Genomic DNA, 87,154 nt, shown 5'->3' on the forward strand with positions numbered 1-87,154 from the left:
AAATACGTCAACGCCTACGTGGGCCAACGTGCGTCGACCTATCGCGCCAATGCGTCGGCGACCACCGATGGCAGCACCTACCGTTCGCTCACCGGCGAACTCGACAGCTCGCTGGTGGTGACCCGTTATGGCGTGACCGCCCACGGTAATGGCTCGAATGGGGACACGCGGTTGCTGGTGTCCACCGATGGCGTACCGGACGTGACGTTCACCGGCCAGGCGCGCACCAACGCGCAGGGCTACGCGGTGATGGACGGCCTGCCGTCGTTCCAGGCGTATGAGGCGCGGGTCAATCTGGAGAAGTTGCCGCTCAAGACCGAAGTTTCCAACCCGATCCAGCGCCTGGCATTGACGGAGGGGGCCATCGGCTACGTCAGTTTCACCGCCGCCCAAGGCCACAACGCCTATGTCGAACTGATCCAGCAAGACGGCCGGCCGGTGCCTTTTGGCGCATCGGTGCAGGACAAGCACAGCCATAAGGAAGTGGGCATCGTCGGGGAGGCGGGCGTTACCTATTTGCTGGGCGCCAAGACCGGCGCCGAACTGGTGGCGCGCTGGGACGACAGCAAGTCCTGCGCCCTTGAGGTGCTGCCCGATGCAGACGTTGTCACCAATATCGCCGCGTCGGTGCGGTGTTTGTGAACCCTCTTTCAACCCTTTTGGAGCACCCTGATGTCTCGATTGATGTTCAACCGTTTTGCCCGCCTGGTGCTGGTCTGTGTGCCATTGCTGGCGAATGCCGCCGTGGTGCCCGACCGCACCCGGGTGATTTACGAAGAGGGCGCCACCTCGGTGAGCGTCACCGTGAGCAACAAGAACCTGCAACTGCCCTTTGTGGTGCAGTCGTGGATCGAAGATGCCAGCGGCAAAAAAATCAGCTCGCCGTTCATGGTGCTGCCGCCGCTGCAACGCATCGAGCCCAATGAAAGCAGCATGCTACGCATTGTGAAGCTGCCCGAGGCCACGTTGCCCAAGGATCGCGAGTCGGTGTTCTACCTCAATATCCGCGAGATCCCGCCCAAGAGCGAGGCGGTCAACGCGATGCAGATTGCCTTGCAATCGAAGATCAAGCTGTTCTACCGCCCGGCGTCGGTCAAGCGTGAGCGCGGTGAAGACCTGGCCCAGCGGCTGAACCTGAAAATCGACCCCATCGGCAAGCAACTGCTGATCGACAACCCGTCACCGTTCCATATCACCGTGGTGGGCCTGCTGGCCGGGCCGCAGATGACCAAGCTGCCGGTCGAGACCGTGATGATCGCGCCGTTCAGTGGCGCACGGTTGCCGTTGAGCACCACCGCTCTCGGTGAACTGCGGGTGTCGAACATGAATGACTTCGGCGGCCAGACCGACACGCTGTTCCAGTGCGCAGCCGAGGCGTGCAAGGCAGTGAAACCGTGAACATCAAACCACTGCTGAGCGTGGGGTTGGCGCTGCTGATGCTGGGATTTTCCAGCGCGTCGTGGGCCCTGATCTGCAAGTCGCAGTCCGACGGCGATTTTCTCAGCGAATACATCGGCCCGGTGTCGGTGCCGGACACAGTGCCCGACGGTACGATCATCTGGCGCTCGCAAACCCATGTGGTGCCGGCCAAGTGCTGGAAGCTGCGGGACATACACTTCAACGAAGACGACCCGATCTATTTCTATGGCAACCCCGCGGGGCTCAATGCCACGGCCTGGGGCATCGAGTTCGGCCTGGTGTACCGGCAGGTGACGGCCTGGGATGGGGATTGGAGTTCCGACCCGACCCTGGGCGTCAATACCGGGTTCGTGTCTCGTGGCTGCCCGGCGGCCACCAACAATGAAGAGATGCTGCCGTGTTCATTGGCCACGCCGAACATTGCGTTTCAGGTGGTGATCCGCAAGCGCGGGCTGCTGCCCTTGCAGCGCCCGTCCCAGGACACCTACGACGTCTTCCAGTTTGACGGCCAGTACGGTCTCAACGGTGGGGTGGGCAACCCGTTCAACAACTTCCGCTTCAAGCTCAGCGGCCTGCAGAACATTGTCGGCACGGCGTGCACGGTCGACGTCACGGTGACGCCGGAACCGGGCATTGTCGATTTCGGCGTGATCCAGAAAACCGCCACGGGGCTGTCTCCGCCCAGCCCAACCAAGCCGTTCAGCCTGGCCCTGGAGAAAAAGTGCAGCAGCGCCATCAACGTCGGCGCCACCTTCGTGACCGCCAACCAGCAAGGCCTGTACACGGTGTTGCCGACGGCCGACAGCGGGTTTGGCATTCAGGTGCGCGATGGGCGTAACGCACTGGTGCCCATCAACGAACCGTTCCCCCTGGCCACCTTTGCCGCCAATGTGAGCCACATCGATGTGCCGTTCAGCGCAACGGTGGTGGCCCAGGGGGACCCTCAGGTCGGCGCGTTCGAAGCCATTATGGTGGTGCAGATCATCTACTACTGAGGCGCCTTAGAAGCTCGCCTTGACCTGCAACCCCAGCACCAGGGCATTGTCGATGTCGCTGCCGGAAAACGCCCCGGGCTCGATGATGTATTGCACGTCCGGGCGCAGGGTCAGCCACGGCGTGGCCTGGTAGCCGTAACTCAGCTCGATCAACTGCTCGGCGTTGTTCAGGTTGGGGTAGTCGGTGCCGGCGTTGAACGCGGCCAGTTCCTGCGCGTCACGGCTGCGCGGGTTGGGCACGGCGCGGCCATAGCCCAGGGCGAGGGTGTCGCGCGGGCGGCCTTCGAACGGCTTGTACAGCACCACGCCCGCGCCATACCACCGGGTGAAGGGTGATGCGGCCAAGCTTGCTGCCGAGTACTGGCCGAAGGCGTGCAACACGCGGCCGGCAGAGGACTCCGAAGCCCACACCGCCTGGTCGACCAGCAGGTAATGCCCGCTGCGCCCGCTGACTTCCTGTTTACTACCGATGCGTTTCACGTCGGAGCTGTCGTAGTAATACCCCACCTTGTATTCACCCGGCAGGGTGCCCGCGTGCTTGTAGACCAGCTCGATCGGAACCACGGTGCCGGTGGTGCGTTTCGGGTCCAGGCGCCAGGCGCGGCTGGAGTTGCCGTTGCTGTCCGGGTCCACGTTGAAGGCGGCGACGCGCAGTTGCCAGTTTGGTGAAAAGTCGTATTTCACCCGCGCACCCAGGCGTGCGTTCGGGTAGTTGGTCCAGCCGCTGCCACCGGACATGTTCAGCGGGTGGCCGCAGAAACCGGCGTTCATGAAGTTGCACAGGATGCCGCTGTCGAGGCCGCCAAGGTCGTTGCCCATGGCCATGTAGCCGAGCTTGACGTTGAGCGCCGGGGTGAACAGGGTGCGCTCGTAGCTCAGCTCGGTGAGGCGGGTGTAGAGGCCGCCGTAGTTTTCCTGGATCGGCAGGCGGTTGCCCACCAGGTCCTCTGAAGCGCTGTTGCCGCGACGGTCGTTGATCGTGACCTGGATGCGGTCGCCATTATTGAAACCGTAGAGCTTGCCCAGGTCGAACTGCACGCCGAGCTTGATGTTTTGGGAGTAGCGCGCCGAGCGGTGCAGGCCGCCCTCGGCGTTGTAGGCGGTCTCGCCGCTGTAGTCGCCGGTGAAGCGAATGCCTTGTTCGTCGAGTTCGCGGCGCAGGCCGCCCCAGTCGCCGGTCAAGGTGGTGTCATCGGCTTGCACGGGCAGGGCGGCGCCCAGGGCCAGGCCAAGCAACAGGCGCCCAAGGGAAATCTGAGAAGTGGGGGTCATGCGAAATTTTCCAAAAAAAAGCGCGGCGCCGGGGGAGGCGCCGCGCAAACAGAAGGGGTTATGGCAGGGCGTAGGCGATCACATAGTCGCCACGGTCCGTGGACTGGCGTGCGCCGCCGGCGGTGATGACGATGTACTGCTTGCCGGTCTTGGGCGACACGTAGGTCATCGGACCGCCTTGGCTGCCCACGGGCAGGCGGGCTTTCCAGACTTCGTCACCGTTGCCGCTGTTGAAGGCGCGCAGGTAGAAGTCCTGGGTGCCGGCGATGAAGATCAGGCCACCTTGGGTGGACAGGGTGCCGCCGAGGGTTGGCAGGCCAATCTTGATCGGCAGGTGCATGCGGATGCCCAGGGGGCCGGTGTCTTCAACGGTGCCCACCGGCACTTGCCAAGCGATCTTCTGGGTTTTCATGTCGATGGCGGTCAGGGTGCCGAACGGTGGTGCCTGGCACGGAATGCCGGCCACCGACAGGAAGCGGTTTTTGTTCACCGCATACGGCGTGCCCTTGAGCGGCACGGCGCCCATGCCGGTGTTCAGCGCTTCGCCACCGGAGGAGGCCTGGGCCTTGTTCTGCGACGGCACCATCTGGATCCACAGGCCCAGGCGCATGTCGTTGACGAAGATAAAGCCATGCACCGGGTCGGTGGAGAGGCTGCCCCAGTTCATGCCGCCCAGGGAGCCCGGGAAACTCAGAGATTTGTCGGTGCCTGGCGCGGTGTACAGGCCGTCATAGCGCATGCCCTTGAAGTCGATGCGGCACAGCAACTGGTCGTACGGCGTGGCGCCCCACATGTCCGATTCGGTCAGGGTTTGCGCGCCGATCTGCGGCATGCCGACGGATTTTGGCTGGGTGGGCGAGTAAGGCTCGTTAGGGATGTTGGCGGCCTTGACCGGCACTTCACGCACGTCGGTCAACGGCTTGCCGGTGGCACGGTCGAGCACGTAGATCTGGCCGGCCTTGGTACCGATCACCACAGCAGGCACCGCCTTGTCGCTGCCCGGTGGGGTGAAGTCGATCAGGCTGGGTTGCATCGGCAGGTCGAAGTCCCACAGGTCGTTGTGGACGGTCTGGTACACCCACTTTTCAGCACCGGTGGAGGCGTCCAGCGCCAGCACGGAAGCGCCGTATTTGTGGTTGAGCTGGGTACGTTCCACGCCATAGATGTCGGTGGACGAACTGCCCATCGGCAGGAAGACCGTGTTCATCAGCGGGTCATAGGACATCGGCGCCCAGCTGTTCGGGGTGCTGCGCACGTAGGTGCTGCCGGCGGTCGGGGCTTGCTTGTCTTCTGGGTTGCCCGGGTCGAAGGCCCAGCGCATCTGGCCGGTGATCACGTCAAAACCACGGATCACGCCGCCAGGCATGTCGGTTTGCACGTTGTCAGCCACACGGCCGCCGACTACCACGGTGGTTCCGGCCATCAGCGGGGCGGAGGACAGTTGGTAGTAGCTGTCGGGGACGTCGCCCAGGCCGGCCTTGAGGTCCACTTGGCCGTGGGTGCCGAAGTCTTCGCAGAACTTGCCGGTGTCGGCGTCTACGGCGATCAGGCGCGCGTCGATGGTGTTGGTCAGCAAACGACGCTGGCACTGCGCACCGGCCGGTACGCTGGCGGCGATGATCGGCGAGCTGTTGGGCTGGGTGGGCGCGGCAATCGGCGCGGTGGCGTCGAAGTAAGCCATGCCGCGGCAACGCTGCCACACCGCTGACTTGGCGTTGACTTCGTTCTTCCACAGCTCTTTGCCGGTGTCGGCGTCGAGGGCGATCAGGTTGTTGTGCGGGGTGCAGATGAACACCTTGTTGCCGATCTGCAGCGGGGTGAGCTGGTCTTCGGCGCCGTTGCCGTCGCTGATGGCCACGTCACCGGTGTGGTAAGTCCAGGCTACTTTCAGCTTGTTGACGGTGTCGCGGTTGATCTGGTCCAGCGCGGCGAAGCGGCTGCCACCTTCGGTATTGCCGTAGTGCGCCCAGTCTTTCTGCGCATCGGCCGAGGCCACGGGCGTCACGCCCGGGCCTGCGCCGGTAGGGGCGACGCTCGGGTGCGCGACGAACATATTGCCCGCCGCAACGGCCACGCCAACGGCCAATACGGCGGCAACGCCATAGGCGCCACGCGCCGGCTTGCCCGCGAGCAGCGGGTACACCAACGCTACCACCAAGCCAATCACGCTGAACATGAACAGGCGTGAGAACAGCGGCCAGAACACCAGGCCCACATCCGCCACCGCCCAAACGGCGGTGCCCACCAGGAACGCCGCAAACAGCCACGCCCCTGCAGGCTTGCGCCGGGCAATCAGCACGCCGGAAACCGCCATGGCCAGGCCGCCGATCAGGAAGTACCAGGAGCCGCCCAGGCTGACCAGCCTGGCGCCGCCAACGGCCAGCGCCACGCCGAGCAGGGCGATGACGACGCCCAGGCCCAGCAGGATAAATCTAGAGACGCCAGCGGCGCGCGATGCTCGTTTCATATCGATAAATGCTCGAAGGTGAGAGGGCAAAGACGCGATTTTAGCAAGATAAGTAACTGGTTAGTACATTTAGCTCCGCAATAGACTATTACAGGTAATGCGATGATGCGGTGTGGCCAAATGTCGCCTGGGGTGCGATGCGGCTTTTTTTGCCTGCATCGCACCGCGTGCTGTACGCGTCTGTAAAAGACGCTAGACGGTTTTTTTACCGCGGGGCTTTTTTTGCCCGGGTTCGGCGTCGGCGTCCGCCAGTGCAGCGCCGCCCAGGCTGCGTGTCAGCTCGACGGCCGCTTGTTGGAAGAGCGGGTGAAGTGTCTGCGCTTGCTCGGCGGTCAGGCGGCTGGCCGGGCCGGACAGTACCAGCGCGCCGATCAGGTTTTCGCCGGGGCCAAAAATCGGCAGGGCCATGGAGGAGGCGTGCGGGTCGGTGGCGCCGTGGGAGAAGATCGGCTTGATCATCTTCGCGGCGAGCGAATAAGGCGTGCGCAATGCTTCGGCGCCCGCCGCGCCGTCCATGGGCCGGGTATCGCCCGGTTGCAGGTGCAGGCGCAGGTGATGCGGGGAGTTCACGCGGTAGAGGCACATCCGATAGGCGCCGTGGCGCACATAGAAAGACGCGGTTTCCCCGGTTTCCTGGGTCAGGCGGTGCAGCAGGGGGGTGATGTGGCGTTCGAGGTCGAGCCCGTCCTGGTACACGGTGTTCAGACGCATGATCTCGGTGGCCAACTGGTAGCGGCCGTCTGCCAGGCGGGTGATCAGGCCGTGGTCTTCCAGGGAGACCATCAGGCGCATGATGGTGCTTTTGATCAGGCCGGTGCGGGCGGCCAGTTCGGCCAGTTCCAGGGCGGTGTCCCCCATTTTGAAGGCGGTGAGCACGGTGAGTACCCGATCGGCCGAGGCCACCCCGGTGACTGCGGGGCGTGGGCGGGTTTTTACCATGGGGGGCTCCTTGTTGGGGGTAGGCTGCAAAATACTGGTATTGGCGGGTGGGGGCAATGTTGGGGTGGTTCTGCGATCCAAGTGTGGGAGCGGGCTTGCTCGCGAAGGCGGTCTGTCAGGCGACTGATTTTTATTGGGTGTACCGCGCGCTCTAATTGTAGGAGCTGGCTTGCCAGCGATGGCTATGTGTGTGGCGCTGGAGCTTTTTGGTTGGAGTACATATCCGTTGCTGCGGTAACGGCGGCTATGGGTTCCGCTCTTACAGCGGCTCACTTTTGATAGAGCGCAAAAGTAAGCAAAACGCTCTTGCCCCAACACTCGGCACCTCGCCTAGGCTCGGTGTGCCCGTAATCCGACAGGTATTTGGGGGGCCGCCGCCACGCGCCATCCATGGCGCGGGGCGGCTAAACCGGCATCCCTGCCGGTTTACCCCCCAAATCCCTGCCGAATTCCGGCCAGCGTGTTTGATGGGGCGCCTGAGATCAAAATCAACAGCAGATCAACAGCCTAGTCCTGCGGTTAGCTTGCGTTCGCGGGTTTGTTGAATTCAGCCGCTTCACTCACTTCTTTCATCTGTTTACGGCCCATCAACAACACCATCACGGCGCCCGCCGTGCACAGCGCGGCGAGTGGCAGCAGCGCAATGGCGTAGCTGCCTGTAGCGTGATGAATTGTGCCGTAGACGTTGACCATGATCCCGCCACCTATCAGGTTGGCCATCGCGCCGACGGCGGCCAGGCCAGCGGCGGCGGTGGAGGAGGACAGCCAGGTGGAGACCAGCGCCCAGAACGGGCCCTTCATGGAGTACGCACCGATCAGCACCATCGACAGCATCAGCACGGTGGCGACCAAAGACGATGTCACCAGCGCCATCAGCAAGCCGGCGGTGATCAGTAGCAAGGTGGTCGCGGTGTGCCAGCGGCGTTCACCGGTTTTGTCGGAGCTGCGGCCCCACACGATCATCAGGATTGAGGCCAAGCCGTAGGGGATGGCGTTGACCAGGCCGATTTCCAGGTTGTTCAGGCCAAAGGTCTTGAGCAACTGCGGCGCCCACACGCTCATGGTGCTACCCGCTGCCGAGGCGCCGGAGTAGATCAGGGCCAATACCCAGATGTGTTTGTGGCGCAGCAGTTTCCACAGCGAGATATGCCCGATTGCGGTTTTGCGGCTGCGCTCTTCATTCAGTCGGCTGGTCAGCCAATGACGTTGTTCGTTGCTCAACCAGGTGGCGTGTTCAGGGCGGTCGGTGAGCACGAACAGGCAAGCGATACCCAGCAGTACAGCCGGAATACCTTCAATAATGAACAGCCAATGCCAGCCGCGCATGCCGAACCAGCCGTCCAGGCTCAGCAATAATCCCGACAGGGGCGAGCCGATGAAGTTGGCGCCGGGAATGGCCACCATGAAGATCGCGACCATGCGTCCACGGTAGGCCGCCGGCAGCCAGTAGGTGAGGTAAAGCAGTACGCCTGGAAAGAAGCCCGCCTCAGCCGCGCCCAACAGGAATCGCATGACGTACAGGGAGTTGGCGCCTGTGACAAAGGCGGTGCCGGCGGAGATCAGCCCCCAGGTGATCATGATCCGCGCAATCCACACCCGCGCGCCGAAGCGTTGCAGGGCCAGGTTGCTCGGCACCTCCACCAGGAAGTACGAGACAAAGAACAAGCTGCTGGCAAAGCCGAAGATCGCCGGGGTTAGGCCCAGGTCCTGATTCATCTGCAGGGAGGCCATGCCGATATTGCCGCGGTCGATGATCGCGAGCAGGTAACAAACGATCAGGAACGGCAACAGTCGCCACGCCACCTTGCGCATGGTTGCGCGCTCGAGCGCGCTGATTTCGGTAGAACGGATAGGCATGACTCTCTCCCGTGTTGTTTTTTTTGGAGATAGGTAATGAACCCGCACCCAAAGTGCGGGCGATGTCAGTGTGCGTAGAGGTGGCGGTTGACCACCGCTCGCGGCTCCGGTGCGGTGCCATCCCAGAAATCGATGATTTGTTGCAGCGCCAGCAGACCCACGCGGTCCCGTGCTTCGGCGGTGTTGGCGCCGACATGCGGCGTCGCCACCAGGGTCGGCAAACCCCACAGCGCCGAGTCCGCAGGCGGCGGTTCGGGGTTGAAGGTATCAAGGCCGGCGCCGGCGATCTGGCCGGTGCTCAGGGCGTGCACGAGGGCGTCGGTGTCGATCAACTCACCGCGCGCCGTGTTGATCAGAATGCTGCCCGGGCGCATACGCTTGAACTGCGCCGGACCAAAGAGGTTGCGGTTCTGTTCGGTCAGCGGGCAATGCAGGCTGATGATATCGCAGCTCGTCAGCAGCTCATCAACGCTGTCGACACGCTGCACATTGGGCAGGTCTGCGAGATACGGGTCGAACACCTTGACGGTCATGCGCAGCGGGGCCACCAGCTCCATCAGGATCCGGCCAATGGCGCCGAGGCCCACCAGGCCGAGTGTCTTGCCCGACAGCTCGATGCCCACCGACGTCGCCTTGTCCCAATGCCCATCACGCATGCGCGCATCGAGCAGGGCGGTCTGGCGGGCGACGCTGAACATCAGCGCCAGTGCGTGCTCGGCCACGGACTGGGCGTTGGCGCCCAGGGCGATGGTTACAGGGATGCGGCGCTCGGCGGCGGCGGCAATGTCGATGGTGTCGTAGCCCACGCCGTGTTTGGCAATGATCTTCAGCGAGGTCGATGCGTTGATCATCTCCCGGGTCAATTTGCCCTGGCGCACGATGATCGCGTCGGGCTGTTCGCGGGCAATGATCGCGGTGAGTTCCTCGGCGGGTGCGTAGGGCGTCGTGGGGATGGCACGCACGCCATGGGCGGCGGCGTGGGCCATGGCTTCGACGGTCAGTTCCGGGCCGGTCAGCAGCAGGGTTCGGGTCATTTTGTGCACCTTGGTGTTCTTATCGGTGTGCAGTTGGAGCGCGTTGCAGCGTTCAACAGTGGTTGAAACCTATCATAATGAAATGGCGTTGCAATAAATAAATTTTTAGAACAGCACCGGAATACACGCGATATTTTTGGTTAAGTCTTTTGCCCACTGAGATTTAAGGGCTTTTTGGCGTTTGTTTACCGTTGGTGGCAAGCGATCTGACGTCAGCCTGGAGTCTTGTTGATTTCAATTCATGATGTTAATTTTGAAATGGCGTTTCGAAATTAAATAAAAATTAGCAGAGGAATACCCCATGTCCATTGGATTCAGAGTGCTCAAGCAGCAACGCAAAGTCGCTGCCGAATGGGTCGAACGTTATCGGGCCGTGCCTGTTGCCAATGTCAGCGACTCGATGAACCGCATGACCGCGGGCGGCGCCAGCCTGCAACCGATGCATCGCTCTGGTGTGCTGGCGGGGCCTGCACTCACGGTCAAGGCGCGTCCCGGGGACAACCTCATGCTGCACCACGCGCTGGATATCGCAGAACCCGGCGACGTGATTGTGGTGGACGCCGGCGGTGACCTCAGCAATGCGTTGATCGGCGAAATGATGGTGGCTTACGCGATCAAGAAAGGCGTGGCGGGCATTGTCATCAATGGCGCCATCCGTGATGCAGCCAGCATTGGCGCGGGTGAGTTTCCGGTGTTCGCCGCCGGCGTGACCCATCGCGGCCCTTACAAAGACGGCCCGGGCGAGGTCAATGTGCCGATTGCCCTGGGTGGCATGGTGATCGAACCGGGCGACCTGATCATCGGTGACGAGGATGGTTTGCTCTGCGTGCCGTTCGAACAGGTCGGCGAGGTGTATGATCGCGCCTACGCCAAACATGCCGCCGAGCAGAAGCAACTGGAACAGATTGCGCTGGGCGAAAACGACCGCTCCTGGGTCCTGAAATCCCTTGTACAAAAGGGCTGCGAGTTTATTTGAACCCTGCTTCTACCTCCCGCTGGCCCGCGCCTATCCGCGCGCTGAGCCATCGCAATTTCCAGATCTACTTTGTCGGCCAGGGCCTCTCCACCCTGGGCAAGTGGGTGCAACAGGTCGCGCTGTCCTGGCTCGCCTACCACCTGACGGGCTCGGCCGTGTTGCTGGGGGCGATTGCGTTTCTGACGCTGTTGCCTCAATTGCTGGTCGGGCCATTGGCGGGTGCCTGGTCCGACCGGCATGACAAGCGCCGCCTGTTGATGGGGGTACAAGCCATACTGGCGCTGCAATCGCTGGCCCTGGCGGTGCTCACCTGGCAGCACCTGATGGGGCGTGAAGTGATCATCGCGATGGCGCTGCTGCTGGGCTTGCTCAACGCGTTGGAAACGCCCTTGCGGCAAGCCTTGATTGGCAGTTTTGTCGACGACCCCAAGGACCTGCCCAACGCGCTCGTGCTCAATGCCATGTTGATCAACGCGGCACGCTTTATTGGCCCGCCCTTGGCGGGTTTGTTGATTAACTGGAGTGGCGAGGCCGGCTGCTTTTTGCTGACCGCCTTCGCGTTCGGCATGTTGCTGATTGGCCTGGGCAAGGTGCAAAGTCGCGCCCAGGCGCGAGCCCAAGGTTCGACCGGCGAGATCTTCCGTGAAGGGTTGCGTTACCTGTGGGGCACGCGGTCCATTCGGCAGCTGCTCATCAGCGTGGTGATGGTCAACCTCCTGGCGTCTTGCTACACGGTGCTGCTGCCGATTCTGGCCAAGCACGTGTTCAGCGGTGACGCACAAACCCTGGGCTGGTTATGGGGCGCTGCCGGTGCGGGTGCGTTTGTGGCCACGATCTTCCTGGCATTCGCCGGCAGTTCGTCGAACCTGAGCCGTATCATCGCGGCGGGCACGGTTGTCTGTGCGGTTTCATTGTGCGCAGTGGCGGCCGACCCGCCGTTGTGGTTCACCCTGGCGGCGCTCGCCGGGCTGGGCTTCGGGATCACCGTGAGTAATGTCAGCAGCAACATGACCCTGCAAAGTGCCGCACCGGAAACGCTGCGGGGCAGGGTGATCGCCTTCTACATCGCCATGCGTTTCGGTTTTGAAGCCATCGGCGGCTTATTGGCCGGCCTGCTGGCGGCGGCGTTGAGCGTGCAATGGACATTGCTGCTGGCGGGGAGCTTGCTCGGGTTCTATCAGCTAGTCAGTTGGCACCTCAGCCGTGGGCGCGGCTGAAAACAACCACCGGCCCACGGCGCCTTGTCAGCGGAGCGCGGGTTCTACCTGCTGCAGAAACTGCCCCACACACGCCATGCACGCCTCGCGCTCTTCCACGTGAGGCATGTGGCTGGACTGCTCGAAAATCTGCCAGCGTACGTCAGCGATGCCGTCGGCGAACGGCTGCACGGTCGCCGGGGTGGCTTCATCGTAGCGCCCGGAAATCAGCAGCGTCGGCACCTGAATGCGCGACAGGCGATCGATGATGCTCCAGTGACGCATGCTGCCGATCACGTGGAACTCGTTGGGGCCATTCATGGTGTGGTAGACGGTGGGGTCGTCTTCGATGGCTGCGTCGGTGCGCGCCACCTCGTCGGGCACCGGGTTGAGGCGGCACACATGGCGCGCGTAATACACGTCCGAGGCGGTGCGGTATTCAGCGCTGTCGGTGGTGCCGGCAGCTTCATGCCGTTGCAGAGTGGCCTGCACTTCGGCCGGCAGCGCCCGACGCAGCTCGTCGGCCGCCTCGCACCACAGGCCCATGGAGGCGGGTGAGTTGGCGATGATCAGTGCTTTGAGGCCGGCCGGTTGGCGCACCGCGTGTTCGGCGCCGAGCATGCCGCCCCAGGATTGGCCCAGCAACACGTAGTCGCGGATGCCCAGGTGAGCGATCAGGTTGTTCAGTTCGGCAAGGAACAGCTCCACCGTCCAGAAATCGCGGGTCGCTTCGCGCAGGTGGGTCGAGCGGCCATTGCCGAGTTGGTCGTAGTGCACCACGGCGCGGCCGGTGCTGGCCAAGTCCTTGAAGCTGTCGACGTAGTCATGGGTGCAGCCGGGGCCGCCGTGGGCAATGATCAAGGGCAGGCGCCCTGAATCCAGGTCGCCCGTGACCCGGAACCACGTCCGATGGCCACGGAAATCGGCATAACCTTCACGGACTTGCATGTTCTGTACCTCCTTGGTGAGCAATGAGGTACAGGCTAGCCAAAAGTGCGCGAGAAGGGCACTGGCAAAAATGATAGGTTCTGTAGGCGCCCTTAAGATCGCTATCGCCGGTAAGCCAGCTCTTACACAAGCAGAATGGGGTGCGCCGCGAACCTGTAGGAGCCGGCTTGCCGGCGATGGCGTCCGCAAAATGGCTATCGCCGGCAAGCCAGCTCCTACACATCGATGGCGTCTGCAAGGTCGCCACCGCCGGCCAAGTCAGAACTTGAAGCGGCCCACCAACCCCTTGAGCTGACCGGATATATCCGTCAACCGCCCGGAACCGGTCTGCGCCGAATGGGCAAAGCCTTCGACCAACTGCGCATCCGCATGGATCTGCGCGATGTGGCGGTTGATCTCCTCGGCCACCTGGTGCTGCTCTTCGGCGGCGGTGGCGATCTGGGTGTTCTGGTCGCGGATCGAATCCACCGACCCGCGGATCTTGTCGAAACTGTCGCGGGCCTGTTGGATGCGTTCCACGCTGGTGTGGGACACCAGCAGGCTGCCCTGCATCTGCTGCGTGACTTCCTGGGTGCGGCGGGCGAGGTTGCCCAGCAGGCTGTCAATCTCGCCGGTGGAGTCGGCGGTACGGCGGGCGAGGGCGCGCACTTCGTCAGCCACCACCGCAAAACCACGGCCCTGGTCACCGGCGCGGGCCGCCTCGATTGCCGCGTTGAGCGCCAGCAGGTTGGTCTGTTCGGCAATCGAGCGGATGGTGTCGAGGATGGTGTTGATGTTTTTGCTGTCCTGCTCTAGCTGCTGCATGGTCTGGGTCGAGCGCTGCAGGTCTTCACTCAACTTGAGCACGCTGCCGGTGGCTTCGCCGATGTGCTGCTGGCCGTCATGCACGTCGCGGTAGCCTTCGTCGGCACTCGACGCGGCAGCGCTGCAGGAGCGGGCCACTTCGTTGGCGGTGGCGACCATCTCGTTGAACGCGGTGCTCACCAGTTCCACGGCTTCCCGCTGGCGCCCGGCCGCCTGGTTCATGTTGTGCGCCACCTCGCTGGTGTCGGCAGCGGCGGTCTGCAGGTCGGAGGACGCGTTGCCGATGCGCTGCACCAGCTGGGCAATCATGCTCAGGAACTGGTTGAACCAGCCCGCCAGGCTCGCGGTTTCGTCCTTGCCCTCGACCTTGAGCTGGCGCGTCAGGTCACCTTCACCTTCGGCAATCTCCTGCAGGCCGTCGGCAACCCCGCGGATCGGACGCACGATCACCCGGGCAAAACTGGCACCGACAATCGCAAAGATTACCGCCAGCACCGCCGCGATGGCGGCGATCAACCAGGTGAGGCTAGCGGCCTGGGCCATGACCTCATCGCGCTTGATCAGGCCGATAAAGCGCCAGCCCAGGTCTTTGGAACTGACCACGTTGGCCATGTAGGTCACGCCGTTGATGTCGATCTGGGTCACACCGTCGCCGCGTTTGGCCAGCTCGGCGTAATTGGCGCCCAGGTCAGCCAAGGGCTTGAAGTTGTGCTTGGCATCGCTGGGGTCCACCAGCACGTTGCCGTTAGCTTCGACCAGCATCAAGTAGCCGCTGTCGCCGAGCTTGATGTTGCGCACCAACTCAGTGAGCTGCTTGAGCGACACGTCCAGGCCGACCACGCCAAGGATATTGCCGCTGGCATCGGCCACGGTGTGCACGGTGCCGATCAGCGTCACGTCGTCCGGCGCCCAATAATAGGCGCCGGTGCGCACGGTCTTGCCCGGCGCGGCGATGGCCGCCTGGTACCAGGGGCGCACGCGTGGGTCGTAGTTGTTCAGCTTGGTGTCGTCGGGCCAGCTGGCGTAGCCGCCATCCTTCAAACCCAGGGACAGGTAGGCGGTGCTCGGGTGGCTCTTGGCGAACTGGTCGAAAATCTCCAGCAGCGTCTTGTTGGTCGGGGTGAGGGGGATTTGCGCGGCGTCGGCGCCGGCGTAGCTCTTGAGGTCCTTGGCCGCGACAACGCGCGGGTCCTTGGCCACGTAGTCGACGTTCTGGCTGATGCCGTCGAAGAACTGCTTCATGCCATTGTCGATCTGGCGGATCTCGCGGCCGCTGCTGTCGAGGAAATTGGCCAGGGCCCCCTCGCGCAGGTTCAGCACAACCAGCACCGCGACCAAAATAACCGGGACGCACGCGATGGCGGCAAACGCCCAGGTCAGCTTTTGCTTGATATTCATGACTTCACCTGCGGGTATTTATAATTTTGGCAAGGAGAAAACAGTAGCGTCGAGCGTCGCATGTGTTGTTTTGAGGGGATAGGGCCCATGCGTACCCCCTGTATATCGACTGCGGGGGAACGCACTTTAGGCCGTAAGGCGGGTTTAAACGATACGCTCGCCGCCCAGCGCATCACGCTGCATCGACTGCAGGTTTTTCTCGATGGTTTCGCAGATCGTTTCCATCTGGATCTGGTGTTCGCTGGAATGAAACGGGCTTTGCAGGTCGGTGCCGATGCGCTCGATGGCCAGCAGCATGAAGCCCACCACCGTGGAGGCCAGCGGGGTGAACCAGCCCAGGGATTCCACCAGACCCACCGGCACGATCAGGCAGAACAGCGAAATGAACAGGCGCGGGAAATACACGTAGGGGTAGGGCAGTGGCGTATTGGCGATGCGCTCCATGCCGCCCTGGGCGTTGGACAAGTCCACCAGCGTCGACTCCAGCCGCGCCAGGCGGATGCTGTCCAGGTGGCCGGCCTTGTATTCCTTGGCGAGCAACGCGGCGGAGCCGGTGAGGATGTCATTGGCAAAGTTGTTGGTCGCGCCGCTGCGGGCGAACTCCTCTGGCGGGATAAACGCACGCACTTCGTCGGGGCACGGCTGGCCCTTGAGGTGGGCGGCCAGGCAATTCACATAGGCCACATGGCGGCGCAGCAAGGTGGCCTTGACCGGGTTGGCCTCGCTGCCGTGATCGTCCAGCAGCGTCAGCACCTGGCGCGCAAAGCTGCGCGAGTTGTTGACCATCGCGCCCCACAGCGTGCGTGCCTCCCACCAACGGTTGTAGGCGCTGCTGTTGCGAAAACTGATCAGCACCACCAGGGCCGAACCCAGCAGGGTCAGTGGCATCAGCGGCAGGTTGATCTTGGCGTTGAGGAACAGCATGAAATCCACCGTCACGGCGATGTCCCACAACAACAGCCAGAACAGGGCCCAGCCCACGTAGCCCATGGTCTTGATGATCAGGCGGTACTTCTTGAGGATGGCGGCTTTCAAACGAGAACCTCGCGGCGGTTGGCAACAGTGCCTTAGCTCGGACGCAGGTTCATGCACAAAGGTTCGACGCCGCTGAATCGTTTCTACTGCCCGGCCGCCAAGGGTTCGATGATATGCGGCCCCTCGTGGCGCGGGTTGCCCACCGCACAGTCCACCTTGAACCACTCAAAAACGTCCGAGGGCTCGCCCTGCAACAACACCATCTGCTCGGCGCGGCCGCGCGGCGTCGCCGGGTCCAGCCATTCCCGTGCAAGCGTGGGGTTCAACACCACGGGGCGGCGATCATGGATGTCGACCATACCGCCGGCGCTGTCGGCGGTGATGATCACAAACCCGTCGTGTTCGCCCGCGCCCTCATCGGCGTCGGGCAATTGGCCGATGGCCGCGCAGAGCACGGGCGCGCCATCGCGTCGACGAACCAGGTAGGGCTGTTTTTTCGGGCCGCCTTCATCCACCCATTCGAACCAGTTGTCGACCGGGGCGATGGCCCGGTGTGGCCAGATCGCCCGAAAGAACGCGCCATTCGCGACTTTTTCCACACGGGCATTGATCGGCGGCGCGCGGTCCTTGGCCCAATGCGGGCGCCAGCCCCAGCGCACACGGTCGGCATGCAACACCGCCTGCTCCAGGTGCAACAGGGCAACCCCTGTCGAGGGCGCCACGTTGTAGCGCCCAAGCGGTTGCTCGCCCACGCTGTTGACCAGGGCATTGGGCATGCTCAAGGCCGCCACGAAGTCATGGATACCGCGGTACTGCGAGAGTCGTCCGCACATGGCCGCTTCCTCCGGCTGAACCCTGAGCGTAGACGCTGTTGCAGTGGCCGTTATTCGATGGGGTATTTCCTAAACGCCGGGTGCTCCTCCAGCCGCTCGGCATGGCGCTTCAGGTGGGGGAACGCATCCGCCTTGACCACCGACGCCACGGTGAACTGGCTGAACGACCAGGCGACGGCGGCCGTAATCGACGCCTGGGTCAGTGCCTCGCTGTCAGGCAGTTGTTTTTCCAGCAGCGAGTAGGCCGCCAGCAATTGGCCGCTGACCCGATCCAGCCACGGTGCATGCTGTTTCTCGGCCGGGCGCAGGTTGTGTTCATAGACGATCTGCACGCTTTTTTCGCAGGCCGCCAGGGCCAGGCCCAACAACTGCAAGTCACGAGCGCGGGCGGCGGGCGCCTGGGGCAGCAGCTTTTTGTCGGCCGGGGCGAGGGTTTCCAGGTAGTCGAGGATCAGGCTGGAATCCATCAGCACCATGCCGTCGTCCAGCACCAGGGTCGGGGCCTTGACCACCGGGTTGATCTGGGCGAACTCATTGAAGGTGCGAAACACCGACAGCGGTTCATGCACGAATTCCACGCCGTACAGCTCCAGGGAAATGGCCACGCGGCGTACGTAAGGCGAGTCCAGCATGCCGATCAGTTTCATGAAGCCTCCATTGCTTACAGTGACGGGCTCAAGAGAGTAAGGGCTCAGGATCGGCGTGCGCAATGGCCTCGTGCAGGGCTTGATAAGCCTCCACCAACTGCTCCAGATTGAACGCCAGGTTGCGCCCGCTGGGGTTGGGCAGCACCCACACCGCTGCGCCGCCGAAAGCCTGTGGCTGCAAACCCCAGGCGATGTCGCGCTGGCCTGACAGCGCGCTGTAGCCGGCCTTGCCCAGGAACGCCACGAAGCGGGGCGCGCAACGGCGGATTTTCTGTTCGAACGCGGCTGCTGCATCCTTGAATTCATGCCGCGCCAACTCGCCCGCGCTTGTTGTGGGGCGTTCCACCACGGTGGTGAGGCCGCAGCCGTAGTGCAACAGCGTGGGGCCATCCTCCGGGCGCAACTCATGGGGCGTGAAGCCGGCCAGGTGCAAGGTGCGCCAGAAGCGGTTGCTGCGATTGGCAAAATGCAGGCCGAGGGCGGCGGAGCCTTTGCCGGGGTTGATGCCGCAGAACAGCACGTCCAGGTGGTCGGCGAGGATATCGTCGAGGCGGTCGTTCATGTCGGGCTCCTGCTGCGCTGACGGCTGGCCCCCGGTGGTTGGCCGGTAATGCGTTTGAACGCACGGCTGAAAGCTGCCTGCGAGGTATAACCCAGCCGCAGCGCCACTTCTTCGATAGGCAAACGCTCCAGGGTCAGCCATTGGCTCGCCAGGCGCATGCGCAACTCTGTGACGTAGCGCAGGGGCGGGATGCCCAGGGTGGCCTGGAAGCGCTCGGCGAACACCGAGCGGGAGGTGTGACAGTGCGCAGCCAATTCGTCCACGCGCCAATCGCGACCCGGTTGCTGATGCAGCGCGAGCAGGGCACCGGCCAATCGCGTGTCGCGCAGCGCCGCCACCAACCCGGATGCATTACCGCAGGCGCATTCCACCCAGCCTCGCACGATCATGGCGGCAACCACATCGGCCAGCCGCGCGAGGATGCCCGAGTAGCCCATACGGGCAGCGGACACCTCACGTTCCATCACCGCCAGGATCGGCATCAGGCCGGGGTAACGCTGGCCCTGGGCATCGATCAGCATCAAGGCTGGCATCAGGCTGCCAAGCCCCTGGAGGCTGCCCAGTTCGAACGCCATGCAGGCGCTGAATAGCAAGGTATTGGGGGGCGTATCGGGAGATGCATCCACGGCACACACGGTATCGCCCAACGGGGTCGCGCCAAAGCCGCCAATGTCTTGCACAGGCGCGTTTGCGTCGGAGGACAGTGCATGGGCGCCGCCATGGGAGATGAACACGGCATTACCCGCCGACAACTCAAACAGGCTGCCGTCGTCGGTGCGCAGGGTGGCCGTTCCCGCTGCCAGGAAGTGGAAGTAGGCGTGTCCGGGTTTGGCCTCAAAGCCCATGCCGAACCTCGGCCCGGCCTGGATGCGCCGGTACTGCACCCCGCTCAGGCGCATGCCGCGCAGCAGTTCGTCGATCAGGTCGGAAGACAGATTGAAAGGGGCCAATGCGCTCATATTCGGGGTTTTGGTCAAAAACTCAAGGGTATGCATCATAGATCATCCGGATGGGCGAACCTAGACTGGCCGTCGCGCTAATTTACCGAGGATGTCGTGTGATGAATGATTGTGTCGCTCAAGCCGCTAACCCTGCCCACGTGGAGCCTGATGCGCCTGCCTGGATGGCGGTGTTTTCCCTGGCCATGGGGGTGTTCGGGCTGTTGACGGCGGAGTACCTGCCGGCCAGCTTGTTGACGCCAATGGCGATGGACCTGGGCGTGTCCGAGGCGCTGGCGGGCCAGGCCGTGACCGTAACGGCAGTGGTGGCGCTGTTTGCCGGGCTGCTGGTGCCCGGCCTCACGCGGGGGATCGACCGGCGCGTGGTGCTGCTGGGCTTCTCCGTGTTGATGATTGCCTCAAACCTGTTGGTGGCGTTCTCTTCAAGCCTGGCGGTGTTGCTGCTGATGCGCATCTTGCTGGGCATCGCCCTGGGCGGTTTCTGGAGCATGGCGGCCGCGGTGGCCATGCGCTTGGTGCCGGCGGCACTGCTGCCCCGTGCGCTGTCGATCATCTTCAGTGGTATTGCGGTGGGCACGGTGGTCGCCGTGCCGCTGGGCAGCTACCTCGGGGGGCTGTATGGCTGGCGCAGTGCGTTCGTTGCCGCCGCCGCCGTCGGTGGCGTGACGCTGGCGTTCCAGCTGTTCACGCTGCCACGCCTGGCGCCCACGGGTGCCGCACGTCTGCGCACGGTACTGGAGGTGTTGCTGCGCCCGGGTATCGCCATCGGCATGTTTGGCTGCGTGCTGGTACACACCGGGCACTTTGCGCTGTTCACCTACATCCGGCCATTCCTGGAAAGCACCACGGGCGTGGGCACCGAAGGGCTTGCCCTGATGCTGCTGGGGTTCGGTGCAGCCAACTTCGTTGGCACGCTGTTGGCCGGTTGGATGCTGGTGCGTTATCCGCGTGGCACCCTGGTGTTGATGCCGGTGGTGGTGGGCGTCGCGGCACTCGCCCTGGTGGTGTTGCCTGCGTCCCTGCCAGGGCAGGCAGCGCTGCTGATGCTGTGGGGCATGGCCTTTGGCGCAGTGCCCGTGGCGTGGTCGAACTGGGTAGCCCGCGCCGTGCCGGATCAAGCTGAAAGTGCCGGTGGCATGGTCGTGGCTTCGGTGCAGTCGGCCATCGCGGCAGGAGCGGCCGGTGGGGGCGCGATGTTCAGTCTCAGCGGCATAAGCGGGGTGTTTCTGGGGGCGGGGGTACTCATGTTGTTGGCTGCCTTGTTGATCGCACTGCGCGTGCAAGTACCACGCGCCGAAGCAGGCGTGGGCGTGGCGCTGCACCTGTGAGCTAGCTGGTCAGGTTGGCCAGCAGCCACGCCGTGAAACTGCGCGCCAGCGGGTCGTGCTCGCTGTCGCGATGGGTCAGCAGCGCCCAGCTCGGCCCGCGGATTGTCGCTTCCACCAAGGGCACGAGCAGGCCGTCTTGCTGCGCTTGGCGGCACAGCAACTGGCTGACCAAGCCAATCCCCAGGCCGGTGCACACGGCGTCCAACAACAGGCCAGGGTCGGAGAAGTTCAGTCCCTGGTCTTGTTGGCCCACATCAATCCCGGCTTCCACCGCCCAGTGGCTCCAATCCATTTCGCGCTCGCCGTGCAGGGTGGTGCGTTGCTCTTTGGGCTGCTCCAGCACGCGCGGGTGGCAGGCGGGAAACAAGCGATCGGCATGCAGCACCCTGAAGCTGCATTCGGCCTGGGAGCTGATGTCGTCGCGCACCGCCAAGTCGATGGTCTGGCTGGCCATGTCGGGCACTTCGTCTGTGCTGAAGATCCACAGGTCGACTTCCGGGTGTTGCCGGCGAAAATCCGCAAGCCGTGGCAACAGCCAATGGCGCGCAAAGGTGGGCGTGGTGTTGAGCACCAGCTGGTTGGGTTTGCGGTACTGGCCCAGGCGCCGCACGCCCACCGCCAGTTGCTGCAACAGGGCCTGGGTGGTGCTGAGGAAATCGTGACCGGCGTCGGTCAAGGCCACGCTGCGCCCGCTGCGAAAAAACAGCGGCTGTTCCAGGTACGCCTCAAGGCTGCGGATCTGCTGGCTGATCGCCGATTGGGTCAGGTGCAGTTCTTCGGCAGCCTTGTGGAAACTGCCCAGCCGGGCCGCGGCTTCGAAGCCGCGCAGGGTGCCGAGGGGCGGCCAGTGGTTGAGCATGCTGATAAGTTCCTCTAATCAGTTTTCTACAAAATCCATCGTTTGTCCGGCTTTGCAGCCCGCCATAGCATGTACGCCAAGACTCCGTGGGCAGTTTTGACTGAACACAATGACTTAACTGAAGGGTACTTGTCATGCAGCAGAATGCAATGCAAAGCAATGGTTGGTGGATGCCTGCGGAGTGGGCTCGGCACGCGGCGACCTGGATGGTCTGGCCGCATAACCGCGCCTTGTGGGAAACCACCTGGGGCGTGACCCTGGCGCAGGTGCAGCAGGATTTCGCACGGGTCGCCAATGCGATCGCCCGCTTTGAACCGGTGAAGATGCTGGTCGATCCGTCCGCAGTCGCGGGCGCCAAGGCCCTGTGCGGTCCCGGCATTGAACTGATCGAGCAGGCCGTCAACGACAGCTGGTGCCGCGACTCCGGCCCGAGCTTTGTCTGCCACCCGCAGCTGGGTACGGCCGGGGTGAGCTGGCGCTTCAATGCCTGGGGCGGCAAGTCGGCCCATGACCTGGACGAAAGCCTGGCGCGCCGGGTGCTCAATCACCTGGGCCTGGAGTGCTTCGGTACGCCGCTGAGTAACGAAGGCGGGGCGATCCATGTGGACGGCGAGGGCACCTTGATCACCACCGAATCGGTGCTGCTCAACCCCAACCGCAACCCCGGCGTGACCAAGGCCGAGATGGAGGCGATTTTTGCGCGGCTACTGGGCATCAAGAAGATCATTTGGCTGCCCGGCGACCCGGACTACGTCACGGGCGACATGACCGACGGCCATGTCGACGGTGTCTGCGCATTCGCCCGTCCCGGAGTGTTGCTGGTCGATGCGACCCATGATCAGGGCTCTGTCTACGCCGAGGTGGTACGGGAAAACCGCCGCGCCCTGCAACTCGCCACCGATGCCCAAGGCCGGCGTTTCGAGCTGATCGACTTGTATGAAGCCACCGACGCGGTCGACACCGCGGCCGAGGTGTTCTGCGCGTCCTATACCAATTTCTACATCGCCAACGGCGCAATCATCATGCCGGCCTATGGCATTGCCGCCGATCAGGTGGCGGCCGAGATCCTGGCCGGGGCGTTCCCGGGGCGCGAAATCGTGCCGGTGCAGATCAACCACCTGGCCCATGGCGGCGGTGGCGTGCACTGCATCACCCAACAACAACCTGCGTGGGTGCAGCCATGAGCCTCCTGACGATTGCGACGACTCAGATGCCTTGCACCTGGGACTTGCCGGGCAACCTCGACCGTGCCGAGCAGTTGGTGCGAGAGGCGGCGGCGCAGGGCGCCCAGGTGATCCTGTTGCAGGAGCTGTTCGCCACGCCGTATTTCTGCATCGAACAGCATCACAAACACCTGGCGCTGGCCGAGGAATACCAGCACAGCGGCGTGCTCAAGCGCTTCGCCGAATTGGCCAAGGAACTGGGCGTGGTGCTGCCGCTGAGCTGGTTCGAACAAGCCGGCAATGCGTTCTTCAATTCCCTGAGCGTGGCCGATGCCGACGGGCGATTGCTCGGCGTGTACCGCAAGACTCATATTCCGAATGCCATCGGCTATCAGGAGAAGGAGTATTTCAGCCCCGGCGATACGGGTTTTCGCGTGTGGGACACGGCCTTCGGACGCCTCGGCGTGGGTATCTGCTGGGACCAATGGTTTCCCGAAACCGCTCGTTGCCTGGCCTTGCAGGGTGCCGAGGTGCTGCTGTTTCCCACGGCCATCGGCTCGGAACCGGGCTGCGCGACCCTCGATTCCCGCGACCATTGGCAGATGACCATGCGCGGCCACGCGGCGGCGAACCTGTTGCCAGTGGTGGCGGCCAACCGCGTCGGGCGTGAAGTGGCGACCACAGATCCTGCCTTGCAAATGGACTTCTACGGCTCGTCGTTCATCTGCAACCACAAGGGCAAGCTGCTGGCCGAGGCCGACCGCGACAGCACCGGCGTGCTCGTGCACAGCCTGGACCTGTCTGCCATGCGCGAAGACCGCCTGACCTGGGGCATCTTCCGCGACCGCCGCCCGGAAATGTACGGCGGCCTACTCACCCTGGATGGGCGCCCATCATGAAACGTCTATTGAGTTGCGTACTGATGCTCACGAGTGCCTGCGCCCTGGCCGACGACAAAACCCTGAGGCTCTACAACTGGGCCGACTATTTTGCCGCCGACACCTTGGCCAAGTTCACGGCCGAGACTGGTATCCAGGTGATCTACGACGTGATGGATGGCAGCGAAACCCTGGAAGCCAAGTTGATGGCGGGCGGCAGCGGTTACGACTTGATCTTCCCCGGTGACACCGTGGCCGAGCGCCTGATGCGGGCGGGCAGCCTGCAGGCACTGGACCCTGCCAAGCTCACCGCGTTGAACGATATCGAACCGGGTCTGCAAACGCTGCGCACCCATTACGTCAATTCGAACAAGGCCACGGTGCCCTACACCTGGGGCACCATCGGCCTGACCTACAACACGCGGCAGATCGAGCAGCGCTTGCCAAATGCGCCGGTCAACAGCCTGGACCTGCTGTTCAAGCCTGAGCTGGCGGCTAAATTTGCCGATTGCGGCATCTCGCTGATCGATTCGCCGGACGAGGTGTTGGCCGTGGTGCTCAACTACCTGGGCCGCGACCCGCGCAGTGCCAAGCGTGAAGACCTGGCCGCTGCCAGCGACGTGTTACTCAAGCTGCGCCCGTACATCCGCAAGTTCCAGTCGCAACCGGTGACCGATCTGGTCAACGGCAACCTCTGCCTGTCCCTGGGCTACAGTGGCGACATGACCCAGGCCCAGCGCGCCGCCGATGCCGCCGGCAAGTCGGTGATCTTTGGTTATCACATCCCCCGCGAGGGCACGACGGTGTGGATGGACACCATGGCCATTCCCGTCGACGCCAAGCACCCGGAATACGCCTACGCGTTTATCAACTTCGTGATGCGCCCGGAAAACATGGCCGCCATCACCAACTTCACCGGTTACCCCACGGCCAACGCCAAGGCCCGGCCGGAGGTGGAGGCCAGCATGCGCGACAACCCCGACATCTACCCGGACGCGGCCACGTTCGAACGGTTGATCGCCGGCAAGGACATCCCCCAGGCGGACATGCGTGCACGGATGCGCGTGTGGACTAAATTCAAAACCCAACAATGAACGTTTTTCAATTCAATACCGTATGCAGGAACCACCATGCCAACCCGTCGTACCTTCATCAAACAAGCCAGCGTGGTCTGCGCCATGACATTGCTCACTACCCACGTGCGAGCTGCCGTCAAAGGCCGCTTCTACATGCCCGACGAGGGTGAAAAACACCGCCAGGCGTTCATTGCCTTTGGCGCCCAGGATGCCATCTGGGAAGACTTCACCGCCGACGTGCAGGCCGCGTTGGGCCGTATCGCCCGGGCGATTGCCCAATACGAACCGGTCACCGTATTCTGCCGCGAAGACGAGCGCGCCCTCGCCGAGCAGCACTGCGGCACGCGCAACATCACCTTTGTGGAAACCGAGCTGGACGACATCTGGATGCGCGACACCGGCGCCAATTTTGTCATCGACGGCACGGGCGGCCAGGCGGCGGTGGACTTCAATTTCAACGGCTGGGGCAACAAGCAGCAGCACGCAGACGACGCGCACGTGGCGGCCCTGGTCGCCGAAGAAACCGGCGCGCGCCACATTCGCAGCGAACTGGTGGGCGAGGGCGGTGCCATCGAGGTGGATGGCCTGGGCACCGGCATCATGACCGAAAGCAGCTGGATCAACCGCAATCGCAACCCCGACTGGAGCAAGGCCGACGTCGAAGCCGAACTCAAGGAGCGCCTGGGCTTGCGCAAGATCATCTGGCTGCCCGGCATCAAGGGCAAGGACATCACCGACGCCCACGTGGATTTCTACGCGCGCTTCGTCGCCCCGGGCGTAGTGCTGGCCAACCTCGACACCGACCCTGAGTCCTACGACCACAAGGTCACCCTGGCACACCTGGACATCCTCAAAAACGCCACCGACGCCGACGGCCGGCCGCTGACCGTGCACACCGTGTCGCCACCGCTGAACCCACGCAAAAGCAAGTTCAGCCGGGGCAATGAGGATTTCGCGGCGGGGTACATCAACTACTTCGTGATCAACGGCGCGGTGATTGCGCCTGAGTTTGGTGATGCAGTGGCTGACCGCAAGGCGCTGGACCTGCTCTCACAGCTCTACCCGAACCGCAGGGTGGTACAGCTCAATATCGACGCGATCGCGGCGGGTGGCGGTGGCATTCACTGCGTGACCAACCACCAGCCGATGGCTTAGTCGTCCTTGGCCAGCAGTACCTTGGCAAATTCGTCGGAGGCGATGAAGTCCAGGGTCTGGCGTAACTGCGCCGCGGCTTCGCGGCCGAACGCCTGATCGAAGCGTTCGGCCATTTTCAGCGACACCTGCCGGGCCACCGCGTGGGTCTGCACACCGGCTTCGGTCAGCAGCACGCGGCGGGTGCGGCGGTCCAGTTCGTCCACGCGCAACTCCACCAGCCCGTCACGCACCAGCGGCTTGAGCGTGTGGCCCAGGGCCGACAGGTCCATCACCAGGTTTTGCGCCAACTCACCCATCTTCGGCGTGCTGGCCTTGGCAATCTGATTGAGCACTGCGTACTGGGTGGCTTTCAAACCGCAGGGGGCATACGCCTCGTCATAGATCTGGCCCAGGCGGCGGGACGTGCGACGCACGGCACCGTTCACGCAGGCGCTGGGGCTCTCGGAGCAAGGCTTTGCAGCTTTCAAGGGCGGATACTCTCTGATACAAAAAACGACGTGGCAATTATGCCGTTCGAACCCTTCAGGACAAGGCTTTTCGGCCGGAAATACCCTTCCAGATGAAGACTGAGACAGCTTGAAACAAATTAGTTGCGTACGCCACTAAATTCGATATCGTGGCGTATGCCTCTTTGTGACTCGGATGTCGTTGCAAATTCCCCAGGAAGCGCATGGGGTGAGGCGGAAAAAAGGCGCGGCCCTGCCGGCTTGAACATCCAACCCCCTGTCTGGATCACCTCCTATGCTGAGCCTCGTGCGCATCGCGTTGCGGCGCCCCTATACCTTTCTGGTATTGGCCATTTTCATTCTGATCATCGGCCCGCTGGCGGCCTGGCGAACACCCACCGACATCTTCCCTGAAATCCGCATCCCGGTGATTGCCGTGATCTGGCAGTACACCGGTTTGCCGCCAGACCAGATGGCGGGGCGCATCACCTCACCGTTCGAGCGGGTGCTGACCACCACCGTCAACGACATCCGGCACATCGAAGCGCAGTCGATGAACGGCTACGGCATCGTGAAGATCTTCTTCCAGCCCGGGGTCAACATCAGTACCGCCAACGCCCAGGTGACCTCGGTGTCCCAGGCGATCCTGCGCCAACTGCCGCCGGGTACGGTGCCGCCGCTGGTGCTCAATTACAGCGCGTCCACCGTGCCTATCGTGCAGCTGGCCTTGTCGGGCTCAGGCCTGAGCGAGCAGCAGCTGGGCGATATCGGCATCAACTCCGTGCGCTTGATGCTCACCACCGTGCCGGGCGCGGCGCTGCCGTACCCGTTCGGCGGCAAAAGCCGGCAGGTGCAGATCGATCTCGACTCGGCGCGCATGCAAGCCCGTGGCCTGTCGGCGCAGGACGTCGCCACCGCCCTGGCCACGCAGAACCTGATCACCCCGGTGGGCACGCAAAAGATCGGCAGCTACGAATTCAACCTGCAGTTGAACAACTCGCCGTCGGACTTCCATGACCTGGAAAACCTGCCGATCAAGACTGCCGACGGCACCACCGTGCTGATCCGCGACGTGGCCACGGTGCGCGACGGCAACCCGCCGCAAACCAACATCGTGCACGTGAACGGTAACCGCTCGGTGCTGCTGACCGTGCTCAAGACCGGTTCGGCCTCCACCCTGGGCGTGATCGCCGGGGTCAAGGACAAGCTGGCCGACAACAAGGCCGCCTTGCCGCCCAACCTGAACATCGACCTGATCGGTGACCAATCGCTGTTCGTGCGCTCGGCCATCGGCGGCGTGGCCCGTGAAGGCTTGATCGCAGCGGCGCTGACCAGTCTGATGATCCTGTTGTTCCTCGGCAGTTGGCGTTCCACCGTGATCATCGCCACCTCGATTCCCCTGGCGATCCTGGCCTCGATTGCCACGCTCTCGGCCCTGGGCGAAACCCTCAACATCATGACCCTCGGCGGCCTGGCGCTGGCCGTGGGGATCCTGGTGGACGACGCCACGGTAACCATCGAAAACATCAACTGGCACCTGGAGCAGGGCAAGCCGGTGGAGACGGCGATTCTTGACGGCGCGGCGCAGATCGTGACCCCGGCGTTCGTCTCGCTGCTGTGCATCTGCATCGTGTTCGTGCCGATGTTCTTCCTCGACGGCGTGGCGCGCTTCCTGTTCGTGCCGATGGCCGAAGCGGTGATCTTCGCGATGATCGCCTCGTTCATCCTGTCGCGGACCCTGGTGCCGACCCTCGCCAACTACCTGCTCAAGCCCCATGTGCACGGCGAAGACGGGCATGCACCGTCGCGCAATCCACTGGTGAAATTCCAGCGCGGGTTCGAGCGGCACTTTGAAGCGTTCCGCGAGCGCTACCACGGCGTGCTCGACACGGCCTTGCATCATCGCCGCGCAGTGGTGGTGGGCTTGCTGGCGTTTGTCGCGGTGTCGTTTGCGCTGGTGCCGTTTTTGGGCCGCAACTTTTTCCCCGAGGTCGACTCCGGGCTGATCCTGTTGCACGTGCGTGCCCCGGTGGGCACACGAGTGGAAAGCAATGCGCACCTGATCGCCGACATCGAGAATTCGATCCGCCGCAAGATCCCGGGCGAAGACCTCAAGGCCTTGGTGGACAACATTGGCCTGTCCATCAGCGGTATCAACGTGGTGTACAACAACACCGGCACCGTGGGCTCCCAGGACAGCGACATCCAGATCAGCCTCAACGAAGGCCATCGTCCGACCGCCGAATACATGCGTGAGCTGCGCGAAAGCCTGCCACGGGAATTCCCGAGCGCGGTGTTCTCGTTCCCGGCGTCGGACATCGTCGGGCAGATCCTCAACTTCGGTTCATCGGCGCCGGTGGACGTGCAAGTCACAGGGAACAACCTGGCGGCCAACTTCACTTATGCCAGCGCGTTGCTACGGGATATCCGCCGCGTGCCCGGGGTGGTGGACGCGCGTATCCAGCAGTCGCGGCAGTTGCCCACGTTCAACATCGACGTGGACCGCACCCGTGCGCAACTGGTTGGCCTGACCGAGCGTGATGTGACCAACAGCCTGGTGGTCAACCTGGCTGGTTCCAGCCAAGTGGCGCCGACGTTCTGGTTGAACCCGGCCAACGGCATTTCCTACCCTATCGTCATGCAAACCCCGCAGTACAGCCTGGAAAGCCTGGCGGCCCTGCATAACCTGCCACTCAGTGGCAGCGCCGGCGCGGCCACCGATCAGACCCTGGGCGGCCTGGCCACTATCCAGCGCAGCCACAGCAACTCGGTGATCACCCAGTCGGATATCCAGCCGGTGGTGGAAGTGCTCACTGCGATCCAGGGTCGTGACCTCGGCGCCGTGGCGGCCGATATCCAGAAGATCATCGCCGCCCACGCCAGTGAAGTGCCCACTGGCTCCAAGGTGCTGTTGCAGGGCCAGGTGCAGACCATGAACGCCGCGTTCAGCGGCTTGTTGTTCGGCCTGCTGGGGGCGGTGGTGCTGATCTACCTGTTGATCGTGGTCAACTTCCAGTCGTGGAGCGACCCGTTCGTGATCATCACCGCCTTGCCGGCCGCATTGGCGGGGATCGTGTGGATGCTGTTCGTCACCCATACACCGCTGTCGGTGCCGGCGCTGACAGGGGCGATCATGTGCATGGGCGTGGCCACTGCCAACGCCATCCTGGTGGTGAGCTTCTGTCGCGAGCGCCTGGCGGTGCATGGCGATGCCGTGCAGGCCGCATTGGAAGCCGGCTTTACCCGGCTGCGGCCGGTGTTGATGACCGCCATTTCGATGATTATCGGCATGGCGCCCATGGCCCTGGGCCTGGGGGAGGGCGGCGAGCAGAACGCGCCGCTCGGCCGTGCGGTGATTGGCGGCCTGGCGTTTGCCACCATCGCCACGCTGATTCTGGTTCCGCTGATTTTCAGTCTTGTCCACGGGCGTCGCCAGCACGCCACGCTGGCGACCACCGTTACCCAAGGGGTTTGACATGTCCGTTTCTCTTTCTAAACCGAAGTCTTCCCGTGGGCTGCTCTGGCTGGTCGTTGGCGGGGTGGTGGTGGTTGCCATCGTGGGCGTGGGCATCGGCGTGCGCGCCAATGAGTCCCGTGACCTCAAGACCTGGACCGACGCCCAGGCGCTGCCGAGCGTCAAGCTGATCAAGCCGTTGGTGCAGGCTCAGGGCCCTGTGCTCAACCTGCCGGGACGCATGGAAGCTTATTCCCGTGCGTCGATCTTTGCGCGGGTCAACGGCTACCTCAAATCCTGGAACGTCGACATCGGCACCCGGGTGAAAGCTGGCCAGGTGCTGGCTGAAATCGACACCCCGGAACTCGACCAGCAATTGCTGCAGGCCCGCGCCACGCTGGCCTCGGCCCAGGCCGATGCGCACCTTGCCGAAACCACCGCCAAGCGTTGGCAGGCGATGCTGGCGACCGACTCGGTGTCGCGCCAGGACGTGGACGAGCGCACCGGCGACCTGACCGCCAAGCAAGCCAAGGTGGCGGCGGCCAAGGCCAATGTCGACCAGTTGGTAGCGACCAAGGGCTTCCAGCGCCTGGTGGCGCCGTTTGCCGGCGTGGTCACCGCGCGCAGCACCGACGTGGGTGCGCTGATCAGTGCCGGTGGCGCTGCCGGCAAAGAGCTGTTCGCAGTAGCCGACGTCAGCCGCCTGCGCGTGTACGTGCAGGTGCCGCAGACCTTTTCGCCGCAGATCCGCGAAGGCACCACGGCGCGCCTGAGCGTGCCGGAATACCGCGGCGAAACCTTCACCGGCAAGGTGATCGCCACTGCCGACGCGGTCAATGCCGCCTCCGGCAGCACCCTGGTGCAACTGCTGGTGGACAACCCGGGCGGGCGCCTGCTGCCGGGCGGCTACACCAGCGTGCAATTCGACTTGCCGGTGCAGGCCGATGTGCTGCGGGTGCCTTCCAGCGCCCTGGTGTTCGATGACCACGGCATGCGCGTCGCCACCCTCGACAGCACGGATCACGTGCGCTTCAAGACCGTCAGCATTGCCCGCGACTTTGGCGACAGTGTGGAAATTGCCAGCGGCCTGCAGGCCGACGAACGTGTGATCGACACACCGCCCGATGGCCTGGCCGACAACGACGCGGTGCAATTGGCGGCCGCTCCCGCCGAGGTCAAACCCCATGGCTAAGCGCACTTTCTTCGGCCTGGTCGCCACCTTGAGCCTGGGGGCGTGCTCGTTGGCGCCGCCGCTCAAGGTGCCCGAAACCCCGGTCGCGGCACAGTTTCACACCCAGGGCCCGTGGACCGTCGGCACACCGAACGACCAAGCCAGCCGCGACGGCTGGTGGCACATCTACAACGACCCGCAGCTGGACGCGATGCAACAGCAGTTGCTGAAAAACAACCCCGACCTGAGTGCGGCATTGGCCCACTACGAGCAGTCCCAGGGCTATGTGGCCCAGGCGCGTTCGGGGCTGTTCCCGACGGTGTCGGCCATCGGCAACGGCCAGCGTATTCGCCAGTCCGACACCAAGCCGCTGCGTTCGGCCACCTCGCCAAATGTCTACAACTCGGCCACCCTGGGCCTGGAAGTCGACTATGAAGTGGACTTGTGGGGCCGCGTGCGCGACACCGTCGCGGCCGGCACCAGCGACTCCGAAGCGGCCAAGGCCGACCTCGCGTCGGTGCGCCTGAGCCTGCAGGCGCAATTGGCCGACAGCTACATTCGACTGCGCGGCATCGACTGGCAGAACCAACTGCTGGAACAGACCCGCGACGCCTACGCCAAAGCGTTGGGCCTGACCGAAGGCCTGCACGGCGGCGGGATTGTCTCCGGCCTCGACGTGGCACGGGCGCGCACGCAGCTGTCCACGGTCAAGTCGCAGTTGAGCCAAAGCCTGGTACAGCGCGCAGTGCTGGAGCATTCGATTGCGGCGATGCTGGGGGAGTCGGCGTCGACCTACTCGGTGGCGGTCAACGTTGCGCCGATTGCCTTGCCGAACGTGCCCACCGGTGTGCCGTCGAACCTGCTGCAACGCCGGCCGGACATCGCCGCCGCCGAGCGCCGCATCGCCGCAGCCAACGCACGTATCGGCGTGGCCAGGGCCGCGTGGTTTCCGCAGATCACCTTGAGCGCCCAGGGCGGCTATCAGAGCGATGAGTTTGCGCGGCTGCTCAGCGCGCCCAACCTGTTCTGGGCCATCGGCCCGTCATTGGTGGGCACGCTGTTCGACGGCGGTGCGCGCCAGGCGCAGGTCGACATTGCCAAGGCCGCCACCGATGAAGCCGCCGCCAAATACCGGGGCGTGGTGTTGGGGGCGTTCGAACAGGTGGAAGACAACCTCTCGCAGATCGCCGGGCTGGGCAGCGCCCTGGACGACCAGCGTGATGCAGCGGCCGCTGCGCAGTACGCCGAGGACCTTTCCACCGCGCGTTATCGCCAGGGCGCCGTGGCCTACCTCGATGTGGTGACCGCCCAAGTGGCTGCGCTGGAAGCCAAGCGCACGGTATTGCAACTGCAAACCCAGCAATTGAGCGCTAATGTGGGCCTGATCAAGGCACTGGGTGGCGGCTGGAACGTGGCGCAACTGGCGGCGTCGAACCCTATTCAACCCAAGGAGCAGTAACGATGACTGACTACGTACCCCCGAAAGTCTGGACCTGGGACACCGAAAGCGGCGGCACTTTCGCCAGCATCAACCGGCCCATCGCCGGAGCGACCCACGAGCAGGAATTGCCGGTGGGCAAGCACCCGCTGCAACTGTATTCACTGGCCACGCCCAACGGGCAAAAGGTCACCATCCTGCTTGAAGAACTGTTGGCCCTGGGGCACAGCGGCGCGGAATACGACGCCTGGCTGATCAAGATCGGCGATGGCGACCAGTTCGGCAGCGGCTTTGTGGGTGTCAACCCGAACTCCAAGATTCCCGCATTGCTGGACCGCAGCGGCGCCACGCCGATCCGGGTGTTCGAGTCGGGAGCGATCCTGCAATACCTCGCGGAGAAGTTCGGTGCGTTCTTCCCCACCGAGCCGGCGGCACGTGCTGAATGCCTGTCGTGGCTGTTCTGGCAAATGGGCAGCGCGCCGTACCTGGGCGGTGGTTTCGGGCATTTCTATGCGTATGCGCCGAGCAAGATGGAATACGCGATCAACCGCTTTGCCATGGAGACCAAGCGCCAACTCGATGTGCTCGACCAGCGTTTGGCCGTGAGCGAATACATTGCCGGGGATGAATACACCATTGCCGACATCGCGATCTGGCCTTGGTACGGCGGCCTGGTGAAGGGCCGGTTGTACGGCGCGGCGGAGTTCCTGTCGGTGCATGAATACAAGCATGTGCTGCGCTGGGCGGACGCCATCGAGGCCCGGCCTGCGGTACAGCGTGGACGCCGGGTGAACCGCGTGTCCGGCGAGCCGCACGAGCAACTGCGCGAGCGCCACGACGCCAGCGACCTGGATTGAATATCTGCCTGCAGGCGCCTCGGTGCATCAGGTACACCGGGTAGAGGCCATCGCCGGCAAGCCGGCTCCTACAGGTGACTGCGCTCGGCCGCCTTTTTGTAGGAGCCCGGCTTGCCGGCGATGCAGGCGGCTCGGTGTATCAGGCAAAATCGGTTGCGCGGGAAACGCTTTCCCAGGCGCTGATCTCGGCTTGCAACGCCGTGAGCTTGGCCGTCACATGCTCCACCGCGTCATTGCCCAGCAGCAAATGCGCCGGTGGCTCGGCGCTTGCCACTACCTGCATCATCGCCAGGGCGGCTTTTGCCGGGTCGCCGTCCTGCCGTCCGCTGCGGGCGTGTCGTGCTGCTCGCACGGCATCAAACGAGGCGTCGTAGTCGGCGATGCTGCGTTCGGCCCTGACCATCGAGCGCCCCGCCCAATCGGTGCGAAAGCCCCCCGGCTCAATCGCGGTGACGTGAATGCCGAACGGTTTCACCTCCTTGCCCAGCGCTTCGGAGATACCTTCCAGCGCAAATTTGCTGCCGTGGTACACGCCCAGGCCGGGGAAGGTGGTCAGGCCGCCCATCGAGGTGATGTTGAGAATATGCCCACGGCGGCGCTTGCGCATAAACGGCAGCACCGCCTGGATCATCGCCACCGCGCCGAACACGTTGACTTCAAATTGCTGGCGTACATCGTCCAGGGACGACTCTTCCAGCACGCCCTCAAAACCGTAGCCGGCGTTGTTGACCAGCACATCAATCGCGCCAACGTTCTTTTCGATCTCCGCCACCACGGCCGGGACAAACAGGCTGTCGGTGACATCCAGCAAGCGCGCAAAGGAGTAGCCGGGTTTGATGCGGTCGAACGCGTCGATGGCCTCCGGCGTGCGCACGGTGCCGACGACGCGCTCGCCGGCAGCCAACAGGGTCTCGGCCAGGGCTTTGCCGAAGCCGGAACTGATACCGGTGATAAGCCAGGTTTTCTGGGGTTGTGCAGGCATGGTGATCTCCCGTGAGTGTGCCTGGGATCTTTCTCCGTTAAGGCCAGGCACACAATCGGGCAGACGCTGCTCAGGCTTTGAAGCCGTGCTTCACAATGCCTGCTTGTAGCGCTGCTCAAACACCGCCACTTGCTCGGGTTTGATCAGCTCGAAGGGCACCCAGACTTCTGGCTCGATGGGCTCACCCTTGATCATCCGGATGGCCGCCTGCACGGCCTGGGTCGCCTGAGCCTTGGGGTCCTGGAACACCGAGGCGGTCAGCAGGCCACGCTTGATGGCCGCGAGGCCATCCGGCAAGCCATCGATGCCGATAATCGCCACCTCGCCCTTGGCCTTACCGGACTGTTGCAGCGCCATGGCGGCGCCGATGGCCATTTCATCGTTGTTAGCGACGATCGCATCGAACTGCGTACCCGCCAGCAGCCAGTTGCTGGTCAGGTCCATGCCCTTGCTGCGCTGCCATTCGGCGCTTTGCTGCTCCACCACCTTGATCCCGGGGAATTCCTTGAGCACCTGCCTGGCGCCTTCGGTGCGGTCATGGGTGGCGTTTTGCGCGAGGTCGCCCATGATGATCGCCACGTTGCCTTTGCCACCGAGCTTTTCTGCGAGGTAGCGCATTTGTAACTGCCCGGCCTCGATGTCGTTGGAGGCCACGGTGACCACGCCCTTGGGCAGGGTGCGTTCATCCGGGTGACGGTTGACGTACACCAGCGGCGTCTTCGCGGCGACGGCGGCGCGGGTCATGTTGGCGGTGGCGGCGGTGTCCACCGGCAACACGATCACGGCGTCGACCTTCTGGTTGAGAAAGCCTTCGACCTGATTGAGTTGGCGCACCATGTCGCCCTGGGCGTCTTCGAACTGGATCTGCACATCTTGCTGTTTGGCGGCGGCTTCGAGGCCGGTGCGCACATAGGTCATGAAGTTATCGTCGACTCGGGCGATGCTCACGCCAATGCGGTAGGCGGCGAAGGTCCATTGGCTGAACAGCAGCAACAGCGTGGCAACGAGCAATGAATAGCGATGCATGAGGATGGTCCTTTTATTGTTATAGGGTGAAGGCCTGGCGGAATCGCTCCAGGGCCAACTCGCTGTCGCCACTGGCCCAGCCTTCCAGCCCGACCACGCCGGTATAGCCCATGGCGTGCAGGGCCCTGGCAATGGCCGGGTAGTGGATTTCTCCGGTGCCGGGCTCCTTGCGGCCCGGCACATCGGCCACCTGGATTTCACCGATGGAACCGCCGGCGCGCTGGATCAGTTCGATCAGGTTTCCTTCGCCAATCTGCGCGTGGTACAGGTCCAGGTTCATCTTCAGGTGCGGGCTGCCCACGGCTTCGATGAGCGCCAGGGTGTCGTCGGCGCGGGCGAAGGGCGTGCCGGGGTGGTCGACCTCGGTGTTGAGGTTTTCCAGCAGGAACACGCGACCGGCGTCCTCTCCCAGGCGGGCGATTTTTTCCAGGGTCTTGCAGGCGCTCAGCCACATGCGTCCGGTGGTCTGGCTGACCGGTTGCACGGGCAGGCCGCCTTCACCCAGGCCGGTGCCGTGCAGGTTGAGGCTGGGGCAGTCGAGTTGCTCGGCGATGCCGATGGATTCGCGGGCGCTGTCGAGCAATTGGCGGACGCCGTCGGGGTCGGTGAGGGTGCCGCTGATGTAGCCGGTCATGGAGGTGAAGTCAGCACCGGTGGCGGCGAGGGCGCTGATGTCCTTGTCGGTCCAGTTCCAGATTTCCGCACTGAACCCCAATTGATGAATGCGCTTCACGCGCTCGATGAAGGGCAGGTCGAGAAAGACCATTTCGGCGCTGACCGCCAGCTTGAAAGGGATCATGGGCGGGTTCCCTGTACAGCCACGGCCTTGCCGGTTTCGAACGACTCGATACAGGCGCGAGCAATTGCCAGGGCGGCGCGGGCGTCTTCGCCGCTGGCCATCGGCTTGGCGCCCGTGCGCAGGCAGTCGGCGAAATGGTTGAGTTCGGCGATGTAGGCGTCGCGCAGCAGGTCGGTGTCCATGCGTTGGGTGTCGGCCTGGATGCCCTGGGCCAGGTAGCGCACCAGGTCGGAATCGTTGAGGCTGCCCATGCTCAACATGCCCTCGCTGCCGAACACTTCGCCGCGCACGTCGTAGCCGTACACCGCCTGGAAGTTGGCTTCGGCGGTGGCGATGGCGCCGTTGTCGAAGCGGATCGCGACCACGGCAGTGTCGAGGAAGCCTTTGCTTTTGAAGGCCGGGGCGATCAAGGCGTCGGCCATCACATAGACCTGCACCGCCTCGGCCCCGGGGTTGAGGTAGCGCAGGGTGTCGAAGTCGTGGATCAGGGTTTCCAGGAAGATCACCCACTGCGGCGAAGCGGCCGGGTTGTTCAGCGCCGGGTCGCGGGTCAGCGAACGCAGCAACTGCGGGGTGCCGATACGGCCGGCAGCGACATCCAGGTGAGCGGTGCGAAAGCTCTTGGCGAAGCGCCGGTTGAAGCCCACCTGCAACGGCACCCGCGCATCGGCCGCAGCCGCTATGGCACGGTCGGCTTCGTCGAGGGTGATGGCCATGGGTTTTTCGCAGAAGATGCCCTTGCCGGCGCGGGCGGCGCTAATCACCAGTTCGGCGTGGCTGCGGGCGGGGGCGGCGATGATCACGCCGTCGATGTCCGGGTCGTCGAGCAGCTGTTGCGGGTCGGTGTAGACCTTGGCTACCCCCAATTCAGCGGCGAGGCGCGCGGCCTGGCCTGGCGTCGGGTCGGCAATCGCCATCAGGCTGGCGCCGGGGATGTGCCGCGCAGCGGTCAGACCGTGGAAGCTGCCCATGCGACCGGCACCGATCAGACCCAGGCGGATGTTCTGTGTATTCATGAATTGACCCCTTCTTATTGTTGGCCTCAGGACGGTCCTGATGGGCAATGAGATAGGAGCAAGGGCTGTGCCAATTCATAAGCTGCTGATATTTATCGATTAATTAATCTTTATAAACAAAAAGTGTTCATTTAAATGACATGTCTATACTGACATGTCGAAAATATGAACATGGGCACCCCTGATGAGCATGGCGTTCAGCGTACAAGACCTCGATTACCTCACGGCCCTGGGGCCTGCGGCGCTGAATGACGGCCCCGTTCCAGCCCTGGAGCAGGCCTGGCGAGCATGCCTGTCGGGTGAGATCGAGCGCCCGGCCGGGGTGCGGCAGGTCATCTGGGATTCGTGGCGGCGCAGCGTAGAGGCGGGGCTCGACCCGGCTGACAGCGCGTATCGCTTTGTCGCCGACGAAGCACTGGCCGCCACCCTGGCCGCTCACCGCGTCCTGATCGCCGCCGCCGCGCACGTCATGCACGGCCTGCTGGCCTATAACCCGCGCGGGCATATCAACCTCACCGATGCTCACGGCACCACCTTGTACTTCTGCGGGCTGGATATCACGCCGGTCGGCAGCCGCCTGCTGGAGTCGGTGCAGGGCACCAATTGCACCGGCCTGGCCCTGGCCGAAGACCGCCTGGTGTATGTGCTGGCCGAAGAAAACTTCGCCACGGGCTTGCGCCAACGCCGCATGCACTGCGCCGCCGCGCCGATCAAAAACACCCAGGGCCAGACCCTGGCGATGCTGACCCTCACGGCCGAGCCTGGCTGGTTTCATTTCCATACCCTGGGCACCGTGCAGGCCGCAGCCGAAGCGGTGTCGCGGCAGATGGCGCTGCACGGTTTGCTGGAAGAGCAGCAAGCCGTGCTCGAAGTGCTCAACGAAGGCCTGGTGGTGCTGGATGAGCGCGGTTGCATCAAGGCGCTCAACCGTTATGCGCGGCAATTGTTCGGCGTGGGCCTGGAGCTGGTCGGCAGCCCGTTCCAGCGTTTGGGCCGCAGCGAGTTGAGCGGCGTGCTGGGCGAGCCGGTACGCGACCTCGATTGCACCTTTCACCTGCAGGACCGCAGCCAGCTCGCCTGCCTGGTCTCGGTGTGCCCGCTGGAGCAGGGTGGGGTGATCGTCTCGCTGCGCGAGAACCGGCGTATCCGCGAGATTACCCGGCGCATCATCGGCACCCAGGCCCGCTACACCTTTGAGACGATCCAGGGCGGTTCGCGGGCCATTCACGACGCGTTGCACCTGGGGCGCATCGCCAGTCGCAGCGATTCCACCACCTTGATCCTCGGCGAAAGCGGCACCGGCAAGGAGCTGTTCGCCCAGGCGATCCACAACGGCAGCGACCGTCATAAAGGCCCATTCGTGGCGGTCAACTGCGGCGCGATCCCGCGGGACCTGGTGCAAAGCGAGCTGTTCGGGCATGTGGAGGGCGCGTTCACCGGTGCCACCCGTGGCGGTTCGGCGGGCAAGTTTGAATTGGCGGATGGCGGCACGATCTTCCTGGATGAGATTGGTGACATGTCCTTCGATGCCCAAGTGAGCTTGCTGCGGGTGTTGCAGGAGGGTGAAGTCACCCGCGTGGGTGCGAAAAACTCGCGGCGGGTGGATGTGCGCATCATTGCGGCCACCCATCGCAACCTGAGCCAGGCGGTGGCGGAGGGCGCCTTTCGCGAAGACCTTTATTACCGTCTCAATGTGCTGAACTTGACGGTGCCGCCGCTGCGTATGCGCCGCGAAGACATCCCGTTGCTGGCGCGGCATTTTCTTGCGCGCTTTGCCCGCTCACTGCGCAAATCGGTACAGGGTTTTGCGCCGGAGGCGCTGGCATTGCTGTCGGCCTACGGTTGGCCGGGCAATGTGCGCGAGTTGGAAAACAGCATCGAACGGGCAACCAACCTGGCCACGGGTGAGTTGATCCAGGCGAGCGACCTGCCGCTGGAGACCCGCCACCGAGCGCCGGCACGCGCTTATGAGCCGCAGCCTGCCCAAGACCTGAGCAGTCATGAAATGCAGGCGATTGCGGCGGCTTTGCAGAACACCGGAGGCAATATCCGCCTGGCTGCGCGGCAGCTCAACGTGTCGCGGGGCGGGCTGTACAACAAGATGAGCCGCTTGGGCCTGAATGCCGCCGATTTCCGAACAAGCACCCCAGCCCCGTAGGAGCCGGCTTGCCGGCGATGAGGCCATTGTTTTCAGCACATACCTTGAGGCCGCCATCGCCGGCAAGCCGGCTCCTACAAGGGTTTGAGTTGCTTCCAGTCGATGCCGAAGCGCGCCAGGTATTTGCGCAGGCGGTCTGCGTCGTTCGGCTGGGCCTTGGCTTGGCGCGAGACGCCGAACAGGCGGCGGCCGGCGTCGGAGAGGCTGTCGGCCTGCAGGCACACATCGATCACCGCCTTGAGTTGCAGCTGGTCGAACAGGTCCAGGTCGTCGGGCAGAAAGGCCTGCGGTTCGGACAGTCCCCAGGCGTAGCGCAGGCGTCGGATCTCTTCTTCGACTTGGGTTTCATCAATGCGCCCGCTGTCGGCCAGCGTGGCCATGCGGGTGATCGACGCGGACAGTTCGCGAAAGTTACCCAGCCACGCCGCTTCGCTGGAGCTGGCGAACGCCAGGTAGCGGCGGCGCGCTTCCAGGTTGAAGCGCACGCGGCGACCTTGTTCGCGGGCATGGCGTTCCAGTTCGAAGTCGATGTTGGGCTCGATGTCTTCCCGTCGGCCCGCCAGGCCGGGCAGGTCGAATGTCCACAGGTTGATCCGCGCGTACAGGTCTTCACGAAACAACCCCTCGGCCACGCGCCCGCGCAGGTCGCGGTGGGTGCCGGCGATGATCAGGAAGTCGCTGGCCACTTCGCGGTCGGCACCCATGGGATAGAAGCGTTTTTCTTCGATGGCCTTGAGCAGCATCGCCTGTTCGTCCAGGCCCAGCTCGCCGATTTCATCAAGGAACAGCATGCCGCCGTCCGCCGCGCGCAGTAGGCCGTCGCGGGCGTTTTGCGCGCCAGTGAAGGCGCCTTTGATATGCCCGAACAATGCCGACATCGCGCCGTCGCCGCGTAGGGTGGCGCAGTTCACTTCGACGAAACGCCCCTGTACTTGATGGCGGCTGCGCTTGAGTTCAAAGATGCGCCGGGCCAGGAAGGATTTGCCGGCGCCCGTGGGGCCGATCAACAGCATGGGCGCGGTGGAGCGCACGGCCACCCGTTCGATTTGTTCGATGGACGCATTGAACGCGCTGTTGCGCGTGGCGATCCCGGATTTCAGGAAGGCCAGGCCCTCCAGGCGCTGATGGGCAAAACGCGAGGCGATGCGGTCGTAGCGCGACAGGTCGAGGTCGATCAGGGTATGGGTGCCGGTGGCGGGCGCCGTTTCGTCCAGGCGGCGCGTGGGGGAGGTCTGGACCAGTCGCGCTGGCAGGTTGCGCGCCTCGGTCAGCAGGAACCAGCAGATCTGCGCCACGTGGGTGCCGGTGGTGATGTGGACCAGGTAGTCCTCGTGCTCGGTGTCGAAGCGGTAGTTGGCGGTGAAGTCGTGCAGCGCGCCGTACACTTCTTCGAAATCCCAGGGGTTGTTCAGCGGCATCGGGTGCAGGCGCACGTCGGTGTGCGGCGAGACTTGTCCGATGTCGGCGCGTATCCGCTCGGCAATGCTGACGTCGCGGGCGTCGATGTCGTGGATCAGCTCCAGGCGATCAATTTGCAGGTTGTCCTGCTGGCACAAGCCGACGCTGGGGCGCCAATGGTTCCAGCGATTGGCGCCCTTGCCGATGCGATCCAGTTTGGAGCCGATAAACCCGATGGCGACCGTGCGCTTGTGTTTCATGGATAGACCAAAATATAAATGACGATAGGTAAGGATATGGGTGTGATGAAAGGGCTGTCATGGTTTTTTCGTAGAGATTTCTTGATTATAAAAAATACCTATTAAAAACAATTGGTTAAAAATTTTATGTGAGCTTTCTGAATATCTGGCATGACCGCTGCTATATCCCAGCCAACGCCGCAGTGACGGCTTTCAAGAAAAGAATCGAGATCATGCAAGAGAAGACCTACCAACTGCTGGAAGTGGCCAACGGCAAGCCGATCAAACTCTGGACCCAGGGCGTGCCTGTTGAACCCGAAGCCCGCCAGCAATTGATGAACACCGCCCAGATGCCGTTCATCTTCAAACACCTGGCAGTAATGCCGGATGTGCACCTGGGCAAGGGGTCGACCATTGGCAGTGTGATCCCCACCGTGGGCGCAATCATCCCGGCAGCGGTGGGGGTGGACATCGGTTGCGGCATGATCGCCGCCCGCACCACGTTGATGGCCGGTGACTTGCCCGACAACCTGTTTGGCTTGCGCTGCGCCATCGAGGCCGCCGTGCCCCATGGCCGCACCCGCAGCCGAAAAGGCCGTGACAAAGGCGCCTGGGAAGATGTACCGGCCGAGGCGGATCAGGTGTGGGCGGCGTTGCACCCGCGCTTCAAGGCGATCACCGACAAGTACCCGCAACTGGAACGCGCCAACCACCGCCAGCACCTGGGTACGTTGGGCACCGGCAACCACTTTGTCGAGGTGTGCCTGGATGAAGCCAACCGTGTCTGGTTCATGTTGCACAGCGGCTCCCGGGGCGTCGGTAACGCGATCGGCAACCTGTTTATCCAGCTGGCCCAGGCCGATATGCGCCAGCACATCGCCAACTTGCCGGACCGTGACCTGGCGTATTTCGAAGAGGGCAGCCAGCACTTCGATGACTACGTAGAAGCGGTGGGCTGGGCCCAGGATTTTGCCCGGCAGAACCGCGAGTTGATGATGCGCGCCGTGGTGCAGGCCACGCGCCAGGTGATCAAGAAACCGTTTGAAGTGGCGTTGGAAGCCGTGAACTGTCATCACAACTATGTGCAGAAAGAGCGGCATTTTGGCGAAGAGGTGCTGGTCACGCGCAAAGGCGCGGTGTCGGCGAAGAAGGGCGAGCTGGGGATTATCCCGGGCTCCATGGGCGCCAAGAGCTTCATCGTGCGCGGCCTGGGTAACGAAGAGTCGTTCTGCTCCTGCAGCCACGGTGCCGGCCGCACCATGAGCCGCACCAAGGCGAAGAACACCTTCACCGTGGCCGACCAGGTGCGTGCGACGGCCCACGTGGAATGCCGCAAGGACGCCGATGTGATCGATGAAATACCGATGGCCTACAAGGACATCGACCAGGTCATGCACGCCCAGCGCGAGCTGGTGGAAGTGCTGCACACCTTACGCCAAGTGGTGTGTGTCAAAGGATAGGAGGAGGGGAATCAGGATGGAAAGGGAAGAGCGTCACCCACTCTGCGACGCCATGCGTGCGCGGGTGTTGCAAGAGCTGGAAAGGATCGAGCGCGAGCGCAATGTCACGGTGTTGTACGCCTGTGAGTCCGGCAGCCGGGCCTGGGGCTTTGCCTCCACCGACAGTGACTACGATGTGCGCTTCGTCTACGTGGAGAAGCCCGATTGGTTCATGCAGGTGGACACGCCACGGGACGTGATCGAGCGCCCGCTGGATGACGAGCTGGACATCAGCGGTTGGGAACTGCGCAAAACCCTGGGGCTGCTGCGCAAATCCAATCCCACGTTGCTGGAGTGGCTGGATTCGCCGCTGGTGTATCGCCAGGACGCTACCGCCACTGCGCAATTGCGTGGGTTAGCCGAGGCGTTCTACAGCCCGCCGGCTGCGCGCAGTCATTACTTGTCGATGGCCAAGAAGAATTTTCGCGGTTACCTGCAAGGCGATTCGGTGCGTTTCAAGAAGTACTTCTACGTGCTGCGACCGTTACTCGCGGTGCGTTGGATTGACCTGGGCCTGGGCCGCCCGCCGATGACCTTTGCCGACCTCCTGGGGACGGTGGATGACGCGCAACTGTTGGATGAAGTAGCGGCCCTGCTGGTATTGAAGCGCAATGCCGACGAGGCGGCCTACGGGCCACGGCGCCCTGCATTGCATGCCTATATCCAGCGTGAACTGGAGCGCCAAGTGCCGTCATTGCCACGCACCCACGCAGACTCACAACAACTGGATGACTACCTGCGCAGCACCGTCAAACACTTTGCATAAGGAAATACGAAATGATTGAACTTGACGGCGCCATGGGCGGTGGCCAGGTACTGCGCAGCGGCTTGAGCCTGGCGATGGTCACAGGGCAAAACCTGCACATCCGCAACATCCGCGCCAAGCGCAGCCGGCCAGGGTTGATGCGTCAACACCTGACGGCTGTGCTGGCGGCGGCCCAGGTGTGCGGGGCCAAGGTGGAAGGGGCCGAGTTGGGCTCCCAGACGCTGCGCTTTGAACCGGGCGCGATTCAGGGCGGTGAATACCGCTTCAGTATCGGCACTGCCGGCAGTTGCACCCTGGTGCTGCAAACGTTGCTGCCGGCGCTGCTGCGCGCACCGACCGCCAGCCGCGTGACGATCTGCGGCGGCACTCACAACCCGCTGGCGCCGCCGGTGGACTTCCTGCAACGCGCCTGGCTGCCGTTGTTGCGCCGCATGGGTGCGCGCATTGAACTGAGCCTGAATCGGTATGGGTTTGCCCCGGCAGGCGGTGGCGAACTGGAGGCTTTTATCCAGCCGTCCGAACTTGCACCGCTGCACCTGATGCAGCGCGGCAAGTTGCTCGAATCACGCGCGATTGCCCTGAACGCGGGGTTGCCCGCCGAGGTCAGCGAGCGTGAGCTCAAGCGCGTGGGCCAGCGCCTGGGGTTCGACGACACGCAACTGCTTTCGGTAGCCATCGACCCGGAACAAGGCCCCGGTAATCTGCTGATGCTGGAGTATGTGCACGAACACGTCACCGAGGTGTTCAGCGCCTTCGGCATGCACAGGCTGCGTGCCGAAAAGGTGGCCGACCAGGCCATCGAGCAGGCGCAGGAATGGCGTTGCACGCAGACGGCAGTGGGTGAGCATTTAGCCGATCAATTGCTGCTGCCGATGGCAATGGCCGGTGGCGGCAGTTTTACCACGCCGCACATGAGCGACCATTTGCACAGCAATATGCACGTGATCCAGCGCTTCCTGCCGGTGGCGATTGACAGTCATGTGCTGGAAGAGGGTGGGCTTAAAATCGAGTGCCGCGCGCTTTAAAGGTTCTCCGAGGTCACGATCTGCGGCGCAATGTACATCCGGTGCCGCACCGGGTCGAAGGTCTCGGCGGTCTGCAAATCCACCAGCAATTCGATCAGCGCCGTGGCCGTCTGGCGCGGTTGTGAATCCATCACCACATCGATCAGGCCTTGGCGCAACGCCTGGCGCGACAGTTCGGTGGACTCCTGCAGGATGCAGCACAACGCCGGTCGTTTGGGCAACTGCGCCAGGGCGCTGATGATGCCGTCTCCGCCGCCACCCACTACGCACAGGCCGCGCAGGTCTGTGTGGCGGGTGATCAGGTCGAGGGTGGCCTCTTCGGTGATGTCGCTGTTATCCAGGTTGATCAGCGGCTCAAGTGGCTTGAGCCCCGGTGCGTGTTCGGCCAGGTAGCTGTGCAAACCTTCGACCCGCGCCTGGTGGCCGAGGAAGCGATGGCCGCCCAATAGAATCCCCACACTGCCTTTGCGCGCCCCACAGGTGCGGGCCAGCAACCAGCCCATGGTGCGCCCGACCACATGATTGTCCTGGCCCACATAGGGTTCGGCGGCGTGTTCGTGGATATCCGAGAGCAGCGCCACCACCGGCACGCCGGCTTCGCGGATTTGCGCCAATGTGGCGTTGATCAGCGGGTGGGCAAAGCTGACCACGGCGAGGGCGTCGCATTGCACGGCCAGTTGTTCGATTTGGGCGGCGATCACGCTTGGCGTGCGGTCCACGATGTACTCGAACTGGCAGGTCAGGTTGGCACCGGCGTGACGCTGCGCCGCTTCGCCAATCGCCTGCGCCAGGCTGGCGTAGAACGCTTGAGCGGTGGCCAGCAGCAGGATGCCGAAACGGTAGGTTGGCCTACGTTCGCGAATGCGCTGGCCGATCAGCCGCGCGGCAAAATAACCCACGGCTTCGGCGGCCTGGAACACCTGCTCGGCGGTCTGTGGGTTGACCGGCGCGCGGGCGTTCAACACCCGGTCGACGGTGGCCACGCTCAGCCCTGCATGGGCGGCAACGGTGGCGATGGTTGGGCGTTTGTTGTTGTTCATGGCTGGCCCTGTCTGCGTCTTGATAGAAAACTATCAAGCCCCGCTGGACCTGGATGATAGCTTGATAGGGAATGGATTCAAGGCCTTGAGGGTGAATCACCCGTTCTCTATCGTGGGTTTCGCAAAGCCCCTGAAACCCACGCTTGCGGAGAACAATAACAATGCCTCAACCCACCCGACGCGACTACAGCCTCACAGGCCCCGAAGCGGCCCGCGCGGCCGAAAAGGGCCTGGTATCAGCCAACTGGTACCAATCGCCGATTGCCCGCAAACGCATGAAGGAACTGATGCAGCGCCGCGACGGCCCGGCACTGCGCGACACCGCCATTTGGGTGTGCGCGCTGTTTGCCACCGGCTTTGGCGGCTACTGGTTCTGGGGCACCTGGGCCTGCGTGCCGTTCTTCATCGCCTATGGTGTGCTGTACGGCACCGCCTCCAACCCGCGCTGGCACGAAACCGGCCACGGCACCGCGTTCAAGACCCGCTGGATGAACGACGGGCTGTATCAGGTCGCCAGCTTCATGTGCATCTTCGAACCCCATGTGTGGCGCTGGAGCCATGCGCGGCACCACACCGACACCATCGTGGTGGGCCGCGACCCGGAGATCGTCGAGCCGCGCCCGCCCAGCTTCCTGATGATGTTCCTCAGCCTGTTCAACCTGCCCCTGGCCTGGAAAACCTTCAGCGGCGTGGCGCGCCATGCCGTCGGCAAGATGAGTGCCCAGGAAGCAGATTTCATCCCTGAATCCGAATGGCCCAAGGTGTTCCGTGCGGCGCGGATCTGGGTGGGTATCTATGCCGTGATCATCGGCGCCGCCCTGTATCTGCACAGTTGGCTGCCACTGATGCTGGTAGGCCTTCCGAGCCTCTACGGTGCGTGGCTTGGCTACCTGTTCGGCCTCACCCAGCACGTTGGCCTGGCCGAAGACGTGCTGGACCATCGCAGCAACTGCCGCACGATCTACATGAACCGCGTGCTGCGTTTTATCTACATGGACATGAACTACCACCTCGAGCACCACATGTACCCGATGGTGCCGTACCACGCCCTGGCCCAGTTGCACGAAGAGATCCGCAACGACTGCCCGCCGCCCTACGCCAACCTGCTGGAGGCCTACAGGGAAATCCTCCCGACGATCTGGCGCCAGCGTCGCGACCCGAATTACTTCATCCAACGCCCCATCCACCGCCACGACGATACCCCTGTAGTGAGCGAGCTTGCTCGCGCCGGGTTCCAAAGCAGCCCCCAATAGCGCCACCGCGTATTCTCAAACAACTCTGCGGCATGTTTACGGCCGCCGCGCGAGCAAGCTCGCTCACTACAGGAACCCTCATGAACGACCAATGGATCGACGTCTGCGCCGTGGGCGAAATAGACGAAGAAGACGTGCTGCGCTTCGACCACGGGCCGCACACCTACGCGGTGTACCGTTCGGCCGATAATGAATTCTTCGCCACGGCGGGCCTGTGCACCCACGAGAAAATCCACCTCGCCGACGGCCTGGTGATGGACCACATCATCGAGTGCCCCAAGCACAACGGGCGCTTCGATTACCGCACGGGCAAGGCCCTGGGTGCGCCAGTGTGCGTCAATCTCAAGACCTACCCGGTGCGGGTCGAAGCGGGGCGAGTGCTGCTCGCTGTCATGGCCTGACGATGAACGCCCCCCTGATTATCGTCGGTGCCGGCCATGCCGGTGGCCGTGCGGCGCTGACCCTGCGTGAAGAAGGCTACACCGGGCGCCTGATCCTGATCGGCGATGAAGCGCACTTGCCCTACGAGCGACCGCCACTCTCCAAGGGATTGTTGCAGGGCACCACGGACCTGGCCGGGTGCAGCCTGCTCGACAGCGAGCGATTGGCCGAGTTGGGCATTGAGCATATTGCCGGTAACCCGGTGAGCCGGTTGGAACCCTCGCAACATCGCCTGCAATTGGCTGACGGCCAGTGGTTGCCTTACGCCGGGCTGTTGCTGGCGACCGGGGGCAGGGCGCGCCGTCTGCCCCAGGAACAGGCCAATGTGCTTTACCTGCGCAGCCATGATGAAGCCCTGGCCCTGCGCAGCGTGCTGAACCCCGGCACGCGGCTGGTGGTGGTCGGCGGCGGCTTTATCGGCCTGGAAGTGGCGGCGACCGCACGTGGGCTTGGCTGTGCAGTCACGGTGCTGGAAGCCGGGCCACGGCTGGCGGGCCGCGTGCTGCCGGCGATTATCTCCCAGGCGCTGCTGGACCTGCATCGCGAACACGGCGTGGACGTGCGATTGAATGTGGCGCTGGAATCGATCCAGGCCGACGCCGTATTGCTGGTCGACGGGCAACGCTTGCCCTGCGACCTCATCGTGGTCGGTATTGGCATGCAGCCGAATATCGAACTGGCCGCTGGCGCAGGGTTGGAGGTGGGGCAGGGTATCCGTGTCGATGAATACCTGCGCGCCAGTGCGCCGAACATTTATGCGGCGGGTGACGTGTGTGAGTTTCGCCTGGCGGGCCTCTATCAACGCCAGGAGACCTGGCGCAACGCCGAGGCCCAGGGGCGCCATGCGGCACTCAATTTGTTGGGGCGTGAAGTGCCGTTCGAAACGATCCCGGGCTTCTGGTCCGATCAGTACGACTGGGGCTTGCAGACCGTGGGGGTGCTGACGCCGATGACGATCAGCCGCCCACTGCCGGGAGGCGGCATGCTGCTGTTTTGCCTGGATGCCGATCAGCGTTTGCAAGGTGCCTGCGGCTGGGCCTCGGGCAACGGCGTGGCCAAAGACATCAAGCTGTGCGAGCGCCTGATCACCGCACGCATTGCCCTCGACGCCGCCGCGCTGGCGGACCCCGGGCAGTCCCTTAAACACCTGCTGCGAGGCTGATATGCGCCAACTCCTGGTATTCCAATCCCTGTGGGCCATGCAAACCGAACCCGGCCCGCTGGAGGCGCAGCTCGATCGCATCAAGGCTGCGGGATTCGATGGCATCACCGACCACTACTGGCAGCCTGCCGACGTGGCCCGGCTGCACGCAGCGGCCACGGCCAGGGGCTTGCAGATCGAAGGCCAGCTGTTCCCGCAAAGCGTCGACGACCTGGCGGCAGCGTTGGACGTGATCAGCCGCCATGGTTGCCATCACCTCACCCTACAAGCCGACGTGCGCCCGCGCACCCAGAGCGAAGCCGCGCGGTTGGTGGAGGGTTGGCAGCGATTGGCCGAGCAGGTGGACTTTCCGGTACTGCTGGAAACCCATCGCTATCGCCTGACCAACGACCTGCTGTTCACCCTCGACCTGCTGGCGCAAATGCCCGACCTGAAACTGCTGGCCGACCTGTCTCACTACGTGGTCGGGCGTGAACTGCCCGAGCCTGGCGCGCTTGAAGACGACGAGCAGATCCGCACGATCCTGCGCCATAGCTGGGGTTTTCACGGCCGTGTCGCCAGTAGCGAACAGGTGCAGGTCTCGCTGGAGTTTCCCCAGCACCAGGCCTGGGTACAGCGGTTTACTGAGTGGTGGCGCTACGGGATCAACGACTGGCTGGCCCGCCCCGACACGCCGCAGAGCCTGTCCTTCACCTGCGAACTCGGCCCGCCGCCCTATGCGATCACTGGCGCCGATGGCCACGAGATCAGTGATCGCTGGGCCGAAGCCTTGAAACTGCAGGCGCTGATTCGCACCCTATGGCACCGCTGCACCCACCCCCTGTAGGAGCCGGCTTGCCGGCGATGGCGTCCGTAAAATCGCCATCGGATCTGCTAATCTGCCCGGGTCTTTAGCCCCCAGCCCGGACCTTCACCATGTCGACATCCTCCGTTCAGCCGCCCCTGGAACCGCAATCCGTCTGCCACCCCATCACCAGCAGCGCCATCTTCATGGTCGCCACCATCACCCCCGGCAGTGAAGACACGGTGCGCGGCTGGTGCGCCGACATCGCCGGGCTGGTGCGTTCGGTGGGCAAGCGCGTGCCGGCGGGCAACCTCACCTGCGTGTGCGGGTTTGGCTCGGATGCCTGGGATCGACTGTTCGACGCGCCACGCCCGGCCGCGCTGCACCCGTTCCGCGAATTCGGTGTGCCAGGGCGCCTGGCGGTGTCGACACCGGGGGATATCCTGCTGCACATCCGCGCCGAGCAGATGGACCTGTGCTTCGAGCTGGCCACCCATCTCATGGCGGCCCTGGGCGACGCGGTGAAGGTGGTGGATGAGGTCCAGGGTTTCCGCTACTTCGACATGCGCAGCATCATCGGCTTTGTCGACGGCACCGAGAACCCGGTGGGGCGCAAGGCCGAGGGTTTCACCATCGTGGGCGATGAAGACAGCGAATTCCGTGGCGGCAGCTATGTGCTGGTGCAGAAGTACCTGCACAACATGACGGCCTGGAACGGCCTGACCGTGGAGGCCCAGGAGAAGGTGATCGGGCGCACCAAACTGTCGGATATCGAGCTGGACGAGGAGGCTAAGCCGAGCAATTCCCATAGCGCGCTCACTGTCATCACGGACGAGAACGGTGAGGAAGTGAAGATCCTGCGCGACAACATGCCCTTCGGCCGGCCGGGGGCAGGGGAGTTCGGCACCTATTTCATTGGGTATGCACGTTCGCCGCAGCCATTGGAGTTGATGCTGGAAAACATGTTCGTCGGGCGCCCGGTGGGCAATTACGACCGCTTGCTGGATTTCAGCACGGCAGTCACTGGCGGGTTGTTCTTCGTGCCCTCGGCCGACCTGCTCGAAGCATTGGCCGACCGCTAACCACGATCCCTTGTAGGAGCCGGCTTGCCAGCGATAGCGGTGTATCAGGTAAAAAACAGGCTGCCTGACACACCGCCATCGCCGGCAAGCCGGCTCCTACAGGGGGTGGTGTCAGCTCAGCAGGCCGGTGCTGACCGCCACAATCAGGAACACCCCGAGCAACGCCCGGTAGATCACGAACGGCCAGGTGGAGAACCGCTCCAGGAACTTCATCAAGCCCCAGATCGCAAAGAACGCCGAGACGCTTGCCACCACCAGCCCGAAGATCAGGTGTGGCCAGGCGTGGGCCGGCATGTCCGCATGCAACAACACCCACAGCTCCTTCAAACCGGCGAGGGCGATGGCCGGCAGGCCCAGCAGGAAGGAGAAGCGCGCCGCTTCTTCACGCTTGAAGTTGAGGAACAGCGCGGCGGTGAGGGTGGAGCCGGAACGCGACACGCCCGGGATCAGCGCGCCAATCTGTGCGATACCCACGATCAGCGCATCGCGCAGGCGCATTTCGCTCACCTCGCGGGTGTGGCGTGCGCGCACTTCGGCCACTGCCAGCAACACCGCCATGACCACGCAGGAAATGCCGATCACCATCAACCCGCGCAACGGCGAGTTGCAGGCGTTGAGGGTTGAGGACAGCGCGAGGCCGGCAATCCCGATCGGGATGGTCGCCAGCACAATCGCCACCGCCAGCTTGAACCAGCGGTCGTTGTAGTCGCCCCGGCGCACCGCGCCGATGCTGCCGGTGGTCACTTGGCGCACATCACGCCAGAAGTAACTGACCACCGCCGCCAGCGCCGCCAACTGCATGGCGGCCGAAAACGCCGAGCCCGGGTCCTGCCAGCCGAGCAGGGCCGGCACCACCCGCATGTGGGCCGTGGACGACACCGGCAACAGCTCGGTAATGCCCTGGATCACGCCCAGGATGAAGATCTGCAGGTAATCCAGGGAGGCAAAGCCCACATCCAGGCCGGCGGTACAGACGTTGGTCAAAATACATGTCCTTAAAATGAATAACCGGAACCTGTAGTGAGCGGGCTCGCCCCGCGCCGCGCCAGTCCTGGCACCGCACACTCATGGGAGAAACCCGGAGCCTGGTCTGGCGCCGCGCGGGGCAAGCCCGCTCACTACAATTTGGGGAAGTTTATTCTAAATGTTTCAGGATTTTGGGCGGGGCCGGGCAAATCCGCAATCGGTTCAGCAAACAGAAAGGTTATGCAATGTATTGGCCTGCGCAGGGCTTTTGTGAACAATGGCGCCCTGCGTTTTTTGACCGAGAGCCCCATGCCTGAAACCACCGTCGAATTGATCCAGACCGGCCCTGACGCCCTGGAGCTGATCCGCAATCTCTACCAGTACTACGCCTATGAGTCCTCCGACTGGGAACAGGAAGATGTCGAGTCCGACGGACGCTTCTATATCCACGACGAGCACCTGGTGCGCTACTGGGAAGACCCGCAGTGGAGCGCCCACCTGCTGCTGGTGGAGGGTTACATCGCCGGTTTCCTGCTGATCGAAGGCAGCGAGTTGCCCGGTGTTGATGCCCTGGAGCTGGCCGACCTGTTCATCCTCAAGCGCTATCGGCGCAAAGGCATTGGCCGCGCCATCGCCACCCAGGTGCTGTGCAGCGGCGAGCGCAACTGGCTGGTGCGTTTCTATGACCAGGACGAAGTGTCCCAGGCGTTCTGGCGCACGGTGCTGGACAACCTGCCACGCCCGGTGCAGGCCCTGGACCTGGACGATGACCCGCAGCTGGTCAATTACCTGATCACGCGGGTGGCGCTGCATTGAGGATTGGCGGGTTCATCTAAAAGAGGCTTCGGCCTCTTTTTTTTGTCTGCGTTTCAGCCCATTCGCTGTAGCTGTCTCTGACCTTAATGTTTTTATATGCATAAAAAAACATTTACAAGCATGGTGCATGCTGTGAATATGTCCCGGCGAATTTAAAAAAACAAAAATCATCCGCGGCCATGACCTCGCTCAGGCCATAACAATAACGACCTAACACAGGCTTGAAGCCGGCTCCTGCCCCAGGCCGGTCTTCTCAGCGAAGGAGAACGTCTCCCGTGAATCGCTTACTCAATGGAACGCTGTGCGTCACCCTCGCACTGGGCGCCGGCCTCGCGCAGGCCCAGAGCACTTTGCGCGTGGGCTTGAACGCCGATATCCGCAGCACTGAACCGGGCGTCAACCGTGATGAGAACACCGACACGGTGATGCTGCACATCGTCGAAGGCCTGGTGGCTCATAGAGAGGACGCCTCCGTCGGCCCGTTGCTGGCCCGCGAAGTGCTGCGCTCGGACGACGGCATGACCTACACCTTCAAACTGCGTGAAGGCGTGCACTTCCAGAATGGCGCCACCCTGACCGCCCAGGACGTGAAGTGGACATGGGAGCGTTACCTCAACCCCAAGACCCAATGGCGCTGCCTGGCCGAATTCGATGGTCGTGGCGGGGCGAAGATCACCGGCATCGACACGCCGGACCCACTCACGGTGGTGTTCCACCTTGACCAGCCCAGTGGCTTGTTCCTGGCCTCGATGGCACGCCCCGACTGCGGTGGCAGCGGCATCCTGCACCGCGACTCGCTGGCGGCCGATGGCAGTTGGAAGGCGCCGGTGGGCACTGGCCCGTTTAGCCTCACCGAATGGAAGCCCGGCCAATACGTGGTGTTGTCCCGTTTCAAGGACTACAGCCCGCGTGACGAAGCCGGGCCGGATGGTTTCACCGGCAAGAAGCAGGCGCTGGTGGATGACCTGCGCTTCATGGTGATACCCGACCCGTCGTCGGCCAAAGCCGCCTTGATGTCCAACAACATCGACCTGCTGCCCAACGTCAGTGCCAGCGATGCCGAGGAGCTGAAAGCCACGCCGGGAGTGCAGATTTCGTTCAGCCCGATCATGGCCATCTGTGGCTTGCTGTTCCAGACCAACGACCCGCTGCTCAAGGATGTGCGTATCCGCCGGGCCATCGCTGCCTCCCTCGACTATGGGCAGATGGTCACCGCGCTGTCCAATGGCACCTCCGAGCCGAACAACTCGGCGATCCCGCAGACCAGCCCGTTCTACAGCGCCACCGCCAAACAGGGTTACCACCACGACCCGCAACTGGCCCAGCGCCTGCTCAAAGAGGCCGGCTACAACGGCCAGCCGATCAAGATGATCGTCAACAAGCGTTACTCGCAGATGTTCGACATGGGCCTGCTCAGCCAGGCCATGGCGGTGGCCAGCGGCTTGAATATCCAGATGGAAACCCTGGAGTGGGGCACCCAGCTGGAGCGCTACCAGAGCGGCAACTACCAGATGATGGCGTTTTCTTATTCCTCGCGCCTGGACCCGGCCACCAGCTTCGACTCGCTGATGGGCGACAAGACCAAGGAACCCCGCAAAGTCTGGGACAACCCCCAGGCCCAGGCAGTGCTGCGCGAAGCGGTGCGTGAGAGCGACACGGCCAAGCGCCAAGCGCTGTTCGACCAACTGCACACGATGATGATCCACGACACGCCGATGGTGATCATCTACAACGGCACGGTCGCCGCAGCGCTGCGCGACAGCGTCAAGGGCTTCCATTCGTGGCCGGTGTCGTCGCCACGGTTGTGGGGCGTCAGCCTCGCGGCACAGTAACAGGGCCTGAACATGTTGCGTTTTATCCTGCAAAAACTCGGCATGGCGGTGCCTACGCTGTTGCTGATTTCGGTGATGGTGTTCGCGTTGATCCGCCTGATTCCCGGCGATCCGGCGCTGCTGATGTTGGGTGATATGGCCGACCCACAAAGCCTGGCGGACATGCGCCACACCCTGGGCCTGGATCACTCGCTGGTGACCCAGTTCCTGATCTGGTTCAAGGCCGTGCTGAGCTTTGACCTGGGCTTCTCCATCAGCACCAAACAGGCGGTGCTGCCGCTGATTCTCGACCGGTTCAGCGTCAGCGCGACCATCGTGCTGGTGGCGGTGTTGCTGGCCACGTTGATCGCGGTGCCGATCGGCTTGGTTGCCGCCTGGAAGCAGAACAGTGCCCTCGACCTGGGGTTGGTGTCCGTGGCGACCTTGCTGCTGTCGATCCCCAGCTTCTGGCTCGGCTTGTTGTTGCTGCATGCCTTTGGCATCCAGTTGGGCTGGCTGCCGGTGGTGGGCTACGTGAGTTTCGCACAGGCTCCCTGGCAAGCCATGAGCTACATGGTGCTGCCGGTTGTGACCCTGACTCTGGTGGAAGTCGGCGCGATCACTCGCATGGCGCGGGCCAGCACTATCGAAGTGCTGCGCCTGGAATACATTGCCCATGCCCGGGCCAAGGGCCTGTCGGAGCGTGCCGTGCTGTGGAAACACGCCTTGCCCAACGCCTTTGCGCCCACCTGGACCCTGGTGGGGTTGATCCTCGGCAACCTGCTGGGGGGGATTGCGGTGCTGGAAACGGTGTTCACCTTGCCGGGTATCGGCCGGTTGATGGTGGACGCGATTTTCGCCCGCGACTATCCCGTGCTACAGGGCTGCCTGTTGCTGATCACCTTTATCTACGTGCTGGTCAACCTGTGTGTGGATCTGCTCTATCCGCTGTTCGATCCAAGGGTGAAGTTATGAGTTCGACAATTGCCGTGTCGGCGCCCGCCAAGCGCCGCCGCGCTTGGGCACCGGCTAACGCCTTGATCGGCGGCGGGTTACTGGTGGCTCTGGTGGCCCTGGCCTTGATGGGGTTGGTGTGGTCGCCGTACGACCCGCTGAAGATCGACTTGCTGTCGCGCTTCCAGGCGCCATCGGCCGCCCATTGGCTGGGCACCGATGAGTTCGGTCGCGATGTGTTCAGTCGCTTGTTGATCGGTGCGCGCACCAGCCTGTGGGTGAGCCTGCTGACGGTGAGTGTGGCGGTGATCGCCGGCACCTTGATCGGCATGCTCGCCGGTTACCTGCGTGGCTGGACCGACCGCCTGTTGATGATGTTCAACGATGCGCTGCTGGCATTCCCCGGCATCCTCATGGCCCTGGGCATCATGGCGATCATCGGCGCGAGCAAGTACGGCATCGTGTTGGCCCTGGGCATCGCCTACACGCCTTCGGTGGTGCGCGTGGTGCGCGGCACGGTGTTGTCCCTGCGCGAGCTGGAGTACATCGAAGCGTCGCGGGTCATCGGCAATTCCGAGCTGTACACCATGCTGCGGCACATTGCACCGAACTGCCTGGCACCGCTGTGCGTGCTCGCCACCAGTATGTTCGGCTGGGCATTGCTGTCGGAAAGTGCCCTTAGCTTCCTTGGCCTGGGCGTGCCGCCACCGGCCGCGACCTGGGGCAACATGCTCGCCAGCAGCCGCCCCTACATCGCCTCTGCACCCTGGCTGGGCGTATTCCCCGGGCTGTTTATCTGCCTGACGTTGCTGGCGATCAACCTGTTTGGCGATGCACTGCGTGATCGCCTCGACCCACGAATGAGGAAGTGAACATGTCGACCAATCCTGTTTTGCTCAACGTGGAACACCTGAAAATCCGTGTGGGTGAGCACGGCCCGTTGGCGGTGGATGACTTGAGTTTCAGCATCGCCCCCGGTGAGATCGTGGCGTTGGTGGGCGAGTCTGGCAGCGGCAAGACCATGGCCGCCCGCGCCGCCATCGGCCTGCTGCCGTTGCCCATGCAGGTGTGCGGTGGGCGCCTGGATTTTCAGGGGCGTGACCTGGCCAGCGTGAGCAGCGAAGAACTGCGCGGCATTCGCGGCGCGAGCATCGGCATGGTGTTCCAGGAGCCCATGGTGTCGCTCAACCCGGCGTTGAAGATCGGCCAGCAGATGAGCGAAGCGCTCAGGCTGCACACCGACCTCGATCCGCCGCAGATTCGCGAACGTTGCCTGACCATGCTGCGGCGCATCGGTATCAAGGCGGCCGAACGTTGCCTGGAGTCTTACCCGCACCAGTTCTCCGGTGGCATGCGCCAGCGCATCATGCTGGCCTCGGTGATGCTGCTGCGCCCGGCGTTGTTGATCGCCGACGAGCCCACCACCGCGCTGGACTGCCTGGCGCAGCTGGACGTGATCGAGTTGATGCTGGAACTGACCCGCGAGCAGGGCACCGCGATCCTGTTTATCAGCCATGATCTGTCCCTGGTCGCTCGCTATGCCCACAAGGTGGTGGTGATGCGCCACGGCAAGGCCGTGGAGCAGGGCAGCATCGACGACATCCTGCTGGCGCCCAGGGCCGACTACACCCGCCAACTGCTGGAAGCCTTGCCCCGGCGTGGCGAGCTGGCAGCGCTGCCGGCGAGTAATGGGCCATTGGTCGAGGTGGACCAGGTGTGCATCGAGCACCCCGGGCCGACCTCGTTCTGGGGCAAGCGCCAGTTCAATCGTGTGGTGCATTCGGCCAGCCTGGTGATCGCCCCGGGCGAAACCCTGGCGCTGGTGGGTGGCAGCGGTTCGGGCAAGACCACCTTGGGGCGTTCGCTGGTGGGGTTGATCAAGCCCTGCGCCGGGGCGATCCGCTTCAAGGGCGTGGACATCCTCAAGGCGGCCAACCGTACCCATCGCTTGCAGTGCCAGATGATTTTCCAGGACCCGTATTCGTCCCTGAACCCACGGATGAAAATCGGTGAAATCCTCGCCGAACCGTTGCGCCACGAGCCCGGCCTGAACGCTGCCGAGCGCCGCGAGCGGGTGACGCAGACCCTCAAGGACATCGGCCTGGGCGAGCAGTTTGTCGAGCGCTTCCCCCATCAGCTCTCGGGGGGGCAGCGCCAGCGCGTGGCCATCGGCCGGGCCCTGGTACGTCACCCGCAACTGGTGATCGCCGACGAGCCGATCTCGGCCCTGGACATGACCATCCAGAAGCAGATCCTCGAGCTGTTCGAGCGCTTGCAGGCCCAGTACGGCTTTGCCTGCCTGTTCATTTCCCATGACCTGGCAGCGGTGGAGCGCATCGCCCATCGGGTGGCGGTGATGCACCAGGGTAATGTAGTGGAAGTGGGGTCGCGCGAGCAGATCTTCGATCACCCGCAGCACCCGTACACCCGGCAGTTGCTGGCCGCCGCCAGCCCGCTGGAACAGTTGCCGGACGGCGGCTACCGAATACGCCCGGCCATTTAAAACCCTGATTTCACTCGGCGCGCAGGCCTTGAAGCCTGCGCGATGGGGAACGTCGCGCCCAGAAAAACAATAAGACCTACTCACTCCCAACGACTGCCAGGAGCCAAGACCATGCATAACAACAACACGCTCAACCTGATCCTGAAGGGCGCCGGCCTCGTGAGCGGGGGCCTGCTGTGCGCCCCCGTCCAGGCGGATTTCATCAAGGACAGCAAGGCGGATCTGGAGCTGAAAAACTACTACTTCAACCGCGATTACCGTGAAGACGCCGGGCAATCCAAGCGCGAGGAATGGGCCCAGGGGTTCATCCTCAACCTCAAGTCGGGGTTCACCGAGGGCACCGTGGGATTGGGTGTCGACGTGGTCGGCATGCTCGGGCTGAAGCTCGACTCCAGCCCGGATCGTTCCGGCTCGGGCCTGTTGTCCCGGGACAACGACGCCACGCCGGGCAAACCGAGCTACGCCAAGCGCGCCCATGACGAATATTCCAAATACGGCGTGACCGGCAAAGTGCGCTTTGCCAAGAGCGAACTGCGCAGCGGCTACCTGCTGCCCGACCTGCCGACCTTGCAGCCCAACACCAGCCGGTTGTTCCCGCAGACCTTTCGCGGTACCCAGGTGACCTCCACCGATATCGCCGGGCTGGCCCTGATCGGTGGGCAGATCGACCAGACCAGGCAGCGCGAGTCCACCGACTACGAAGACATGGCGCTGACCAGCCAGAACGGCGCTTATAAAAGCACGGGCAAGAGTGATCGTTTCCGCTTTGCCGGTGGTGATTACAAGCTCACTCCGGGCATGACCCTCAGCTATCACTTTGCGCAGTTGGAGGACATCTACCAGCAGCACTTTGTGGGCGTGAAAAACAGCTTTGCCCTGGGCGGCGGCACGCTCAAGACCGATATCCGCTATTTCGACGCCGACAAGTCCGGCGCCGGCCTGGCCGGCAAGGTGGACAACCGTGCGCTGAGTACGCGGGCCATGTTCAGCTACAAGGGCCACAGCTTCGGAGGCGGCTATCAGGAACAGTACGGTGAGACGCCGTTCACCTACGTGGACGGCACCAACACCTACCTGTTTTCCGAGTACCAGTTGAGCAACTTTTCCCAGACCAACGAGCGGGTCTGGCATGCGCGTTATGACTTCGACTTTGCGGCACTCGGGGTGCCCGGGCTGACGTTTTCCACGCGGTGGGCCAAGGGTGACCAGGCCGAGGTGAAGGGGTTTGCGGGGGAGGGGCGTGAGTGGGAGCGGGACATCGACCTGGGCTATGTGTTTCAGTCCGGAGCGCTCAAGGGGGTGTCACTGCGCTGGCGCAATGGGCTGAGCAAGGCCAACTATTTCCGGGACATGAATGAGAACCGGGTGATTGTTGGCTACACCGTGGCGCTCTGGTAATGACGATGGGCGGGGTGTGGCGTGCTCGGTCCACATGTGGGAGCTGGCTTGCCTGCGATAACAGTCTCTCGGTGTGCATATCCGTTGCGGCAGTCAAACCTGCGTTCGGCCAGCGTGCTCGGTCTCCCCGCACGACGCCAAGGTCATTAGCCCTTGTTCCTGGCCACCCGCAACTTGCTCGCCACATCCAAATGCCGGTGCAACAACGTCGACGCCCACTCGTTATCCCCTTGCTCCAGCGCATCCAGGATTGCCAGGTGCTCGCAGCACGACACCTTGACGCGCTCCGGGTTGTTGACGGTGTGGAACTCGGTCAGGCGGCGCAGGCGGTTCTGCTGCTGGATGGCTTGCAGGAGGTAGCCATTGCCCGATGCCGCCGCCAGCAGTTCATGGAACTCGGCGTTGTACTCGATGAAGCGTTGCCCATCGACCTTGCCTTCAAGCAGTTCCATCTGGCGTTCGCGGCAGCGGCGGAACTGTTCGGGGTTGATCTTGAAGGTCGGCTCCATCAACCCCGCAGGCTCCAGCAGCATGCGAAAGCGGTAGCTCTCGAAACGGGTCTGTGGGCTGTTCAGGGTCGGCAGGAACTGCCAGCCGTGGCCGTGCTTGCGTTGCATCACGCCTTCGTCCGACAGGCGCAGCAGGCAGCGGCGCAACACGCTTTTGCCGACGCCGTAGCGGCGCAGCAGGTCGCTTTCGGAAATCTGATCGGGCAGCACCTGGTTCAGCCGGTCGTCAATCAGCCGGGTGTACAGCGCGTCCTCTTCGTTGTGCAACTGCGTGAACTGTTGCACCAGGCCATCGGCCGCTTCCAGTGGCACGCGATAGCCCTGCTGGGGCAGCGGCTCGATGGCCTTCTGTTCGGCCAGGTACACCAGCGCGCTGCGGATCGGCGAGCGCGATACCCCCAGGCGCTGGGCCAACTCCACTTCCTTAAGGTGCAAACCGGGTTGCAGGTCGCCGCTGGTGATGGCGGCCAGGATCTGGCCGGCGACTTTGGTCTGCAGCGAAGTGAGTGAGGACATGGCGCGTGATCGTTCCTGTGACAGGGAGGGCAAGGATACCCGGAAAGTCTGGATTATAGAGGGCTCAAATACATCTGGGCCGCTGCGAACAAATCTTTATCTGCATTATTTGAAATATAAAAACATTTTCGAGGACCCATCATGACCTACATCCCGCTGCCAAGGGCCTTGCCCGCCGACCGTGGCGTCGATCCCGCCGGCGTTGTCGACTTCCTCCAGGCCGTCGCCGACATCGGCCTCGAACTGCACAGTTTCCTGCTGTATCGCCAAGGCGCCGTGGTGGTCGAGGCCTATTGGCAGCCCTATTCGGCCCACCGCATGCACGTGCAGCATTCGGCAACCAAGAGCTGGACCGCCACCGCGATCGGTCTGTTGATCGACGACGGCCGCCTGAGCCTGGATGCCAAGGTGGTCAGCTTCTTCCCCGAACTCTGCCCGCAACCCATCAGCGCCAACCTCGCGGCAATGGCCGTGGAAGACCTGCTGACCATGCGCACCGGCCACTCTCGCGGAATCTCCGGGGGCGACTGGCGCAACCTGCAGAGCAGTTGGGTCGAGGCGTTCCTCAATGAGCCGGTGGATGAGCCACCGGGTCAGTCATTCATCTACAGCAGCGCATCGAGTTTCATGTTGTCGGCCATCGTGACCCAAGTCACCGGGCAAACGATGCAGGCGCTGTTGCAGGAGCGCGTGCTCGATGACTTGGGGCTCGACCACCTGGAATGGGACCTGGCCCCGGGAGGTTTCAACTCCGGGGGCAATGGCCTGAGCTGCACCAGTGAAGACTCGCTGAAATTCGGCGTGCTGCACCTCAACCGGGGCCAGTGGCAGGGGCGCCAGTTGTTATCGCCACACTGGGTGGCCGATGCCACGCGTAACCAGGTGGAAGACGTGTGGATGGGCGAGTTCGACGGCAAGCAATACCTGCCGCGTGACAAGAACAAGGCCAATGAGGCCCAGCGCGAAGGCTACGGCTACCAATGGTGGATGACCGAGCACGGCGGCTACTACGCCTCGGGTGTGTTCGGCCAACACTGCATGGTACTGCCGGACCAGGACACGGTGATTGTCTTCACCAGTGGCTTGCGCCTGGGGGAGAAACGCTTGCACGCGGCGCTGTGGCAGCACCTGTTCCCGGCGTTGGGCCGCACGGCCATCGATGCCCAGGCCAGCCAGGCAAAGCTGGAGGCGCTGATCGACGGCCTGCGTTTGCCGAGCTTGCATGGTTTGAAAACTTCGCCGGCCAGCCAGGGCTTGCAAGGCCGTTTCGCCATGGAGCCGAACGAAGACGGCGTGCGCGAAATCGCCTTTGATTTCCAGGGCGATCACTGCGATTTCACCTTGGTGGATCATCGCGGCACTCACCACGTGCGCGCCGGTTTCCAGCAGCCGCTGGAGACGCTCACCAGCCTCACCGGCAACTACCTGCACCACCAATACCAGCCGGAACAGACCCCGGTGATCGCCCAGGCACGCTGGTCCACCGAGGGGGTGCTGATCATGGATTGGCGCTTTGTCGAAACGGCCTTCGGTGACCATGTCAGCTGCCGTCTGCAGGACGGTCGCTTGCGCTTCGACCGTGGCGTCAACACCAACGCCGGCAGCCTGCAACGTCCGACCCTGAACGGGTCGCGCATCCAGCTTTAAGGAGTACACCTCATGACCTCATCCCTGTGGGCCCCGTTTACTGCGATGCGCCCGTTCAACCGCCAGCCGATGCTGTTCGACCGCGCGGCCGGCATGCACTACACCACCCCCGAAGGCCGCCAGGTGCTGGATGCCATGGCCGGGCTGTGGTGCGTCAATGCCGGGCACGGTCAGGCGCAGATCGTCGAGGCGATTCGTGAAGCGGCGGGGCGCCTGGACTTCGTGTCCTCGTTCAAGATGAGCCATCCGGCCGCGCTGACCCTGGCCGACCGCTTGGTGGACACGGCCCCGGCCGGCCTGGACAAGGTGTTTTTCACCAACTCCGGTTCCGAAGCGGTGGACACTGCGCTGAAGATCGCCCGTGCCTACCACCAGGCCCGGGGCGACTGCCGCAGGACCAAGTTAATCGGCCGTGCCAAGGGCTATCACGGCATGGGGTTTGGCGGGTTGTCGGTGTCGGGGATCGGCCGGCAGAAACGGGATTTCGGCCCGTTGCTCGGCGACGTGGCGCACTTGCCGTTGCCCTATGACGCGGGTTCGCGGTTCAGTGCCGGCCAGCCAGAGCAGGGTGCGCACTATGCCGATGCGCTACTGCAACTGCTGGAGGTCCACGACCCGGCCACTGTGGCGGCGGTGATTGTCGAGCCGGTCACCGGTTCCGGTGGGGTGTATGCACCGCCACTGGGCTACCTGCAAAAGCTGCGCGAGCTGTGTGATCGCCATGGGTTGTTGCTGATTTTCGACGAGGTCATCACCGGCTTCGGGCGCGTGGGGCATTCGTTCGCCGCCCAGGCGTTCGGTGTGACGCCAGACCTGATGTGCCTGGCCAAAGGGCTCACCAACGGCGCCGTGCCCATGGGCGGTGTGCTGGTCAGCGGCACGGTGTATGAGGCTTTCATGCAAGGCCCGGAACAGGCCATCGAGCTGATGCACGGCTACACCTATTCAGCCCATCCGCTGGCCTGCGCGGCCGGTTTGGCCACCCTGGAGGTGCATGCGGCACTGGGCATCAATGCCCGTGTGCAGCAGATTGCACCACTGTGGCAGCGCACCGCCCTGGGGTTGCGTGATAACCCGTGGGTGCAGGACGTGCGCGCCATCGGCTTGCTGTGTGCCGTCGAACTCAAACCCCGCGACGGTGCCCCGGGCGCCAGGGCGGGCGAGGTGGCGCAGCGCTGTTTCGACGCCGGTGTGCTAGTGCGGGCTTCCGGGGAAAACATCGTGCTGTCGCCACCGTTGATCATCGACGAAGAACAGGTCGCGCTGGTGTTCAACACCTTGCGCCACGCCCTTGAGGCCACCCGATGAACAGCCTGGATTTCTATATCGACGGTGCCTGGGTCAAACCGTCGGGCGGCGAAACCTTGTCGGTGATCAATCCTGCCACCGAACGCCCCATCGCGACCATCAGCCTGGGCACTGCCGTCGACCTTGACCGTGCCGTGGCGGCGGCCAGGCGCGGATTCGACGGCTACGCGCAGTGGTCCCGCGAACAGCGCCTTGACCTGCTGGCGGCCATCATCGACGGTTACCGCCAACACAGCGAAGCGCTGGCGCAGTGTGTGCACCAGGAGATGGGCGCACCGTTGTCCCTGGCTCGCAGCGCGCACGTTCCGGCAGGTCTGGGCCACTTGCGGCGTGCCCATGAGGTGCTCAAGGACTATGCCTTTGACCAACTCCACGGCAGCACGCTGATCAGCCGCGAGCCGATTGGCGTGTGTGGCTTGATCACGCCGTGGAACTGGCCGCTCAACCAGCTTACCTGCAAACTCGCCCCGGCCCTGGCGGCGGGGTGCAGCGTGGTGCTCAAGCCGAGTGAAAAAGCGCCGTTGTCGGCCATGTTGCTGGCGGACATCCTGCATCAGGCCGGCGTGCCCAAGGGTGTATTCAACCTGGTCAACGGTGATGGGCCGACCCTCGGTGACGGCATCGCTCGGCATGCCGGTATCGACATGGTGTCGTTCACCGGTTCCACCGGGGCGGGCATTGCAGTGGCGAAGGCAGCGGCGGATACGGTCAAGCGGGTGTCCCAGGAATTGGGTGGCAAGTCGGCCAACCTGATCCTGGCCGACGCTGACTTTGAGGTTGCCGTGCGCCATGGCGTGAGCAGTTGTTTTCGCAACAGCGGGCAGTCGTGCAATGCGCCGACGCGCATGCTGGTGCCCCGTGCCTTGCAGGCCCGTGCAGTGACGATTGCCCGGGACGTCGCTGCTGGCATCTGCTTTGACGACAGCCACCCTGGGAGCGCCATGGGCCCCTTGGCCAACCAGGCCCAGTTCGAACGGGTCCAGGCGTTGCTGGGTAGCGTGGACATTGCACCGGTGTGCGGTGGTGTGGGGCGGCCCGAAGGCATGACCACAGGCTTCTACGCACGACCGACGGTGTTTGCCGATGTGCACCCTGAGTCGCCCATTGCCCGTGAGGAAGTGTTCGGCCCGGTGCTGGTGATCATCCCCTATGACAGCGAAGAACACGCCATCGCCCTCGCCAATGACAGCCCCTATGGTCTGTCGGGCTATGTCAGCGCCGGCAGCCTGGAACGGGCGCAGGCTGTGGCACGGCGCTTGCGCACCGGTATGGTTCATCTCAATGGCAGCAAGGCCGACAACGGCGCGCCGTTCGGTGGCTACAAACAATCGGGCAACGGCCGCGAGTGGGGGGTCTTCGGCCTGGAGGATTACCTGGAGGTGAAGTCGCTGTTCGGCTACCAACCGGGAGAGGGTTGACGATAAGGTTGAACTTAGCCGAGCCTGCTGGCTCCTAGACTCGTCGGCCGCTCTGGCCATTAATTTCACAAGGAAGCGAAATGAGCCTGTTCCCTTTGCCAAAAATGCTTGTCAGTGCCGCGTTGCTGTTGACCCTGGGCGGTTGCGTGACGATGTCCGGCGATTACAACGTCACGGCCGTGGACGCCAATGGCCAGCCGATCAAGATGGTGATGACCAGCCATGGCAGTGCGATCTACTCCTCGCGCAACGCGTTCTGCAGCAACTTCCCGAAAGCCACGGTGACCATCCGCGACGTCCACACCGGCGAAGAACTCAAGAGCGAAAGCCCTTACCACTGCCGCTAGGCGTTCTAGCTCCTGAACACCTGCTGCATGGCCTGGGGCGGTTGCCCGAAGGCCCGCAGGAACGCCTGACGCATGCGCTCGCGATCACCGAAGCCGGTTTCGCGGGCTACCACCTCGACCGGGTGTCGGCTGGTTTCCATCAGCACCCGGGCGGCTTCGACCCGTAGCGACTCAATAGCCTTGGCAGGCGTCTGCCCGGTTTCCTCGCGGAACACCCGGCTGAACTGACGTGGACTCAAGCGCGCCACATCGGCCAGGGCGTCCACCGACAGGTCGTGGGTGAGGTTCTCGCGGGCATAGGCCAGGGCCAGTTGCACGCGGTCGGACCTGGGGTCCAGCTCCAACAGTGCCGACACCTGCGACTGCTCGCTGCCCCGACGCTGGGCGATCACCAGCTTGCGTGCGATGCGTCGGGCGAGGTCGTTGCCCAGGTCGTTCTCCACCATGGCCAGTGCCAGGTCCACGCCGGCGCTCATGCCGGCCCCGGTCCACACCTGGCCGTCGACCACGAACAACTTGTCCTCTTCCAACTGGATATGCGGATAACGCTTGCGAAAGGCCGGCGCGTGGATCCAGTGAGTGGTGGTGCGCTTGCCCTCCAGCAGGCCGGCGTCGGCCAGCACGAAGATGCCCATGCACAACGAAGCCACGCGCCGTGACTGGGCCGAAGCGGCCTTGACCTGCTCCAGCAGGCTGGCTTCCGGCAGGCGGAACTCCATGTAGCCGCCGACGATCAATGTGTCATAGCCCTGTGGCCGGATCGGTGTGGTGTTCACCGAGAAACCCTGGGACGTCATCACCGCGCCGCCGTTTTCCGACACCAGGTGGAATTCGTAGGCTGGCTCGCCCTGCAACAGGTTTGCGCATTCGAACACCGAGGCCACGCTGAGGCTCAGGCATTCGAAATTCGGGTAAACCAGCAGCGCAACACTGTGCATCGTCATTCTCCAGGGGGCATGGCAAGGAGGGGATTGTCGGCGGCGGGTGGGCAAACGGCAACTGCCATCGGGCATGTCCGAAAACCTTGCGGATATGACGTTGTGGCAACACTCCCTGGCTCCTAAGCTTCAACCCACACTCATCCCGAGGCACTCGACAATGAAAGTATTGATGGTATTGACCTCTCACGATCAGTTGGGAGACACCGGCCGCAAGACCGGCTTCTGGCTTGAAGAGTTTGCCGCACCCTATTACGCGTTCAAGGACGCCGGTGCACAGATCGTGCTGGCATCCCCCGCCGGTGGCCAGCCGCCGCTGGACCCGGTCAGCGACCTGCCGGACTTCCAGACCGAGCAGACCCACCGCTTCGCCGCCGACCCGGCTGCGCAACAGGCCCTGGCCAACACGGTGAAGCTGGACACGGTCAAGGCTGCCGACTTCGACACGGTGTTCTACCCCGGTGGCCACGGCCCGCTGTGGGACCTGGCCGAGTCGCCCACCTCCATCGCCCTGATCGAGGCGTTCGAGCGGGCCGGCAAGCCCATCGGTTTCGTGTGCCACGCGCCGGGCGCCCTGCGCCACGTCAAGGCCGTCAACGGTGAGCCGCTGGTCAAGGGCCGCCGCGTGACCGGGTTCTCCAACTCGGAAGAGGCCGCCGTGGAATTGACCGACGTGGTGCCGTTCCTGGTGGAAGACGAATTCAAGAAACTGGGCGGCCTGTACGAGAAGGGCGCCGACTGGCAATCCTTCGTGATCGTTGACGGCACGTTGGTCACCGGGCAAAACCCCGGCAGCTCGAGTGACGTGGCCAAGGCCCTGCTGAAACTCACCGCTTGATTTAATTAATCCCCTTATTGATTGGCGACTCCCAGGAGTCGCCAATGCTTTTGCTCGTCCAAAATTTGGAAAACCTCCCATGACAGACCCCATTTTAAGCACCCCGGTAACGCTGGGCGGCCATACCTTGCGCAATCGTATTGTGCTGCCGCCGCTGACCCGCCAGCGCAGCGCCCAACCCGGTGATATCGCCACTGACCTGATGGCGCAGTATTACCGCCAGCGCGCCACGGCGGGTTTTATGGTCAGCGAAGGCACGCAGATCGAACCCCGTGGTCAGGGGTATGCCTGGACGCCAGGTATCTACACGCCGGAGCAAATCGAGGGCTGGCGCAAGGTCACGGATGCCGTGCATAGCGAAGGCGGGGTGATCTTTGCCCAGCTGTGGCATGTGGGGCGTGTGTCTCACCACGGCTTGCAGCCAGAGGGTGAGGCCCCGGTAGCACCGTCGGCGCTCCAGCCCCGGCAGGTCAAAGCCTTTATCGAAACCGGGCCGGGGGCAGGGGAGTTGGTTCAACCGCCGGTTCCTCGCGCGCTAAGGACTGAGGAGGTCAAGGACTTGGTTCGCCTGTATGCCGAGGCCGCACGCAATGCGATGGCGGCGGGTTTTGACGGCGTGGAGATTCATTCGGCCAACGGCTACCTGGTCAACCAATTCATTTCGGCGCATGCCAACACCCGGGACGACGAATACGGCGGCTCGGTGCACAACCGCCTGCGTTTCCTGCGTGAAATCGTCGCTGCCGTGAGTGAGGTGGTCGGCCCCCAAAGCCTGGGCGTGCGGTTCTCGCCCTTGTTCAGCGGCACCGACCAGGACCGTGTGTACATCGGCCTGGTGGAAGAGGACCCGCATTACACCTACCTCGAAGCGATCAAGCTGCTGGAGGCGGCGGGAATCGCCTACGTGTCCATCGCCGAAGCCGACTGGGACAATGCTCCGGAACTGCCGGACACGTTCCGCCGTGATGTGCGCGATACCTTCAGCGGGCGGATCATCTATGCCGGCCGCTACACCGCCGAGCGTGGCGCGCGGCTGATCGAGGCGGGGCTGGCGGACTTGATCGGCTTTGGTCGCCCGTTCATCGCCAACCCGGACCTGCCGCAGCGGCTGTTCAACGGCTGGCCGTTGAATCCATTGCGGGTGAAAGGGATGTATGGGGGCTCGGAGCAGGGTTATACCGATTATCCCGCCTATCGCTAGCTGTGAAGTCAATGTGGGAGGGGGCAAGGCCCCTCCCATTTTTTATCGACGGTGTTGTTAGATAACCCGCAACACAATCTTGCCGATGTGATCCCCACCTTCCATACGCCCATGCGCCTGGTCGGCCGCGGTGTAGTCGAACACCTGGTCGATCATCGGCAGGCAGCGTCCGGCCGACAGCAGCGGCCATACGTGCTCACGCAGTTGGGCAGCAATCGCTGCTTTTTCTTCGCCGGTGCGCGGGCGCAGCAGTGAACCGGTGACGACTGCGCGCTTGCCGAGAATGGTCAGCAGGTCCACATCATTGGCCCGGGCGCCGCCGAGGAAGCCCAACATCACCAGCCGGCCGTCCATGGCCAGGGCCTTGAGGTTATTGTTGAAGTAGGAGCCGCCCATGATATCGAGGATCACATTTACGCCCTGGCCCTCGGTTTTCTGAGCGATGACCTCGGCAAAATCCTGTTCGCGGTAGTTGATGGCCTCGGCGCCCAGGGCACGGATGGCCGCGCATTTGTCTTCGCTGCCGGCCGTGGCAAAGGCCTGGATGCCCAGCTCGCGGCACAGCATCAAGGCGGTGGTGCCGATACCGCTGGTGCCGCCGTGGATCAACACGCGCTGGCCTTTATGCGCGCCACCCAAGCCGAACAGGTTGGCCCAGACGGTAAAGAAGGTCTCCGGGATCGCGGCCGCGTGCACCCAGTCCATCCCGTCGGGAATGGGCAAGGCCTGGCCGGCCGGTACCGCACAGAATTGCGCATAGCCACCGCCGTTGGTCAGGGCGCAGACCTTGTCGCCAATTGCATATGCACTCACACCATCGCCCAGCGCTACTACTTCGCCGGCCACTTCCAGCCCGGGAAACGGGCTCATGCCAGGGCGCATAGGGTAGGTGCCGGCGCGCTGCAAGGCGTCGGGGCGGTTGACCCCGGTGGCGTGCACGCGAATCAGGATTTCGCCCGGGGCCGGGGAGGGCACGGGCTGCTGACTTGGCTTGAGCACCTCGGGGCCGCCCGGGGTGGTGATTTCAATCAGGGTCATCTGTGCTGGCAGGGTCATGGTGCGAATCCTGTGACGGTGAACGTATGGGGTGGGACCGCAAGGCGCGGTCATTGATTCAGTGGTGTTTCCATGGCGCCCAGCATAGCGGGGATTTTTGATGCAATAATGCTGCGAATTGGCAAGCCATTGATGCATATATGCAGCGGGGAGGCGCGTATGAACTGGGATGATGCCCGGGTGTTCCTGGCGGTGTGCCGCGAGTCGACCTTGCGCGGCGCCGCACGGGTGTTGGGGGTGGACCAGGCGACGGTCGGTCGACGGGTCAATGCCCTGGAAAAGTCCTTGAACGCGACGTTGTTTTTGCGCACCTCCGAGGGCTATGCGCTGACGGCGGTGGGCGAGGCGGCCCTGCTGTCGGTGGAAAAGATGGAGCGCTCGGCGATTGAACTTGAGCGCCAGATCCAGGGCCTGGATGACCGCCTGACTGGCACCGTGCGGGTCAGCACCACCGATTCCCTGGCCATCGACTTCCTGATCCCGGCGATTGCCTGCCTGCACGACAAGCACCCCGACGTGCGCGTGCAACTGGACGCCACCACCCAGATCCTCAGCCTGGCCAAGCGCGAAGCCGATATTGCCGTGCGCAACACCCGCCCCGAAAACCCCGACCTGATTGCCCGGCGCATCGCCCGCTGGCCGGTGGGGTTGTTTGCGTCCCAGGGTTACATCGACCGCCACGGCGTGCCGGAACCGGGCAGCGTGTTCGACGGCCACGACCTGGTGGTCTATCACCCGCACCTGCACAGCCAGAAAGACCTGGCCCTGGTCAACGAGCCGCTGGGGCGCGGGCGCATTGTGGCAGCGGTGGGGTCCAGCCTGTTGGTGCGCCGTTCCATCGCCGCCGGTATTGGCCTGGGTGAATTGCCGGTAGTGACCGGCGAGCGCGACGGGCTGGTGCGCGTCTGGCCCGAGCGCACCCGGGTTTTGCCCTACGACGTCTGGCTGGTGACCCACGCGGACCTGCGCCACACCGCACGGGTGCGGGCAGTGATCGATGAAATTGTCGCGGCGTTTGCGGGGCTGGCCGTGTGACGCCAGGCCCGCTCACCCCAATCAGCGGTTAAGAAAGGCCAGCAGGTCTTCATTCAACGCTTGGGTATGGGTGACCGCAAAACCATGCGGTGCATCCTTGTAAACCTTCAACTGGGCGCCCTTGATCAGTTCGGCAGCGACCTTGCCGGTGGTCTCGAACGGCACGATCTGGTCGCCATCGCCGTGGATCACCAGGGTTGGCACATCGATCTTCGCCATGTCCGGGCGGAAGTCCGTCTCGGAGAACGCAGTGACGCAATCCACCGTCGACTTGAGCGAGGCCTGCAAAGCGATTTGCAAGGTTTGGGTCAGCACGCCGGCGGAGACCGTCTGGCCCTTGTTGATCCCGAAGAACGGGGTATTGAAGTCGGTGATGAACTGCGCGCGGTCCTTGAGCAACCCGGCCTTGATGCCGTCGAACACGGCGGTGGGCACGCCTTGTGGGTAATCCGGTTTCTGGCCGAACAGCGGGGTGACTGCACCCAGCAACACCAGGCCGGCCACGCGGGCGCTGCCGTGGCGTGCGATGTAACGCGCCACGTCGCCGCCGCCCATGGAGAAGCCCACCAGCGTCACGTCCTTGAGGTCCAGGTGCTCGATCAACTGCGCGATGTCATCGGCGAAGGTGTTGTAGTCGTTGCCGGACCACGGCTGGTCCGAACGCCCAAAGCCGCGACGGTCGAACGCGAGGGTGCGAAAGCCGCGGCTGCTCAGGTATTCCATCTGGTATTCCCACATATCGGCATCCAGCGGCCAGCCGTGGCTGAACAGCACGGGCTTGCCGCTGCCCCAATCCTTGAAGTAGATCTGCGTACCGTCTTTGGCGACGAATGTGCTCATGGGAAACTCCTGGGAGGGTGGGATGAAAGCATTACGTCGCACTATTGCGCCAAACCGGACGAAGGGCTTGTACGGATGTGCTCGGTTGAACGGTTCAGCGTCTATGCTGGTCCACTGACCTCCAACGTCAGATCACACAGGTGAACGAAATGGCCAAGACTTACAGCTACGCCGCCCAGAACGCCAAGGATTCCCTCAAGCCCTACACCTTCGAGCGCCGCGCGCCGGGGGCTGATGACGTACAGATCGACATTCTCTTCTGCGGAGTCTGCCACTCCGACCTGCACACCGTGCGCAACGAATGGAACAACACCCTGTACCCGTCAGTGCCGGGCCACGAAATTGTCGGCCGCGTCACGGCAGTGGGCGCCAATGTGAAGAAGTTCAAGGTCGGCGACCTGGCCGGTGTCGGTTGCATGGTCGACAGCTGCCAGCACTGCGCATCCTGCGCCGAGGGCGAGGAGCAGTATTGCGAGAACGGTTTTACCGGCACCTACAATGGGCCGATGTTCGGGGGCGAGAACACCTTCGGCGGTTACTCGGACAATATCGTGGTCAAGGAGAAGTTCGTGCTGCGCATCTCCCATGGCGATGCCAACCTGGCCGCCGTGGCACCGTTGCTCTGCGCCGGGATCACCACCTATTCACCGCTGCACCACTGGAAGGTCGGCCCGGGTAAAAAAGTTGGGGTGGTCGGCCTTGGCGGCCTGGGCCACATGGCGGTGAAAATCGCCCACGCCATGGGCGCCCACGTGACGCTGTTCACCACTTCACCCAACAAACGCGAAGACGGCCTGCGCCTGGGCGCCGATCAGGTGGTGGTGTCGAAGAACCCGGATGAAATGGCCAAGGTTGCCAACAGCCTGGACTTCATCCTCAACACCGTCGCCGCACCGCACAACCTCGACGCGTTCATCAGCCTGCTCAAGCGCGACGGCACCATGACCCTGGTTGGCGCACCCGACAGTCCGCACCCGTCGCCGGCGGTATTCAACCTGATCTTCAAGCGCCGCAGCCTGGCGGGTTCGTTGATCGGCGGCATCCAGGAAACCCAGGACATGCTGGACTTCTGCGCCAAGCACGAGATTGTCTCGGACATCGAGATGATCGATATCCAGGGCATCAACGAAGCCTATGAGCGGATGCTCAAGGGCGACGTGAAATACCGCTTCGTCATCGACATGCAGAGCCTGAAAAAGGAAAGCCACGCCGCCTGACAACCGCCATCGCCGGCAAGCCACCGCCGATCTCCTGTAGGCGCTGGCTTGCCAGCGATAGCTATCTACCAGACGCTGGTACCGTTCAGGCCGACAGGTGCTCATACAAAATCGTCGCACCCACCAGCATCAGCACCACGCCGCCGACCATCTCGGCGCGTTTGCCCACCACGGTACCCAGCACACGCCCGAGCATCATGCCGATCGTGACCATGGTCATGGTCGCCAGGCCAATGGCGGCTGCGGCCACCAGGATATTCACGTCGACAAACGCCAGGCCCACGCCCACGGCCAGGGCATCGATGCTGGTGGCAAACGCCGTCACGGCCAGGATCATGAATGAATGCTGGGTCGGTTTCTCGACCTCTTCATCCTCGGCCTTGAACCCGTTGTAGATCATGTGCAGGCCCAGCGCGACCAGCAGGGTAAAGGCGATCCAGTGGTCCCAGTGTTCAACCCAACGGGTGGCGGCATGGCCGATGGCCCAGCCGATCATCGGCGTGATGGCCTCGATCACACCAAAGATCAGGCCGGCGCGCAGGGCTTCGGTGAGGCGTGGTTTGTGCAGGCTGGAGCCTTTGCCGATGGCCGCCGCAAAGGCGTCCGTGGACATGGCCAGGGCGAGAAGAATCAGGGAAATGGGGTTCACGGTCAGGCTTCCAGTCGGGCTGCATGAGTCAACGACACACCCACACGCCCGACTTCCGGCATGGATATGTCGCTGGTCTCACCAACCACAACGGTGTTCGTACCACGGCAGGTTGCCGAATATGTTGATACGAACGCTTCTGAACGGGTCAGAAGCCGGTTACTCCCCAACGAAGGGCTGCATCATAGAGGGCCAAACATGAAAAAACCGTCAACGCCTTTCACCCGCGCTTGGTGTTCAGCTCTATCAGTTGGTCGGGATGATCTTCGACACCAGCTCCACCACCGTTTTGGCCTGCAACTTCCTCATCAGCCGCGCGCGGTGCACTTCCACCGTGCGATGGGAGATCGCCAGGCGCTGGGCGATTTCCTTGGACTTGTAGCCGTTGACGATCAGCAGGGCGATTTCCCGCTCCCGTGGCGTGAGGTCGCCGGTGCCCTGGTGGGCGCGATCCAGGCGCTCGAAGTGCCAGATCATCAGCTTGAACGGGTCCTCGGGCGTGAGGGTGTAGCCGTGGGACTTGGCCCAGAACACCTCACCGTTTTTGTGCTGCATGAAACGCTCGTCGGAGTAGAAACCGTTGTCGCTGTCGAGCAGCCAGTCGTGGCTGCGCTTGCCGATGGCGTGGTAGTCGGCCTGGGACGGGTAGATCAACAGGGTCAACTGGTTGAGCAGGGCTTCGCGCGGGTAGCCGAACAGCTGCAGGAAGGCTTCGTTGCAGTCGATCATCACGCGGTGGCTGGTCACCAGCTGCGGTGCGGGGGAGCGTTGGAACGCCAGGCGTTCGATGTCGGGAAATTGCCGGGTAAACACGGTCATCAGGCATCCTGCCTCGTTGTTTTTCTCACCTGGAGGCTACTTATCCGTGTAAGTAGTTACACGAATTGGCGAGCGACCAGTGGTGGGGCATTGTAGGGAATGTACGCACCAAAAACAGAAGAAATTGATTATGACTGCTCAAAGCGTCTCCATTGTTGCCGCCGGTCATTCACGTTTTGGACGCCTGGAAGGCACCACCCTTGAAGACCTGATCGTGCAGGTCACCCGCGAAGCCCTGGTGGATGCGGCCATCGATGCCGCGCAAATCGATGCGGTGTTCCTCGGGCATTTTAACGCGGGGCTGGTGCCTGACGGTTTTGCCTCTTCTTTGCTGCTGCAGGCCGACCCGGGGCTGCGTTTCAAACCGGCCACGCGCTGCGAAAATGCCTGTGCATCCGGTTCGGCGGCGATCCAGGCCGGGGTGAACGCGATCCTGTCCGGCAGCGCCGAGCTGGTGTTAGTGGTGGGTGCCGAAAAGATGACCCACACCTCCACGGCTGCCGTCACCCAGGCCCTGGCTGGCGCCGGCTACCAGAATGACCCGGCAGAAGCCGGCCTGAGTTTCCCGCAGCTGTTCGGCCGCGCGGCGCGGCAGTACGCCGAGCGCTACCACTGTCCGCTGGGCTCGATGGCGGCCATCGCCACCAAGAACCACTCCAATGCCATGGCCAACCCGCTGGCGCAGATGCACCGGGTGATGGATTTTGAGCACTGCAACAATGTTTCGCCGAGCAACCCGTTTGTGGCCGACTCCCTGCGGCTCACCGACTGCTCGCTGATCAGCGACGGCGCCGCCGCCATCATCCTGGCTTCGCCCAAGCGTGCCCGTGCCTTTCGCCGTGACGTGCAGATCTGCGCGATGACCCAGGTCAACGACTGCCTGCCTATCGCCCAGCGTGACATCCTCGCCTTCGAAGGCCCGCAACGGGCGATCCACGCAGCGTTGCGCGGGGCGAATATCACCCTGGCCGACCTGAGTTTTGCCGAGGTGCACGACTGCTTCACCATCGCCGAACTGCTGATCTATGAAGCCATGGGCCTGGCGCCCAAAGGCGAGGGCCATCGCGTGCTCGACAGCGGCGTAGTGCGCGCCGGTGGACGCTTGCCGGTGAACCTGTCCGGTGGCCTCAAGGCCAAGGGGCACCCGGTTGGAGCCACTGGGGTGTCGATGCATGCCCTGGCGTTCCGCCAACTGACCGGCGAACCGATCGGCCTGGCAGTGCCCAACCCCGAGTTCGGCCTGGTGTTCAACATGGGCGGGATGGCGGTGGCCAACTATGCCTCGGTCCTCCATGCGCGGCGCTGCTGAGCCATGAACATTGCCAACTGGCTGCACGACACCCAACGCCGCGATCCTCAACGCCCCGCGCTGTTCGACGGCACGCGGCAAACCGCCGACTATGCCACCTTCGCCGCCCATGCCCGCCAACGCGCCGCCTGCCTGGTAGACCAGCACGGGCTGGTGCCCGGCGATGCGGTGGCGGTGCTGATGAAAAACAGCGGCGACTACCTGGAATTGCTCTACGCCATCTGGTGGATGGGGGCGGTCGCGGTACCGATCAACGCCAAGCTGCACCCGGCCGAGGCGGTGTGGATCGCGACTAACGCTGAGGCGCGCCTGATCTTCACCGATGGCGGCAGGGTGTTTGCCGCACGCGACCTGCCTACAGTCTGCAAGGAGCTGGACGGCCACGTGTTGCCCCCGACACGCCCCTGGCCCACCCTGGAACACCCGGTGCCACGCCAGGACTCAGACCTTGCCTGGCTGTTCTACACCTCCGGCACCACGGGGCGTTCCAAGGGCGTGATGCTGTCCCATGGCAACCTCATGGCGATGTCGCTGTGTTATCCCACCGATGTCGACTCGGTGAGTGGAGATGACGCGGTGGTGTATGCCGCGCCGATGTCCCATGGCGCAGGGCTCTACAACTTCATCCATGTGCGCTGCGGTGCACGGCATGTGGTGCCGGCTTCCCATGGCTTTGACGCCGCCGAGCTGTTCGGGCTCGCGGCCGAGTTGGGCAACGTTTCATTGTTTGCTGCGCCCACCATGGTCAAGCGTATGGTCGAACAGGCGCGGCGCCAGGGTTATGCCGGCGAGGGCATCAAGACCATCGTCTACGGCGGTGGCCCGATGTACTTGGCGGACCTGCGCGAAGCCCTGGACACCTTCGGCCCGCGCTTCGTGCAGATCTACGGCCAGGGCGAGAGCCCGATGACCATCAGCGTGCTGCCACGCGCACTGATCGCCGACCGCCAGCGGCCGGATTGGGCGATCCTGGCCGCGTCCGTCGGCCACGCGCAATCCTGTGTGGAAATCCGCATTCTGAATGCAGAGCACCAGCCAGTGGCCACCGGCGAGCGGGGTGAAATTGCCGTGCGCGGAGCCACGGTGATGCAGGGCTACTGGCGCAACCCCCAGGCCAGCGAGCAAGCCCTGGTAGACGGCTGGCTGTTGACCGGCGATATCGGTTTTCTCGACCCGGCCGGCTACCTGACCCTCACGGACCGTTCCAAGGACGTGATCATCACGGGCGGCAGCAACGTGTACCCGCGTGAAGTCGAGGAAGTGCTGGCCCAACATCCCGAGGTGTTTGAAGTGTGCGTGGTGGGCGAGCCGGACGCGCAGTGGGGTGAGTCGGTGGTGGCGTTTGTGGTAACCCGCAGCGGTCAAATCCTCGACGATGCCGAATTGACTGCCTGGTTTCTCGAACGCATGGCCTCGTTCAAGAAGCCCAAAAAATATGTGTTCCGCGATGAGCTGCCGAAGAACAGCTACGGCAAAATCCTCAAGACCGACTTGCGACAGGTGTTGAAAGCAGGGAGTATCGCCGCCGTTCGCTGAACCCGTTTTCCATGGATAGATAACAGACAAGGAGTCCCTTCAATGGGCATTCACGCGCAAGACACGGTCCGCAAGCGGCGCCGTGCGTTTCTCGGTGCCACCTCCGGCCACTTGATCGAGTGGTACGACTATGGCGTCTACGGCTTTCTCGCCGTGTACATCGGCCAGGCGTTTTTTGTCTCCGATGACCCCACCACCAGCCTGCTGGCGAGCTTCGCCGCGTTTGCCCTGAGCTTCTTCATCCGGCCGCTGGGCGGCCTGTTCTTCGGCCCGCTGGCCGACAAGATTGGCCGTCGCAAGACCCTGATCATGGCGCTGGTGATGATGACCGGTTCCACGGTGTTGCTCGGCCTGTTACCGACTTATGCCACCCTTGGCATCGCCGCGCCGATCCTGTTGATCCTGGTGCGCTGCGTGCAGGGCTTCTCGGCGGGTGGCGAGATCGGCACGGTCACCAGTTTCATCTCCGAATACGCCGGCCCCGGTCGACGCGGCTTTGCCACCTGCTGGCTGATGGTCACCGCCGTGCTCGGTCTGTTGCTGGGCGGCGCCGTGGCCAATGGCATGACCTGGGTGCTGGGCGCCGACGTGATGCAGGAGTGGGCGTGGCGCGTGCCGTTCCTGATTGCCGCACCGCTGGGCTTTATCTCCATGTACATCCGCCTCAAGCTTGAAGACAGCCCCGAGTTCCTCGCCCTGCAACGCGCCGGGCAAACCTCCCGCGCGCCGCTGCGTGAGGTCTGGCAGTGGAAGCGGGCGATTGCCCTGGTGTTTTTCATCATCACCCTGCACAGCTCGATCTTCTACCTGGTGCTGACCTTCGCCTCGACCTACATGGCCAAGATCCTCAAGTTCGACAGCGGCACCACTTTACTCTACGTGTTCGTGGCCAGTTTCTCGGCGGCGTTTGTGATGCCGTTCGGGGGGGCGTTCACCGACAAGTACGGGCGCAAGCCGTTCCTGATGGTGATCGGCACCCTGGCCACCCTGGCGATGTTCTGGCTGTTCAAGTCGGCACCCACGGCCACACCGGCGTCGTTCTTTGCACCCTTGATGGCGGTGGCGATCCTGTTCGGGCTGTATGCATCGTCCACCTATGCGCTGATGAGCGAACTGTTGCCGACGCGAATCCGCTCCACCGGGATTGCCGTGGCGTACAACGTGCCGGTGGCGGTGTTCGGCGGCAGCGCGCCGTTGATCTCTACCTGGCTGATCAAGGTGACAGGCGACATCACCTCGCCGTGGTACTTCTACGTGGCCACCGGCGTGGTGTCGTTGATTGCCCTGGTGGTCTTGCGCAAGGAAGACTTTGTCGCCAGCAGCCGCCCGGCCGTGGTGCAGGCACCAGAGGGGCTGGCCAGCGCGGCCTGACGTTCAGGGACGCTGCGGCTTGACCGACGTCCCGAACGTGTTACCCATGCGCACACTGGTCGCCGCCGGCGTGGATAAACCCACCTGGTTCGGCGGCCGCTTCTCTACCGGAATGTTCTGGGCCTCGCGGTTTTTCTGCGCGGCCTTGGCGGCGTCCGGCGTGTTACCCATCTGCTGGCTCAGGCAGCCATAGTCGGGCGCCTTATACCCATCCATCGTGACTTCCGTGCAGCTTGGGGCAGCTGTTTCGGCGTGGGCGACCAATGGCAATACGGCGCACAGCAACAGGCTGGCAAGGGGTACAAAGCGCTTCATACGGGCCTCCTGGCAGGCCCGCGAAGGGGGCCGTCAACCCTGGCAAGTGTAGTGCAGCGGGCTTGCCGTCACCGTGATGTTTTTTTTGCCATCACCGTAACATCAGGTTCATAAACTGGCCTCAGGATGACGGTTTTCAAGGACACGTCAGCCGTGCAGCGATGCGGAGCGGGGGGTGGGCAAGGGAGCTTGAGGCGCGCCACATGCGCCCTGGTCTTGCTATGGCTGCTTGCAGGTGCGCAGCCGGCGATCGCCGAGTCGCCGCTGTTGCTTCTGGACTTGCCAGCACAAGACCTGGAACACGCACTGCAAGCATATAGCCGCGCCACTGGGATGGCGGTGCTGGTGGACCGCGAGTTGACGCAGGGCCGGCGCTCCATCGGTGTGCGCGGGCGCTACACGGCGCAAGAAGCACTGGCGATGTTGCTGGCAGGGAGTGGCCTGATGGCACGTTATGCACGCAACGATGCGTTCACTTTGCAACGCCCCGACGTCGAACAGGCGCCTGCGCCGCGTGGCCTCTCTGCACGCAACGCCGCGCGGCTCAACAGCAGCTACGCCGCGGCGTTGCAGCAGGCGATCGAAGCCAGCCTGTGCCGTACGCCGTTGACTCGCCCGGGAACTTACCGTGCGCTGGTGCAGGTGTGGGTCAACCCGCAAGGGCTGATCGAACATAGCCGGCTGGTCAGTTCCACGGGTGATACGCAACGCGACGAAGCCCTGGTGCGCGGCCTTGGCACCGCCCGGGTTGAACGCCCGGCACCCAGTTCGCTGCGCCAGCCCGTGACCTTACTTTTGATGCCCGACACAACAGGAATGCGCATGGAATGCACAGCAGGGAAAGGAGCCACGGGCGGATGAAAAATACCGGGCACAGTACGATGGTCAGCTTGTTCCTGGCGTCCTACGAGGACTTCAAGGTGCGTTTGCGCAAGCGCCTGGGCTCCGAGGACCTGGCCAACGACGTCCTGCACGAAACCTACTTGCGGGTCGACCGCATGGACGTGCCACCCAACCTGCAACAGCCCAACGCCTACCTGTACCGCATGGCCCTGAACATTGCCGCCGACCGCCGCCAGGCCGACGCGCGCTTGCTCACTGGCAGCGAAGTCGAAGAGCTGCTGCAAACCGGCGACGAAGCCCTGGACCCGTCGCGGGTGGTGGGTGGCCAGCGCGAGATCCAGTCCCTGGTCAAGGCGCTTTACGAGCTGCCGGCACGCCGGCGCAAGATCCTCATCGCGGCGCGCCTGGAGGAGGCGCCACACCTGGAAATCTCCCAGCGTTTTGGCATCTCCACGCGCATGGTCGAGAAGGAAATCAAGGCCGCCCTGGGCCATTGCGCCAAGCGCCTGGAAAGAAAAGTGATTCAGCGGTTCGGTCCCGGGGCCGGAAAACCGTCTTAGTGTCGAGTCCCTGATAAATCCGTGAGTATTTGCGCGCTTGAACATTTTTAGCCTCTCCGCCGCCCGGCAATCCGCCGCCAGCCCCCTGCACGATGAAGCCCGCGACTGGCTGCTGTTGCTGACCTCGGGGCGCGCCACCGTGGCCGACGCCAAGGCGTTGCGCGCCTGGTGCGCCCAGAGCCCGGAACATGCCCAGGCGTTCGAGCAGGCCAAGCTGTTGTGGCAGCACATCGGCACGGCCGCCGAGCAATCGGCCGCGCCCCGTCACTTTGGACGACGCGCGTTCCTCGGCGGGGCGATTGCCGCCTCCGCTGCCGTGGTGATGGTGCGTGTTGGCGTGCCGGGTGGGTTTGCCGGCTTGACCGCCGACTACAAGACCGAAGTCGGCGAGCAGCGCCAGGTGGTCTTGAGCGAGGGCGTGAGCCTGGAACTCAACACCCAGACGCGCATCAGCCGAGTAGGGCTGGGCATCGAATTGCTCGAAGGTGAAGTGGAGGTGTTTGCCCGGGTGACGCAACCGCTCAAGGTCCAGGCCGGTGAGGGCTGGGTGAGTGCCGGGCAAGCGCGCTTCAATGTGCGCAACACCGACCATAGCGTGTGCGTGACCTGCCTTGAAGGTTGGTTGTCGGTGGACGTGGCCGGGCGCAGCGTACGCCTCGACAGCGGCCGCCAACTGACCTACGGTGCGGCTGGCATCGGTGAGCCGGTGTCCGTGGACACCCAGGCGGTGGTGGCGTGGCGCGAGCAGGTGCTGGTGTTCAACAACGCAACGCTTTCGACGGTGGTGGATGAGATCAACCGCTACCGACCGGGGATGCTGGTGTTGCTCAACAAGCAATTGGGCCAACGGCGGGTGCAGGCGCGGTTCAACCTGCAACAGTTGGCGGGTGTCGCGCTGTTGATTCGTGATGCCTACGGCGCCAAGTGCACCGAGTTGCCGGGTGGGGTGGTGCTGTTGAGCTAGGTTGTATCAGTTCAACGGCCCCATCACCTGCCGATACCGCTCCACGCCCTGGGGTGTCTGCCGCACCAGGCTGATCTCCATGCCCAGCGGGTCTTCCCGTCGATTGCCACTCAGCTGGCGCCACCCCTTGTCCGCTTCCCAGACCCGCACTTGCAGGTCGCTGACGCCCGTCAAAACCACAACGCCATCTTTCGCGGCCGGCAGCGGGAAACGATCCCGGCTTGGCGCGGCTGCGCGGTAGAGGTTGTCGCCCTTGAGCCACCAGCGCACGCGCTGCAAGCCATCGCCGGCTGCGGGCGCAATGCGGATCACATCCAACCGGAAGCCTTTGCTGTCGGAGCTGCGCACGGTCACGGCGGCCAGCCCTGCGGCTTTGTCTGTTTCTTCCGGCGAGGTGTCGGGGGGGGCCAATTCGACGCTGGCGCGCAGGCTGACATCCCGCTGCATCTGGTTCAACGCACGCAACAGCGCTTCGGTCTGCTCGGTGCTGGCCTGCAAGTGCTGGTCGGCACGGGTGACGCTGTCCAGGCCGCGCCAGGCGATGAGGCTGACCACCGCCATCAGCATGATTGCCACCATCACCTCGATCAGCGTGAAGCCTTTTTGCGATGGACTCATTTTCGGGTTCTCCTTGTAGTGAGCGGGCTTGCCCCGCGCCGCGGTACACCTGACGCCTTGAACCTGTCTGATACATCGCCGCGCGGGGCAAGCCCGCTCACTACAGGCGTAGTGGGTTAGTCGCGGGGCGAGTCATTACAAGGGCGTCACGACGCGTAGCAGCCCGGCGGCATCGCGTTGCAGGCTGAGGCTGTGTTGCCCGTCCGACAGCACCACGCGCACGGGCGGGTTGATCCATTCGGCGTTGAGCACCAGGGTCTGCTGGGGTTCGATGTTGATTTGCATCGGTGTGCTTTCCCATAGGCGTGGTCGTAGCGAGTCGTCGTTTTTGAAGGTCTCCATGCCCAATCCATCATCACTGTGGCGGCTGAAGCGAAAGCCCTTGGCATCAGCGCGCCAAGTGATCGGCCGACCGTCGGCGCGGGCTTCGGCCTGGGCCACTTGCAGCAATTGGCTCAGGCGTTCGGCGTCCTTGCGCAGCAGGTGCAGCGGGTCGGGCTTGATGGTGAGGCTGATGGCCGCGCTGGCGATGCCGATGATCACCAGCACCACCATCAGCTCGATCAGGGTGAAGCCGCGTTGTTTCATCGCAAGGCACCTGGGGAACTGGAGAGGTTGTGAAATAAAAACGTGCGAATTGGCCTGTAGGCTGGTGCCACGGACAAACAGGAGGTCCTGGACATGGCATTCGCTCATCGTTTTACCCTGGCCCACGGCGTGCAGGTGCTGGGCGTGTTGGCCGCGCTGGCGGGCGTGGCGGTCTGGACACCGCTGTTGCTCACCTCGGCCGAATCCCACACGCCCCAGGCCACCCCCCAGGCCTTGGCGGCGCGCAGTGACAGCCCGGCGTTGCAATGGTTTTCGAATGCGCCGACGGCGGTGCAGATCAAGGTCTCGGGTGTGCTCGCCGGGGCACGGGGCGCGGTGGCGATCCTCAGCCTCAACGACGGCCCGCCGCGCAGTTTTCTGTTGGGCGAGCGGGTGAGCCCTGGCGTGCGCCTCACGGCCATCGAAGGCGATGGGGTAGAGATCGAGCGCGGTGGCGAGAAGCAGCGGGTCCACCTCGACAAGCTGGCGCCGGCCCCGGAACTGGCGCCGCTCACTCGGCCATGACCTGGGTGTCCAGGCGGGCCAGGGGCGGCGCCTCGCGGCTGGCGTCCAGCACCTGCACCCTGACCTGATACAGGCGGCCGTCGGCGTTGATGGTCTGCTCGCAGCGCAGCTTCAAGCGGCCCTGGTCACACTCGAACGTCTTCTTGCCGGTGCGCAAGTGCCCCTCCAGGCGCAGCTCCGCCAGGCGGCTCTGTGCCGCCAGCAAGGCCATCGACTTGTCGCGCAGCAGCCCATTGCTCTGGGTCATCAGGCCCGCCACGCGCACGGCGGCCGCCATGGCCACAGCGATGATCGCCAGCGCCACCAGCACTTCAATGAGGGTAAAACCTTGCGCGTTTCGACGGCCGACCATGGCGCTCTCAAACCCCGGAAACAGGCCCGCAGACTAGCGCCGGCAGTTGACCGATTGGCGACCAAACCTCCCGAGGATTTTCAATACGACTGACATGTGTTCTTGCAACACTGCGCCACGAATTGAACCCCAGCCAAGGAATGTCGAGATGGATATCGCGCCCCTTAACGCCCCATTGCCAGGCCCTCGCGGCCAACGTGGCTTCACCCTGATCGAGATCATGGTGGTGGTGGTCATCCTCGGGATTCTTGCGGCGATGGTGGTGCCCAAGGTGCTGGACCGCCCGGACCAGGCACGGGCCACGGCGGCGAAACAGGACATCGGCGGGCTGATGCAGGCACTGAAACTGTATCGCCTCGACCACGGCACTTACCCCAGCATGAACCAGGGTTTGAAAGTACTGGTGGAACGCCCGGCCGATGCCAAGAACAGCAACTGGCGCGCCTACCTTGACCGCCTGCCGAACGACCCGTGGGGCAACCCTTATCACTACCTCAACCCGGGCGCCAACGGCGAGGTCGATGTGTTCTCCCTGGGGGCCGACGGCAAGCCAGACGGCGACGGCGTGAATGCCGATATCGGCTCCTGGCAGTTGTAAGGCCCGCCATGAAACGGCATTCGCCCGCAGCGGCGAAGCAGCGCGGCATGGCGATCATCAGCGCCTTGCTGATCGCGGCAGTGGTGGCGGTGCTCGCCGGCAGCATGCTCACGCGCCAGACCGTGTTCACCCGCAGCCTGGAAGCCGAGCAACTGCGCATTCAGGGCCAGTGGCTGTTGCAGGGTGGCCTGGAGCAGAGCCGTCGCCTGTTGTGGGACGCCCGCCAGAAAGACGTGCTGACCCGCCTCGACCAACCGTGGGCGCACGCCCAGAGCGGTGCATTTGAGGGGCGGCTGGCCGATGAACAAGGCAAGTTCAACCTGCGCAACCTGGTCAACCGCCAGCAGGTGGACGTCGAGCAACTGCAGCGTTTCGAGCGCCTGTGTCGCCTGATCGGCGTCGACCCAAGCCTGAGCCGACGCATCAGCCAGAGGGTGATTGGCTCCTATGATCAGCGCACAGGGGATGACGCTTTGCCCGCCAAGTACCCGGTGCTGCGCAGCCTGGACGACCTCAGTGGCCTCGAAGGCCTCGACCCGCTGCTGCTGCAGCGTCTGCAGACCTTTATCAGCGTGCTGCCCGGCAATACCTGGGTCAACGGCAACACCGCCAGCGCCGAAGTGCTCAGTGCGGTGGTGCCGCAACTGAGCCTGTCCCAGGCCCAGGGGCTGGTGGCCGAGCGGGACAGCGGGCGCTGGTTTATCAACCGCGGGGATTTCGTCAACCGTCTGCACTTGCCCCAGGTGGCGGTGGATTCGGTGGAGGTGGGCATTACCAGCGAGTGGTTCCGCCTGCAGGGCCAGGCGCGGCGCGAGCAGCGGCGGGTGACACTCGATGCTTTGCTGCACCGCCCGGAAGACCGCCAGCCCCGGGTGATCTGGTCGCGGGTGGGCGTATGAAACGCTTGCGCATTGGCTTGCCGCCCCTCGATCAACTCAGCGCTGACAGCCCGGTGACTTTTGCCTGGGTGGAGCGTGGGGCGGTGGTGAGTGAAGGCCAGGAGCGCCTGGCGCAATTGGGCAAGCATCGCCAGGCCGTCGACTGCTTCCTGCACCCGCGTGACAGCCTGCTGACTGGCTTGGAACTGCCGCCATTGCCGGCGGCTAAAACCCAGGCCGCCGTGGCTTGCGCAGCACAGGCATTGATCCTCGGCCCGGTGGAGCAGATGCAGGTTGCCCACGGCCCACGCGAAAGCGACGGGCGTGTGCAAGTGGCCTGGGTGCCCAAGGACGGCTTGCAGCGTTTGGGCCAGGTGTTGGCTCAGGCACAACTCAAGCTGCGCGGCGTGTACCCGGCGCCCTATGCGTTGCCGGTGGGCACATCGGTGCTGGAAGACGGGTATCTGTTGACGCGTGACACCTTGCAACAGGGCGCGGTGCATCCCTTGGGGCAGCCGGCGCTGGACGTACAGTGGGTCGATGCGGCGCAGCGCTGGAGCGGCGCAACACCGGCGTGGGGCTTGCAGGGCCGCCTGAACCCGCCGTCTACCGTGGGATGGGGCAGGGCGTTGGCCTGCCTTGGTGTGGCCGCTGCGATCTGGACGATTGGCCTGAACCTGTACGCCGCCCGCCAGGCGGATGAAGGCCAACGAATCAAGGCAATGCTCAGCCAGCAAGTACGCCAGGCATTCCCCGAATTGCCGGTGGTGCTCAACCCCTTGCAACAGGCCCGCCAGCAGTTGGCCGCGCGGCAGAGCGGTGCGGCGGGTGACCCGGGCCAGCGCTTCAGCAACCTGTTGCAACTGGCCGGCAGCCAGCTGCCGTTCATGGTCGGCAGTGTCGAGAGCCTGACGTTCGAACAGGGGCGTTTGCACTTGGCTTTGTTAGCCGACAGCCGCAGCCCCGCCGTTGAAGGGGAGTGGCAAGCCGCCCTGGCCCAGGCCGGCTTCAGCGCTGTTCGCGATGACCATGGCTGGACCCTCGGCCCCGCTGAAACCGCCAGCGTCCAGGAAGCCAGCGATGAATAAGTGGCAGCAACTGCGTGGCCAGTCCCACGTGTTCTGGAGCGGCCTGGCCCTGCGGGAAAAACGCATGCTGGTCGGCACCGGCGTGGCCCTGGCGAGCCTGTTGACATGGATGGTGTTGGTGCAGCCAGCGCTGAAAAAAATCGATTACTGGCAGGCCGAAACCCCGAAATTGCGTTCCCAGGCGCAAGCCCTGCACGTGCTGTTGCAGGACGTCGCTGCGCCTCGGCCGGCTGACGAACCCTCGCTGCGCCAGGCCCTGGATGGCGCCGGTTTGCACGGCCGCTATCAATTGGAGGCGCTGGCACCGGGCGGCTGGCGCCTGACCTTCGACAATGCACCGGCCGACGCCGTGGTGAGCTGGCTGCTGGGCAACCCCCGTTCGTTCTCTCTGGAGGTGTCCGAGGCGCGTTTGCAGCGCGCAGAGGACGCCGTCGACAACTCGGCCGGCACTGTGTCCGGGACCGTTCGCATGGATCAGGCGCTTGGCGCTAAGGAAGCTTCATGAAGTGGTCAGTCCCGCCTTTCCGTTTGGCCGCACCCTTGCTGGTGCTGGCCCTGAGCGCGTGCAGCAACAACCAGCCCGTCAAGCCGCTGCTGGTGGATAGCGAACTCGGCCAGCCCTTGGCCGAAACCCGCCATAGCGATACGCCGCTGGATCGCCAGCGCGAACCCGCACCCCGGCCGCCCGTGCAACACCCGGTGACCAACAGCGCCCGTGGCCATGCTCCGGCCGTGGTCAAGGCACGCAACCCGCTGGGCGACCAGCCCGTGCAGCTGAATTTTGTCGAGGCGGATATCCAGGCGGTGGTGCGCGCGCTGTCCCGCGCCACCGGCCAGCAGTTCCTGGTGGACCCACGGGTGAAGGGCAACCTGACCCTGGTCAGCGAAGGCCAGGTGCCGGCGCACCAGGCCTACGACATGCTGCTGGCGGCGCTGCGCATGCAGGGGTTCAGCGTGGTGGACGTGGGCGGTGTGGCCCAGGTGGTGCCGGAAGCCGACGCCAAGCTGCTCGGCGGCCCGATCTACAGCGCCGGCGCCACGGGCATGCAGACCCGCACGTTCCGCCTGCAATACGAAAACGCCGTGAACCTGATCCCGGTGCTGCGCCCCATCGTGTCACCGAACAACCCGATCAATGCCTACCCCGGCAACAACAGCATCGTCATCACCGACTACGCCGAAAACCTCGCGCGCGTGGCGCAGATCATCAGCGGCATCGACACCCCGAGCGCCATCGACACCGACGTGGTGAAAGTGCAGAACGGCATTGCCGTGGACATCGCGGCCATGGTCGCTGAACTCCTGGAAACCCAGGGCGCCGACCAGACCCAGAAGATCAACGTGGTGGGCGACCCGCGCTCCAACTCGATCATCATCCGCTCTGGCAGCCCCGAACGTACGGAGCTTGCGCGCAACCTCATCTACAAGCTCGACAATGCCCAGAGCAACCCGAGCAACATGCACGTGGTGTACCTGCGCAACGCCCAGGCCGGCAAGCTGGCTCAGTCACTGCGTGGCCTGCTGACCGGCGAGAGTGACTCCGGTGTCAGTGACGAGGCGCGTGGCAAGCTCAGCAGCATGGGCGGCACCGGCCAGAACGGCCAGGGCACTCCCACGCAGAACAGCAGCGGCACGCCCACCGGCAGCGGCGTGCAGACGGGGTACGGCCAGCAGGCCAACTCGGCAACGACCTCCACCGGCAGCACGTCCAATGACCAGAACACCGCGTTCAGTGCCGGCGGCGTGACGATCCAGGCGGACGCCACCACCAACACCTTGCTGATCTCGGCGCCCGACCCGCTGTACCGCAACCTGCGCGAAGTGATCGACATGCTCGACCAGCGCCGCGCCCAGGTGGTGATCGAGAGCCTGATCGTTGAAGTCAACGAAGACGATGCCACGGAGTTCGGCGTGCAGTGGCAGGCTGGCAACCTGGGTGGCAGAGGGGGCTTTGGCGGTGTGAACCTGGGGGGCAGCGGTCTGAATGGCACGCCTACCAGCAAAACCAGTATCGATGTGCTGCCCAAGGGCCTGAACATCGGTCTGGTCAATGGCACCGTGGACATTCCTGGTATCGGCAAGGTGCTCGACTTGAAGGTGCTGGCCCGTGCGTTGAAGAGCAAGGGCGGCACCAACGTGCTGTCGACGCCGAACCTGCTGACCCTGGATAACGAGGCGGCGAGCATTTTTGTGGGGCAGACCATTCCGTTTGTCACCGGCAGTTATGTGACCGGTGGCGGGGGCACCAGCAATAACCCGTTCCAAACCGTGCAGCGTGAAGAGGTGGGGCTGAAGCTGAACGTGCGGCCGCAGATTTCCGAGGGCGGCACGGTGAAGCTGGATATTTACCAGGAGGTCAGCAGCGTCGATGCGCGGGCTTCGGTGGACGCGGGGACGGTGACCAACAAGCGGGCGATCGATACCAGCATTCTGTTGGATGACGGGCAAATCATGGTGCTGGGGGGGTTGTTGCAGGATGGGTACAGCCAGAGCAATGACGCGGTGCCTTGGTTGTCGGATATCCCCGGGTTGGGGGCGTTGTTTCGTAATGAAAAGCGCAGTGTGAACAAGACCAATTTGATGGTGTTTTTGCGGCCCTACATTATTCGCGACAGTGGGGCGGGGCGCAGTATTACGTTGAACCGGTATGAGTTTATGCGCCGGGCCCAGGGTGGGTTGCAGCCGGAGCGGAGTTGGGCGATGCCGGATGTGCAGGCGCCGCAGTTGCCTTCGGTGGAGAAGGCGATTCCTGTGGGGCAGCAGGGGCCGAGGGCGGTGATTCGGGCGGTGCCTCAGTGATTGGGGGGATCTCTAACTGTGGGAGCTGGCTTGCCTGCGATGGCGATCTGTTTGTGTACATATCCGTTGCTGCGGTAACGGCGGCTTATGGTTCCGCTCTTACAGCGGGTCACTTTTGGAAAGGCCCAAAAGTAACCAAAAGGCCTTCGCCCCACCACTCGGTGCCTCGCCTAGGCTCGGCATGCCCTCACTCCGGCTTGAATCCGTGGGCCGCCGCCACGCGCCATCCATGGCGCGGGGCGGCTAAC

The 87,154-nt window shown here is 63.6% G+C and carries 79 protein-coding genes, 2 pseudogenes and 1 riboswitch (1 of these 82 running past the window's edge); of the genes and pseudogenes, 49 read left to right on the forward strand and 32 right to left on the reverse strand.

Features of this window, described 5'->3' with window-relative positions; genetic code table 11:
- The 3 genes in view from AC07OV_RS08260 to AC07OV_RS08270 are tightly spaced (at most 30 nt apart) and all read left to right on the forward strand, a layout consistent with a single transcriptional unit that may run on beyond the window.
- A protein-coding gene (locus AC07OV_RS08260; protein ID WP_495092001.1) for a fimbria/pilus outer membrane usher protein crosses the window boundary here: on the forward strand, positions 1-642 show its 3' end. 1,809 nt of this gene lie to the left of the window's left edge; 642 of the gene's 2,451 nt are visible here — the last part of the coding sequence; its start codon lies beyond the left edge, outside the window; the stop codon is at positions 640-642.
- A 30-nt stretch (positions 643-672) separates the two neighbouring features.
- A complete protein-coding gene (locus tag AC07OV_RS08265; protein ID WP_494996771.1) occupies positions 673-1,398 on the forward strand; it encodes a fimbrial biogenesis chaperone in 726 nt (241 codons plus the stop codon).
- Entirely contained in the window at positions 1,395-2,414 is a 1,020-nt protein-coding gene (locus tag AC07OV_RS08270; protein ID WP_494996772.1) for a fimbrial protein, read from the forward strand. Before AC07OV_RS08265 ends, AC07OV_RS08270 begins: the two co-directional genes overlap by 4 nt.
- A gap of 6 nt (positions 2,415-2,420) precedes the next feature.
- Here AC07OV_RS08270 and AC07OV_RS08275 read toward each other — a convergent pair whose 3' ends face one another.
- The 5 genes from AC07OV_RS08275 to AC07OV_RS08295 all read right to left on the reverse strand — a co-directional run bounded on the left by AC07OV_RS08275 (position 2,421) and on the right by AC07OV_RS08295 (position 9,983).
- Entirely contained in the window at positions 2,421-3,686 is a 1,266-nt protein-coding gene (locus AC07OV_RS08275) for a carbohydrate porin (protein WP_495092002.1), read from the reverse strand.
- Between the two features lie 58 nt (positions 3,687-3,744).
- Positions 3,745-6,153 carry a glucose/quinate/shikimate family membrane-bound PQQ-dependent dehydrogenase gene (locus AC07OV_RS08280; RefSeq protein ID WP_495092003.1) on the reverse strand — a complete coding sequence of 803 codons (2,409 nt, stop codon included), beginning with the start codon at positions 6,151-6,153 and terminating at the stop codon, positions 3,745-3,747.
- 192 nt (positions 6,154-6,345) lie between these two features.
- The gene (locus tag AC07OV_RS08285; protein WP_495092004.1) at positions 6,346-7,092 is read right to left on the reverse strand and encodes an IclR family transcriptional regulator; all 747 of its coding nucleotides are present in this window, start codon (positions 7,090-7,092) and stop codon (positions 6,346-6,348) included.
- Between the two features lie 519 nt (positions 7,093-7,611).
- Complete coding sequence (locus tag AC07OV_RS08290) at positions 7,612-8,949, reverse strand: MFS transporter (protein WP_494996776.1); 1,338 nt, start codon at positions 8,947-8,949, stop codon at positions 7,612-7,614.
- Positions 8,950-9,014: 65 nt separating this feature from the next.
- Positions 9,015-9,983, reverse strand: coding sequence for a hydroxyacid dehydrogenase (locus AC07OV_RS08295; protein ID WP_495092005.1), 969 nt, complete (start codon positions 9,981-9,983; stop codon positions 9,015-9,017).
- A gap of 301 nt (positions 9,984-10,284) precedes the next feature.
- Here AC07OV_RS08295 and AC07OV_RS08300 point away from each other — a divergent pair, with 301 nt between their 5' ends.
- Both AC07OV_RS08300 and AC07OV_RS08305 read left to right on the forward strand, forming a co-directional pair.
- Positions 10,285-10,959 carry an RraA family protein gene (locus AC07OV_RS08300; RefSeq protein ID WP_495092006.1) on the forward strand — a complete coding sequence of 225 codons (675 nt, stop codon included), beginning with the start codon at positions 10,285-10,287 and terminating at the stop codon, positions 10,957-10,959.
- A complete protein-coding gene (locus AC07OV_RS08305) occupies positions 10,956-12,176 on the forward strand; it encodes an MFS transporter (protein WP_495092007.1) in 1,221 nt (406 codons plus the stop codon). The genes AC07OV_RS08300 and AC07OV_RS08305 overlap by 4 nt, the downstream gene beginning before the upstream one ends.
- A gap of 27 nt (positions 12,177-12,203) precedes the next feature.
- On the opposite strand, the gene AC07OV_RS08310 is transcribed toward AC07OV_RS08305, so the two are convergent.
- The 8 genes and pseudogenes from AC07OV_RS08310 to AC07OV_RS08345 all read right to left on the reverse strand — a co-directional run bounded on the left by AC07OV_RS08310 (position 12,204) and on the right by AC07OV_RS08345 (position 19,317).
- Positions 12,204-13,103 (reverse strand): proline iminopeptidase-family hydrolase, encoded by a 900-nt coding sequence (locus AC07OV_RS08310; RefSeq protein WP_176997660.1) that lies wholly within the window; start codon positions 13,101-13,103, stop codon positions 12,204-12,206.
- 258 nt (positions 13,104-13,361) lie between these two features.
- Positions 13,362-13,904: pseudogene (locus AC07OV_RS08315) on the reverse strand (methyl-accepting chemotaxis protein); the annotation flags it as partial.
- 321 nt (positions 13,905-14,225) lie between these two features.
- A pseudogene (locus AC07OV_RS08320) lies at positions 14,226-15,305 on the reverse strand (HAMP domain-containing protein); the annotation flags it as partial.
- A 144-nt stretch (positions 15,306-15,449) separates the two neighbouring features.
- Positions 15,450-16,340: a bestrophin family protein gene (locus tag AC07OV_RS08325; RefSeq protein ID WP_494996780.1), complete on the reverse strand. Its 891-nt coding sequence runs from the start codon at positions 16,338-16,340 to the stop codon at positions 15,450-15,452.
- Positions 16,341-16,423: 83 nt separating this feature from the next.
- Entirely contained in the window at positions 16,424-17,113 is a 690-nt protein-coding gene (locus AC07OV_RS08330) for an SOS response-associated peptidase family protein (protein WP_176997663.1), read from the reverse strand.
- A gap of 50 nt (positions 17,114-17,163) precedes the next feature.
- Complete coding sequence (locus AC07OV_RS08335; protein WP_495092008.1) at positions 17,164-17,760, reverse strand: glutathione S-transferase family protein; 597 nt, start codon at positions 17,758-17,760, stop codon at positions 17,164-17,166.
- Between the two features lie 28 nt (positions 17,761-17,788).
- On the reverse strand, positions 17,789-18,322 hold the full coding sequence (gene mug / locus AC07OV_RS08340; protein ID WP_495092009.1) for a G/U mismatch-specific DNA glycosylase: 534 nt from the start codon (positions 18,320-18,322) through the stop codon (positions 17,789-17,791).
- Positions 18,319-19,317 carry a cupin domain-containing protein gene (locus AC07OV_RS08345; protein ID WP_494996837.1) on the reverse strand — a complete coding sequence of 333 codons (999 nt, stop codon included), beginning with the start codon at positions 19,315-19,317 and terminating at the stop codon, positions 18,319-18,321. The genes mug and AC07OV_RS08345 overlap by 4 nt, the downstream gene beginning before the upstream one ends.
- Before the next feature lie 65 nt (positions 19,318-19,382).
- Between AC07OV_RS08345 and AC07OV_RS08350 the strand changes: the two genes are divergently transcribed.
- Positions 19,383-20,609: an MFS transporter gene (locus AC07OV_RS08350; protein ID WP_495092010.1), complete on the forward strand. Its 1,227-nt coding sequence runs from the start codon at positions 19,383-19,385 to the stop codon at positions 20,607-20,609.
- A gap of 1 nt (position 20,610) precedes the next feature.
- On the opposite strand, the gene AC07OV_RS08355 is transcribed toward AC07OV_RS08350, so the two are convergent.
- A complete protein-coding gene (locus AC07OV_RS08355) occupies positions 20,611-21,468 on the reverse strand; it encodes a LysR substrate-binding domain-containing protein (RefSeq protein ID WP_495092011.1) in 858 nt (285 codons plus the stop codon).
- Between the two features lie 134 nt (positions 21,469-21,602).
- On the opposite strand from AC07OV_RS08355, the gene AC07OV_RS08360 reads away from it, so the two are divergent.
- The 4 genes from AC07OV_RS08360 to AC07OV_RS08375 are packed head-to-tail and all read left to right on the forward strand — an operon-like array spanning position 21,603 to position 25,740.
- On the forward strand, positions 21,603-22,652 hold the full coding sequence (locus AC07OV_RS08360; protein ID WP_495092012.1) for an agmatine deiminase family protein: 1,050 nt from the start codon (positions 21,603-21,605) through the stop codon (positions 22,650-22,652).
- On the forward strand, positions 22,649-23,530 hold the full coding sequence (aguB, locus tag AC07OV_RS08365; RefSeq protein WP_495092013.1) for an N-carbamoylputrescine amidase: 882 nt from the start codon (positions 22,649-22,651) through the stop codon (positions 23,528-23,530). Before AC07OV_RS08360 ends, aguB begins: the two co-directional genes overlap by 4 nt.
- Positions 23,527-24,603: an extracellular solute-binding protein gene (locus AC07OV_RS08370; RefSeq protein ID WP_495092014.1), complete on the forward strand. Its 1,077-nt coding sequence runs from the start codon at positions 23,527-23,529 to the stop codon at positions 24,601-24,603. The genes aguB and AC07OV_RS08370 overlap by 4 nt, the downstream gene beginning before the upstream one ends.
- 36 nt (positions 24,604-24,639) lie before the next feature.
- The gene (locus tag AC07OV_RS08375; protein ID WP_495092015.1) at positions 24,640-25,740 is read left to right on the forward strand and encodes an agmatine deiminase family protein; all 1,101 of its coding nucleotides are present in this window, start codon (positions 24,640-24,642) and stop codon (positions 25,738-25,740) included.
- On the opposite strand, the gene AC07OV_RS08380 is transcribed toward AC07OV_RS08375, so the two are convergent.
- Positions 25,737-26,153: a MarR family winged helix-turn-helix transcriptional regulator gene (locus tag AC07OV_RS08380; RefSeq protein WP_495092016.1), complete on the reverse strand. Its 417-nt coding sequence runs from the start codon at positions 26,151-26,153 to the stop codon at positions 25,737-25,739. The genes AC07OV_RS08375 and AC07OV_RS08380 overlap by 4 nt on opposite strands.
- 328 nt (positions 26,154-26,481) lie before the next feature.
- Between AC07OV_RS08380 and AC07OV_RS08385 the strand changes: the two genes are divergently transcribed.
- Genes AC07OV_RS08385 through yghU form a run of 4 tightly spaced genes read left to right on the forward strand, consistent with a single transcriptional unit; the run spans position 26,482 to position 33,106 of the window.
- Positions 26,482-29,661: an efflux RND transporter permease subunit gene (locus tag AC07OV_RS08385; RefSeq protein WP_495092017.1), complete on the forward strand. Its 3,180-nt coding sequence runs from the start codon at positions 26,482-26,484 to the stop codon at positions 29,659-29,661.
- Position 29,662: 1 nt separating this feature from the next.
- Entirely contained in the window at positions 29,663-30,832 is a 1,170-nt protein-coding gene (locus AC07OV_RS08390) for an efflux RND transporter periplasmic adaptor subunit (protein WP_495092018.1), read from the forward strand.
- Positions 30,825-32,270 carry an efflux transporter outer membrane subunit gene (locus tag AC07OV_RS08395; protein ID WP_495092019.1) on the forward strand — a complete coding sequence of 482 codons (1,446 nt, stop codon included), beginning with the start codon at positions 30,825-30,827 and terminating at the stop codon, positions 32,268-32,270. The genes AC07OV_RS08390 and AC07OV_RS08395 overlap by 8 nt, the downstream gene beginning before the upstream one ends.
- A gap of 2 nt (positions 32,271-32,272) precedes the next feature.
- Positions 32,273-33,106, forward strand: coding sequence for a glutathione-dependent disulfide-bond oxidoreductase (gene yghU, locus AC07OV_RS08400; protein WP_176997674.1), 834 nt, complete (start codon positions 32,273-32,275; stop codon positions 33,104-33,106).
- A gap of 139 nt (positions 33,107-33,245) precedes the next feature.
- Here the strand turns inward: yghU and AC07OV_RS08405 are convergent, their stop codons facing one another.
- From AC07OV_RS08405 to AC07OV_RS08420, 4 genes are all read right to left on the reverse strand, one after another.
- Entirely contained in the window at positions 33,246-34,088 is an 843-nt protein-coding gene (locus AC07OV_RS08405; RefSeq protein ID WP_495092020.1) for an oxidoreductase, read from the reverse strand.
- A gap of 90 nt (positions 34,089-34,178) precedes the next feature.
- On the reverse strand, positions 34,179-35,114 hold the full coding sequence (locus AC07OV_RS08410) for a sugar ABC transporter substrate-binding protein (protein ID WP_495092021.1): 936 nt from the start codon (positions 35,112-35,114) through the stop codon (positions 34,179-34,181).
- A gap of 19 nt (positions 35,115-35,133) precedes the next feature.
- A complete protein-coding gene (locus tag AC07OV_RS08415) occupies positions 35,134-35,913 on the reverse strand; it encodes a TIM barrel protein (protein ID WP_495092022.1) in 780 nt (259 codons plus the stop codon).
- Positions 35,910-36,929 carry a Gfo/Idh/MocA family oxidoreductase gene (locus tag AC07OV_RS08420; protein ID WP_495092023.1) on the reverse strand — a complete coding sequence of 340 codons (1,020 nt, stop codon included), beginning with the start codon at positions 36,927-36,929 and terminating at the stop codon, positions 35,910-35,912. Before AC07OV_RS08420 ends, AC07OV_RS08415 begins: the two co-directional genes overlap by 4 nt.
- 184 nt (positions 36,930-37,113) lie before the next feature.
- Between AC07OV_RS08420 and AC07OV_RS08425 the strand changes: the two genes are divergently transcribed.
- Complete coding sequence (locus AC07OV_RS08425) at positions 37,114-39,087, forward strand: sigma-54 interaction domain-containing protein (protein WP_495092024.1); 1,974 nt, start codon at positions 37,114-37,116, stop codon at positions 39,085-39,087.
- Positions 39,088-39,161: 74 nt separating this feature from the next.
- On the opposite strand, the gene rtcR is transcribed toward AC07OV_RS08425, so the two are convergent.
- Positions 39,162-40,745 (reverse strand): RNA repair transcriptional activator RtcR, encoded by a 1,584-nt coding sequence (gene rtcR, locus AC07OV_RS08430; protein ID WP_495092025.1) that lies wholly within the window; start codon positions 40,743-40,745, stop codon positions 39,162-39,164.
- Positions 40,746-40,957: 212 nt separating this feature from the next.
- Between rtcR and AC07OV_RS08435 the strand changes: the two genes are divergently transcribed.
- The 3 genes from AC07OV_RS08435 to rtcA are packed head-to-tail and all read left to right on the forward strand — an operon-like array spanning position 40,958 to position 44,014.
- Entirely contained in the window at positions 40,958-42,184 is a 1,227-nt protein-coding gene (locus AC07OV_RS08435; protein ID WP_176997681.1) for an RtcB family protein, read from the forward strand.
- 16 nt (positions 42,185-42,200) lie between these two features.
- Positions 42,201-42,989, forward strand: a complete 789-nt coding sequence (locus AC07OV_RS08440; RefSeq protein WP_494996799.1) for a nucleotidyltransferase domain-containing protein — start codon at positions 42,201-42,203, stop codon at positions 42,987-42,989.
- Between the two features lie 11 nt (positions 42,990-43,000).
- Positions 43,001-44,014 (forward strand): RNA 3'-terminal phosphate cyclase, encoded by a 1,014-nt coding sequence (gene rtcA, locus AC07OV_RS08445; protein ID WP_495092026.1) that lies wholly within the window; start codon positions 43,001-43,003, stop codon positions 44,012-44,014.
- Here the strand turns inward: rtcA and AC07OV_RS08450 are convergent.
- Positions 44,011-45,054 carry a LacI family DNA-binding transcriptional regulator gene (locus AC07OV_RS08450; protein WP_494996801.1) on the reverse strand — a complete coding sequence of 348 codons (1,044 nt, stop codon included), beginning with the start codon at positions 45,052-45,054 and terminating at the stop codon, positions 44,011-44,013. The two genes, rtcA and AC07OV_RS08450, sit on opposite strands and share 4 nt — an antisense overlap.
- 161 nt (positions 45,055-45,215) lie before the next feature.
- Between AC07OV_RS08450 and AC07OV_RS08455 the strand changes: the two genes are divergently transcribed.
- The 5 genes from AC07OV_RS08455 (at position 45,216) to AC07OV_RS08475 (ending at position 49,776) form a co-directional block, all read left to right on the forward strand.
- Entirely contained in the window at positions 45,216-46,307 is a 1,092-nt protein-coding gene (locus AC07OV_RS08455; RefSeq protein ID WP_495092027.1) for a fatty acid desaturase family protein, read from the forward strand.
- Between the two features lie 80 nt (positions 46,308-46,387).
- Positions 46,388-46,708 (forward strand): MocE family 2Fe-2S type ferredoxin, encoded by a 321-nt coding sequence (locus AC07OV_RS08460; RefSeq protein ID WP_178919684.1) that lies wholly within the window; start codon positions 46,388-46,390, stop codon positions 46,706-46,708.
- A 2-nt stretch (positions 46,709-46,710) separates the two neighbouring features.
- Positions 46,711-47,910 (forward strand): NAD(P)/FAD-dependent oxidoreductase, encoded by a 1,200-nt coding sequence (locus AC07OV_RS08465; RefSeq protein WP_495092028.1) that lies wholly within the window; start codon positions 46,711-46,713, stop codon positions 47,908-47,910.
- Between the two features lies 1 nt (position 47,911).
- Positions 47,912-48,736, forward strand: a complete 825-nt coding sequence (locus tag AC07OV_RS08470; protein ID WP_494996804.1) for a sugar phosphate isomerase/epimerase family protein — start codon at positions 47,912-47,914, stop codon at positions 48,734-48,736.
- Between the two features lie 89 nt (positions 48,737-48,825).
- Entirely contained in the window at positions 48,826-49,776 is a 951-nt protein-coding gene (locus AC07OV_RS08475) for a Dyp-type peroxidase (protein WP_495092029.1), read from the forward strand.
- Positions 49,777-49,887: 111 nt separating this feature from the next.
- Here the strand turns inward: AC07OV_RS08475 and AC07OV_RS08480 are convergent, their stop codons facing one another.
- Positions 49,888-50,760: an undecaprenyl-diphosphate phosphatase gene (locus AC07OV_RS08480; RefSeq protein WP_178919688.1), complete on the reverse strand. Its 873-nt coding sequence runs from the start codon at positions 50,758-50,760 to the stop codon at positions 49,888-49,890.
- Between the two features lie 291 nt (positions 50,761-51,051).
- Here AC07OV_RS08480 and AC07OV_RS08485 point away from each other — a divergent pair, with 291 nt between their 5' ends.
- The 6 genes from AC07OV_RS08485 (at position 51,052) to AC07OV_RS08510 (ending at position 58,224) form a co-directional block, all read left to right on the forward strand.
- A complete protein-coding gene (locus AC07OV_RS08485) occupies positions 51,052-51,558 on the forward strand; it encodes a GNAT family N-acetyltransferase (RefSeq protein WP_256349874.1) in 507 nt (168 codons plus the stop codon).
- A 275-nt stretch (positions 51,559-51,833) separates the two neighbouring features.
- Positions 51,834-53,390: an ABC transporter substrate-binding protein gene (locus AC07OV_RS08490; RefSeq protein WP_495092030.1), complete on the forward strand. Its 1,557-nt coding sequence runs from the start codon at positions 51,834-51,836 to the stop codon at positions 53,388-53,390.
- A 12-nt stretch (positions 53,391-53,402) separates the two neighbouring features.
- A complete protein-coding gene (locus AC07OV_RS08495; RefSeq protein ID WP_176997692.1) occupies positions 53,403-54,344 on the forward strand; it encodes an ABC transporter permease in 942 nt (313 codons plus the stop codon).
- A complete protein-coding gene (locus AC07OV_RS08500) occupies positions 54,341-55,195 on the forward strand; it encodes an ABC transporter permease (RefSeq protein WP_176997693.1) in 855 nt (284 codons plus the stop codon). The genes AC07OV_RS08495 and AC07OV_RS08500 overlap by 4 nt, the downstream gene beginning before the upstream one ends.
- 2 nt (positions 55,196-55,197) lie before the next feature.
- The gene (locus tag AC07OV_RS08505) at positions 55,198-56,826 is read left to right on the forward strand and encodes an ABC transporter ATP-binding protein (protein ID WP_494996808.1); all 1,629 of its coding nucleotides are present in this window, start codon (positions 55,198-55,200) and stop codon (positions 56,824-56,826) included.
- 111 nt (positions 56,827-56,937) lie between these two features.
- Positions 56,938-58,224: an OprD family porin gene (locus AC07OV_RS08510; protein WP_495092031.1), complete on the forward strand. Its 1,287-nt coding sequence runs from the start codon at positions 56,938-56,940 to the stop codon at positions 58,222-58,224.
- Positions 58,225-58,370: 146 nt separating this feature from the next.
- Here AC07OV_RS08510 and AC07OV_RS08515 read toward each other — a convergent pair whose 3' ends face one another.
- Positions 58,371-59,249, reverse strand: a complete 879-nt coding sequence (locus tag AC07OV_RS08515) for an FCD domain-containing protein (RefSeq protein WP_176997696.1) — start codon at positions 59,247-59,249, stop codon at positions 58,371-58,373.
- Between the two features lie 141 nt (positions 59,250-59,390).
- Between AC07OV_RS08515 and AC07OV_RS08520 the strand changes: the two genes are divergently transcribed.
- The 4 genes from AC07OV_RS08520 to AC07OV_RS08535 all read left to right on the forward strand — a co-directional run bounded on the left by AC07OV_RS08520 (position 59,391) and on the right by AC07OV_RS08535 (position 63,969).
- Positions 59,391-60,896, forward strand: a complete 1,506-nt coding sequence (locus AC07OV_RS08520) for a serine hydrolase domain-containing protein (RefSeq protein WP_495092032.1) — start codon at positions 59,391-59,393, stop codon at positions 60,894-60,896.
- Between the two features lie 12 nt (positions 60,897-60,908).
- On the forward strand, positions 60,909-62,204 hold the full coding sequence (gene aptA / locus AC07OV_RS08525; RefSeq protein WP_495092033.1) for an omega-aminotransferase AptA: 1,296 nt from the start codon (positions 60,909-60,911) through the stop codon (positions 62,202-62,204).
- On the forward strand, positions 62,201-63,622 hold the full coding sequence (locus AC07OV_RS08530; protein WP_495092034.1) for an aldehyde dehydrogenase family protein: 1,422 nt from the start codon (positions 62,201-62,203) through the stop codon (positions 63,620-63,622). Before aptA ends, AC07OV_RS08530 begins: the two co-directional genes overlap by 4 nt.
- 80 nt (positions 63,623-63,702) lie before the next feature.
- On the forward strand, positions 63,703-63,969 hold the full coding sequence (locus tag AC07OV_RS08535) for a hypothetical protein (RefSeq protein ID WP_494996813.1): 267 nt from the start codon (positions 63,703-63,705) through the stop codon (positions 63,967-63,969).
- A 5-nt stretch (positions 63,970-63,974) separates the two neighbouring features.
- Here the strand turns inward: AC07OV_RS08535 and AC07OV_RS08540 are convergent, their stop codons facing one another.
- Positions 63,975-64,907: a GlxA family transcriptional regulator gene (locus AC07OV_RS08540; RefSeq protein WP_494996814.1), complete on the reverse strand. Its 933-nt coding sequence runs from the start codon at positions 64,905-64,907 to the stop codon at positions 63,975-63,977.
- Between the two features lie 160 nt (positions 64,908-65,067).
- On the opposite strand from AC07OV_RS08540, the gene AC07OV_RS08545 reads away from it, so the two are divergent.
- Together AC07OV_RS08545 and AC07OV_RS08550 are read left to right on the forward strand one after the other, a co-directional pair.
- The gene (locus tag AC07OV_RS08545; RefSeq protein WP_495092035.1) at positions 65,068-65,745 is read left to right on the forward strand and encodes a type 1 glutamine amidotransferase domain-containing protein; all 678 of its coding nucleotides are present in this window, start codon (positions 65,068-65,070) and stop codon (positions 65,743-65,745) included.
- Between the two features lie 79 nt (positions 65,746-65,824).
- A complete protein-coding gene (locus AC07OV_RS08550; RefSeq protein ID WP_495092036.1) occupies positions 65,825-66,946 on the forward strand; it encodes an alkene reductase in 1,122 nt (373 codons plus the stop codon).
- Between the two features lie 57 nt (positions 66,947-67,003).
- On the opposite strand, the gene AC07OV_RS08555 is transcribed toward AC07OV_RS08550, so the two are convergent.
- Positions 67,004-68,002 carry an NAD(P)H-quinone oxidoreductase gene (locus AC07OV_RS08555; RefSeq protein WP_495092037.1) on the reverse strand — a complete coding sequence of 333 codons (999 nt, stop codon included), beginning with the start codon at positions 68,000-68,002 and terminating at the stop codon, positions 67,004-67,006.
- A gap of 159 nt (positions 68,003-68,161) precedes the next feature.
- On the opposite strand from AC07OV_RS08555, the gene AC07OV_RS08560 reads away from it, so the two are divergent.
- A complete protein-coding gene (locus AC07OV_RS08560; protein ID WP_495092038.1) occupies positions 68,162-69,037 on the forward strand; it encodes a LysR family transcriptional regulator in 876 nt (291 codons plus the stop codon).
- Positions 69,038-69,058: 21 nt separating this feature from the next.
- On the opposite strand, the gene AC07OV_RS08565 is transcribed toward AC07OV_RS08560, so the two are convergent.
- Complete coding sequence (locus tag AC07OV_RS08565; RefSeq protein WP_495092039.1) at positions 69,059-69,877, reverse strand: alpha/beta fold hydrolase; 819 nt, start codon at positions 69,875-69,877, stop codon at positions 69,059-69,061.
- Between the two features lie 149 nt (positions 69,878-70,026).
- Here AC07OV_RS08565 and AC07OV_RS08570 point away from each other — a divergent pair, with 149 nt between their 5' ends.
- The gene (locus tag AC07OV_RS08570; RefSeq protein ID WP_495092040.1) at positions 70,027-71,094 is read left to right on the forward strand and encodes an NAD(P)-dependent alcohol dehydrogenase; all 1,068 of its coding nucleotides are present in this window, start codon (positions 70,027-70,029) and stop codon (positions 71,092-71,094) included.
- A gap of 85 nt (positions 71,095-71,179) precedes the next feature.
- Here AC07OV_RS08570 and mntP read toward each other — a convergent pair whose 3' ends face one another.
- Both mntP and AC07OV_RS08580 read right to left on the reverse strand, forming a co-directional pair.
- Complete coding sequence (gene mntP / locus AC07OV_RS08575) at positions 71,180-71,743, reverse strand: manganese efflux pump MntP (protein ID WP_494996821.1); 564 nt, start codon at positions 71,741-71,743, stop codon at positions 71,180-71,182.
- A 10-nt stretch (positions 71,744-71,753) separates the two neighbouring features.
- Positions 71,754-71,923: riboswitch (yybP-ykoY riboswitch) on the reverse strand.
- 66 nt (positions 71,924-71,989) lie between these two features.
- Positions 71,990-72,562, reverse strand: coding sequence for a LuxR C-terminal-related transcriptional regulator (locus tag AC07OV_RS08580; protein WP_494996822.1), 573 nt, complete (start codon positions 72,560-72,562; stop codon positions 71,990-71,992).
- 130 nt (positions 72,563-72,692) lie between these two features.
- Here AC07OV_RS08580 and AC07OV_RS08585 point away from each other — a divergent pair, with 130 nt between their 5' ends.
- Genes AC07OV_RS08585 through AC07OV_RS08595 form a run of 3 tightly spaced genes read left to right on the forward strand, consistent with a single transcriptional unit; the run spans position 72,693 to position 76,778 of the window.
- The gene (locus AC07OV_RS08585; protein ID WP_176997709.1) at positions 72,693-73,871 is read left to right on the forward strand and encodes an acetyl-CoA acetyltransferase; all 1,179 of its coding nucleotides are present in this window, start codon (positions 72,693-72,695) and stop codon (positions 73,869-73,871) included.
- A 3-nt stretch (positions 73,872-73,874) separates the two neighbouring features.
- Positions 73,875-75,407, forward strand: a complete 1,533-nt coding sequence (locus AC07OV_RS08590) for a class I adenylate-forming enzyme family protein (protein WP_495092041.1) — start codon at positions 73,875-73,877, stop codon at positions 75,405-75,407.
- Between the two features lie 42 nt (positions 75,408-75,449).
- Positions 75,450-76,778: an MFS transporter gene (locus tag AC07OV_RS08595; RefSeq protein WP_495092042.1), complete on the forward strand. Its 1,329-nt coding sequence runs from the start codon at positions 75,450-75,452 to the stop codon at positions 76,776-76,778.
- 3 nt (positions 76,779-76,781) lie between these two features.
- Here AC07OV_RS08595 and AC07OV_RS08600 read toward each other — a convergent pair whose 3' ends face one another.
- On the reverse strand, positions 76,782-77,093 hold the full coding sequence (locus AC07OV_RS08600; protein ID WP_495092043.1) for a hypothetical protein: 312 nt from the start codon (positions 77,091-77,093) through the stop codon (positions 76,782-76,784).
- Between the two features lie 216 nt (positions 77,094-77,309).
- Here AC07OV_RS08600 and AC07OV_RS08605 point away from each other — a divergent pair, with 216 nt between their 5' ends.
- The 3 genes from AC07OV_RS08605 to AC07OV_RS08615 are packed head-to-tail and all read left to right on the forward strand — an operon-like array spanning position 77,310 to position 79,460.
- A complete protein-coding gene (locus AC07OV_RS08605; protein ID WP_494996827.1) occupies positions 77,310-77,954 on the forward strand; it encodes a secretin and TonB N-terminal domain-containing protein in 645 nt (214 codons plus the stop codon).
- Positions 77,951-78,496: an RNA polymerase sigma factor gene (locus tag AC07OV_RS08610; RefSeq protein WP_176997714.1), complete on the forward strand. Its 546-nt coding sequence runs from the start codon at positions 77,951-77,953 to the stop codon at positions 78,494-78,496. Before AC07OV_RS08605 ends, AC07OV_RS08610 begins: the two co-directional genes overlap by 4 nt.
- A 37-nt stretch (positions 78,497-78,533) precedes the next feature.
- Positions 78,534-79,460, forward strand: a complete 927-nt coding sequence (locus tag AC07OV_RS08615) for a FecR family protein (protein WP_495092044.1) — start codon at positions 78,534-78,536, stop codon at positions 79,458-79,460.
- A gap of 6 nt (positions 79,461-79,466) precedes the next feature.
- On the opposite strand, the gene AC07OV_RS08620 is transcribed toward AC07OV_RS08615, so the two are convergent.
- Both AC07OV_RS08620 and gspH read right to left on the reverse strand, forming a co-directional pair.
- Positions 79,467-80,078, reverse strand: coding sequence for a PulJ/GspJ family protein (locus AC07OV_RS08620; protein WP_495092045.1), 612 nt, complete (start codon positions 80,076-80,078; stop codon positions 79,467-79,469).
- Between the two features lie 135 nt (positions 80,079-80,213).
- Complete coding sequence (gspH, locus tag AC07OV_RS08625; RefSeq protein WP_494996830.1) at positions 80,214-80,666, reverse strand: type II secretion system minor pseudopilin GspH; 453 nt, start codon at positions 80,664-80,666, stop codon at positions 80,214-80,216.
- A 93-nt stretch (positions 80,667-80,759) separates the two neighbouring features.
- Here gspH and AC07OV_RS08630 point away from each other — a divergent pair, with 93 nt between their 5' ends.
- Entirely contained in the window at positions 80,760-81,191 is a 432-nt protein-coding gene (locus tag AC07OV_RS08630) for a type II secretion system protein N (RefSeq protein WP_494996831.1), read from the forward strand.
- Here the strand turns inward: AC07OV_RS08630 and gspI are convergent.
- Positions 81,178-81,543, reverse strand: coding sequence for a type II secretion system minor pseudopilin GspI (gene gspI, locus AC07OV_RS08635; RefSeq protein WP_176997719.1), 366 nt, complete (start codon positions 81,541-81,543; stop codon positions 81,178-81,180). The two genes, AC07OV_RS08630 and gspI, sit on opposite strands and share 14 nt — an antisense overlap.
- A 148-nt stretch (positions 81,544-81,691) precedes the next feature.
- Here gspI and gspG point away from each other — a divergent pair, with 148 nt between their 5' ends.
- From gspG to gspD, 5 genes are read left to right on the forward strand one after another with little or no spacing between them, the layout of a single operon-like run.
- Complete coding sequence (gene gspG / locus AC07OV_RS08640) at positions 81,692-82,141, forward strand: type II secretion system major pseudopilin GspG (protein ID WP_176997720.1); 450 nt, start codon at positions 81,692-81,694, stop codon at positions 82,139-82,141.
- An 8-nt stretch (positions 82,142-82,149) separates the two neighbouring features.
- A complete protein-coding gene (gene gspK / locus AC07OV_RS08645) occupies positions 82,150-83,040 on the forward strand; it encodes a type II secretion system minor pseudopilin GspK (RefSeq protein WP_494996832.1) in 891 nt (296 codons plus the stop codon).
- On the forward strand, positions 83,037-84,107 hold the full coding sequence (gene gspL / locus AC07OV_RS08650) for a type II secretion system protein GspL (RefSeq protein WP_495092046.1): 1,071 nt from the start codon (positions 83,037-83,039) through the stop codon (positions 84,105-84,107). The genes gspK and gspL overlap by 4 nt, the downstream gene beginning before the upstream one ends.
- A complete protein-coding gene (locus tag AC07OV_RS08655) occupies positions 84,100-84,612 on the forward strand; it encodes a type II secretion system protein M (RefSeq protein WP_176997723.1) in 513 nt (170 codons plus the stop codon). Before gspL ends, AC07OV_RS08655 begins: the two co-directional genes overlap by 8 nt.
- A complete protein-coding gene (gspD, locus tag AC07OV_RS08660) occupies positions 84,609-86,906 on the forward strand; it encodes a type II secretion system secretin GspD (protein WP_495092047.1) in 2,298 nt (765 codons plus the stop codon). Before AC07OV_RS08655 ends, gspD begins: the two co-directional genes overlap by 4 nt.
- The last annotated feature ends 248 nt before the right edge of the window (positions 86,907-87,154 follow it).

This window comes from Pseudomonas sp. GW821-FHT09A09 (genome assembly GCF_059418405.1).

Excerpts from the sequence above, each read along its gene's own strand:
- AC07OV_RS08405 (WP_495092020.1), bottom strand. The coding sequence starts at position 34,088 with ATGCCTGCACAACCCCAGAAAACCTGGCTTATCACCGGTATCAGTTCC.
- AC07OV_RS08300 (WP_495092006.1), top strand. The coding sequence starts at position 10,285 with ATGTCCATTGGATTCAGAGTGCTCAAGCAGCAACGCAAAGTCGCTGCC.
- AC07OV_RS08350 (WP_495092010.1), top strand. The coding sequence starts at position 19,383 with ATGAATGATTGTGTCGCTCAAGCCGCTAACCCTGCCCACGTGGAGCCT.
- AC07OV_RS08540 (WP_494996814.1), bottom strand. The coding sequence starts at position 64,907 with ATGCACAGTGTTGCGCTGCTGGTTTACCCGAATTTCGAATGCCTGAGC.
- AC07OV_RS08425 (WP_495092024.1), top strand. The coding sequence starts at position 37,114 with ATGAGCATGGCGTTCAGCGTACAAGACCTCGATTACCTCACGGCCCTG.
- AC07OV_RS08555 (WP_495092037.1), bottom strand. The coding sequence starts at position 68,002 with ATGACCCTGCCAGCACAGATGACCCTGATTGAAATCACCACCCCGGGC.
- gspK (WP_494996832.1), top strand. The coding sequence starts at position 82,150 with ATGAAACGGCATTCGCCCGCAGCGGCGAAGCAGCGCGGCATGGCGATC.
- AC07OV_RS08440 (WP_494996799.1), top strand. The coding sequence starts at position 42,201 with ATGGAAAGGGAAGAGCGTCACCCACTCTGCGACGCCATGCGTGCGCGG.
- AC07OV_RS08420 (WP_495092023.1), bottom strand. The coding sequence starts at position 36,929 with ATGAATACACAGAACATCCGCCTGGGTCTGATCGGTGCCGGTCGCATG.
- AC07OV_RS08485 (WP_256349874.1), top strand. The coding sequence starts at position 51,052 with ATGCCTGAAACCACCGTCGAATTGATCCAGACCGGCCCTGACGCCCTG.
- AC07OV_RS08275 (WP_495092002.1), bottom strand. The coding sequence starts at position 3,686 with ATGACCCCCACTTCTCAGATTTCCCTTGGGCGCCTGTTGCTTGGCCTG.
- AC07OV_RS08495 (WP_176997692.1), top strand. The coding sequence starts at position 53,403 with ATGTTGCGTTTTATCCTGCAAAAACTCGGCATGGCGGTGCCTACGCTG.
- AC07OV_RS08410 (WP_495092021.1), bottom strand. The coding sequence starts at position 35,114 with ATGCATCGCTATTCATTGCTCGTTGCCACGCTGTTGCTGCTGTTCAGC.
- AC07OV_RS08455 (WP_495092027.1), top strand. The coding sequence starts at position 45,216 with ATGCCTCAACCCACCCGACGCGACTACAGCCTCACAGGCCCCGAAGCG.
- AC07OV_RS08280 (WP_495092003.1), bottom strand. The coding sequence starts at position 6,153 with ATGAAACGAGCATCGCGCGCCGCTGGCGTCTCTAGATTTATCCTGCTG.
- AC07OV_RS08600 (WP_495092043.1), bottom strand. The coding sequence starts at position 77,093 with ATGAAGCGCTTTGTACCCCTTGCCAGCCTGTTGCTGTGCGCCGTATTG.
- AC07OV_RS08465 (WP_495092028.1), top strand. The coding sequence starts at position 46,711 with ATGAACGCCCCCCTGATTATCGTCGGTGCCGGCCATGCCGGTGGCCGT.
- AC07OV_RS08545 (WP_495092035.1), top strand. The coding sequence starts at position 65,068 with ATGAAAGTATTGATGGTATTGACCTCTCACGATCAGTTGGGAGACACC.
- gspH (WP_494996830.1), bottom strand. The coding sequence starts at position 80,666 with ATGAAACAACGCGGCTTCACCCTGATCGAGCTGATGGTGGTGCTGGTG.
- AC07OV_RS08505 (WP_494996808.1), top strand. The coding sequence starts at position 55,198 with ATGTCGACCAATCCTGTTTTGCTCAACGTGGAACACCTGAAAATCCGT.
- yghU (WP_176997674.1), top strand. The coding sequence starts at position 32,273 with ATGACTGACTACGTACCCCCGAAAGTCTGGACCTGGGACACCGAAAGC.
- AC07OV_RS08520 (WP_495092032.1), top strand. The coding sequence starts at position 59,391 with ATGACCTACATCCCGCTGCCAAGGGCCTTGCCCGCCGACCGTGGCGTC.
- AC07OV_RS08290 (WP_494996776.1), bottom strand. The coding sequence starts at position 8,949 with ATGCCTATCCGTTCTACCGAAATCAGCGCGCTCGAGCGCGCAACCATG.
- AC07OV_RS08335 (WP_495092008.1), bottom strand. The coding sequence starts at position 17,760 with ATGAAACTGATCGGCATGCTGGACTCGCCTTACGTACGCCGCGTGGCC.
- AC07OV_RS08345 (WP_494996837.1), bottom strand. The coding sequence starts at position 19,317 with ATGCATACCCTTGAGTTTTTGACCAAAACCCCGAATATGAGCGCATTG.
- AC07OV_RS08550 (WP_495092036.1), top strand. The coding sequence starts at position 65,825 with ATGACAGACCCCATTTTAAGCACCCCGGTAACGCTGGGCGGCCATACC.
- AC07OV_RS08370 (WP_495092014.1), top strand. The coding sequence starts at position 23,527 with ATGAAACGTCTATTGAGTTGCGTACTGATGCTCACGAGTGCCTGCGCC.
- AC07OV_RS08385 (WP_495092017.1), top strand. The coding sequence starts at position 26,482 with ATGCTGAGCCTCGTGCGCATCGCGTTGCGGCGCCCCTATACCTTTCTG.
- gspL (WP_495092046.1), top strand. The coding sequence starts at position 83,037 with ATGAAACGCTTGCGCATTGGCTTGCCGCCCCTCGATCAACTCAGCGCT.
- AC07OV_RS08460 (WP_178919684.1), top strand. The coding sequence starts at position 46,388 with ATGAACGACCAATGGATCGACGTCTGCGCCGTGGGCGAAATAGACGAA.
- AC07OV_RS08375 (WP_495092015.1), top strand. The coding sequence starts at position 24,640 with ATGCCAACCCGTCGTACCTTCATCAAACAAGCCAGCGTGGTCTGCGCC.
- AC07OV_RS08295 (WP_495092005.1), bottom strand. The coding sequence starts at position 9,983 with ATGACCCGAACCCTGCTGCTGACCGGCCCGGAACTGACCGTCGAAGCC.
- mug (WP_495092009.1), bottom strand. The coding sequence starts at position 18,322 with ATGAACGACCGCCTCGACGATATCCTCGCCGACCACCTGGACGTGCTG.
- AC07OV_RS08415 (WP_495092022.1), bottom strand. The coding sequence starts at position 35,913 with ATGATCCCTTTCAAGCTGGCGGTCAGCGCCGAAATGGTCTTTCTCGAC.
- AC07OV_RS08355 (WP_495092011.1), bottom strand. The coding sequence starts at position 21,468 with ATGCTCAACCACTGGCCGCCCCTCGGCACCCTGCGCGGCTTCGAAGCC.
- AC07OV_RS08570 (WP_495092040.1), top strand. The coding sequence starts at position 70,027 with ATGGCCAAGACTTACAGCTACGCCGCCCAGAACGCCAAGGATTCCCTC.
- AC07OV_RS08585 (WP_176997709.1), top strand. The coding sequence starts at position 72,693 with ATGACTGCTCAAAGCGTCTCCATTGTTGCCGCCGGTCATTCACGTTTT.
- rtcR (WP_495092025.1), bottom strand. The coding sequence starts at position 40,745 with ATGAAACACAAGCGCACGGTCGCCATCGGGTTTATCGGCTCCAAACTG.
- rtcA (WP_495092026.1), top strand. The coding sequence starts at position 43,001 with ATGATTGAACTTGACGGCGCCATGGGCGGTGGCCAGGTACTGCGCAGC.
- AC07OV_RS08285 (WP_495092004.1), bottom strand. The coding sequence starts at position 7,092 with ATGGTAAAAACCCGCCCACGCCCCGCAGTCACCGGGGTGGCCTCGGCC.
- AC07OV_RS08530 (WP_495092034.1), top strand. The coding sequence starts at position 62,201 with ATGAACAGCCTGGATTTCTATATCGACGGTGCCTGGGTCAAACCGTCG.
- AC07OV_RS08395 (WP_495092019.1), top strand. The coding sequence starts at position 30,825 with ATGGCTAAGCGCACTTTCTTCGGCCTGGTCGCCACCTTGAGCCTGGGG.
- aptA (WP_495092033.1), top strand. The coding sequence starts at position 60,909 with ATGACCTCATCCCTGTGGGCCCCGTTTACTGCGATGCGCCCGTTCAAC.
- gspD (WP_495092047.1), top strand. The coding sequence starts at position 84,609 with ATGAAGTGGTCAGTCCCGCCTTTCCGTTTGGCCGCACCCTTGCTGGTG.
- AC07OV_RS08565 (WP_495092039.1), bottom strand. The coding sequence starts at position 69,877 with ATGAGCACATTCGTCGCCAAAGACGGTACGCAGATCTACTTCAAGGAT.
- AC07OV_RS08515 (WP_176997696.1), bottom strand. The coding sequence starts at position 59,249 with ATGTCCTCACTCACTTCGCTGCAGACCAAAGTCGCCGGCCAGATCCTG.
- gspG (WP_176997720.1), top strand. The coding sequence starts at position 81,692 with ATGGATATCGCGCCCCTTAACGCCCCATTGCCAGGCCCTCGCGGCCAA.
- aguB (WP_495092013.1), top strand. The coding sequence starts at position 22,649 with ATGAGCCTCCTGACGATTGCGACGACTCAGATGCCTTGCACCTGGGAC.
- AC07OV_RS08535 (WP_494996813.1), top strand. The coding sequence starts at position 63,703 with ATGAGCCTGTTCCCTTTGCCAAAAATGCTTGTCAGTGCCGCGTTGCTG.
- AC07OV_RS08470 (WP_494996804.1), top strand. The coding sequence starts at position 47,912 with ATGCGCCAACTCCTGGTATTCCAATCCCTGTGGGCCATGCAAACCGAA.
- AC07OV_RS08630 (WP_494996831.1), top strand. The coding sequence starts at position 80,760 with ATGGCATTCGCTCATCGTTTTACCCTGGCCCACGGCGTGCAGGTGCTG.
- AC07OV_RS08610 (WP_176997714.1), top strand. The coding sequence starts at position 77,951 with ATGAAAAATACCGGGCACAGTACGATGGTCAGCTTGTTCCTGGCGTCC.
- AC07OV_RS08560 (WP_495092038.1), top strand. The coding sequence starts at position 68,162 with ATGAACTGGGATGATGCCCGGGTGTTCCTGGCGGTGTGCCGCGAGTCG.
- AC07OV_RS08450 (WP_494996801.1), bottom strand. The coding sequence starts at position 45,054 with ATGAACAACAACAAACGCCCAACCATCGCCACCGTTGCCGCCCATGCA.
- AC07OV_RS08655 (WP_176997723.1), top strand. The coding sequence starts at position 84,100 with ATGAATAAGTGGCAGCAACTGCGTGGCCAGTCCCACGTGTTCTGGAGC.
- AC07OV_RS08265 (WP_494996771.1), top strand. The coding sequence starts at position 673 with ATGTCTCGATTGATGTTCAACCGTTTTGCCCGCCTGGTGCTGGTCTGT.
- AC07OV_RS08620 (WP_495092045.1), bottom strand. The coding sequence starts at position 80,078 with ATGAGTCCATCGCAAAAAGGCTTCACGCTGATCGAGGTGATGGTGGCA.
- AC07OV_RS08360 (WP_495092012.1), top strand. The coding sequence starts at position 21,603 with ATGCAGCAGAATGCAATGCAAAGCAATGGTTGGTGGATGCCTGCGGAG.
- AC07OV_RS08435 (WP_176997681.1), top strand. The coding sequence starts at position 40,958 with ATGCAAGAGAAGACCTACCAACTGCTGGAAGTGGCCAACGGCAAGCCG.
- AC07OV_RS08310 (WP_176997660.1), bottom strand. The coding sequence starts at position 13,103 with ATGCAAGTCCGTGAAGGTTATGCCGATTTCCGTGGCCATCGGACGTGG.
- AC07OV_RS08590 (WP_495092041.1), top strand. The coding sequence starts at position 73,875 with ATGAACATTGCCAACTGGCTGCACGACACCCAACGCCGCGATCCTCAA.
- AC07OV_RS08330 (WP_176997663.1), bottom strand. The coding sequence starts at position 17,113 with ATGTGCGGACGACTCTCGCAGTACCGCGGTATCCATGACTTCGTGGCG.
- AC07OV_RS08580 (WP_494996822.1), bottom strand. The coding sequence starts at position 72,562 with ATGACCGTGTTTACCCGGCAATTTCCCGACATCGAACGCCTGGCGTTC.
- AC07OV_RS08500 (WP_176997693.1), top strand. The coding sequence starts at position 54,341 with ATGAGTTCGACAATTGCCGTGTCGGCGCCCGCCAAGCGCCGCCGCGCT.
- AC07OV_RS08390 (WP_495092018.1), top strand. The coding sequence starts at position 29,663 with ATGTCCGTTTCTCTTTCTAAACCGAAGTCTTCCCGTGGGCTGCTCTGG.
- AC07OV_RS08595 (WP_495092042.1), top strand. The coding sequence starts at position 75,450 with ATGGGCATTCACGCGCAAGACACGGTCCGCAAGCGGCGCCGTGCGTTT.
- AC07OV_RS08475 (WP_495092029.1), top strand. The coding sequence starts at position 48,826 with ATGTCGACATCCTCCGTTCAGCCGCCCCTGGAACCGCAATCCGTCTGC.
- gspI (WP_176997719.1), bottom strand. The coding sequence starts at position 81,543 with ATGGTCGGCCGTCGAAACGCGCAAGGTTTTACCCTCATTGAAGTGCTG.
- AC07OV_RS08510 (WP_495092031.1), top strand. The coding sequence starts at position 56,938 with ATGCATAACAACAACACGCTCAACCTGATCCTGAAGGGCGCCGGCCTC.